Origin of the sequence: Pedobacter sp. PLR, from assembly GCF_026239675.1 — a bacterium.
Taxonomy (GTDB): Bacteria; Bacteroidota; Bacteroidia; order Sphingobacteriales; family Sphingobacteriaceae; genus Pedobacter.
Genome location: NZ_JAPIVQ010000002.1, coordinates 403,700 through 519,042, shown reverse-complemented (window position 1 = coordinate 519,042; position 115,343 = coordinate 403,700). Strand labels below are relative to the sequence as shown.

Genomic DNA, 115,343 nt, shown 5'->3' with positions numbered 1-115,343 from the left:
AGGTCGAACTGGAACTTACCTTTCGACAAAGGAGAACCTTTGAAAGTCTGGTAAGGGCCGTTAACAACTGCAAGATCATGCGAAGCAGTCATTGCCGCAAAGTAAATCGTTTCGAAGATCTCTTTATTCAACTGACGTGCACCTTCACTTTCGAAAGGCAAACGCATTAAGATAAAGGCATCTGCTAATCCCTGTACACCCAGTCCGATTGGTCTGTGACGCATATTAGAGTTCTGAGCCTCAATTACAGGGTAATAGTTATAATCGATGATCTTGTTCAGGTTTAAAGTCGCCTGATAAGTAACATCATATAATTTCTGGTGGTCAAACTCACCGTTAATCACGTATCTAGGTAATGCCAATGAAGCTAAGTTACATACTGCAACCTCATCTTTAGAAGTATACTCGATGATCTCTGTACAAAGGTTAGAGCTCTTAATCGTACCCAGATTTTGTTGGTTAGATTTGCTGTTTGCAGCATCTTTGTACAACAAATAAGGGGTACCGGTTTCGATTTGTGAATCCAGGATGGCGAACCATAATTCCTGAGCTTTAATCGTTTTACGGGCTTTTCCTTCTCTTTCATAACGCTCATAAAGCGCGTCAAATTCTTCACCAAAGCAATCTGCTAAACCTGGTGCTTCATGTGGACAGAACAGGCTCCAATCGCCATTCTCTTCCACACGTCTCATGAATAAATCACAAACCCACAGGGCATAGAACAAATCACGCGCACGCATTTCTTCTTTACCATGGTTTTTACGCAGGTCAAGGAAACTGAATACATCTGCATGCCATGGTTCTAAGTAAATCGCAAAGGCTCCTTTACGTTTACCTCCACCCTGATCTACATAACGTGCCGTATCATTGAATACTTTTAGCATTGGAACGATACCATTACTCGTACCATTTGTACCACCGATATAAGAACCTGTAGCACGGATATTGTGAATGCTTAGTCCGATACCACCTGCACTTTGAGAAATTTTAGCCGTTTGTTTCAACGTATCATAAATTCCTTCAATACTATCATCCTGCATCGTTAATAAGAAACAAGAAGACATCTGAGGTTTTGGTGTAGCGGCATTAAACAAGGTTGGAGTCGCATGTGTAAACCAACGCTCACTCATCAGGTTGTATGTTTTGATTACACTGTCGATATCACCTTTGTGAATACCTACAGAAACTCTCATGAACAAATGCTGAGGACGTTCTACAATCTGACCTTCGACTTTCAACAGGTATGATTTTTCCAGTGTTTTAAAACCGAAATAATCGAAACCAAAATCTCTGTCGTATATAATGGTACTATCCAGGATATCTGCATTTTCTTTAATCACGTCCCAGACATCATCTGCGATTAGTGAAGCTGATTTTCCGGTCTTGGCATCTATATATAAATACAGGCTTTCCATCGTTTTTGAGAACGACTTCAAAGTGTTTTTATGTAGGTTAGATACTGCGATACGGGAAGCCAGCAAAGCGTAATCAGGATGTTTTGTAGTTAAAGAGGCGGCGGTTTCTGCTGCAAGATTATCCAGTTCAGAGGTAGTAACACCATCATATAAACCTTCAATTACCTTTTTGGCAACATCAATCGGATCTACCAGTTCGACATTAAAACCATAACATAACTTCTCAATCCGAGCCGTTATCTTATCAAACCTAACCGCTTCTTTACGGCCATCTCTTTTTATTACAAACATATTTTTTCAGCTTTTTAAAGGTGCTGATGGGGAGGCGGTAAAACTCCTGGCAAAAACACCAAATTTCTATTATTTATTTTTTTACTATCCTGTGAAAAGCAGGATTAGTTAAAAGTCATCATCTAAAGAGAAAGCTGCCGCTTTATCTTCTGCTGAAGTCAGGACACCGCTTTTCTGGTAATCTCCTACTCTTTTCTCAAAGAAGTTGGTTTTTCCTTGTAGCGAGATCATTTCCATAAAATCGAATGGGTTAGTGGCATTGTAGATTTTGGTATAACCCAATTCCTGCAACCACCTATCTGCAACAAATTCTATGTATTGTGACATCAGTTTGGCATTCATACCGATCAGTGCTACCGGTAAAGCATCCGTTACGAATTCTTTCTCGATTTCTACTGCATCACGGATGATCCCATGAACCTGCTCTTCGCTTAATCTGTTTTTCAACATACCATACAACAGACAGGCGAATTCACAGTGTGAACCTTCATCTCTCGAGATCAGCTCATTACTAAAAGTCAATCCTGGCATCAGACCACGTTTCTTCAACCAGAAAATCGAGCAGAAACTCCCGCTGAAGAAGATACCTTCTACCGCAGCAAAAGCCACTAAACGTTCTGCAAAGCTACCATTTTCGATCCATCTTAACGCCCATTCTGCTTTTCTCTTCACACAAGGAACGGTATCAATGGCATGGAATAACCTGTCTTTTTCTTCAGGGTCTTTAATATAAGTATCGATTAACAGCGCATACGTTTCGGAGTGAATGTTTTCCATCATGATCTGGAAACCATAAAAGCAACGTGCTTCCGGAAGTTGCACTTCGCTCATAAAGTTTACCGCAAGGTTTTCATTTACGATACCATCACTTGCCGAGAAAAAGGCAAGAATATGAGAAATGAAATGTCTTTCGCCATCATTCAGGTTATCCCAGTGTTTCTGATCATCGGAAAGATCAATTTCCTCCGCAGTCCAGAAGCTGGCTTCACTCTTTTTATACATTTCCCAGATTTCAGGATATTTAATCGGCAAAAGAACAAAACGATCTTTGTTTTCTCTTAATAATACTTCTTCTTCTTGCATAAGCATCTTTTTAATAAGGATAAATGTATAGAATAATTTAAAAACGTTCTAGAATCCAGTAGCCAGGCTATCCGTACTTAGTTTTAAAATTGGAGCCGAAAGAAAATTCACCATCAATCCTAAATCACTAAATACTAAAGTTTTAACTAAAAAGCCTGATGTGGTTTACTAAAGAACTTTACTACAACAAATATAAAGTCTGGCGCTCTGATTCCTGTACAATAGTTGTTAACAAGCGGTCATATTTATCAACACGCTGAAAAGAAATTGACATACGAATTACGTTGAATTTTGGTATTTATTTCGTTTTATCGATTACAATGCTTTGTAAATGATGTTGATAAATAGACAAAAAGAGAAGTAATAAGAAGTATTTCCTGTTTGACTATTCTGAATGAAGCTGGTAGCTGATTTCTACTTTTGAATGTCCTTTACTAAAGAAGCCGAGTTTTTTTGCTGCTCCGGCTGAAAGATCAATGATGTATTTTTTACTGTGTGGACCTCTGTCGTTCACTTTCACATCTACCGTTTTACCGTTGCTTAGGTTTTTAACGGTGACCATTGTGCCGAAGGGTAAAGATAAATGGGCTGCTGTCATTTTATGAGCCCGGTATCGGGTACCGCTGGTTGTCCGGCGTCCTTCAAATTTCCTGGCATAATAAGTAGCATAACCTGTTTTTGTGCGTACCGTTGTATCCCCTTTTATTGTTTCGCTGGTATTGTCGACCCCGGCAGAAATGCCTGTGAAAGACAACATCAAACATAAAAATAAGCAATACTTCATATTTACAATTGTTGGTGAAAAGACAAACATAAGCAAACTCTTTCCGGATAAACAAGAAATGCCCGGTAAGTTATCACCAGGCATTATAGCAATTTCACGAAAAGTTCGATTATTTCTCAGCAGGAACAAAGGCCATAGAGATTGAGTTCACACAGTTCCTTGTATTTTTGTTGGTGAAGCCTTCACCGATAAATACGTGACCCAAATGAGCCTTACAATTTGCGCATACAATTTCGGTACGCATCCCGTCTGCATCAGCAATTCTTTCTACTGCGCCTTTGATCTCATCGTCGAAGCTAGGCCAACCACATTCCGATTCAAATTTATTCTCAGAAAGGAATAAAGGGGTATTACAACGCTTACATACGTAGGTTCCTTTTTCTTTATTATTCAGCAGTTTTCCGGTTCCCGGATATTCCGTTCCTTTACGAACGATCACATCTTCTTCTTCTTTGGTTAATTTGTTCCACTCCATATGCTTACTTGTTTTTTGGGCTTGTTCTTTTTTCTCTCTTTGCGCACAGGCGGTCAGACTAGTAATGACTAACAAACCGGCCAATATTAATGTTTTATTGAGGAAGGTTTTCATATATAGCTCCTAATTTTATACAATATACGGCCTAAAGCGTCTTAAAGTTTTTCTTTAATGCCATAATACCGTCATCGTTAAATAAAAAAAGCTCCGATGAAAAATTCACCAGAGCTTTTGATTTATACAAGAAGATCTTATTATTTCTTCAATAAAGCAGCCATTGCTTCACCGATTTCAGCAGGACTTTCTACTACACGGATACCACATTCAGCCATAATTTTCATTTTTGCAGCAGCAGTGTCATCTTCACCACCAACGATTGCACCAGCATGACCCATTCTACGTCCCGGAGGCGCAGTCTGACCAGCGATGAAACCAACAACAGGTTTAGTACCATGTTCTTTGATCCAAAGCGCAGCTTCAGCTTCCATACCACCACCGATTTCACCAATCATGATGATACCTTCAGTTTCCGGATCGTTCATTAACAATTCAACCGCTTCTTTAGTAGTTGTTCCGATGATTGGGTCACCACCGATACCGATTGCGGTAGTAATACCTAAACCAGCTTTCACTACCTGATCAACTGCTTCATAAGTTAAAGTACCTGATTTTGAAACCACACCTACTGTACCTTTTTTGAAGATAAAGCCTGGCATGATACCAATTTTAGCCTCATCAGCAGTAATGATACCTGGACAGTTTGGACCGATTAAACGGCAATCTCTGTCAGAAATATATTCTTTTACCTGAATCATATCCTTTGTCGGGATACCTTCAGTAATACAAACGATCACTTTAATACCTGCTTCAGCAGCTTCCATAATGGCATCTGCAGCAAAAGCCGGCGGAACAAAAATGATAGATACATTGGCACCGGCTTTATCAACCGCATCCTTTACCGTATTAAATACGGGCCTTTCCAAATGAGTCTGGCCGCCTTTGCCTGGCGTTACACCACCAACAACGTTAGTTCCGTAATCTATCATTTGAGAGGCATGATAAGTACCCTCATTTCCAGTAAAACCCTGAACAATAACTTTTGAATCCTTATTTACTAAAACACTCATGTATCTAATTTTTTTTGTGCAAATCTAAGCTAATTGAAATGGATTGTCAAATTCATTACCATATTTATTACAATAGGTTTTCATTTTTTCTGACAATCAATTTTTATTTCTTTTGAAACGTCAAATAAACGACAATTCATACCGAATAAACGAAGATTTAGACCATAAACTAATCATTGTCACAAAAATTTTGTTAGTAATGACAAATACTGCTTTCTTTACAGAAAAAACAATCAGTTAGCATGAAGCCCCTTAGTATCGTATTCAAAATCATAAACATAGGAAATGGAAAGTTCCTGAGCACCAAAAACGAAGTGAGTAACCTGATTGTAAATGTGATCAGCAGAAACCCGACACAACCTTCCAATGTATTGAGACAACTGGCCATCAAAGAATTTCAGGAAGCTCCGGCTGCAAAAAAAGTACTGACCAGCAATGAATATTTTTTTATTGATCAGATCAGCGATGTAGAAATCGCCATTACCTACCTGCCAAAGGAAAAAGAACTTTCAGAACAGTTTTATACCCAATGGAGATTTGTGCAGTGTTCAGAACCTTACAGGCTCATTCAGTATTTAGACGAAAATAAAGTAGTGGTGTACAGCGAAAGGACAAAAGTGATTCATACCATTAAACTTGACAAGTCTATTAGCGTGGTTGTAAACGAAGACTAGTTCGTATCAGCTGCTCAACCGGCGTAACCTGCGTCAGCCTTGCACAGCTTTTTTTGGGGCTACCGGCCCTGCAAGGCCCCGCCAACCCCGCGGCAAGGCTCCGGTAAGGCTCCCATAACCAGAACTACATACAGCAAAGTTTATCACCTGTTTTGACCTCAATAAGCGGAGGGCCTGTACGCAACCTAAGCGGAAACAATACCACCGGAGTTGAACTGAAGATCGTAAAGGCGCTTGTAATAGCCATCCAGTTTCAATAATTCCTGATGCGTTCCCATCTCCTTAATCTCTCCTTTATCCAGGACCAGAATCTGATCTGCTTTTTGAATGGTGGATAAACGGTGAGCAATCACAATAGAAGTTCTTCCTTTCATCAGCTTTTCTATGGCACGTTGAATCAGCATTTCTGTTTCTGTATCTACAGAAGAAGTCGCCTCATCCAACACCAGAATTGATGGATTATAGACCAGGGCGCGAATAAAAGAGATCAATTGCGCTTGTCCGGCAGAAAGCGTTGCACCGCGTTCCATTACATTATATTGGTACCCGCCCGGCAGTCGCCCGATAAAATCATGGGCACCTACTTTTATAGCAGCATCCACGACTTCTTCCATTCCGATATCCGGATTATTTAGCGTGATGTTGTTAAAAATCGTGTCTGAAAACAGGAATACATCCTGTAATACAGTGGCAATATTTTTCCTCAGGAAATCCAGTTTATAATCCTGAATCGGCACCCCATCAATTTTAATTTCTCCCTTTTGAATCTCATAAAACCTATTCAGAATATTGATGGTAGAAGACTTCCCGGCACCGGTAGCACCTACAAGGGCAATCGTTTTCCCTGCCTGCACTTCAAAAGAAATATCTTTCAGCACGTAATTTTCATCTATATAGGCAAACCATACCTTTTCAAAAGAAATAGATCCGGCCATTTTTGCTGGTGCATATGTTCCTTTATCTTCCGTTACTTCATCCGTATCTAATACTTTGAAGACCCTTTCTGCGCCCACCATTCCCATTTGCAGGGTATTAAATTTATCGGCAAGCTCCCTGATCGGGCGGAACAGCATACTTATATATAGGATAAACTCGGCAATCGTGCCTGGTGTAACATCCATTGGCTTGGCCAGAATACTTTTAGAGCCATACCAAACCAGTAAACCCAGGGACATGGCAGAAATGATCTCCACCACCGGAAAAAATATCGAGTAATACCAGTTAGAGCGGATATTGGCATCGCGGTAACGGGCATTGATTTTGATGAATTTTTTATATTCCTGCTGTTCTCTGGCAAAATACTGGATAATAGAAACTCCGGAAATGTGTTCCTGCAAATAAGTATTCAGGTTAGACACCTCTGTCCTGATCTCCTGAAAAGCAGATTTGATCGCTTTTTGAAAAACGGAAGTCGCAATCATCAGCAAAGGCATCGGCAGCAATACCACAAAAGTAAGGGACCAATCTCTGTAAATCATGACCGCAATGATCACGATCACCATCAGGATATCACCGATGATCACAATTAATCCTTCGGAAAATATCTCTGCGATGGTTTCCAGATCGGATACCGTACGGGTGATCAATTGTCCGATGGGGGTGTTGTCGAAATATTTTAATCTTAATTTAGTAATGTGGTTGAACACATTGATCCTTAAATCGCGTATGGCTGACTGCCCCAGGGTATTGGTGAGCAGTGTCTGGCAAAATTGAATTCCTGCCTGTACGACCAGCAGTACCAACATCAGGATCGTCATGTTCAGCAAACCGACATACTCCCCTTTCATGATGTAATGGTCTAGCGTATACTGGATCAGAAAAGGTCTTGCCGGTGCAATTAAGGCCAGTAATATCGTCAGTACGATTGCCCAGATAAAGATATTGCGGTAAGGTTTTACATATTGAAAAACTCTTCTCAACAGGCCCACATTTAACGCATCACCACTTATTTTAGACATACTAATAGGTTACATAAGGATAAACAACATTTACCAGGTACAGGCCACATGCAGGAACTGATTGTCCGGCATTGCTTCTGTTTTTTTGCTCCATAATTTCCTGAAAATCATTTTTGGTAATTTCTTTCTTACCTACTCTGATTAGAGTACCGACTACCGCCCGTACCATATTCCTGAGGAATCGATCCGCAGAAATGGTAAATTTCAATCCGCCTTCTATTTCTTCAAAATAGGCGGCGGTCACTTTACAATTGTTAGTAAAGGTCTGGGTATTGGATTTACTGAAACAGGAAAAATCGGTATGTGCCATAATCAGCTTTGCGGCTTCATTCATGGCAGGTACATCCAGCTCCCCTTTAAACAACCAGGAGCGCTCCAGCTTAAAAGGATCTTTATGAAAATGGAGGTAGTAATTATAAGCTCTTTGTGTGGCATCGAAGCGGGCATGCGCATCAGCTGCAACCGGAAAAACTCTTTTCACTGCAATCTGATAGGACAGCAAGGAATTGATTCCGGCAATAGAGCGTTCCACATTTACAGGTTTCTCCGGATGGATTTCCAGATCAAAATGCGCAAAGAACTCTGTTGCATGAACGCCTGCGTCGGTACGGCCACAGCCTAAAGAGGCAATTGGCTGCCGGAAGTAGACCGACAATGCTTTGTCCAGACACTCTTGTACGGTAATGGCATTGGGCTGAATTTGCCAGCCATGGAATGCGGTCCCATTATAGGACAGTTCAATAAAATATCGTTGTATGTTCGGTTTCAATGGGGCAAATTTAATCTTTTGAATCAAGATATTGATTGGTAAGTATAGGCCTTTTAATATATTTGTTGAAATTATTGAACTGATATGATACAAAGAATACAATCTATCTGGCTACTGTTAGCGAGCCTTACTATATTACTTTTATTGTTTGTTCCGATTGTGAACAGCCAGTCTGCCGGCTCAGAATATTGGATTCTTGCGACAGGTTTATACAAAAAAACGAATGGTGTTGCCGGAAAAATCGAATACTTTAAGCCATTATTTATGAATACAGTAGCGGTAGCGATGTTGTGTTTTGCGACGATATTCACCTTCAAAAAGACAATTGGACAGAAGCGTTTAATTATTTTCGCGATGGTTTCGACGCTATTTTTAGGCTTCTGGATCTTCGATGCGGCACAAAATATGCCTGGTGGAATCGCTTCGGTAAACCTTGGTGTTGGTGCATTCCTTCCCCTTATCAGCCTAATATTTTGCGCATTAGCGTTACGCGGAATCCGAAAAGACGAGCAATTACTGAGGTCGGCGGATAGGCTCCGATAATTAATTACCTCATTTTTATTTAGTTACGTTGCCGTGAAATACCAATAATTAACTGTATCTTTGCGGCTTAATTAATATATATACATGATAAACCCATTTAAATTATTGGGGATAAGTGATGACGTTGTTAATGCTGTAAAGGATTTAGGTTTCGAAAATCCAACACCTATTCAGGAACAAAGTATTCCTGTACTGTTAGAGGGCAATAACGATTTTGTTGGTTTGGCCCAAACAGGAACAGGGAAAACAGCCGCATTTGGCTTGCCGCTGTTAGAATTGATAGACTTTAAAAGCAATAAGCCTCAGGCATTGATTTTATGCCCTACGAGAGAGCTTTGCTTACAGATTACTAATGACATCAAGAATTTCTCAAAAAACATCTCTGGTGCTAGTGTAGTTGCCGTTTACGGTGGCGCTAACATTATGCAACAGTTGCGTGAGATTAGAAACGGTGTACAAATTGTTGTGGCTACACCTGGTCGTATGTTGGACATTATTGGCAGAAAAGCTATAGATTTCACAAGTGTGAAATATGTAGTTTTAGATGAAGCTGATGAGATGTTGAACATGGGTTTCCAGGAAGACATCAACGACATTTTGTCTACCACTCCTGACGACAAAAAAACTTGGTTATTCTCCGCTACTATGCCTCCAGAGGTTAGAAGAATAGCGAAAAATTACATGGACTCTCCAGTAGAGTTAACCATGGGTACCAAAAACACTGGTAACGTAAATATTGAGCATGAGTACTACATTGTACGTGCCAGAGATAAATACGCTGCTTTAAAACGTATCGTAGATTTTAACCCTGAGATCTTTGCGGTAGTGTTCTGTAAAACCAAAATGGATACACAGGACGTTGCTGAGCACTTGATCAAAGACGGTTATAATGCTGATGCTTTACACGGAGATTTATCTCAACAACAACGTGATAAAGTAATGCAACGTTTCCGTGAGCGTAACATGCAATTATTAATTGCTACTGATGTTGCGGCACGTGGTATTGACGTTCAGAACGTAACACACGTTGTGAATTATTCACTACCTGACGAAATTGAAAGTTATACCCACCGTTCTGGTCGTACTGGCCGTGCAGGTAAAACGGGTATTTCGATCTGTATCGTTAACTCTAAAGAACTTGGAAAAATCCGTCAGATTGAAAGAATCATTGGTAAACAATTTACCAAAGCTACTTTACCTACAGGTTTTGACGTTTGTGAGAAGCAATTATTTGCTTTGGTACACAAGGTTCACAATGTAGAAGTTAACGAATCACAAATTGAGCAATACATCCCTAGAATTATGGATGAGTTTGCTGAATTGAGCAAAGAAGAAGTGATCAAACGTTTTGCATCTTTAGAGTTTAACCGCTTTTTAGAGTACTACAAAAACGCTCCTGATCTAAACTCTTCGGCTGATGATCGCGGTGAGAGAGGTGAACGTGGAGAACGCGGTGAAAGAGGTCCAAGAAACAGTGAAGGTTACACACGTTTGTTTATCAACTTAGGTTCGGTAGATGACTTTACAAGAGGTGATTTATTATCTTTTGTTTGTAACAACGGTAAAATCAGTGGAAAAAGCATTGGCAAAATCGACTTAAAAGGTGTGTATTCATTCTTTGAAGTAGAAGATGCAACTGTAGATTCTTTATTCAGTAACTTCAAAGGTGTTGAATTCAACAACCGTGGTGTTAGAATTGAGAAAACTGCTGATGGAGACGGTGGCGGCGAACGTCGTGGTGGCGGTGAACGTCGTGGCGGATTCGGTGGCGGTGGTGGCAGACGCGAAGGCGGAAGTTACGGCGGCGGCGGAAGAAGCGGCGGTGGCGGCGACAGAAGAAGCAGCGGTGGTGGCGATAGAAGAAGCAGTGGCGGAAGCGGCGGCGGAGGTGGTTTCAGAGATTTCTCTGGAAGAAGCCGTGAAGATCGTGGCGCTGGTGGTGCTGGTGGTGCAGGCAGACGCGAAGGCGGAAGCGGTGCTGGTAGCGGCGACAGAAGACGTAGATCTTAATCCCATATCATATATAAAAAAGGCCGGTTTCCATATGGAGACCGGCCTTTTTTTCATTAACAGGTTTCCCAAACCTGCGTCCTCAACCCTATTAAGGTTTCTTTTCGGGTCTGGTTTTAATCTGTGATTCTTTCAGATAAACCTTCGCTCCTTTTTTATTGATATAGTATTTCTTGTTTTTACTGTTGATATACACATTAGAGCCATCCGGTGCCATCTTTCCTTTATAGGTTTGATCTGCAACCTTTGAGGCCCCTTTTACGGCCACTTCAGCGGTTTTATCCCCAACTTTTTTGGCAGTTTTACTGATGGACTTGCCAACAGATTCTTTTTTTTCCTGTGCCCCGGCATTAAACGCAAATGCAGTAAAGCATGCCAATGCAAGTCCGGCAACTAAAATTTGTTTTCTCATAGCGCTATATTGTTGTTATGATCTGATAACAAGCGTTTTGAGAAATTGTTTTTAATTGAGTTGTTCGGTGAGTAATCCCATTTCCAGCTGTGGAGAATGCTGTTCATAAAGAATTGCATATACTGCCCTGCTAATCGGCATATCCACTTTATACTTTAAATTGATGTGGTGCATACACTTCACCGCATAGTAACCTTCGGCTACCATATTCATTTCCAGCTGTGCTGATTTCACGGTATAGCCCTTCCCTATCATGTTTCCAAAAGTACGGTTCCTGCTGAACTGAGAATAAGCGGTGACCAGTAAATCTCCCAGATAGGCAGATTCTTTGATATCGCGGTCTATAGGATGTACGGCATCCACAAATCTTTTGATCTCTCTAATCGCATTAGAGATCAATACGGCCTGAAAGTTATCTCCATAGCCTACGCCATGACAAATACCACTGGCTACCGCATAAATGTTTTTCAATACCGCAGCGTATTCAGTTCCGAAGATGTCATCAGAAACATTTGTTTTGATATATCTATTGCGTAGTAATCCGGCAAAAACAGCCGAGAAATCCTCGTCTAAGGAAGCAATCGTCAGGTAAGATAATTTTTCCAGTGCCACTTCTTCTGCATGACAAGGACCGCTAATCACGACAATATCTTTCAAAGGCACCTGGTATTTTTGTTGCAGGAATTCGCCGATGATCTGATTCTCATCAGGAACAATCCCTTTGATCGCAGAAATGATCTTCTTGCCCTTTAATAGTTCCGGTGTAACCTCTTTCAGTGTTTCTTTTAAGAATGCAGCAGGTACATTTAAAATGATGTAATCTGACTGCTGAATGATGCGCACGATATCATTTGAAATGTGAGTATCAGGAAGCCTGATTTCCACAGAACTCAGGTAATTTGGATTGTGTTTATATTTTTTAAGGTGACTGATGGCTTCTTCATTGCGCATCCACCAATAGATTTCTTTTGGTGTCTCATTGTCAGAAAGCATTTTTACTATAGCAGTAGCCCAACTACCCCCACCAATCATTGCAACTTTAGGTATCATACAGTATTAAATAAAAAAACCCCGGTTATTGTTTTAACCGGGGCAATTTACTCATTTAAAAATGATTGATAAAGTTTACTTTTTGTCTGGATTGACAAACAATTGATCTTTAGTGGTTTTCTCTACTTTCATACCATCTTTCAATTTATTCTGGATGGCAGAGTATGGACCAGACACTATTTCCTGTCCGGCTTTAAGCCCTGTTTTAATGATGATGTACTGATCGTCCTGAATTCCGGTAGTCACAGCTACTTTTTTCACTGTTCCGCCATTGAAAACATAAACGTATTGTTTAACGGTTTTATCAGCCAGTTTTGTTTTTTGTTTGTCCGCATTTTCGTCATTACCTTCGGTTTTCTCGTCTGTTTTTTTACTTTCTGTAAATACCGACTGGATTGGAATGGCAAGGCCTTTCTCCGACTGACTTTCAATATCTACCGTTGCCGACAAACCTGGTCTGAATGGAGAAGGAAGGTCTTTAGCACCACCTTTAACACCCTGGTAAGAATCTGCAAGGATTCTGATTTTCACGACGAAATTGGTTACCTGATCTACTGAGGTCACTGCAGAACCGATGTCTTTAGAAGAGCTGGCAATTTCAGTAACTACTCCTTTGAATTTTTTATCTGCAAAAGCATCAACTTCGATCTTTGCACTGTCGCCAACATTAACCCTGTTGATGTCATTCTCATTTACATCCACGTTTACTTCCATGGTGGTCAGGTTAGAGATTCTCATGATTTCCGTTCCTGCCATTTGTGCAGTACCTAAAATACGGTCACCTAGCTCTACCGATAATTTCGAGATCACGCCGTTAACCGGTGCGTATATTGTTGCTTTTGCCAGGTTGGCATTCGCTTCCTGCACATTTGCTCCGGATTGTTCCAATTGGAATTTCGCAGAAGTATAGTCTTCTTTAGATCTTGCCACATTGGTTTTTGCGGTTAAATAAGCGGCTTTCGCTGCATCGAATTCTGAGGCAGAAATTACTTTCTTTTTGAAAAGCTCTACATTACGTTTATAAGTCGCTTCTGCGTTTACAAAATTAGCTTCATTTTGTTTCATCGTCTGTAAAGCTGAGGCCACACCTGCTTTTTGTGAGCTATAAGAAGCTACAGCTCTGTCATAACCCGATTTCAATACATCCGGACGAACTTTAATCAGCAACTGGCCTTTTTTAACCACATCGCCTTCTTTCACTAAAAGTTCAGTCACCTCACCGGAAACCTCAGAACTTAATTTCACTTCGGTTTCAGGCTGCACCTTTCCACTGGCAGTTACCGTTTCTGTTACTGTACGTTCCGCAGCTTTCTCGATCGTCACTTTTTCAATCTTCTCACCACCAATAACGCCCGTAAGCTTTAAAATAACTACAACAGCAATCAGGATGCCTAATGTAATGAGTATGGGTTTTAGTTTCATTTGTTTTTGTTTATATATTTATATCAATCGGGTCTTGTGATGGTCTAGAAAACGATCTGTTTACCAAGGTAGTAATCTATTACTTTGGCTCTGAATATTAAATCGTATTTCGCCTGGATCATGTCGATCTCTGCTTTATTCATATTAGACTGAGAAGTGCTGAAATCTAAAGAGTTCACCAATCCAACCGCATAACGTTGTTCAATTACATGGAAGGCATCTTTTTGTGCCTCAAAGGTATTTGTAGTTGCACTTAAACGGCCTTCTGCTGCTTTTAAATCAGCAACTGCCTGATAAATCACTTTATTCAGGTTGTTTTTTGCCAGTTGCTCATCAGCCAGACTTTGCAAGTGGGTAATTTTAGCTTTTCTTACAGTTGATCTTGCCTGGAAGCCATTAAAGATTGGAATCTGAAGAGAAAGACCTACATATTGACCAAAGTTATCACGGAATTGATCTTTAAAATGATATTTTTCAGTAATATTTCTAAACACAGGTGCATTTACGATCGCACCAGAACCTTCAACTACCCCAATTGGCATGGTTCCAGTCAATTCCTGACGTACAAATTGCTCTCTGCCACTTGAATAGTTGGTGCTTAATCCAGCGCCAAAAGATAAGGTCGGATAATAGTTTCCTTTAGCGATTTCAATACTTCTTTTTGCAGCATCGGCACGTAAACCCGCAAGTTTGATATCCGGGAAAAGCTTCATGGAAGAATCATAGATTTCCTCGGCATTGCCATTTGCAGCAGCAGGTAAGGTAAGATTAGACAATGGGGCCTGTACTTCATATTGTGTTGCAGAAGGAACATCCATTAATTGCGCCAGGGTTAAGTAAGAAATGCTCAGTGCATTTACGGCATTTGTTACCGTCAAATCAGCGGTAGCCAATTGAGATTTCGCCTGGGAAAGATCTGCAAGGGTTTTATTCCCTACATCTAATAATTGCTGTTCTCTGTCCAGCTGTTTTTTAGCTACGGTTTGTTGCTCTTTTGCAGCCTTTAAAAGGTCCTTGTTGTAAAGAATCTGCAGATAACTTGTCACGACTTGCAAGACCAGATCATTTTTGATTTTCTCGGTATTGGTCTGATCAGCACTTAACAATAGTTTGTTTTGCTTGATCTGATTGATCTTCTGAAAGCCCTGAAAAACATTCACTCCTGCGGATAAACCGGCATTTAGTGAAGAGAACTGGGAGCTGTTAAAGGAGTTGGTGGATGGATCCACACTACGTCCGAAGTTGATATTGTAACTACCATTTCCATTTAAGGTAGGCAGTAGCGCATTTTTAGATTGCTTTAGGTTCTCGTCAGATAAGCTCTCACTGTATTTAGATTGCTTTACCTGAAGATTGTTGGTCAGGGTCTTTTCTATCGCTTCCTGAATGGTGATCACTTCCTGCGCGTCGGAGTTTTGCACAAAACCTGTAATCAATGCTAATGACAAAACTAAGCTGAGCTTGGGTAACGCATTAAAAGTGGTAAACTTTCTCATAATTTTAATTTCACAATAATAATATAAACAACTAACTGATTTTGTAAATTTTCAGGTACAGCAAAGTATTTTACTACATTTGGGCATGTATCTGGTTAAATCTCCGTTATTATTGAAATGGTATTACCCATCTCTGGTTTGGCACAAAACCCGAGCTCAAAGTGTTATTTATTTAACCTTTGACGACGGACCTATACCGGATGTTACAGACTTCGTACTAAAAACTTTAAAAAGCTTTAATGCGAAAGCCACCTTTTTTTGCATTGGTGATAATATCCAAAAGCACCCTGCGATCTTTGATCAGCTGAAAGCGGATGGTCATACGATCGGCAACCATACCTTTAACCACTTAAAGGGTTGGAAAACGGATGACAAGACTTACCTGGAAAATTTCCGTCAATGCCAGAAACTTACCAATACCAATTTGTTTCGCCCGCCTTACGGCAGGATTAAAAAGTCACAGATCGCGAGCCTTCGGGCGGAGTTCCCTCAGCTTGAGATCATCATGTGGGATGTCCTGAGCGGCGATTTCGACGTACAGCTTGCTCCCGAAAAGTGTTACAGGAATGTGATCAAACATACCCGTAATGGCGCCATTATTGTTTTTCACGATAGCCTGAAGGCTTTCGACCGGTTACAATATACTTTGCCCCGTGCCTTGCAATATTTCAGCGAACAGGGCTATCAGTTTGCCACTTTATAATTTCACAAGGCTTTAAGCCAAGTACAGGCCAGGAATAAAATCCGGAATATTTCCCTGTTTATCTGCAACTTATCAAGGCTTTGTGTTTTTGTGGTGTTCGTTTTTGAACAGCGTTGTTCGTAAATGACCAATATCGCGGGAGCTCCGCGTTACGATCATTATTTAGAATATGTATAAATAATATAATGATCATCAGATGATGGCCTGCACCTGTTTTTTTTCGTAAATTCGCTACAAATAATAAAAATACTTACCCTTTTAACACATATTATCAATGGCTTTTGATATAGAAATGATCAAAAAGGTGTATGCAAACTTTGGCCCCCGTGTAGAGGCGGCCCGTAAATTAGTAGGCAGACCTTTAACACTTTCAGAAAAAATTCTTTACACCCACCTTTGGGATGGTAATACAAATACTTCTTACGTAAGAGGTACTGATTATGTAGATTTTGCTCCTGACCGTGTGGCCATGCAAGATGCTACTGCACAGATGGCTTTATTGCAGTTTATGCAAGCGGGAAGACCAAGAGTAGCTGTTCCTTCAACAGTTCATTGCGATCACTTAATTACTGCAAAACATGGTGCTGAGGTAGATTTACCAGCGGCAAACACGGAGAGTAAAGAGGTTTTTGACTTCCTTGCTTCTGTATCAAATAAATATGGTATTGGCTTCTGGAAACCAGGTGCAGGTATTATTCACCAGGTTGTATTAGAAAACTATGCTTTCCCTGGTGGTATGATGATCGGTACTGACTCACACACTGTAAATGCAGGTGGTTTGGGTATGGTGGCGATTGGTGTAGGTGGTGCTGATGCATGTGATGTAATGGCAGGCTTACCATGGGAGCTTAAATTTCCTAAATTAATCGGTATTAAATTAACCGGTAAATTAAGTGGATGGGTTTCTGCGAAAGATGTAATCCTTAAAGTTGCAGGTATCCTTACTGTAAAAGGTGGTACTGGTGCAATTGTAGAATATTTTGGTGAAGGTGCCAACAGCATGAGCTGTACTGGTAAAGGAACCATCTGTAATATGGGTGCTGAAATTGGCGCAACTACCTCTACATTCGGTTACGATGAGAGCATGGAGCGTTATTTACGTGCGACAAACAGAGCAGATGTTGCTGATGCAGCAAATGCAATTAAAGAACATTTAACAGGTGATGCAGAAGTTTATGCAGAACCGGAAAAATATTTTGACCAGATCATTGAGATCAACTTATCAGAACTTGAGCCTTATTTGAACGGCCCTTTCACTCCGGATCTGGCTACGCCAATTTCTAAAATGAAAGAAGTAGCTGCTGCAAACGGATGGCCAATGAAAATTGATGTTGGTTTGATCGGTTCTTGTACGAACTCTTCTTACGAAGATATTTCACGTGCAGTTAGTATCGCGAAGCAGGTTGCTGAAAAAGGCTTAACGGCAAAATCAGAATACTGTATCAATCCAGGTTCTGAGCAGATTCGTTTCACGATTCAACGTGATGGTTTCTTAGACGTATTCGAGAAAATCGGTGCTAAAGTCTTTACGAATGCTTGTGGTCCATGTATTGGTATGTGGGACAGAGTTGGTGCTGAGAAACAAGAGAAAAACACAATCGTTCACTCTTTCAACAGAAACTTTGCGAAACGTGCAGATGGTAACCCGAACACTTTTGCTTTTGTAGGTTCTCCGGAACTGGTGACTGCATTGGCTATCGCTGGTGATTTGAGCTTTAACCCATTAACAGATACCTTAACAAATGCAAATGGTGAGCAGGTAAAACTTGATCCACCATCAGGATTTGAATTGCCTCCAAGAGGTTTTGACGTGGATGATGCAGGTTACCAGGAGCCAGCTGCCGATGGTAGCGGTGTAGAGGTATTGGTTTCTCCGGTTTCTCACAGGTTGCAATTGCTTGATCCATTCAAAGCATGGGAAGGTACAGACCTTAAAGGTTTGAAATTACTGATCAAAGCAAAAGGTAAGTGTACAACGGATCATATCTCTATGGCTGGTCCATGGTTGAAATTCCGTGGTCACCTGGATAACATTTCGAACAATATGTTGATCGGTGCGGTTAACTATTTCAACGAAAAAACTGATAACGTTAAGAATGAACTGACAGGCGAATATGGTCCTGTTCCGGCAACTCAACGTGCTTATAAAGCAGCAGGTATCGGTACTATTGTAGTTGGTGATGAAAACTATGGTGAAGGATCTAGTCGTGAGCACGCGGCAATGGAACCTCGTCACTTAGGTGTTCGCGCGGTATTGGTGAAATCTTTTGCCCGTATCCATGAGACCAACCTTAAAAAACAAGGTATGCTTGGTTTGACGTTCGCAAACAAAGAAGATTATGATAAAATTCAGGAAGATGATACCATTGACATCATTGGCTTGACAACTTTCAGTCCTGATGTACCATTGACACTGGTATTAAACCATATCGATGGTACTCAAGAAGAGATCGTGGTTAACCATAGCTACAATGCTCAACAGATTGAATGGTTCAAAGCAGGTGGTGCGTTAAACATCATCCGTAAGGAAGCAGCAGCGAAAAACGCTTTGTAGTTTTTTAAAGCTTAATATAAAAGGGGCTGGTCATTTCAAATGATCAGCCCTTTTTTTTTATCTATTTTATGGTTTGTTATTCTTCGAATTCATGTTCACAATCGAAGCAATGCCAGGTCTTATTGACATGAAAGGGATAGACGGCCAGCAGAAAGGAAATCACCATGGTCAGGATTCCGAAGCGCTTTTTTGTGGACTGAACATAACCTACATGTGTTGATCCACAATTCGGACATACCTTCTCCACAATTGCCGTTTCTTCGACCGGAACTTCTTCTTCTCCCCCATCAGAACTCATGACAAAACCTGGAGCAAATCCTTCCTCTTGAAGAATAGCTGTTGCTTGCTCCAGATCTCTTTCAAAAACATGTAATTTGATTCCTCCTAAGGCTTGCGTATAGAGTGGGTTCATACCTATTGTATGCTCGTCTGACAAGAAACACTGCAAGCCACTATCTAACAATCTTGACTTTACAATATTGGCTTTAATGGGATTATAAAAAGTCTCAAACACAATAATCTTATCCATGAAAATAAGATAAGGAAAATTGCGGAGTTTAACAAGACAGGAACTGCTGCCACCAATAGCCCGAGTCTTTTATCGTTCTGGCTTGTGTTTTAAAGTCGTTATGAACGAGGCCAAACCTTGCGTTATAACCTTCTGCCCACTCGAAGTTATCAAGCAGCGTCCATGCCATATATCCGGTAATGTTTAATCCTTCATTTTTTGCTTTCAGTAAAGCGCCCAGGTATTCCTGAAAATAAGCAATACGTTCCTGATCGTGGATTGCTCCATCTACGATCTTATCCGCAAAAGCGGCTCCATTTTCGGTGATCATGAGGTTTTTGATCTTAGGGTAGGCGGCAAACTGTTTGAGCACATTGTAAAGCCCGTTTCCATTAACCTCCCAGCCCATCGCCGTATAAGGCACTTTACGGCTTTTCGCTTTCACTTCCCAGGCTTGTATCACCGGAATAAAGGCATTGTATTTAACAGTTAGGGGGAAATAGTTCTGGATTCCGACAAAGTCAAAGTCGAAACTGAGGCGTTCGGTATGTCGCCAGGTGGAGTGCTGAATGGAGAATTTTTCCATAACCTCCCAGTCGGTGCCGGGATAGCCCATACCCAGGGTAGGTTCAATAAACAGACGGTTCATCAGGCAGTCTACGCGTTGAGCGGCCAGCAAATCGGACTCACTTTGAGTATAGGGAATGACCTCACAGCAGGAAAAGCTGGTTCCTATATTTGCCTTATTCACTTCTGCCCTTAATATCCTTCCGCCATCAGCTTGTGCAATGGCTGCATGGTGAACCGCAGAGAAGAAGTTTGTAAGTCCGGTTTTCCCCGGCGCATGGATGCCCAGCATATAACCTAAGGAGGTAAATCCAAAAGGTTCGTTAAGTACAATCCAGTTTTTCACTTTATCTCCGTAAGTTTTGGCGCAGATAGAGACAAAGGCATTAAAGGCACTGTTGATACCGAAGGCGGCCCAGCCCCCCTCCACTTCCAGTGCTTCGGGCAGGTCCCAGTGGTATAAGGTGATGTAAGGTGTAATTCCCTGTCTCAGGCATTCATCAATCACGTCATGGTAGAAACGGATGCCTTCTTCATTGACCAGGCCTTCCCCGTAGGGTAAAATCCTTGGCCAGGAGATAGAAAAGCGGAACACAGAGAAGCCGAGTAGTTTAATCAGGGCAATGTCCGCTTTATACTGATGGTAAAAATCACAGGCAATGGCTGGGGTATGTCCTTTTTTGATCTTTCCTGAGCGAAGGGAAAAGGTGTCCCAAATGGAAGGTCCTTTACCGTATGCGTCTGCTGCGCCTTCTATCTGAGCCGCAGCGGTTGCTACTCCCCATGAAAAATCTGTTCCAAAATCTGATGCTTTAATCATAGTTTTCCTTTAAGAGGTACTCCGTATTTCAATTGAAACTAGGGTTTAAATAAGGATTTCAATTGATTTTTCAGCGTTACCGGATGTGCTGGTTTCCTCAGAAATTACAGTTTCGATTGAAATCCTTATTTTAATAAAGGCTAATATGGTGATAAGCTGTTAATTTAACGTTAAGCCTATCTGCTTTAAAAGTAAAGCCGCGTTGAAGGTAGTGCAGGGGCCATGTTTTAATTTATAATCGAAGTTCATTTCGCCTTCATTGATCTGGATGTCAAAATGATAATTTCTAACTTTCTCCGGATAATCAGCTATCATTTCCGACAGTTGTAAATCGTGGGTAGCAAATAAGGCAGGTGTTTGTTGTTCGATTAATTTTTCAATAAAAACTTTAGAGCCGAGGTATTTGTCGCGGCTATTTGTTCCTCTTAGCATTTCATCAATCAATACGAGAGAATTTGAAGAAGTACTGATGGCATCAAGAATCATTTTTAAGCGGTTCAGCTCTGCTTTAAAGGTAGAGGTCTGGTCGTTTAATGAGTCTTTTATACGCATGTAAGAAAGCAGCTTGAAAATAGAAACAGACATTTTATCCGCGCATACTGGTGCTCCGGCAAAAGCAAGCACCATATTGATACCCACAGTCCTGAGGAAGGTGCTTTTTCCGGCCATATTAGAGCCTGTTACGATATCTACTGTAGGATGTTGGTTTAACTGAAAATCGTTTAACACGCGCGTGCTTTGAGGGATCAGCGGATGACCAAGTGCAACAGCTTCTAAATGAAAACTATTTGCTAACTCAGGATAAGTCCAGTCGGGCTGATTATAGGCTAAGGTAGCGCACGAAATTAGTTCTTCAAATTCACTAATTCGTGTTAATCCTTTAAGCACAGGAATTGAATATTGGTTATGCCATTTGCTCAGGTACATGCAACATTTCAGGTCCCATAAAAAGAATAGGTTTAGCAAAGTGCCCAGGAGCACATTTAAACGTGCATCAAAGGCCTGAATAATTTTCGCCAGTTGTTTAATCTGTCCACTTACCGGCAGACCGTCTGCTTGTTCTGTAAATAGATTTTTAATGTAGGAACTGTTCCATTTCACTTCTTCCGTCCATTTGATGGTTCCGGAGAAGGAGGTCAGCAGACTCGCACCACCGGTAAAACCATAATAAACCTGGTTGATGCTTTTTAAGTTCCAGAAGGTAAGTCCGGCATGGAAAACGGCATATAAAGCAAAGGTTTGCCACATCGCTCCGCCAACAACAATAGCCGTTGTCAACAGCGCCATCGATAGATAAGGGACTATTTTTACATAAGCTTTTAACAATGGGTTATTGGTAAAGCCCAATTGTTCCGGCAAACTGTGTATGAGTTTTTTTTCAATTACCCGCAGCTGATCTGGTTGATGGTTTTGAAGTTCGGCTCTGAAATGGAAGGTCTGATCAATATGGATACTCAGCTCTTTAATTGCTTCCTGACGCGCCAAAATGGTTGCTTTATCATTTGGTTTACCTAGATTCTCAGCGAGCAGGTTCAGTCCTTTTTCTGTTTTACAGCGGTTAGTGAAAGCGTATAATGAGCCTGCTCCATAAATATCCAGGTCTGAGGCATAAGGGTGTTGTTCGTCCTGGTAATGCTCGCCGTTATCGTAACCGTTCTTTCCGGTTAGCATCTGGTTCGCCTCATTCTGATAGACCCATAAGAGCTGTCCGGCATAAGTTAATTCTGTCTGAACTGCACTTTGTTTCTTTACCAGTACCAGAAACAATATTAACGGAACCACTAATAAGCCGCTTAACACCGGAATAAATCCTATATTGATGATCGCTGCAATGATCAGAATCTCTACGATAAACAAGCCTAATCTTGAAAAAGAGATGTTGTTGAGTTTCTTTTTAAGGCCGGAAATCTGTATTTCCTGAGCCGCAATGTTATTTTGGTAGTCCTTTAAAATACTATCTTTTGTTTTTACCATTATCTTTGGATGTTCTCTTATTGGATAAATATAGGGATTAGTACCATACACTAAGGAAGGCAAGAGCAGAACAAATCGAAATGCGATGGCAACTGTATGGCTTTCATGAAGATAAAACAAGGTTAAACGAATGAAAATTACATTACTGGTTGTAGGAAAAACCGAAGACAAATACCTGATTGAGGGGATTGATAAATATCTTAAAAGATTGAAACATTATATCGGCTTCAACCTGGTCGTGATTCCCGATGTAAAAAACACTAAGAACCTCACGGAAGCACAACAGAAGAGTAAGGAAGCCGAACTGATTTTGAAGCAGGTGAGTAACCTCGACACGGTTATTCTGATGGATGAGAAAGGGAAAAAATATACTTCGGTTTTATTTGCCAATTACCTGAATAAACAGATGATTGGCAGTGTGCAGCATATTATTTTCATCATTGGCGGACCTTATGGCTTTGATGAAAGTGTGTATCAAAGGGCAAATGGCACTATCTCTTTATCAGATATGACGTTTTCTCACCAGATGGTGCGCTTGTTTTTTGTGGAGCAATTGTACCGTGCTTTTAGCATTTTAAAAGGAGAACCTTATCACCACGAATAAATCTATCCGATTTGTGGAAATCCAGTCCATTCATCATCATATACAAAAAGGAGTTATTATGCAATTGCCCGGTGATTTTAAGAGAAAATACAGATACAAAAGCAATCCGAGAAAGGATCGTTTGAATTATATCATTGCGATTATCATTTCAATCGCTGCCTTTCTTTTGATCTGGTTTTATCTGTAGGCTTTTTTCGCTGTTTTACGCGATAAAGATGAGGTTATTATACGCGACAAGAATCAGCGGGGATAAATAAAAACAAAAAGCCGGATCTGTTAAAGATCCGGCTTTTGTATAACCTATTTCGTTCAATACAATGACTAAACGCCTTTTTTGCTTGTCATGCTAGCTTTTTTAGCTGGCTGAGCTGCTTTACCCGGTGCTTTTGTATTAGATGGTTTCGGGCTTGCTTTTGGCTTTTTGTCCGATTTATCTTCAATTTTAACGCCATCCTGGTCTACAATTGCTTCCGGAGCTGCTTCACTGAAAAGTGGCATATCCTTTAACAAATGGTACCATGAAACAATTTTCTTCATATCAGAAGCATAAACTTTCTCCTGGTCATGACCTGGAGCTACTTCTAAAAAGAAAGCTTTCAAATCTTTTGCATCTGCTTTTGCATCAGGAACATTTCCTTTAGCAGCAACGATATTTGCAAAAACATCCAACAACTTCAAATCGTCATCTTCGCCGTATACGGTAATATCTTCTAATGACGCAAGTTTAGTTGTAGTAATGTTAGCTACAATTTTAACTTTTTGTGCATCCAGACTTTCTAAAACGTATCCGCCTTTATTTTGTCCTACCAGCTTAAATAGACCTGGTCTTCCAGATACTGCAACGATTCCTCTTAAATTCATAATATTTTGTTTTTGAGAAGTAAGAACTAGTCTTCAATTACTTCTATCCCTATAATCTTATCTCCTTGTTTGATATCGTCAACAATATCAACATTTTCTATTACTTTTCCGAAACAAGTGTGTACTCTATCTAAATGAGCAGTATTGTCTCTGCTGTGACATACAAAGAATTGTGAACCACCAGTGTTTCTACCAGCATGTGCCATAGACAATACACCACGATCATGGTATTGGTTTTCTCCTGTTAACTCACAATCAATTTTGTAACCCGGGCCACCAGTACCTGCTAAATGTGCTTTAGACGGGTCTTTAGAGTTTGGACATCCACCTTGAATTACGAAATTAGGAATTACCCTGTGAAAACTAATGCCATCATAGAATCCTTCTGAAGCTAATTTCTTAAAGTTAGCAACGGCGTTCGGTGCATCCTGATCATAAAACTGAACAGTCATGTTACCTTTATCTGTTTTTATTATTGCTTTGCTCATGATAATTTTTTGTAAATGCCAAATTTAGTAAATTGTAATGACTCCTGAATATTAATTACTGGTAAAAAAGCCAGGGATACTGATTATCGTCTATAAACGTTTATTCAGTACAATAATTTTATTATAGGTTCAAAAAAATTACATTCGCATATACCCTGATAAAAGTATGTCCCTGAAAAAAGTATACCTGCTGTTGTGTTTAATGATTTTTAGCTTCGGTTTAAAGGCTTCTTCTATTCTTGTTTATATGGATGAAGACCAAAAGAACCACCTTAAAGCTTATGGAATTGCGTATTGGAGCATACAGCAAAAGGCAGGTGTGAGCTGGTTACTGAACTATCGCGGGGGCAGTTTTCTCCTGGAGTATCATAAAAATATCGAAGATGAATGTAAGACCCGTGGGGTTTCTTATCAGATACTGCCAGATGGAAAGGTGACGGCGATCCTCAATGAGATTAGTGATCCGGAAGTCAATATGGAGATGGTAAAGCTGGAGAAATCACCCAAAATCGCAGTGTATTCGCCAAAAAGCAAGCTTCCATGGGATGATGCGGTAACGATGGTGCTGCGTTATGCGGAGATCCCTTATGATGTCGTTTACGATGATGAGGTGTTAAAAGACAAGCTTTCGGGCTATGACTGGCTGCATTTGCACCATGAAGATTTTACGGGACAATACGGACGTTTCTGGAGTTCTTTCCGCAATGCGTCCTGGTATCGGGAAGATGTTAAAAATCAGGAGGCTACTGCAAAGCGGAATGGCTTTACTAAGGTATCGGAAATGAAACTCGCTGTAGCCAAAAGGATGAAGGAGTTTTGTGCTGGTGGTGGCTTCTTATTCGCTATGTGTTCGGCAACGGATAGTTATGACATCGCGCTGAGTGCTGAGGGTGTAGACATTTGTGAAACGATGTTTGACGGGGATGGCGCAGATCCACAGGCACAATCAAAAATAGACTACAACAAAACCTTTGCGTTCAAAAACTTTAAACTGGATATCAATCCTAATAATTACGAATTCTCGGACATTGATGTCACGCAGACCAGAACTTTAATCCAGAGCAACGACTTTTTTACGCTGTTTGATTTTTCTGCAAAATGGGATTTGGTGCCTGCTATGCTGACGCAAAATCATGAAAAGGTGATTAAAGGATTTATGGGACAGACTACAGCTTTCCGTAAATCGTTGGTGAAGCCAAATATCACCGTACTGGGAGAAAACAAAGGTTCGGAAGAAGTCAGGTACCTGAACGGAGAAATTGGTAAAGGACAGTTTACCTTTTATGGTGGCCATGATCCGGAAGACTACCAGCATGCGGTAGGTGATCCGCCGACAGACCTGAATCTGCATCCCAACTCGCCGGGTTATCGGTTAATTTTGAATAATGTATTGTTTCCTGCGGCTAAGAAAAAACCGCAGAAAACATAAAAAACAACATTCATTCTAAAAACCCCGGGGCTTTGTAGAAAACGAAGTTGATCATTGAAAACAATATCGGTTAATCGTAGAAACTCCAGCTTACACCGAATTTCACGAGGACTCTGTCCATCATCGGGTAACGGTTTACAGAATAATATCCTTTAGATAATAGTCCCTGATTGGCATAATCAGTTTTCACAAATATATTGGCCTTTCTCAGACTAGCTTTCACCCAGACATCCACAATTGGTGTAGTATCGAAAGTTGTGCCTTGTCCGACGTAAAACTGTCCTGCTGGTGCAGAATAAGAGTAATTCTTATAAGGTGTATTGTAACGGATATCAAATCCTACGTTTGTTTTTAAGGCTTTAAAGAAGGTATGGTCTAAAAAGAAACTGGCAAAAGCATACAATTCCGGGGTTCTCAAAACATTCGGGTTGTCAGTTTTTTGATAAACCAGATAGCTATCCAGATTGAATTTACCAAATTTCAGTTTTTTACCCACTGTAATTTTTAACAGGTTGATACTGCCGAGTTGTGCCGGAACAATCTTATTCGCATTTGTCGCATAAAAAGCACTGTCAAGTACGCCATCTGTTGGCGTTGTAAAATACAGGTAATCACTGATTCTGTAATACTCTGCTCCTGCTTCAAAATTCAGTCGGTCATTCAGGTATTTAAAGGATAGGTTAATGGTTTTTGTACGGTTAAAATCTGCTTTCCAATTGTAATGGTTTCCAAAATAGCGGGTAAAGATTTCCTCCGGTGACTTGTTTTGAAAATAACCTCCTAAAACAATCCGCCCTACGGACTTGCTCAACAGGACATTACTTTTTGCTTCATAGAGAAAGTCTCCACTGTTTCTTCCCTGAAATATTTGCTGTAAATCTACATTCAGATCGATCCGGTTACTAAACCTGTACCCCGCAGACCCCAGTAGTGTAACGTTCTGAAAAGTAGAGTTGTAATTGTAGTAAGTATCTACTTTATTTGGATAATACACCCCCTGATGGTACTTGTAGAAATCATGTCTGATTCCGGCATCCAGTTTTAGCTCATTCTTGATGATAGAATTACCCTTTCCACGAAGGAAAAAGCTGTACATAAATTCATTCTGCACATTCATATAGCGGGTACTGTCGTAGGTAAACGAGAGGTCTGCTATCCCTGCTGGAATCGCCGTATGATCATCCGCTGAAGTTTTATGAAAAGTGTAAGCGTTTTGGTCGTATTTAAAAGTATAAGCTATTTTATTGGTTGGTAAAATCTTGTCAGAAATCTCCTGAGCAAGGCTGTCTATCCTTCCTACAAAATAAGTTTGCTTGATCATGAAAGAATTTGAACGGTAAATATGCCCTGCATCAACTAGTCTAACGGGTTCAGAAAGGTGGTCTAAACCAAAGTTCTCTTCATTTTTCCCGTAGATGTTGTCATTATAAATGGATCCGTTTTCTCGCGCTTTCAGCGTGTTGAAGATCGCTGCTGCCCATAGGTTATAGCGTTTATTCGGACTTTGATACCAGGAAAAAATATCCGCATTTAAGTGATCCCCTCTTTGTCTTGGATAATAACCATTGGCACCAATTCTATTGTAATTCGCACCGATGTTCCAGTTTCTTTTGATATTCTGTGAGTGTGTTACTTTGAATATCGCCTCGGTTTCTCCGGCAGAGATGAAGTAAAGATTAGTAAATGGTGTTCTGGCCTGATAATATTTGATATCATCCTGCCCTATGGCATAAAAGTCCAGGGAATGAAATCCGGCATCAAATCCAATCCTTTTTGAAGGTTCAAACAACATTGGCATCGCTGCCAGGCCTAGATTTCCTGTGCCGACAGTTGGTCTTCTTGGCTGGGCAATCATACTGAAATTATGGAAACCAGCCAGTGTGGTGTCCAGTGGTAAGGTTTGAATGCTGTCTTTAGTAAGCTTCAAAGTGGTATACCTGATAAATCGGGAAGTAAAAATGACAGAGTCCAACCCTGCTTCATCTTTCTTTCTTAACGAATCCAGTAATTTATTATCATTTACCGTCGTCTTTAGATCCTGGGCAAACAGCTGCCCACTCCCTAACAGGAAAAAGCAAAAAACAAATATGGCAATGCTTTTATACATTATAAAGTAGAGATTAATTGGCTCAGTATTTTTGTCATTTTTGGTTCTGCAATTCTTGCAGTTTCAATGATTTCTTCCAGGCTTACCGGCTGTAATTCTTCCGGAAAACCTTCATCTGTTAATACGGAAATGGCAAATACGGGGATACTCATGTGATTGGCCACAATCACCTCGGGTACAGTACTCATTCCTACAGCATCACCGCCGATGATGCGTAAATATTTATATTCTGCTTTGGTTTCCAGATTTGGACCAGTTACCGCAACATATACACCCTGGTGACAAACGACATCATTGTCTTTTGCAATTTGCAGGGCAGATTTAATTAAAGATCGTTGGTATGGCTGGCTCATATCCGGAAAGCGAGGTCCCATATCGGAGTCATTTCTTCCGCGAAGCGGACTTTCAGGTTGCAGGTTAATGTGGTCATTGATGATCATCAGCTCCCCTTTTTTGAAGTCAGGATTAAGAGAGCCTGCTGCATTGGAAACAAAAAGATGCGCAATTCCAAGGGCTTTCATCACGCGGATTGGAAAGGTAATCTGTTGCATATTATACCCTTCATAATAATGCAATCTGCCTTGCATCGCAACCACTTTTTTCCCGTTGAGTGTACCAAATATCAGTTTACCGGAATGAAATTCCAGCGTCGAGATCGGAAAATTAGGGATATTGGAGTACATCAATTGATGTACTATTTCTATCTCGCCTACCAATCCACCAAGACCAGTTCCTAAAACGATGCCAATTTCTGGTTGGAAATCATTCGTTTTACGTTTTAGATATTCAACGGTTTCGTGTATGACTTGAAACATAAGCTATAATTTTTTGATCAAATATAATTTTATCTTTTGCGCTTAACCCAATTTTGACTGGCAAATAAAAGATTGGTAAATTTAACAGTAATTCTTTTAAAGTATCATCTAATAAACGTTGCGCGTCCTTTTCTGTTGTGATGATGATTTTTTCTGTAGCAGGGTCGTTTTTAAAGTCCTTCAGCAGCTCATTGATATCTTGTTCGGTAAAGCGGTAATGATCAGGATAGTCATAATGCTTAATCTTGCTGGTATGTTGCCCTATATACTGTAACAATGGCTTTGGATTGGCAATTCCAGTAAGTAAAAATACGATTGTATTTCCATTAATTGAACTGCATAAACGTTTTTCTCCAGGAATTAAGGGCACCAGATCCTGATAAACCAGGGAAGAAAACACAACCTGTTTTTGCCAGTTACCTTCAAATTTATTCAGGCATTTTCCGGCCATTTCCGGCTGGATGACTTCCGGAGATTTGGTAATCAGGATCGATTCTGCTCTTTTATATCCGGAAAAGCTTTCCCTTAGGTTTCCTGCGGGTAACAAGAACTGCGGACTCAATAACTTTTCAAACTCAAATAAGAGGATGTGGTAGCCTGCACGAATAGCACGGTGTTGATAAGCATCATCGAGAATAATCAGATCGTGATTTTTCTGTAATGCTGTTGCCCCAACCACACGGTCTTCACAGACAGCCACGGTGACTTGTGGGAATTTCCGGTAAAACTGCATCGGCTCATCACCGATAGTTTCGGCTGTTGCCTGATCATCCGCCAGGATAAAACCTTTGGTCTTACGGCCATAACCACGGCTCAATATGGCAATTTTACGGTCCGGAAAAAGACGGACCAGATACTCTGTCACCGGACTTTTACCAGAACCTCCCACCACCAAATTTCCGACACATATTACCGGAATATCAAAGCCGGTAGCTTTAAATACACCGTTATCATAGCACTTGTTTCTCACAAAAACTACGATGCCATATAGGATGGAAAAAGGAAATAACAGGTAGCGTAAGTATTTTATCATGCTGCGCTTCAAAAATAAGAATTATAGCGCGTAATGCATGAAGTTTATACATATAGAGGGTTACCGGTCAACAAAATAAAAGGCTATCTTTGTACAAACAATATTTTATATCATGCTTAAAGGATTTTTTAACGTACCAACTCCGGTTAACGAGCCTATTTTAGGTTACGCCCCGGGAAGTAAAGAACGTGAACTTTTGAAGGCCGCAATTGCCGAAGCCCGCTCTAAAAAAATTGACATCCCGATGTACATCAACGGAAAGGAAGTTCATACTGAAAATAAAGGAACCGCAACTCCTCCACACGACCATCAGCATATTCTTGCTGAATACAGCAAGGGGACGAAGGAACATGTAAGTCAGGCTATTGATGCTGCTTTGGCAGCAAAATCAAAATGGGAAAATTTAGCATGGGAACACCGTGCAGCAATCTTCCTGAAAGCAGCTGATCTTATTGCAGGTCCATACCGCTATAAATTAAACGCAGCAACGATGTTGGGTCAATCGAAAAATGCTTACCAGGCAGAGATTGATGCGGCTTGTGAGCTGATTGACTTCCTTCGTTTTAACGTAAGTTATATGTCGGAAATCTATAAACAACAACCTCCGGTTTCTCCTAAAGGTTCATGGAACAGAGTAGAACAACGCCCGTTAGAAGGTTTTGTATTCGCTTTAACACCATTTAACTTTACTGCAATTGCTGGTAATTTACCTACTTCAGCAGCAATGATGGGGAACGTAATCGTTTGGAAACCTGCAAATACACAGATTTATTCTGCGAATGTATTGATGCAGATTTTCAAAGAAGCTGGTTTACCTGATGGTGTAATCAACCTGGTATATGTTTCCGGACCGGAAGCAGGTGAAGTGATCTTTAACCACCCTGATTTCGCTGGTATCCACTTTACAGGATCTACAGGCGTATTCCAGGACATCTGGAAAACGATCGGAAATAACATTCATAAATTCAAAACTTACCCACGTATTGTTGGGGAAACAGGGGGTAAAGATTTTATCCTTATTCATGGTTCGGCGGAAGCAGAATCTTCGAGTACCGCGATCATCCGTGGTGCATTCGAATACCAGGGACAAAAATGTTCTGCTGCTTCACGTGTTTACGTGGCAAAGAGCATCTGGCCTAAAGTAAAAGAATACATGCTTCGCGATCTTGCTGAGTTCAAAATGGGTGGTACGGAAGATTTCGGAAACTTTGTGAATGCGGTAATAGACGGAAATTCTTTCGACAAATTAGCGAAATACATTGATGAAGCTAAAAAAGACAGTAGTGTAGAAATTATTGCCGGTGGTAACTACGACAAATCTAAGGGATACTTTATTGAGCCTACGGTATTGGTAGTTCAGGATCCTAAGTACGTAACCATGTGCGAAGAGTTGTTCGGTCCGGTATTGACGTTATTTGTTTATGATGATGATAAATTCGATGAAATTTTAGACATCGTTGACAGCACTTCAATCTATGCTTTAACAGGCGCGGTGATTGCTCAGGATCGTTATGCGATTGAAAAAGCAACACAACGTTTGAGAAATGCAGCTGGTAACTTCTACATCAATGATAAATGTACAGGTGCAGTTGTTGGTCAACAGCCATTTGGTGGCGCCAGAGGTTCTGGTACCAATGATAAAGCAGGTTCAATGATCAATCTTTTACGTTGGGTTTCTCCACGTACGATCAAAGAAACTTTTGATCCACCTAAAGATTTCCGTTACCCGTTTTTGTCTAACGACTAATCATCTGATAAGAACGAATTGATCAGCAGATCAATTCTGATATACGTAAAAAGCGGAGGTCCTGAAAGGATCCTCCGCTTTTTGGTTGAAGATGGCTGCTTATCACAGCCTGTTATATCATCATTAATTATTTAGCTTTATCAATTCCATCCATTCTGAAGACAGAATTCATATTACTGTTGTTGTCACAAGTAACACCAAGATCTGAAATAAAGCCATTTTCAAGGCTATAAGCCCAACCATGAAGGCTTAGCTTCTTACCATTAGACCATCTGTTCTGAACGATAGAGGTTTTAGTCAGGTTAAAAACACCTTCAATTACATTCAGCTCCACTAATCTTTCGCTTCTCTTCTTTTTATCAGAGATCATGTCCAGTTCATGGTAATGCAATCTATAAGTATCCTTAATGTTTCTCAACCAGTTGTCGATAATTCCATATTGTTTATTACCCATGGCAGCTTCTACCCCGCCACAGCCGTAGTGACCACAAACAATTACGTGTTCTACTTCTAATACATTGACCGCATAATCAAGAACACTTAACATGTTCATATCGGTATGCACTACCACATTGGCAATGTTACGGTGTACAAAGATATCACCAGGGTTGGTATTCGTGATCTGGTTTGCCGGAACACGACTATCGGAACAACCAATCCAAAGGATCGGAGGTTTTTGTCCGGCAGATAAACGCTCAAAGTATTTAGGATCCTCTGCTAAAGTGGAAGCCACCCAGTCTTTGTTTCCTTGTAATAATCCTTCGTATGTAATTTGATTGCTATCTTGTTTTTCTAATTTTGCGCACATAATAATCTAGTTATTAATTTCTTCTATGATTTTACTGTCCAATTTTGGTACAGTATATTGTTTTTTAATGTTCTCTAATATCACTATTGTTCCTTTGGTAAAAGCGTTGTGCTTAAAGTTGAAAATCGTTTCCAACACATCGGGATCAATATATCGGGAATTTGTTCCATCGATAATGACAGTTGTTTCTTTAGGGATATTGTTCAGCATCACCTGAATCGCTGCTTTATTTAAGAATGAAACCTCTTCCGCTAATTTAATGCGAAGATTTTTCTTATTTCCTTCTTCCTGAATTTTGTAAAAATATGGATTACGCATGTTGGTACGTAACAGGTAGAAGATGGAAAATACCATCCCTACGGCCACACCTTTTAAAAGGTCGGTCAGTAACACGGCTATAATCGTGATCACAAACGGTACAAACTGGTCCCAGCCTTTATGATACATATGTTGGAATAAAGCAATACGTGTTAATTTATAACCGGTTACCAATAAGATGGCTGCCAAACAGGCTAAAGGAATCATATTGATCACACCCGGAATAAATAAGAAAGACAAAAGTAACCAAACGCCATGAAAAATCGCAGACATTTTAGTTCTTCCTCCTGCATTTACGTTTGCGGAACTCCTTACTATCACGGAAGTTAGAGGTAAACCACCCAACATACCACTGGCCATATTACCTACACCCTGAGCTAATAGCTCTCTGTTTGTTGGAGATGTTCTTTTGATCGGGTCGATTTTATCTACCGCCTCAATACTTAGTAAAGTTTCTAAACTGGCAACTACTGCAATTGTTGCAGCAACAACCCATACTTTGCTATCTGTAATGGCAGAGAAATTAGGCATGGTAAATAAGCTGGTCAAATCTGACCATCCGTTAACCACTGGAATTTCCACCATTTGCGTGGCATTCAATGCATATCCTGTTCCCTGGAAGGCGATACTTAGTATAATACCTAAAGCTACCACTACCAGTGGTGCAGGAATTACATTTACTTTTTTCAACTTCGGCCAGTACAACAGCACTGCAATAGAGAGTCCACTGATCACAATCGCGGCTAGTGTAAAATGATTAAGCGCATTTCCTATAGCAGAAAACGTGTTTTGGTTGTCTCCCTGGAAAAAACTCTGATCCCCAAAAAAATCTGAATCTACACCTAAAGCATGAGGGAGTTGTTTCAGGATTAAGGTTACCCCAATCGCTGCTAACATCCCTTCAATTACACTGGAGGGGAAATAGTTACCGATCATTCCGCCTTTCAGCAAGCCTAATACGATCTGCATGGCACCTGCCAGCACTACGGCTAATAAAAATGTTTGATAACCGCCTAGCTGACCAATCGCGCCAAGCACGATTGCGGTAAGTCCTGCGGCAGGACCACTCACACTCAATTGAGAACCACTAAGACTTGCAACTACAATACCTCCCACGATACCGGTTACTAAACCGGCAAATAACGGTGCTCCTGAGGCCAGGGCCACACCCAAACATAAAGGCAATGCCACCAAAAACACCACGATACTGGATGGCAAATCACGCTTTAAGTTCTTTTTTAATATATACTTCTTCACTTCCAATCTTGAAAAGATTGAGTTACCATTTTGCATAAAACAATGTTTTAATTCTTGTAAACTAATTTAAAAAATTGCACAGCTATCCCTGTAAGGGTTTAATTGTACTACTAGTTTAGCACAGGTTTGGAGGTGGGGTCGGTACGGATGGATGAAAAGGATCTACATGCCGTTTAAAATGATCTATATAACTGTTGCTGATACCGAAATGACTGAGCACAGCATTAAAGTCCATAGTGTAATGAGAAGAGATCATTTTATAATCCAGAAGATTCACTTTAGCTTTACCACTATCACCGTCCGCACTATGCTCAACTTCGATCTGCAAGATCACCAGTTGAATGCTTTCTTTTTGGATATCGCTAAAAAATACGGGTGCGCCGGAAATCATCATCTTTACGCAAAAGATGCCTAAAAAGGTAATGATGATTAAAAGACGGTATTTCCGTACTGACATTCTGTTTATTTAGTTTATTATTAATTCTTCACAGTTAACTGTTCAAAAATAGCTCCAAAAATGCCCAACTAGCAAATTGTCATGTAAAAAAAATGTAATTTCGCTTGTATTCCACTCAAAAACAAGGAATTAAATTTAAAAACAATGCTTTTTCATAGAAAAATGAAGCATTAACCGTAATTTAGGCAGCTCAAAATCCTCTTATCTAATTCATGAGAAAATTATTACTATTCATCGTCATGCTGGCTCCTTTCTCGATTCTGGCGCAAAGCAATAACGCCCCCTCTTCTTATGCTCCGCATGAAATAAACATCACCGGATACCTTCAAACACAGTTCCAGTGGGCCGAATCGGCGGGAATCAATTCTTTTTCCGGAGGAGATTTCACGAAGAATTCTGATTCCCGTTTTATGATCAGAAGAGGCCGGTTGAAGATTGACCGTGCCGATAAATACTCGAGTATTGTGTTCCAGATTGATGCCACACAGAATGGCGTACAGTTGATGGATGCTTTTATTCAGCTTCACCAGGAAGACAGCAAACAGTTTCTTTTTACCGCAGGTTTGTTTAACCGCCCATTTGGCTATTCTATCGTTTATTCTTCAGGATACAGGGACTTTCCGGAGCGTGCAAGGGTTTTTCAAACGCTAATGCCAAGAGAACGTGACCTTGGTGCTATGATTACATTTAAGCCTGACTACAAGCCATTAAGCTTCTTAACCGCTGATATTGCAGTGATCAATGGTAGCGGATTAACGGCCAGAGACTACGATTCCAAAAAAGATATTGTGGCCAACTTAGGTTTCAAATTTGACAGCCTTTCCAATAAAAAATTACACCTGGGTTTTGGTACTTCCTACTATAAAGGCTACGTACGTAGTGACACAGAGACGTTTTTTGTCAGAAATGGCAATGGTTATGTCAAAGACACTAATCCTGGTCATGTAAATGACTATGCAAACCGCGATTATTATGGCGCAAACCTGCAGCTACAGTATGACAATTCTTTTGGTACCACTTTGTTTAAAGCAGAATATGTAGCCGGAAAACAACCAGGAGTGGCCAGTTCTTCAGATATTACAGGTCCTGCTGCCAGCATGAGTTTCTCTGCTCAGCCAAAAACAGACCTTTACCTGCGTGATTTTAATGGATATTATTTCTGGTTAACACAGAGAATTGGAAAATCTAAGTTCAATGCTTTGCTTGCTTACGATGTTTACGACCCAAATATTCATGTGTCTGAAAACGAAATTGGTGCGCCAAACAGCAATACCACTGCCGGAGATATTAAGTTTAGTACACTGGGTTATGGCCTTACTTACACGATGAACGGACGTTTAAAGTTGACCGTATATAATGAACATGTAGTTAATGATGATACACAACTGCCTCAATACACCAAAGACATTAAAGATGACGTATTTACTGCGCGCTTACAGTATCGCTGGTAATTAGGATCTATTTAATAAATATTGCTATTTTACGAAATCATTATAGCGGAATCTCAGTTAAATGATGACCTTAAAATCTACATTTAACTGAGATTGTATTTTCCGGGCAAATCAAAAAGACAATCAACCATAGAAAAACCAAATATATTCTAATGAAAACCAAAATCGAGTTACTTCAGGATAAAGTTAAACAAGCCCATACCGGTGGTGGAGCAGCAAGAATCGAAAGCCAGCATAAAAAAGGAAAACTGACCGCAAGGGAAAGGATTCATTTCTTAATGGATGAGAACTCTTTTGAAGAAATCGGCATGTTGGTAACTCATAGAAGCACCGATTTTGGCATGGAAAAAGAAATATACCCAGGTGATGGTGTGGTGACGGGATACGGAAATATCAATGGTCGTCTCGTCTATGTATTCTCGCAGGATTTTACTGTTTTTGGCGGCTCACTTTCAGAAACTCATGCCGAAAAGATCTGTAAGATTATGGATATGGCCATGAAAAATGGGGCACCGGTAATCGGCTTAAACGATAGTGGTGGCGCACGTATTCAGGAAGGTGTCGTTTCGCTTGGTGGTTATGCAGACATTTTTTACAGGAATGTACAGGCCTCGGGGGTAATCCCACAATTGTCTGCCATTATGGGGCCTTGCGCTGGTGGAGCAGTATACTCTCCTGCCATCACAGATTTCATATTGATGGTAGAAAACACTTCATATATGTTTGTAACCGGCCCCAATGTGGTAAAAACGGTGACACATGAAATCGTTACTTCCGAAGAGCTAGGCGGCGCAACTACCCATGCCACCAAATCCGGAGTCACGCATTTTGCCTGTGCCAATGAGCTGGATGCCATCAACCATGTTAAAAGATTACTGAGCTATATGCCTCAGAATTGTGAAGAAACACCTGCTTCGCTTCCTTATGAAGCTACAAATGAAGAGCGTATTTCTTTAAATACCCTGATGCCTGTCAATGCAAATCAGCCTTACGATGCGAGAAGCGTGATTGATGAGGTGATGGATGCGAACAGCTTTTTGGAAGTACACAGAGAATATGCAGAAAATATTGTGGTTGGCTTTGCGCGTCTGGCAGGAAAAAGTATTGGTATTGTGGCCAATCAGCCCGCCTACCTTGCTGGTGTATTAGACAATCATGCTTCCACTAAAGCGGCACGTTTTGTTCGCTTTTGTGATTGCTTCAACATCCCTTTGCTGGTATTTGAAGATGTACCTGGCTTCCTTCCGGGCACCGATCAGGAATGGAATGGCATCATCAATAACGGCGCAAAATTATTATATGCCTTTAGCGAAGCAACGGTTCCTCGTATTACGGTAATCACCAGAAAAGCTTATGGTGGCGCCTATGACGTAATGAATTCCAAACATATTGGTGCGGATATGAACTATGCCTGGCCTACTGCCGAAATTGCGGTAATGGGTGCTAAAGGAGCTGCTGAAATTATTTTTAAGAAAGAAATCAGCACTGCAGAAAACCCGGAAGAAAAATGGCTGGAAAAAGAAAAACTTTATTCTGATACTTTTGCCAATCCTTACCGCGCCGCAGAACGTGGTTTTGTAGATGAGGTGATTGAGCCTGCGCAAACGAGAATAAAATTGATCAAAGCATTTAAAATGCTGGAAAATAAAGTGGTCAATGCACCACGCAGAAAACACGGAAATATACCTTTATAAAATGAAATTGAGTCGTACAGATGTCGTCCTCATGGCTTTTTGTACCGGCCTGATTGTAGCAAACATCTATTATTGTCAACCACTGGTGATCCTGGTGGCCAGCGAGTTTAATTTAACGGAAAGCCATGCCGGTATGATCACTTACCTTACCCAGGCAGGTTATGCACTGGGTTTGTTTTTAGTGGTGCCGCTTGGCGATATGTTTGAACGCCGGAAACAAATATTAATAATTACCGGACTGGCTGTGGTATCGTTATTACTTGCCGCGATGTCGCATAGTTTTTTATTGCTGCAAATCGCCAGTGTGCTTATTGGCGCAAGTTCTGTCGTTCCGCAATTAATCTTGCCAATGGCAGCCAATCTAAGTTCCGACGAAAAACGCGGAGAAACGATAGGTATCATTACCAGTGGTTTACTGATCGGAATTCTGGCTTCCAGATCCATCAGCGGCAGTGTCGGTTTTTTATGGGGCTGGAGAACGATGTATTTTATCGCCGCCGGCATCTGTGCCTTATTGATGATTCTCATGGCAAAACGTTTTCCACTCAGCCTGCCTTCTTTTAAAGGAACTTACCGGGAATTAATGGCTTCCATGTGGAATTATGTGAAAACAGAACCGGTACTGCGGGAGGCTTCCATGATTAATTTCCTGGCTTTTGCTGTGCTCAGCGCATTCTGGACAACCATGGTGTTGTTTTTAGCCAACCCACCCTTCAACTTTCAAACGATGCAAATCGGCTTGTTTGGGATTGCCGGCGCTGCCGGGGCATTAGCTGCGCCATTAGTTGGCAAGCTAAGCAGTGGCAAAAATCCACGTAGAAACATTTTGACCGGTCTGATTTTACAAGTCATCAGCATTGTTGCTTTTTACTTTACCGGAAGTCAGCTCTACCTATTTATAACAGGGATTATTTTCATCGATATCGGACAGCAGGCGATTCATGTGACCAACCAAACCCGGATTTATGCCTTGGTACCGGAAGCGCGGAACCGCCTCAATACGGTATTTATGTCAGTCAGCTTTGTGGGTGCTTCGGTAGGCTCCGCAATTGGATTATGGTTATGGGATGAAGGACAATGGCCTTTATTTTGCCTTGGAACAACGGCGGTAATATTACTCAACATCTGTATTTATAAATTTAACAGCAATACGGTTAAAAGTTAAGCCCCATGGAAAATACCCATATAGAACAAATCAGACCCGATCTTACCTGGCGAATCAGGCATACAGCGATGTATCCGGATCATCCTTATGACGCAGTAAAGCTGGAAAATGATGCTGATGGCATCCATTTTGGTTTATTTGCTGCTGATCAGCTGGTTTCCGTAGTCTCGCTATTCAATGAAGAAGCCGTTTATCAGTTCAGGAAGTTTGCTACGCTTCCTGAATATCAGGACAAAGGCTATGGCAGCTTCCTACTCCAACACCTGATCAGTTATGTGACTGCTTTGGGAGCCACGATGCTATGGTGCAATGCCCGTAGTACCGCTATGCCTTTTTATGCGAAGTTTGGCTTTGTAGAAACCGACAAGCACTTCTCCAAATCCGACCTGGAATTTGTCATCATGCAGTTACAACTCAACAATTAACTTGTTGCTTCCCGCCTAGTTTATATATTTGTTCAGGTAAAGCAAAACACAGCTTATTATACGTTTTAAAGAAACATTAAATGACAAAAAAGAAAGACGATAAACAGAAACACGTTTCTGTAGTTACTAAAAAGTCACTCCAATTTTTTGAAGAATATATCAATAATCCATCGCCAACTGGCTTTGAATATCCTGGTCAGAAGTTATGGTTAGATTATCTGAAACCTTATATCGACGAAAGTTTCATCGACAATTACGGTACTGCAGTAGGTGTAATCAACCCTAAAGCAGAATACAGGGTAGTTATCGAAGCACATGCTGATGAAATTTCATGGTTTGTAAACTACATTACTCCTGAAGGCTTAATCTATGTGATCCGCAATGGTGGATCTGACCACCAGATTGCTCCATCGAAAAGAGTAAACATCCATACCGATAAAGGAATGGTGAAAGCAGTATTCGGATGGCCGGCAATTCACACCAGAAACGGTGAAAAAGAAGAAGCTCCGGCATTAAAAAATATTTTCCTTGACTGTGGCTGTACGACTAAGGATGAAGTAGAAGCATTAGGCGTCCATGTTGGTTGTGTGATCACTTATGAAGACGAATTCATGGTGCTAAACGACCGTTATTATGTGGGAAGAGCTTTAGACAACAGAGCTGGTGGTTTCATGATTGCAGAAGTTGCACGTTTGTTAAAAGAAAACAAACAAAAACTTCCTTTCGCTTTATACATCGTTAACTCCGTGCAGGAAGAGATTGGTTTGCGCGGTGCGGAAATGATCGCGCACAGGATTAAACCTCATGTAGCCATCGTTACAGATGTTACACACGACACCAGCACACCGATGATCAATAAAATTACACAAGGAGATTTAGCTTGTGGCAAAGGACCAGTAGTTTCTTATGCACCAGCAGTACAAACCAACCTGAATAAATTACTGATTAAAACCGCAGAAAAGAATGACATTCCATTCCAGCGTCAGGCTTCATCAAGGTCTACGGGTACCGATACGGATGCATTTGCCTATTCTAACGGCGGCGTTCCTTCTGCTTTAATCTCTCTGCCATTGCGCTATATGCACACTACGGTAGAAATGATTCATAAAGAAGATGTAGACAACGTGATCAGCCTGATTTATCATTCATTGCTGAACATCGAGAAAAACCACGATTTCAAGTATTCTAAATAATTTCAGCGTGATACTACACGCTATCCTGAAGGGTGTCTGTTAAAACCAGACACCCTTTTATTTTGCTTTAAATTTCCTATTTTTAGGAACGTATGGTGAGCATATCCAGCTCAACAACCTATAAATTTTTCATTTATGAGCGATCAAACCCAAAGTTTTATAGAAAAAGTGAAAGCAGCATACCCTCCTAAAGGGGCCTATATTTATCTGGGTGCCGGAATTTTAGATGGCGAAGTGTTAGCAGATGCCGAAGTGAACCTTTATTTACACATGATGAACCGCCATGGACTTGTTGCAGGCGCCACTGGTACCGGAAAAACCAGAACGTTACAGCTGCTTGCAGAACAACTTTCGGATGCAGAAGTCCCTGTTTTTATGCTGGATGTAAAAGGAGACCTTTCCGGATTATACCAGGCTGGAGAAAACAACCCCAAAATAGCGGAAAGGGCAAAAATGCTGAATAAACCCTTCGCTCCAACTGGCTACCCAATAGAACCTTATTCACTTTCCGGGAAATTAGGTGCACAAATGAGGGCAACCATCCTCGAATTCGGGCCGACCCTACTCTCAAAGATATTAGACCTGAATGATACGCAGACTGGTGTACTGTCAGTAATTTTCAAATATGCAGACGACAATAAACTGCCCCTTATTGACCTGAATGACCTTAAAAAATTAATTTCCTACCTGTCTGACGGTCCTGGCAAAGATGAAATAAAAGCAGACTATGGTAGCATCTCCTCCTCCACTTCAGGAACTATTTTAAGGAAAATTGTCACTATCGAACAACAAGGACTCAGTCCCATGTTTGGAGAACCCTCTTTTGACATAGAAGATTTAATGCTCAAAACAGATGGAAAAGGAACAATTTCTCTTTTGAACATCTCAGACGTCCAAAATCAACCTAAACTATATTCTACTTATTTACTCAGTTTACTGGCAGAGCTTTTTTACAACCTGCCGGAAGTAGGTGACTTAGATAAACCAAAGCTCGTGTTCTTCATTGATGAGGCTCATTTATTGTTTAAAGACTCCTCAAAAGCATTTTTAGAACAGATTGAAACCATCATCAGGCTCATCAGGTCTAAAGGCGTAGGCGTCTTCTTTTGCACACAATCTCCCACAGATATCCCTGAAAGTGTCCTTTCTCAGTTGGGTAACCGCATACAGCATGCATTACGGGTATTTACACCCAATGATGCAGATGCGCTAAAGAAAACCGTTAACACTTATCCCACTTCTACCTTTTACAAAATCGACAAGGTACTCACCTCCCTTGGGACAGGGCAGGCGCTGATCACGGTCTTAAACGAAAAAGGGATTCCTACGGAGGTAACCGCTACCATGCTTACTCCTCCCAAAGCAGTAATGGGACCTTTAAACACGCCAGAATATGATAAGTTAGTTTTATCGAGTCCAATGAACAAAAAATACGGAACTACTATTGATCCGGAAAGTGCTTATGAAATCCTGACCAACCGACTAAATGATCAACAGTCTATGGAATCAACGGCAACCGAACCCGCTGGAGCCGGCACGAAGAAAACAGAAAAAAGCATTATGGAACAAGTAATGGGCGCAACTATCACCAGGCAGATTGGCAAGGAAATTGTACGGGGCCTGTTCGGAATGTTAACCGGCAAAAAAACCAGAAATACTAGTGGAAAAGGAATATTTGGGTTCTAAATCCACCGTATTCTCCCCATAATTCGGGATATTGCTGCTTAAATTGCAAAAAACACCCATTTTCTTACCTTGAATTTAAACATATTAATTATTTTAGTCCCATGAAACCAACCTTATTAATCTTAGCAGCTGGGATGGCAAGTCGCTACGGCAGCATGAAACAAATTGACGGGTTCGGCCCGAACAACGAAACTATTATTGATTATTCTATATATGATGCCATAAAAGCCGGATTCGGTAAAGTTGTATTTATTATTAAAGAAGAGTTTCTTGAGGATTTCAAAGAAATTTTCGAAGCAAAGTTAAACGGAAAAATCGAGACAGATTACGTTTTCCAGGACTTCAACATTAAGCAATTCGGTGTAGATATCGAAATTGAAAGATCAAAACCATGGGGAACCGCTCATGCAATTCTTGCAGGTAGAACGGCTATTAATGAGCCTTTCTGTGTGATCAATGCCGATGATTTCTATGGTTTAGATGCTTACCAGAAAATGGTTAAGTTTTTAACTACAGAAGTTAGCGACAGTAATTATTCAATGATCGGATACGAAATCGGTAAAACATTGTCGGAATACGGATCTGTTTCCAGAGGTGTTTGTCAGGTTAACGCTGATGGTATCCTGGAAGAAGTTGTAGAACGTACAAAGGTATTAAAGAACGGTGACGCGATTGTTTTCGAAGAAGGCGACACTCAGTATCCATTAACACCAGATACACGCGTATCGATGAACTTCTGGGGCTTTACTCCTGCTGTATTCAAAATTACAGAAGAATTATTCAGAGATTTCGCAGTTCAGAATAAAGAGAACCCTAAATCAGAGTTTTTCATTCCATTGGTAGCTGAATACCTGGTAAAATCAAGAATTGCTAATTTCAAAGTAATTCCTACAGATAGCCAGTGGTTCGGTGTAACTTATAAAGAAGATAAACCAATTGTACAGGCTAGCATTGATCAATTGATCAAAGACGGAGCTTACCCATCTAATCTTTGGGACTAACGTACCTGCTATAATTTAAACAGAAAAGGGATTCACAAATGTGGATCCCTTTTCTGTTTCTAACTAGTACGGTTAGGCTGCAATATGCCAAAATAATCAAACGCAACACAATCAACTAACTGCATAAAAAAAGGTGTTCTGAATTAACAGAACACCTTTTTAATTTAAATGAGCTTAACGCTTATTTTTTATCGTCTTTAACTTCTTCGAAGTCTACATCGGTAACATCGTCACCACCTGCAGGCTGAGCATCTGGTTGAGCACCAGCAGCACCTGTTGGTTGTGCACCATCTTGTCCTGCTTTGTACATCTCTTCAGAAGCTTCATTCCATGCATTCTGTAATTCAGCCTGAGCTGCGTCGATATCAGCGAAACTTCTAGCTGCATGCGCATCTTTCAGTTTTTGCAAACCTGATTCGATTGGCGCTTTTTTATCAGCTGAGATTTTATCACCGAATTCTTTCAATTGCTTCTCAGTAGAGAAAATTAAAGCATCAGCACCGTTGATTTTTTCCGCTTCTTCTCTAGCGATTCTATCAGCATCTGCATTTTGTTCTGCTTCTTCTCTCATCCTTTTGATTTCTTCTTCAGTTAAGCCAGAAGAAGCTTCAATGCGGATTTTTTGTTCTTTACCAGTAGCTTTATCTTTAGCACTTACGTGTAAGATACCGTTTGCATCAATATCAAATGCTACTTCTACCTGAGGAACTCCACGTGGAGCTGGTGGAATACCATCTAAGATGAAACGACCAATCGTACGATTTTGAGCAGCCATTGGACGCTCTCCTTGTAAGATATGGATCTCTACTGAAGGCTGGTTGTCAGCTGCTGTAGAGAAAGTCTCTGCTTTTTTCGAAGGAATAGTTGTATTTGCTTCAATTAATTTAGTCATTACACCACCCATAGTCTCAATACCTAATGAAAGAGGAGTAACATCTAATAACAATACATCTTTAACTTCACCTGTTAATACACCACCTTGGATTGCAGCACCGATTGCTACTACCTCATCAGGGTTAACACCTTTCGAAGGCTCTTTTCCGAAGAAAGCTTTAACAGCTTCCTGGATAGCAGGCATACGAGTTGAACCACCAACTAAGATAATCTCATCGATATCTGAAGTTTTCAAACCTGCATTTTTCAATGCTGATCTACATGGGTCAATAGTACGTTTGATCAAATCAGCAGCCAATTGCTCAAATTTAGCACGGCTTAAGTTTCTAACCAGGTGTTTAGGACCAGTTGCATCAGCAGTAATGTAAGGCAAGTTGATCTCAGTAGTAGTTGTACTTGAAAGCTCAATTTTAGCTTTTTCAGCAGCTTCTTTCAAACGTTGTAAAGCCATTGGATCTTGATTCAAGTCCATACCGTACTCGTTTTTGAATTCAGCAGCTAACCAATCGATAATGATATGGTCAAAGTCATCACCACCTAAGTGAGTATCACCGTCAGTAGATTTTACTTCAAATACACCATCACCTAATTCTAATACAGAAACGTCATGAGTACCACCACCACAGTCAAACACAACGATTTTCATGTCTCTTTGTGCTTTATCCAAACCGTAAGCTAATGCAGCTGCAGTTGGCTCGTTGATGATACGTTTCACTGTTAAACCAGCGATTTCACCAGCTTCTTTAGTAGCTTGACGTTGTGCATCATTAAAGTAAGCAGGAACAGTAATAACTGCTTCAGTTACCTCATGACCTAAAAAGTCTTCAGCTGTTTTTTTCATTTTCTGCAAAATCATTGCAGAAAGTTCTTGTGGTGTGTATTTACGGTCGTCAATTTCTACACGTGGTGTATTGTTGTCGCCCTTAACTACTTTATACGGTACACGACCAGCTTCTTTAGTAACCTCAGCAAAGCTGCTGCCCATAAAGCGTTTGATCGAAGAAATTGTTTTTGTTGGGTTAGTAATTGCCTGGCGTTTTGCCGGCTCACCTACCTTGCGTTCACCATTTTCTGCAAAAGCAACAATGGATGGCGTAGTACGCTTACCCTCACTGTTGGCTATAACTACAGGTTCGTTACCTTCCATTACGGATACGCAAGAGTTTGTTGTTCCTAAGTCTATACCAATAATTTTTGACATGCTATTTATCTCTGTTTATGTTTATGAATCTTATTATTTATTTCTTATTATTTCTTGTTTAACAAGCAATGTGCCAATTGAGTTTTGGCAGAAAATTTTGTTAATTTCCAATCATAAAGGAATTTTATGTCCGAATCTTGTTACAAAAATGTGACAGGATGACAGAATCTCCCTGTCTTTTACTGATCTAACTTCAGTAAACGTTCCAAATGATGATGGCCAATTCCAAAATAAGCTTTTGTCTCCGCCAGCTTCTGTTTAATCTCTGCCTGTTTTACTTCCAGGGCTTTACCCGAAAGCTTAGCAGACTTCACTCCTACTACCAATACATTTTTAGGGGTATGTGCATCCGAAATGAATTCAAACACTTTAGTCTTGTAACCATAGTATTCCAGAATCAATGCACGCATTGCATCGGTTACCATCTCTGCCTGGCGTTCCATGAAAATCCCGTATTTAGTTAATACCGAGACTTCGTTTTTAACTTTGGCCTTATCCATTTCGCGTCTGATCTGTTTATGACAACAAGGAGCAACAACAATTAAACTGGCGTTGGCCTTGATCCCTTTAAAGATGGCATCATCAGTTGCCGTATCACAGGCATGCAAAGCGATGAGCAAATCAATCGCGTCTACCTGATAATCCTGAATTGTACCGGGTACAAAATCAAGACCGGTAAAAGCAGAACTTTTTGCAATCCCGTTACATAAACTCACCAGGTCATCTCTAAACTCTACCCCCGTTACTTTCGTATCCAGTTTCAAAACCTGATGCAGGTAATCATACAAAGCAAAAGTCAGGTACCCTTTTCCGGAACCCATATCTGCCACTTTTTTAATACTGTTCTCAGGCAATTCCTTAATTAAGGAGCTTAAGATCTCTACATACTGATTAATCTGTTTGTATTTATCCTGTGCATTTTTGAATACATTACCTTCTGCGTCAGTAATCTTCAGCTCTTGCAAATAAGGCTTTCCAGCAGGCTGAATCAACCGTTTCTTTTCTTTGTTATGCGCTAAGGCTGGTGCTGTTTTACCGTCACCATTTAGCATCCTTTCCCGCATAGAAATGACATGGTTCTTCCCATGCTCAAGGATTACTTCCTTCTCCGTGGTAAATAAGGTACAGGCCTTAAAATCATTACTGATAAAATGAGTGACCATGGTGATACCTACAGGAATATCAAAGTTCTTAACGATATCTCTGGTTTTGTTCCGGTAGGTAAAAGAAAGCATATCTGCTCTTTTGATTTTCACCTTGCGGACATAAACATTCTTTAATTCTTTATCATTTCCCTGATAATTGCCCAGGGAAACTTTTAAAAAAGTATTCGAGGAAATACTTTCAGCGAGTTGTTCTTGAAAACGCTGTAAATGGAGTTGATTTGACATGAAATTGGATTACGCTGCAAAGATACCCTTTTGAAAAAGGAATAGTAAATTAGCTTTATGAAACAGCGTTATTTAATTGCCATTCTTCCGCCAAAAGAACTGGGTATTGAAATTGACAACATCAGAAAAGCGTGTTCTCAAAAATTTAAGGTATATAAAGCATTGAGACCACCAGTTCATATCACGCTAAGGTATATTCATGAACTTGAAGAAAGTTATGAACCAAAACTAATAACCAGCCTCTCAGCAGCCAGAAGTTTCGAACCTTTTATCCAGCACCTTCACAATTTTTCAGGTTTCCAGACCGCTAAAGCGATCTACGTCGCAGCAACAGAAAACAAACAAATTGACAATTTATACACACAAATAATAAACCTCACTAAACCTTTCTGTAAAGATGCAAGCGGTGGACGAACCCCACATCTTACCATTGCTTACAGAGACGTTACTCCCCGTCTTTATCTTGAAATAATGGAATACTACAAAAACCAAACCTTCCAGGCAGATTTTGAAGTTAACCATTTCAGCTTGTTAAAGCATGATGGCACCTGTTGGAATGTGTTAAAACATTTTTATAGTCTGCCAGGTCCGCACCAATTAGAAATACCCCTATAAAGAAAAAACCCCATCCGAAACGGACAGGGTTTTCCTTATAATGATGAGGGAATAAATTATTCGCCTTTATCTTCAGTTTTAGTTTCAACTGCTGCTTCTTCAGTAGCTGGAGTAGCTGCAACTGTAGTATCGTCAGCTTTCTTAGCTTTGGTTCTACCACGACGTGTAGTTTTCTTCTCAGCAGATTCCACTTCTTTACCGTAAACTTCATTGTAATCAACCAATTCGATTAAAGCCATTTCAGCATTATCACCTAAACGGTTGTTTAATTTAATGATCCTTGTGTAACCACCTGGACGGTTTGCAATTTTAGCTGCAACATCACGGAACAATTCAGTAACGATTTCTTTATCTTGTAAGTAACTAAAAACGATACGACGAGAGTGTGTAGTATCAGTTTTAGATTTAGTCAAAAGAGGCTCAACATACATACGTAAAGCTTTTGCTTTAGCTAAAGTAGTTTGAATTCTTTTGTGTTTAATTAACGATGAAGCCATGTTAGCCAACATCGCCTTACGATGTGAATCTGTTCTTCCTAAGTGGTTATTTTTTTTACCGTGTCTCATTTTGATTTTATTCAGTGTATACCGTCTCTTTGATTATTATCTGAGGGAATTATACACGATTAACAATATTGTTATTTAAGGGTAGTTTTGGTTTACTCTTCGTCAAGTTTGAATTTCGATAAGTTCATACCGAAAGATAAGCTTTTAGATTTCACCAATTCCTGAATCTCAGTCAATGACTTTTTACCGAAGTTTCTGAATTTTAACATATCAGCAACATCATAAGAAACCAGGTCAGCTAAAGTACGGATATCAGCTGCTTTAAGGCAGTTTAATGCACGTACAGAAAGATCTAAATCAACTAATTCAGTTTTAAGGATTTTACGCATATGTAAAATTTCCTCGTCTACTTCTTTAGTTTCTTCTTTAGCTTGAGATTCTAATACTAAATTCTCATCAGAGAACAACATAAAGTGCTGGATTAAGATTTTCGCAGCTTCTTTTAGTGCTTCTTCAGGGTGGATAGATCCATCTGTAGAGATATCTAGAATTAATTTTTCATAATCTGTCTTTTGTTCAACACGATAATTTTCAATCGAGTATTTTACATTTTTCATTGGGGTAAAAATCGAATCGATTGCGATTACACCAACTACAGCATCATTGATTTTATTTTCTTCAGCTGGAACATAACCGCGGCCTTTATTGATAGTTAATTCTACCTCTAAAGTCACTGTTTTTTCCATGTTACAAATAACGAAATCAGGGTTAAGAACCTCGAAGTTGTTAGAGAATTTTGTAATATCTCCAGCGGTAAACTGATCTTGCCCGTTTACTAAAATGAAAACTTTTTCAGAATCACCAGAATCACCAACTTTCTTAAAACGTACTTGTTTCAAGTTAAGGATGATTTCCGTCAAATCTTCTACAACACCTTTCATTGTAGAAAACTCGTGAGATACGCCAGAAAAACGAATACTTGTAATGGCATAACCTTCTAAAGAAGAAAGTAAAATTCTTCTTAGGGCATTACCAATTGTTACACCGAAACCGGGCTCTAAAGGACGAAATTCAAATATACCATCGAAATCTGTTGATTTCTGCATGATTACCTTATCGGGTTTCTGAAATGCTAAAATTGCCATTTATAATGTTTTTAGATCGTTATTAAAATTATGTAATGAAATAAAGTGAATTGCCCATAAAGGCAATTCACTAAATATATTACTTAGAGTATAACTCTATTATAAGGTTCTCTTTGATATTTTCTGGGATCTCATCACGGTTAGGATAAGTTAAGAACTTACCTGACAATTCACTTGCGTTCCAGTCTAACCAATTGAATTTATTGATTACTCTGCCTGCTACTGAATTAGTAATCGCTTCTAAAGTCTTAGACTTTTCGCGAACTGCAACAACATCACCAGCTTTTAATTGATATGAAGGAATATTTACTACTTCACCGTTAACTGTTACGTGTTTATGGCTAACTAACTGACGGGCAGCTGAACGTGTTGTAGCAATACCTAATCTGTATACTGTGTTATCTAAACGAGCTTCTAATAATTGCAATAAGTTATCACCAGTGATACCTTCACGAGAAGATGCTTTGGTGAATAAGTTACGGAACTGACGTTCTAATACACCATAAGTATATTTAACTTTCTGTTTTTCCATTAACTGTACTGCGTACTCGGATTGTTTTCCTCTTCTTTTGGAAGCACCGTGCTGTCCAGGAGGATAATTTTTTCTATCTAATACCTTATCAGGGCCGAAAATTGGCTCTCTGAATTTACGGGCGATTTTGGACTTTGGTCCTGTATATCTTGCCATTGTTCTTTGATTTAAAGTATCGTGTAGCCTTAAGCTACAGACTCTTAGCTTTAAAAATTAATAATTAAACTCTTCTCTTTTTAGGAGGACGACAACCGTTGTGCGGAAGCGGAGTGATATCTTTGATAGAGGTTACTTCGATACCTGAAATCTGCAATGTTCTAATTGCTGACTCACGACCTGAACCTGGACCTTTAACAAAAACTTCTACTTTACGAAGACCTAAGTCAAATGCTACTTTACCGCAATCAGATGCTGCTTGACCTGCTGCATAAGGAGTGTTCTTTTTAGAACCCTTGAATCCCATTTTACCTGCAGAAGACCATGAAATAGTTTGACCGTTGTTATTTGTTAAAGTAACAATGATATTGTTAAAAGTAGCATTGATGTGCGCCTGACCAACAGGTTCAATAACAACAATACGCTTTTTGGTAACTTTTTTACTCTTAGCCATAATTCTTATTCAGTACTAATTTTATTTAGTAGCTTTTTTCTTGTTAGCAACTGTTTTTCTCTTGCCTTTACGTGTACGAGAGTTGTTTTTAGTACGTTGTCCACGTACCGGCAAACCTTTTCTGTGACGTAATCCACGGTAACAACCGATATCCATTAAACGTTTAATGTTCAACTGAACTTCTGAACGTAAAGCACCTTCTACTTTTACGCCGTCGTTGATGATGGTACGAATAGCCGACAACTCATCGTCAGACCAATCCTGTACTTTCTTGTTAAAATCGATACCTGCTTCCGTTAAAATACGTTGAGCAGTTGATCTACCTACTCCGAAGATGTATGTTAGACCAATTTCGCCTCTTTTGTTTCTTGGTAAATCAATACCTGATATCCTTGCCATATTTGTACTAAATGTTTGATTAACTGAATGAACGAGATTGAGTATCCTGTACATTCAATCTTCATCACAATCAATAATTTCTTAACCTTGACGTTGCTTATATTTTGGATTTTTCTTGTTAATCACGAAAAGTTTACCTTTACGACGAATAATCTTGCAATCAGCGCTACGTTTTTTAATTGATGACCTAACTTTCATTTTATTTATATCTATAAGTAATCCTGCCCTTTGATAAATCGTAAGGCGACATCTCTAATTTGACTTTGTCTCCAGGTAAAATTTTGATGTAGTGCATCCTCATTTTACCCGAAATATGAGCTATTATCTCATGACCATTCTCTAGTTCCACCCGGAACATGGCATTGGATAGTGCTTCTCTTATTACACCGTCTTGTTCAATTGAGGCTTGTTTAGCCATATAATATTGATATTTACTTAATTAGCTGCTACTAAACAGGGTTGCAAAATTAAATAAAAAAATTTAATAAATTACTTTTTTTTATTTAAAACTTCTTCAATAACTGAAAAAGTCGATAAAACATCTGCATTACCCTTTTTAACTGCCACCGTATGCTCAAAATGAGCTGATGGCCTATTGTCCTTACTGGTTACTGTCCAGCCGTCTGACCAGAACTTAACACCCGCTGTACCTGCATTGATCATAGGCTCTATAGCGATCACCATTCCCTCTTCCAGTTTAATTCCAATCCCGCGTTTACCGTAATTTGGTACTTCAGGTTTTTCATGCAATTGAACGCCGACTCCGTGACCTACTAATTCCTTCACTACACCAAATCCATTCGCCTCCGCATGCGCCTGTACAGCATAGCCTACGTCTCCGATCCTTGATCCTACGACAGCCTTCTCTATGGCAAGTCTTAAACACTCTTTAGTCACCTCTACTAACTTCTGCTTTTCCGCGTCTACTTCTCCAATCGAAAAAGTATAGGCTGAATCGCCAAAGTATTTATTTAGAATGACCCCACAGTCAACAGAGATCAAGTCCCCCTCCTGTATCACATATTCACCTGGAAAGCCATGAACAACCTGCTCATTTGGCGAAATACATAGTGAATACGGGAAGCCGTTATAGTTTAAAAAAGCCGGGATTGCTCCGTGGTCTTTAATAAACGTTTCAGCCAGGTCATTCAATTTTTTTGTAGTGATGCCCGGACCAATCACTTTAGCTACTTCAGCCAAAGTTTTAGATACAAGTAAAGAACTTTCTCTTATTAACTCGATCTCCTCAGGAGATTTGTAATAGATCTTAGACATACTATATTTTAGATCACTGCGTTGCTACCAGTTGTTGCAGCAGGAATTCCTGTGCGACCGGTAACTCTACCTGTTTTCATTAAACCATCATAATGACGCATTAACAAATAACTTTCAATTTGTTGCAAAGTATCTAATACCACACCTACCAGGATCAACAAAGAAGTTCCACCATAGAAATGGGCGAATTCTGACTTGATACCGAATTTAACTGCTACTGAAGGAAGTACTGCAATGATGGCAAGGAAAACAGCACCAGGGAAGGTGATCTTCGAAATTACATCATCTATGAAGCTTGAGGTAGCCAGACCTGGTTTGATACCAGGAATGAATCCACCGTTCTTCTTCATGTCGTCCGACATTTGTGTAGGGTTAACGGTAATTGCAGTATAAAAGAATGTAAATGCAATAATTAAAAATCCAAAAGTTAAGCTATACGCTAATGAAGTATAGTCACTGAACTGAATCAACCAGGTGTTCTGTAAAGAAGGAAAGAACTGAGGAATGAATCCAGGGATAAACATCAATGCCTGAGCAAAGATGATCGGCATTACACCGGCAGCATTCACTTTTAAAGGAATATACTGTCTTACCCCACCAAACTGTCTGTTACCAACAATCCTTTTTGCGTATTGAACCGGCACTTTACGTACACCCTGAACAATCATGATGGTAAACATCACTACAGCAAATAAAGCCACAATCTCAAGAACAAGGGCAATTAAGCCTCCCTCTCCGACGAACCTTGAAGTAACCTCCTGGTATAAAGCGATTGGCAATCTGGCGATAATACCAACCATAATGATTAGTGAAATACCATTTCCAATACCTTTATCGGTGATTTTCTCACCCAACCACATCACAAATAAAGTACCTGCTGCCAACACGAATGTTGCCATCACATAAAATAAGCCGTGATCAATTACGATTGCTTCTGTAGGAACCTGTGTTTTAACATAACCAACTGCCTGAACGGCGGTAATGGCTACGGTTAGATAACGTGTAATCTGATTTAGTTTCTTCCTGCCACTTTCACCCTCCTTTTGCATTTTCTGGAATGAAGGAACAGCAATACCTAATAGCTGAACTACAATTGAGGCAGAAATATAAGGCATAACACCCAAGGCAAGGATAGATACCCGTGAAAACGAACCTCCGGCAAACATATCCAAGAGACCTAAAAGACCAGACTTTTCATTATTGCCTAAAAGAGTTGCGTCAACACCTGGTAGCACCACATGAGATACAAATCTATAAACCAAAAGAATCATGAGCGTAAATACAATACGCTCTTTCAATTCTTGAATTTTCCAAATATTACTTAAAGTAGTAAACAGCTTCTTCATTAATTACAATTAATTACAATTTTTCGATTGAGCCTCCAACAGCCTCAATAGCTTGTTGTGCAGTAGCAGAAAAGCCATGAGCTTTGATTTCTAACTTAGATTTAACTTCACCACGGCCAAGTACTTTTACCAGGTCATTTTTGTGAGCTAAACCATGGTTTTGCAATGTAGCAAAATCAATCGTAGTATAGTTAAATTTCTCAGCTAATGCTTGAATTACGTCTAAGTTTACACTTACGTATTCTACACGGTTGATAGGTTTGAAACCAACCTTAGGTACGCGACGTTGCAATGGCATCTGACCACCTTCAAAACCAATTTTAGTTTTGTGACCAGAACGAGATCCAGCACCTTTGTGACCACGTGTCGATGTTCCGCCACGTCCAGAACCGGTACCACGACCAATTCTCTTAACATTCTTTGTAGAACCTTTTGCAGGTTTCAGATTACTTAAGTTCATTTTTTGAAACTTATGTTGCCCTTCGCTTTCACTAATCAGGGACAACGGTTAAACATATTTAAAGGTTGCAAATGTAATTATATAAACCACATTTACAACCTTTAAAAATTTATATACTCTCTATAGCAACTAAGTGATTCACTTTTCTCACCATTCCGATGATGGCAGCGTTAGCTTCCACTTCTACACTTTGGTTCATTTTAGTTAAACCTAATGCTTTCATCGTTCTTTTTTGGCGTTCGCTTCTATCGATAATGCTTTTTATCTGGGTTATTTTGATCTTAGCCATAATATTATCCGTTAAAAACTTTATTTAAATCAATACCACGTTGTTGTGCGATGGTATAAGCATCACGCATCTTAGTTAAAGCATCTACTGTTGCTTTTACCACGTTGTGAGGATTTGATGAACCTTTAGACTTTGCCAATACATTGTGTACACCAGCACTCTCTAATACAGCACGCATTGCACCACCAGCAATAACACCTGTACCTACTGCCGCTGGTTTGATTAATACAAAACCACCAGAGAATTTACCGATTTGCTCATGAGGAACAGTACCGTTTAACAGAGGAACTTTTACCAAGTTCTTTTTAGCATCATCGATACCTTTAGCAATTGCTTCAGTTACCTCTTTTGCTTTACCTAATCCGTAACCTACGATTCCGTTTTCATCTCCAACAACCACAATGGCTGAGAAGCTGAAAGTACGTCCACCTTTGGTTACTTTGGCAACACGTTGTATGCTAACTAAACGATCTTTTAATTCGATCTCGCTAGTCTTAACTCTTTTTATATTGATAGTTGACATTCTTATCCTATTTTCAGATTAAAATACTAAACCAGCTTCGCGGGCACCTTCTGCCAACGACTTAACACGTCCATGGTACAAATAACCATTTCTGTCGAAAACTACTTCTTTAATCCCAGCTGCAATAGCTTTTTCAGCTACTAATTTACCTACAGCTACTGATTGTTCAGATTTGTTTCCAGTTCCAGAAAAGTCTTTTGACAAAGACGAAGCTGATACAATTGTATTACCGGTTACGTCGTTAATGATTTGAGCATAAATTCCTTTATTGCTTCTATATACCGATAGACGTGGACGGCTTTCAGAACCTGTTAATCTTTTTCTGATTCCCTTTTTTATACGATCTCTACGAGATAATTTTTTTCCTGCCATTTTGATTATTTTTTAGAAGCTGATTTACCTGCTTTTCTTCTTAACACTTCACCTACAAACTTGATACCTTTACCTTTGTATGGCTCAGGAGTACGTAACGAGCGGATTTTTGCTGCTACCTGACCGATCAATTGTTTGTCAATACTTTCTAAAATGATTTTAGGAGTCTGACCTTTTTCAGAGGTTGTTGTTACTTTAATTTCTTCCGGCAATTGGAATACATAGTGGTGAGAATAACCCAGAACTAAGTCTAAAGTGTTTCCTGTGTTTGTAGCACGGTAACCAACACCTACTAATTCCTGAGAAATTTTATAACCTTCTGTAACACCAATAACCATATTGTTTAGCAATGAACGGTATAAACCGTGTAAAGCTTTGTGTCTTTTCTGTTCTGAGGGACGAGTTACAGTAACTACGCCATCTTCCTGACTAACAGTGATATCAGTATCAACTGCTTGAGTCAACTCTCCTTTTGGTCCTTTAACAGTTACTACGTTATCGTTAGATACAGTAATTGTTACACCTGAAGGTACATTAATTGGGGCTTTTCCTATTCTTGACATTTTGTTATCCTCCTTTAATTAATAAACGTGACACAAAACTTCGCCACCAATGTTCAGTCTGGCTGCTTCTTTATCAGTCATAACACCTTTAGATGTAGACAAGATTGCAATACCTAAACCGTTTAATACTCTTGGCATATTTTCTACGCCGGCATATTGCCTTAAACCTGGTTTGCTGATACGGGTTAATGTACGGATTGCAGGAATTTTAGTGATCGCATTGTATTTCAAAGCGATTTTAATTGTTCCCTGAACCGTAGTATCTTCAAACTTGTAGTTAGCAATGTAACCTTTGTCAAAAAGAACTTTAGTGATTTCTTTTTTAAGATTTGATGCAGGAATTTCTACAATTCTGTGATTTGCCTTGATGGCATTTCTTACTCTTGTAAGATAATCTGCTATTGGATCTGTATTCATTTTTATTTTATTGTGACGGTGGTTTCCTTCCTATTTCATTCGGGACGACCTTCCATCGGTTAATTTTTTTGTTTCTAGCCTTGGGACTGAGCCCTCAGCATAAAGAAAGCTGTTTTACCAGCTTGCTTTTCTTACTCCAGGGATTTTACCTGCTAATGCCATATCGCGGAACAATACCCTTGATATACCGAAAGTACGCATGTAACCACGAGGACGTCCAGTTAATTTACAACGATTGTGTAAACGTACTGCAGATGAGTTTTTTGGTAACTTATCTAATCCTTCATAATCACCGGCAGCTTTAAGTTCTGCACGTTTGTCAGCATACTTAGCTACCAATTTTTGGCGCTTAATTTCGCGAGCTTTTACACCTTCTTTTGCCATTATGAATTTGTATTAATTTGGTTTTTAAATGGTAATCCGAATTGCTTTAAAAGTTCTAATGCTTCAACATCAGTAGATGCACTAGTAACAAATGTAATATCCATACCTAAAATCTTGCTGATTTTGTCGATGTTGATCTCTGGGAAGATGATTTGTTCAGTAATACCTAATGTGTAGTTACCTTTTCCATCAAAACCTTTATCATTGATACCTTTGAAATCACGGATACGAGGTAAAGCTACAGAAATTAAACGATCTAAAAACTCATACATGTTGTTGTCACGTAAAGTAACACGTACACCAACTGGCATACCTTTACGTAATTTAAAGTTTGAGATATCTTTTTTAGACTTAGCGCCTACTGCTTGCTGACCAGCGATTGTGCTCATCTCTAAAATAGAGGAGTCCATGATCTTCTTGTCAGTTACAGAGAAACGTCCAACACCCTGGTTGATCGCGATTTTCTCTAACTTAGGAACCTGCATAACGCTTTTATAGTTGAACTTATCTTTAAGTGCAGCTACGATTTCCTCTTTATATTTACTTTTTAATCTTGGTACGTAAGTCATTATTTGATCTCCTCTCCTGATTTTTTACTAACCCTAACTAATTTCCCATCAGCATTAAGCTTTCTGCCAACGCGAGTAGTTGCACCTGTTTTAGGATCAACTAATGCTACGTTAGAAATATGAAGAGCAGCCTCTTTTTTAATGATACCTCCGTTTGGATTAGCAGCATTTGGTTTTGTATGTTTTGATACAAGGTTCACACCTTCTACAAGAATTCTGCTTTTAGTAATTAATACAGAAAGCACTGTGCCTTGTTGGCCTCTTGAATCGCCAGCGATTACCTTTACTAAATCTCCTTTACGGATTTTAATCTTTGGTGTAGTTACTTTATTTTTCATTTTATAATACCTCCGGTGCTAATGACACAATTTTCATGAATTGTTTTTCACGCAGTTCTCTTGCTACCGGGCCGAAAATACGTGTACCACGCGGCTCATCTTGTGCATTTAATAATACTGCTGCATTGTCGTCGAAACGGATGTAAGAACCATCTTTACGTCTGATCTCTTTTCTCGTTCTTACAACTACTGCTTTAGAAACTGTTCCTTTCTTGATGTTACCAGAAGGCAACGCGCTTTTAACGGTTACAACGATTTTGTCACCAATAGAAGCGTATCTCTTTCCAGTACCACCAAGCACACGGATAACCAATACTTCTTTAGCGCCGCTATTGTCGGCTACGTTTAATCTTGATTCCTGTTGTACCATGTTATTTAGCTCTTTCTAAAATTTCCACTAATCTCCAGTTCTTATTCTTACTCAGCGGACGAGTCTCCATGATCAGTACTGTATCACCAATACCGCAATCGTTTTTCTCGTCATGAGCCATAAATTTGGTAGTTTTTTTAACAAACTTACCATAGATCGGGTGTTTCACTTTACGTTCAACCGCTACAACAACAGACTTATCCATTTTGTTGCTTACTACCAACCCGGTTCTTGTTTTTCTTAATTGTCTTTCCATTTCGACTCTAAAGTTATTTTGTTTCAGTAGCAGACTCGGCTAATTTGCGCTTCGTCACTTCAGTGTTTAATCGGGCGATATCTTTTCTTACCTTAGTAATACGGGTAGGATTTTCAATAGCCGAAATTGTATGTGCAAATTTCAACTTTACTAAATTTTCAGTTTCTTCTGCAATCCTGGCTACTAGTTCTTCTTTTGAAAGCCCTGTGATTTCTGAGTTCTTCATTTTATTAATTTTAATGCCTTGGGTCTAGCGGTTGTAATAACAAGTTACTTACAACATTGAACCCAAGAACTTTTTTTATGCTTCTACGTAATCTCTACGCACTACAAATTTTGTTTGAATCGGCAATTTCTGAGCCGCTAATCTCATTGCTTCTTTAGCTACTGCTAAAGGAACACCTTCGGCTTCAAAAATAATACGTCCAGGTCTAACAACGGCAACCCAGTATTCTGGAGCACCCTTACCTTTACCCATACGAACTTCAGCTGGTTTCTTAGTTACCGGTTTGTCCGGGAAAATTCTAATCCACACCTGGCCTTCACGTTTCATGAAACGAGTTACCGCAATACGGGCTGCCTCTATCTGGCGACTTGTAATCCAAGTCGACTCTAAAGATTTGATCCCGAAAGACCCGAATGATAATTCAGCACCACGTGTTGCTAAACCTTTCATCCTGCCTTTTTGCATCTTTCTGAACTTCGTTCTTTTTGGCTGTAACATCTTTATCTAATATTATCGTTAAACGATCTGTTAACTAATTATTTACGAGGACCTCTGTTAGGAGTATTTCCGCCTCTATTATCTCTTCCTGCACCAGGAGCTCCTTGACCTGGACCTCTTCCGCCACGACCTTTATTGTCGTTTCTTCTGTCTCCACCGCCACGGTTATCTCTGTCTCTTCCACCACCGAAAGCACCTTCTGGTCTGCCACCTTTGCCTGGAGCATTGCTCACAGAACCAAGATTCGGAGAAAGATCACGTTTACCGTAAACTTCACCTTTACAGATCCATACTTTAACACCTATTTTACCATAAGTAGTTAAAGCTTCTGCTAATGCATAGTCAATGTCAGCACGGAAAGTATGCAAAGGAATTCTTCCTTCTTTATACTGTTCGCTACGAGCCATTTCAGCACCACCTAAACGACCAGAGGTCATAATTTTGATACCTTCAGCACCCATACGCATCGTTGATGCAATAGTAGATTTCATTGCTCTACGGAATGAGATCCTTGCTTCTAATTGTTTTGCAACACCTTCTGCAACTAATTGTGCATCAAGCTCAGGACGTTTGATCTCAAAAATGTTGATTTGAATTTCCTTTTTAGTCAATTTCTTCAACTCTTCTTTGATCTTGTCAACCTCAGCTCCTGCTTTTCCGATCACAATACCCGGACGTGCAGTGTGGATAGTTACCGTGATACGCTTTAACGTACGTTCGATTACTACTTTCGCTACACCGCCTTTGGCGATACGTACAGAAAGGTATTTTCTTATTTTTTCGTCCTCAACTAATTTATCAGCATAGTTGTTGCCACCGAACCAGTTAGAATCCCAACCTTTGATGATTCCTAACCTGTTTCCTATTGGATGTGCTTTTTGTCCCATTTCTGTTAATTAGTTTGAGTTTCAACGTTTTTACTATCTACTACCAAAGTTACATGGTTAGAACGCTTACGGATTCTGTAACCACGTCCTTGAGGTGCTGGTCTAAGTCTTTTTAACTGACGACCACCGCCTACCATTATCGTTTTCACGTATAACTGGTTTTCTTCAGGGCGAGAACCTTCATTTTTAGTTTCCCAGTTTTTGATAGCTGACAATAAAAGTTTTTCAACTCTGATTGCTGCTTCTTTATTGGTAAACTTCAAAATACTTAAAGCTTTCTCTACACGCTCACCTCTGATAAGATCTACAACCAAACGCATTTTACGTGGTGAGGTTGGACAATTGTTTAATTTCGCTACTGCTTCCATCTCTTAATTATTTTTTCTTTTCAGAGTGACCCCTAAATGTTCTGGTTGGAGCAAACTCTCCCAGCTTGTGACCAACCATGTTTTCTGTTACGTATACCGGAATAAACTTATTTCCGTTATGCACTGCAAATGTATGATTCACGAAATCTGGTGAAATCATTGATCTGCGAGACCAAGTTTTAATTACAGACCTTTTGCCTGAATCATTCATAGATACTACTTTCTTCTCTACGTTATGGTCAATATAAGGTCCTTTTTTTATCGAACGAGCCATTATTTCTTCCTTTTCTCTATGATGAAACGATTTGAGTATTTTTTAAGTGAACGAGTTTTGTATCCTTTCGAGTACAATCCGTTTCTTGAGCGAGGTTGACCTCCTGATGAGCGACCCTCACCACCACCCATTGGGTGATCGACAGGATTCATCGCTACCGGACGAGTTCTAGGACGACGTCCTAACCAACGTTTACGACCTGCTTTACCTAATACTTCATTTGCATGATCCGAGTTCGAAACAGCTCCGATTGTAGCTAAACAAGTAACTAAGATTGCTCTTACTTCACCTGATGGCATTTTAACAGTTGCATATTTACCATCACGTGCTGCTAACTGAGCATAAGCACCTGCGCTACGTGCCATTTGGGCACCACGACCTGGTTGAATTTCAATGTTATGTACAATCGATCCCAATGGGATTCTTGACAGTGTTAATGCATTTCCTACTTCTGGAGTTGCTGTATCACCCGAAATTACTGTTTGTCCTACTTGCAATCCTTCCGGTGCAATAATGTAACGCTTCTCTCCGTCTACGTAGTGCAATAGTGCAATACGAGCGGTACGGTTTGGATCGTATTCAACAGTAGCTACTGTTGCAGGAATGTTAAACTTATCACGTTTAAAGTCAATTAAACGGTAAGATTTCTTGTGACCACCACCCATGTAGCGCATAGTCATCTTTCCTGTATTGTTACGTCCTCCTGATTTCTTAGAAGATACAACCAATGATTTTTCGGGCTTGGTTGCTGTAATCTCCGAAAAGCTGGCACCTACTCTAAAGCGGGTTCCCGGAGTGACTGGTTTAAATTTTCTTAAGCCCATAGTTATAAATTATTCACTTTATTAAATATTCGCGTAATAATCAATTGTTTCGCCTGCTGCCAGGGTTACAATCGCTTTTTTGTATTTTGGGCTACGACCCGTTACTAATCCACCTTTAGTGTTTCTGGACTTTACTTTACCATTTACAACCATTGTATTAATGGCTAAAATGTTAACGCTGTACATTTTCTCTATGGCTTGCTTAATCTGCAATTTATTTGCTTTGTGTTCTACTTTAAAAGTAAAGCGATTAGACTTTTCTGTTAATGCAGAAGCTTTTTCGGTTAATATTGGTTTCTTTAAAAATTCCATATTACTTGGCAAATGCCTCCTCAATTGTTTTAAGAGAATCAGCTGTAAACAAAAGTTTGCCACAGTTTAATACATCATATGTATTCAACTGATCTGCAGTGATAACTTTCGCTTTCTGGATGTTTCTGCTTGATAAATAGATATTGTTATTTTGTGAAGGTAAAACCAACAATGTCTTTTCGCCAGCGATGTTTAATGCGCTAACTAAATCAAGGTAGTTTTTAGTTTTGATTGAATCAAAAGCAAAGTCTTCTAAAACAACAATGTTGTTATCCTGTGCTTTGTAGGTCAATGCTGATCTACGAGCCAGTTGCTTTAACTTTTTGTTCAATTTGAAACTATAATCACGTGGTTGAGGACCAAACACACGACCACCACCATTAAACAATGGAGATTTAATACTTCCGGCACGAGCACCACCAGTACCTTTTTGTTTGTAAAGTTTGCGGGTCGAACCTGCAATTTCGTTACGTTGCTTAGACTTGTGAGTACCCTGACGTTGATTAGCCAAATACTGTTTTACATCTAAATAGATCGCGTGGTCAACAGGCGTAATGCCAAATACTGACTCAGGAAGTTGCACCTTGGCACCTGTCTCTTTTCCTGAAATGTTTAATACTTTAACTTCCATCTGCTTACTTATCTAAGATTACGTAAGAACCCTTAGCTCCTGGAATGGAACCACTAACTACAACAAGGTTTTGATCAGCATAAACTTTCAAAACTTGTAAGTTCTGAACTTTTACTCTGTCACCACCCATTCTACCCGCCATACGCATACCTTTAAATACACGAGCTGGATACGAAGCAGCACCCAGTGAACCTGGCGCACGCATTCTGTTATGCTGTCCGTGAGTTTGTCCACCAACACCAGCGAAACCATGACGTTTTACAACACCCTGGAAACCTTTACCTTTAGAAGTACCTACAACATCCACGAAATCGCCTTCATTGAAAATACTAACAGTCACAGTGTCTCCTAAAGTAAGAGATTCTGCGAATGGTTCGAATTCAACCAATTTACGTTTTGGGGTTGTGCTTGCTTTCGCAAAGTGGCCTTTAAGAGGCTTGGTAGTGTTCTTTTCTTTGGCTTCGTCGAAACCTAACTGAACGGAAACATAACCGTCTTTCTCTTCGGTCTTTACCTGTGTAACAACACAAGGTCCAGCTTCAATCACCGTACATGGAATGTTCTTTCCATCGGCGTCGAATATGCTGGTCATTCCTACTTTTTTTCCAATAATACCTGACATTTTCTTTTTTTAATTTAACACCCATCGAAGCAGTAGGGCTTCGTTCAAGGTGGATACAATTCCCTTTAAGGGAGGGCAAAAATACGAAAGAAATCTTAATTTTCAAATAGTTAGCTAATTATTTTTTCAAATAAGCCCTATTTATTTTTAGGAAGGGGAATAGATTGAGCTAAGTAAGTTTTTAACCAACCAACTTATCACTCAGGCTATACAGGATCACCATCAAAACAAATGATCCGATCAAAACATATAAGTAATCCCGCTCGATCAGAAAGCTGAAGATCGAAAAAACAACCCTGGCAACAGGGGTAAAAATCAATAATAAAGTCCCGAATTGGATGATCGCCTTAGGATCCAATTCTCGTAATCCGATAAAAATAGCAAAAATAGAAGACAATCCTGACTTGTTTGGGTTAAAATCACCGTAATCTACCGGCGCGGAATGGTTTGACAACAGGTAAAGAAAGCCACCCACCAATACTACAGACATGGAGGCGATAACACCCACACGGAGCAAAGTCCCCAAAATGACCTGAATGTCGCGATCCGCAAAGAAATTTTTTCGTGTTAAACTCATAGCTTTCCTGATAAACCGTTATAAATCATTTGCAGAGCAAGGAAGGTCACCACCACTGCAAATACCACCTTTAATTTATCCGTTTTGGCGCGAACCAGGATTTTTGAGCCTATGGTAGCTCCCGTCAGCACCCCTATGGTCACCGGCATTGCTATCCCCGGATCAATCTGACCACGGTGTAAGTAAACGATTGCACTGGCAGCGGCTGTTACCCCCATCATGAAGTTACTGGTCGTTGTAGACACCTTAAAAGGAATCCTCATGATATTATCCATCGCAATCACTTTTAACGCCCCGGAACCAATACCCAGTAAACCGGAAATGATCCCTGCGAAAAACATCATCACAAAGCCCCCTGCTACCCTGTGAACCGCATAATTTTTAGGACCGTTTTCTGTAGGATAAGTCCCGTTCAGCTTAAAAAACACCGCCAGTTTCCCAGAAGTATCATTATCTGAACGATCCACTTTCTTAATTACCATCATGGCCGCAGAAAACAAAAGGATCAGGCCAAAAACAACCGCAATGAAACCCGGATTCAGATAAACTGTGATGACAGCACCAATAACCGCACTAACGGTAGTGGCTACTTCTAAGAACATCCCAATACGGATATTGGTGATCCCCTCTTTCACGTAAGCCGCGGCAGAGCCCGAAGAAGTCGCAATTACAGATACAATAGAAGCACCGATCGCATAATGAATATCTACACCCAAAGCCAGTGTCAGTAGCGGAATAATAATCACTCCACCCCCTAAACCAGTCAGTGAACCAACCAATCCAGCTAAAAAAGCACCTGCTAAAACTATAATTGTAAATAGTAATACCGACATTGCTGCAAATATACTATCTATACTTAGAACACAATAAAATTCCCAAATGATTGTTAGATTAAACAGGGTTTGCCAATCATCATCATTTAACAACCGTTACGATCCGGTAAATCCTACTGAATTAAACACGAAGCATCTTTAACTAACAATAATATTCCTTAAAAAAAATCCCTTATGAAAAAACTGTTATTCTCGATTATAGCGCTGCTCTTCTTAAATTTAAATACACAGGCACAATTAGCTACAGACAGTGCGAAAGCTGATCCAAGTCTGAGGGGACAATATCAGCTCATGATATCTAAATCGAAAACCATCAATGGTTACAAGCTCATCAATCCAGCCAGGCTTGGCGGATTCTGGAAGAGTGTATCGGACTCGATCAACTACAACCGAAAACAACTGATCGCGGTTAAGGTCAAACTTGCGGAACAGGAAAAAGCTGTTGCTGCTTTGAAAGCTCAGATTTCAGGTTCAGAGAGTGCTTTGGCCAGCTCCAATGCGAAGTTAGATGAAATTAGTTTCCTTGGCATCTCCTTTACCAAAGGCAAATACAATGTCATCGTATGGAGTCTGATCCTGGTACTGGCTGCTGCATTGGCCATTGTCATCCTGCGTTCCGCAAAATTCATGCATGAAGCAAAATACAGAAGTTCATTATATGAAGAGATCGCTCAGGAATACCAAAACTACAAGACCAAGGCGAATGATAAAGAGAAGAAACTAGCGAGAGAATTGCAAGACGAGCGCAATAAGCTTGACGAATTAAGAAGGAAGTAATAAAAAAGCTTCTTCAACAAAAAAGCCTTCAGGAATAAATCCTGAAGGCTTTTTTGTTATTCGTCTAAAAAGTTAAACTTTGATTTCAACTTCAACACCGCTAGGTAGTTCAAGTTTCATTAAAGCGTCAACCGTTTTAGAGTTAGAGCTATAAATGTCTAACAAACGTTTGTAAGCGCATAATTGAAACTGCTCACGTGCTTTTTTGTTAACGTGTGGAGAACGCAAAACAGTGAAGATTTTCTTTTCTGTAGGCAATGGAATTGGACCACTAACTACTGCACCCGTAGGTTTAACAGTCTTAACGATTTTCTCAGCAGATTTGTCTACTAAGTTGTAATCGTAAGATTTTAATTTAATTCTGATTCTTTGGCTCATCTTATGTATGTATTAAGGCTGCCGGTTAGAGCTATTAATAACCGGCTGCCGATTTAATATTATATTATTCTGCGGATTTAACTCTTCCTTTAGATTTTGCAATTACTTCATCCTGTACGTTTCTAGGTGCAGGTGCGTAATGATCAAATTCCATTGTTGAAGTTGCACGTCCAGAAGTGATGGTACGTAACTGAGTTACATAACCGAACATTTCAGAAAGAGGCACAGTTGCTTTAATTACCTGAGCACCTGCACGTGTATCCATTCCTAATAGTTGACCACGACGACGGTTCATGTCACCGATAACATCACCCATGTTTTCTTCAGGGGTTAAGATTTCGATTTTCATGATTGGCTCCATCAATACAGGGTTACATTTAGGTAATGCTTCACGGTAAGCCATTTTAGCTGCAAGTTCGAAAGATAAAGCATCTGAATCGACTGCGTGGAATGAACCATCAATTAAGCGAACTTTCATATCAGGTAGAGGATATCCAGCTAATACACCGTTAGCCATAGATGCTGCAAATCCTTTTTCTACTGAAGGAATAAATTCACGTGGAATAGATCCACCTGAAATTTCGTTCACAAACTGTAAGCCTCCTTTTTCGAAATCGGCATCGATTGGCGAAATAACAACTTGAATGTCCGCGAATTTACCACGACCACCTGATTGTTTTTTGTAAGTCTCACGGTGTTGAACTGTTCCGTTGATAGCCTCTTTATAAGCTACTTGTGGCGCACCTTGGTTAACCTCAACCTTAAACTCACGTTTAAGACGGTCAATCAGGATGTCTAAGTGAAGCTCACCCATACCAGAGATTACAGTCTGGCCAGTTTCCTGATCAGTTTGAACTCTAAATGTAGGATCTTCTTCAGCCAATTTCGCTAATCCCATACCTAATTTATCAATATCAGCTTGAGTTTTAGGCTCAATAGCTAATCCGATAACCGGCTCAGGGAAGTTCATTGATTCCAGAATGATTGGGTTTTTCTCATCACAAAGTGTATCACCTGTTTTGATATCTTTAAAGCCTACAACAGCAGCAATATCACCAGCACCTACATTAGGAATTGGGTTTTGCTTGTTTGCATGCATTTGGAAGATACGGGAGATACGCTCTTTGTTCTCAGAACGTGCGTTATAAACGTATGAACCAGCTTCTAAATTACCTGAATACACACGGATAAAACATAAACGACCTACGAAAGGATCTGTTGCAATTTTAAATGCTAAAGCTGCAAAAGGCTCTTTTTCATCAGGATGACGTAAAGTTTCTTCACCAGTGTTAGGGTTAGTTCCAACGATAGCTTCCTGATCCATTGGTGAAGGCAATAATTCCATCACGTAATCAAGCATTGTCTGAACACCTTTGTTTTTGAAAGATGAACCACAAACCATAGGTACAATTTTAGCATCCAATACTGCTTTACGTAAAGCGTCTAAAACTTCACGTTCAGTGATTGTTTCAGGAGCATCGAAGAATTTCTCCATCAATGACTCATCGTAATCAGCAACTGATTCCAACAATTTCTCTCTCCATTCAGCAACCTCTTCCAACATATCTTCTGGAATTGGTACTTCAGTAAAGGTCATTCCTTTATCATGCTCATTCCAAACGATACCACGGTTGTTGATTAAATCAACCACACCTTTGAAAGTATCTTCAGCACCGATTGGTAACTGTAATGGAACTGCATTACTACCTAACATGCTTTTAACTTGTCCAACAACTTTCAAGAAATCTGCACCTGAACGGTCCATCTTGTTTACGAAGCCGATACGGGCAACGTTATAGTTGTTAGCCAAACGCCAGTTAGTTTCAGATTGAGGCTCAACACCATCAACTGCTGAAAATAAGAATACCAATCCATCTAATACACGTAGGGAACGGTTTACCTCTACGGTAAAATCTACGTGACCTGGTGTATCAATAATGTTGATATGATAATCTTGATTTCTGTATTTCCAACCAACAGTTGTAGCAGCAGAAGTAATGGTGATACCACGTTCCTGCTCCTGTGCCATCCAGTCCATTGTTGCTGCACCTTCGTGCACTTCACCAATTTTATGACTAACACCTGCATAGTAAAGAATACGCTCTGTAGTAGTGGTCTTACCTGCATCAATGTGCGCGGCAATACCAATATTTCTTGTAAATCTTAAGTCTCTTGACATTTTATGATTCTGTATGATTAGAAACGGAAATGAGAGAACGCTTTGTTAGCCTCAGCCATTTTATGCGTATCTTCTTTTTTCTTAACTGCTGCACCTTCACCTTTAGCTGCTGAAACGATTTCACCTGCTAATTTTTCTTTCATGGTTTTTTCACCACGTTTACGAGCGTAAGAAATTAACCATTTCATGCCTAAAGCAATCTTACGGTCAGGTCTTACCTCTGTAGGTACCTGGAAATTTGCACCACCTACACGACGAGATTTAACCTCTACTGCAGGCATTACATTTGTTAAAGCACGTTTCCACACTTCTAGACCGTTCTCGCCAGCTTTTTTCTCAGCAAGCTCAACAGCATCGTAAAAAATACTATATGCGATAGATTTTTTTCCATCGTACATCATATTGTTTACAAATCTGGTCACCTGAACATCGTTAAATTTTGGATCAGGAAGGATAATTCTCTTTTTTGGTTTTGACTTTCTCATTTGTTGTTCCTCCTAATTATTTCTTTTTACCTTTTTTTGGTGCTGCAGCTGCTGCTACTTGTCCTGGCTTAGGACGTTTAGTACCATATTTTGAACGACGTTGGTTACGACCAGCAACTCCTGAAGTATCTAAAGCTCCACGGATAATGTGATAACGTACTCCTGGTAAATCTTTAACACGACCACCACGGATCAATACAATGGAGTGCTCCTGTAAATTGTGACCTTCACCTGGAATATAGGCATTCACCTCTTTACCATTGGTTAAACGTACACGGGCAACTTTACGCATTGCTGAGTTTGGTTTTTTAGGGGTAGTGGTATATACACGTGTACATACACCTCTTCGCTGTGGACAGCTGTCCAACGCAGGAGACTTACTCTTGAACTCCAGTGCTACTCTACCTTTTCTAACTAATTGTTGAATGGTTGGCATTGTTCTTTTTGTTTTCTATTAATATTTAAAAACTTTACCCCTATAATAAGGGACTGCAAAGGTAGGATAATACAATTTATAAATCAAGAGCTTAACGCAAAAATAATTCTAAGGTAAGATTACCTAATATCAATAGTATCAGAAGGGTTAGGAGAAGGAGTAGCGCTAATGTTTTCGGGTAGAAATTGAGGTTGCCGGAGGACTAACGAAGGGTTGCTCAAGGAATAAACAAGGTTGACGAAGCAGGAGCCTTCTTCAGCTCTTCGTCAATCCCTGAACAATCCTTCAACAACCTGCAATGCTGCAGGGAGCCTGCAGCTGGTGTCCTGAATTAATGGAAGGTATCTAAATATAGCTTCTCTACTTTCTTCCTCGCCCAATCGGTCTTGCGCAGAAATTTTAAGCTGGATTTTAAACTCGGGTTATTCAAAAAGCATTCCACCCGGATTAATCTGCCCATTTCCGGCCAGTCATAATGCCAGACCAATTGTTTCACAATAAACTCCAGTGTTTTACCATGTAAAGGATTATTTGGCTGTCCTGATTCTGTCATGCTACAAAAATAATAAGAATTTCCGGCTCTTAAATAGCTTCGGCATAAAAAGACTCTAATTAGTAATGACTAAATTTGTGCTATTCAGTTTTACTTAATTCCTACCTCATGCAATTTAAATTAGGAGAGTTTGTTCGTTTCGTAGACGAAAATATAGAAGGTTACATCACCAGAATCATCGATAAAGATACTGTTGGCGTAACCGATTCCAATGATTTTGAAATTCCTGTACTCGCTTCCAAAGTGACTTTAGTTCATGACGAGATCCCTGAAAGTGATATCGTTTCTAACCGTCCGGCAGTAGTCATTCCGGAAGCACAATTCATTAAAGATGGTGTTTACCTGGGGCTGATCACCGATCAGCACAGTACTTCTGTAGCCCATTTCCATTTGGTAAATGAAAGCTCTTTCCAATTGTTAGCTAGCTTAACAACTGAAAAAGGTGATCACTATAAAGGGGAGTTTGCAGCCATTATCCCTGCCCACTCTACCAAAAAGATTTACTCAGCGCAATTGGGAGACATTCAGATCTGGCCAAAATTTAAACTGGAAATCTTATTCCATACACCGGCAAATGTGGAGCCTAAAGCGCCAATCGTTTACCATGAGCGTATCAAAGGAAAAGATCTTTCTGTAGCCAAAGAAGACATCGCCCTGCTGAAACAAAAAGGCTGGTTGATCCGCCTCGATGCCGCAGAAGCTTTGATTGATGCCGAAAAATTAAAAGAAAGCTTTTTTAAAGCACGATAACACCTGAGATCAGGCATTAACCGGGTTAAGTACCAAACAATTACAGGAATTCAGGCGTTATCCTTAAACACCATTCCATAATCAGATGAAGTACTTAACCCCTGTTTTCAGCCTTATGCTATGCATTCCACTAATGGCCGTTACCTGTAACCGCCCAATGGAAAAAATAGCAGAACCCAGACTTAAAGACATCAAGCTGCCGGAAGGCTTCAAAATTGAAGTTTTCGCGAAGGTAGACAATCCAAGATCCATGGCTCTGGGTGCCAAAGGAACCGTATTTGTCGGCAATCGCGATGGCGATAAAGTCTACGCCCTGGTAGATGACAATAAAGATGGTATTGCCGAAAAAACCTATATCATCGCACAAGGCTTAAAAGATATACCTAACGGGGTTGCCTTTAAAGATGGTAGCCTGTATGTGGCCGAAGTCAGCAAAATCTGGCGCTATGATCACATTGAAGATCAGCTGGCCAAACCACCTAAACCCATCCTCGTATACGACAAACTGCCAACAGATACCCATCATGGCTGGAAATACATCGCTTTTGGCCCGGATGGAAAACTCTATGTGCCCGTTGGCGCACCCTGCAACATTTGCGACAATTCCGATAAAGATAAAAGGTATGCCTCCATCACCAGGATGAATCCCGATGGTACCGGATTTGAAATTTTCGCTAATGGGGTCAGGAACTCTGTTGGCTTCGACTGGAATCCCCGCACTAAAGACCTTTGGTTTACTGATAACGGAAGGGATATGCTTGGAGAAGATGTTCCTGCGGATGAACTCAACCGCGCAGAAAAAGCGGGAATGCACTTTGGCTATCCATTTGTCCATGCCGGAGATATCCTGGACCCTGAATTCGGCAAAGGGAAAAACCCGAAAGACTATACCCCTCCACAGGCAAAACTTAACGCCCATACCGCTGCATTGGGTATGAAATTCTATACCGGTGATCAGTTTCCCAAATCTTATAAAAACCAGGTCTTCATCGCAGAACATGGCTCATGGAATAGAAAGGAACCTACAGGCTACCGGATTTCTCTCGTTAAACTGGATGGTAACAAAGTTCTCAGCTATGAACCTTTTGCCAGCGGCTGGCTGAAAAACGGAAAAGCCTGGGGAAGACCGGTAGATATATTAAACTTAAAAGACGGCTCGCTATTGGTTTCTGATGACTTTGCTAATCTTGTCTATAGAATTTACTATGATAAATAATTTTTCAAGACTGAATTTCGTCTTTTTGGTTATTTTTTTGTAACCTGCCAGTATCAGTAAAAACAGTAGAAATGAGCTTTGAAGATTACGAATTTGACCTTGATGACATTGGCCGCAGTACCTATAAGATCCTTGTAAAATGGGGTGTTCCGGAAAGCATTGCAACTTTTGTAAACCTATTTGCCCTTTTATTCGTACTGATCATTGCCGTATATTTATTACATGACCTGCTCAGACGCTTACTTAGGATTGCTTTAATCCGTATCGTCAAAACCACAAGAATTGATTTCTTTCTGCATCTGCTGGAAAACCGGTTCGCCCATTACATTGCCTTGCTGGCAGCGGTTTCCCTGATCAGAAATACCGTGGAAATGATTTTCCACTCCTTCCCTACCTTAACAAAGGTACTGATCAAACTGACCGACGCTTACCTGGTGATCCTGATCATCTGGGTGATCATGACGCTGGCCAAATCCGGCGCAGAATCTTTAAGAAAAAGAGCAACTTTCCGCTCCAAACCAATAGAAAGTTACCTGCAGGTGATCCGGATTATATTCTACCTGATTGCATTTGTCATCATCTTTTCTATCCTGACGGGGCAAGATCCTACCGTTGCTTTTACCGCAATGGGTGCCGCCTCGGCGGTACTGTTATTGATGTTTAAAGACACCATCATGGGATTTGTAGCCAGCATACAAGTCAGCACTAATGATACTGTCCGTATTGGCGACTGGATCACGATGCCCAAATACGGGGCTGATGGTGATGTTATGGAAATCAACCTGACCACCGTAAAAGTGCAGAACTTTGACAAGACCATTACCACCATTCCTACTTACTCTTTAGTTTCGGATTCTTTTCAAAACTGGAGAGGAATGAGCGAGTCCGGTGGCCGGAGAATCAAACGCGCGATCTTTATCCGGCAGTCGACCATCCGTTTCATTACACCGGAAGAACTGGAAGAATTCAGAAAGATACAATCACTAACCTCCTATATAGACCATCGTCAGAAAGACATCAATAAAAACAATGAACGTGTTGGTGCCGACAAGACTTTACTGATCAACGGAAGAAACCTGACCAATGCGGGGCTATACCGAAAATACATCGATAATTATATTGCCAACCATAGTGGCATACACAAAAAGATGACCATGATGGTGAGGCAGCTCGCCCCTACTGCAACCGGACTACCAATAGAGATTTACGCTTTTACCGGAACTACGAAGTGGATCGATTATGAGTATATCATGGCAGATATATTTGACCACCTCCTGGCTTCAGCCAGGTTTTTCGACTTGCAGATCTATGAGATGGAAGTATTAAACCCTGATAAAGAATAAAAAAAGTGCTTCCGGAATCAATCCTGGAAGCACTTTTAAGTATTATTCAGCATTGTTACACTGATCATTTCTGTGGGTACTACTTCATTGTACCTGCTGATATAATGACTGTATCAACTTGTTATAGTTATTACATCAAGCTTGCTGTACTGTTAAAACGGCATTACTATATTATTTCTTCCAGGTGTTATTAGAATCATTCGAATCAGGAAGCACCTTTTCAGGATCTAAGGTCACCGAAACTACTTCTTCTGTCGTCGGATAATTAATCGTCCAGCTGGTATTTCTCATCCAGATATCAACAGGTAACTTGATGACATCCGTCTTTCCACTTTTCGTTTTCACTTCCAGAATGATCGGCATTGGCATTTTTTCCAGATTGGCAATCTGAATATTATAGCCAACAATTGCACCGTCTTTTTTTACCTCTTTAACTTCCGCAATGGCCTGATCTGTTTTCCAGTTTTCCAGGAACCATCCTCTCCAGAACCAGGAAAGATCTTCCCCAGCCCCATTCTCCATAGAACGGAAAAAGTCGAATGGTGTAGGGTGTTTGAAAGCCCAGTTCTCCACATATTTCTTAAATGCGTAATCGAAACGATCTGCACCCAATACCTGATCTCTTAAAATGTTTAAGCCAAAACCTGGTTTATAATATAGGTTCATCCCAATATTGGCTTCTTTCATCGCATCCGGCGTTAACATCACATATTCCAGTTTATCATCGGCTAGTGACTTACCAACAGCCTGCATATCGGCTGGTTTGCGTTTGTACTCTCCATTGTTAAACTCAGCAGCCGACAAACCATTGATGAAAGTATTAAAGCCTTCATCCATCCAGCCATATTTACGCTCATTACTACCCACAATCATTGGGAACCAGGTATGTCCAAATTCATGGTCAATTACCCCCCATGCACTGCCATTTTTAGCTTTCCAACCGCAAAAAACAATACCAGGATATTCCATACCACCCACATTACTGGCCACATTAATCGCCATTGGGTAAGGATATTCGAACCATTTTTTAGAATAATATTCTATAGAAGCTTTCACATATTCGGCACCACGGCCGTAGCCATCTTTGCCATTACTTTCTACCGGATGTGCAGAAATTGCTAAAGATTTTTTACCACTTGGCAGGTTGATCCTTGCAGCATCTACTACGAATGCTTTGGAGGAGGCCCAGGCCACATCACGTGTGTTTTTAATCTTAAATTTCCAGGTTAATTTTCCTGCTCCAGGGCGCGATTTAGGATCGGTCACCTCCTCTTCGGAACGGATGGTCACTACTTTATCACTTTGTTTTGCTTTGTTCCAGCGCGACAATTGCGTTGCTGTAAATACCTCCTGAGGATTTACCAGTTCGCCAGAACCCATTACGATATGGCTTGCAGGAGCGGTAACGGCGAAATCAACGTCTCCGTATTCACAGTAAAACTCTCCGGCACCCCAATATGGAAGTGTATTCCATCCGATGATGTCATCATAAACAGCCATCCTTGGAAACCATTGTGCAATAGAAAAAATCTCCCCGTTTTTAGTGGTCAGATGCCCCATACGGTCGGAACCATTAATCGGAATGATAAAAGAGAAATTCATTTTGATGGTGATCACTTCTCCATTTGCAGCCAATGGCTGATCCAGACGAATCTGCATCCTGGTATCTTCAGTGATCGAAGTAAACTTAACAGGTTTTGCTTTTTGAGCAACGCTAAGCCCTTCAATTTTATAACCTCCGTCTACCTTCTCACCTCTGGCACCATATCGGCTACCAGCAGCAATCAAAGAGTTTCCTCTCGAGCTTTCAGAAAAAAGGTTTTGATCCATTTGCAGCCATAAATAAGGCAACTTATCCGGACTGTTATTTTTATAGGTAATTGTAACCGTACCTGTTACCAGATTTTTGGCTTCATCAAGGTTTGCTGTGATTTGGTAATCGGCACGGTTTTGCCAGTATTTTGGCCCCGGATATCCACTCGCAGAACGGAACTCATTTCCATTCTGGGTGTAAAATAACGGGTTAAATGCGGCATGAGGATCGTAGTTGCCAGTAGCTTGCTGCGCCATGGAACTAAAACCAAATGCGCATAACAATACCCCTAAGAGGGTAAACTTATTCATCATCATAATTTATTGGTTATAGATTCGAACTAAAGGTATAAAATGAATATTTATTCCTAACCATTGTAACGGTTTTATTAGTTCGACTTTAACTTAGGCATCGGCGGTAATTTACGCTGATCCACAGGAAGTTTTTTCCAGTTATTGTAGGCTTTCGCGATATAATAGTTGTAGTTAAAAGGACGTTCGCTCATTACTAAAGCTACATTTGGACGGAACATCACGATGAAGTCTTTCAATTCCTGACCCTGTAATTTCACTAAATCGCCAACGGTTTTCTCGTTGAAGTGTTCTCTGATCTCCGTTTCATAAGCGTCTCTCTCTTCCAGGAAGCGGACTTTCTCTCTTTCTCTTTTCATTTTACCATAACCGAGGTTCACGATCAATCCTCCAGCTCTGTCAGTGTTCTTTTTACCTTCCAGACCATCAGTCATAATCCTTTTAACCGGCTTACCCTGTCCATCCACCAATACAGAAGGATTCACCTTTGCACTCGTAATCTCTACTCCTTTTAACTGGGTAGATTTTACCGGCAGATAAACGATCTTCGGTTTCAGGTCGATTAGATATAAAGTATCGGTATGGTAACCCGCATGTGAGAATTCAATTAAATCCCCCACTTTAGCTGGTAGACTAAACTGCCCGGCAGCTTTAGTTTTTATGGACTTCTTATTGTCCAGGTTTCTAACGAGCACATCCTGCATCGGGAAAGACTTGTTGTCGAAGTCATAAACCGCACCAGTGATTGATGATTGTGCCACCAAACCTAATGGAGCAATACTAACGAAGAATAAAAATAAATATTTAGTCATAGCCAAATGTAACACTGTTTCTACCTATATGAAACTGTTTAACAAAAATTAACAGCAAAAGATTTAACTATTTTAAGATAGTTTCGTAAGCTGCTTCATCAAAACCAATCAGGACAGCTTTTCCATCCAATTCTACCACTGGTCTTTTAATTGCACTCGTATGATTCACCAGGATCTGAACTGCGCTGTCTGTGTCGACAACACTATTTTGTTGCTCCGGGCTCAGCTTTTTCCAGGTGGTTCCTTTTTTATTCAAAACCTTTTCCCATCCAAAAACAGTGCACCATTCCTCCAGCTTTTCTGCCGTAATTCCCTGCTTTTTGAAGTCATGAAATAATGGACTAAGTCCTTGATCTGCCAGCCAGGTTCTTGCCTTTTTTACTGTGTTACAATTTGGTATTCCGTATATGATCATAGGCGCAAAAATAAAATTTATTATCGTTATTATTGTGTTGATTTTATCTTGCTCTGTGGGGGAGCTTAATGAAATTGCAAAAACCAACAACAAAAAGCACAACAACTACCTTAATCATTTGTATTACAGGTAATAAACGGCTTTTTATGAGCTGGAAGCATTTTCAATTCCACCACAATTCCTGGTAATTTCCCTATACTTAATAGTTCTATTCTATGTTTAAACTAACTTTTAAACAACAGGTATTAACAGGATTTACTGTTTCCTTATTGTTTGTACTTGTATCTGCCATCACCTCCTACCTCAGTGTAGAGAAACTAAAGGAGGACACCAAATGGCAAAGTCACACTTATGAAGTCATCAACTTAATTAAAAACACTGAGGTTCAGGTACTGAATTCAGAAAGTGCATTGAGGGGATTTATAATATCTAAAAAAAGTGATTACCTCAGACCATACAATAAAAATGCGCCAATGATCCTGGAAACTGTCCAGGATTTAAAGAGGACACTTTCCGACAATCGCAATCAGATAGAACGCGCCGATTCCCTGGATTTTTATGCCCATAAAAAGGTAGCGGAAATGCAGGAAGTCATACGGATTTACGATAAAGAAGGTGCTGCAGCAGCGGCATTACGGGTGCTCGATGGCCGCGGACAACTTTATAAGGACAAGATACTTGCCTTCAGCAGGAAAATGATTGAGGTCGAGTTCAAGCTCCTTGCCGAACGCAAAGCGAATATCATAGCGAGCAGTCAGAGAAGCACACTGATCATTTTATTAAGTGCGTTGACGATCTTCGGATTAATATTATTCCTGTTTACTTATATCAAAAAGACATTTGATCAACAGAAAGAAACGGAAGGTCATATCAGGGAGTCTAACTTAAAACTAGAAAAGATCTCCGCAGAAAATGAGCAAAAGAACTGGTTGCTTTCCGGCGCGTCGGAGGTAAATGATGCCATGCGCGGAGAACAGGAAGTGGAAGAGCTTTCGGCGAATATCGTGACCCGGATCAGTAATTATATTGGTGCTCCGGTTGGGGCATTTTTCCTGCTCAGTAAGTCGAGAAATGTATTCCGCTATACCGGTGGTTATGCTTATCAACCTAAAAAAGGAGAAACCAGCCAGTACCATTATGGAGAAGGCCTGGTTGGACAAACAGCCACAGAAAAACAAGCTAAATTATTTAAGAATGTACCGCTTAACTACCTTAAAATTCGTTCAGGCTTAGGTAGTGCACTTCCACAAAGCATTTACCTGGTGCCTATTGTATTTGAAGAGCAAACTCTCGCCGTAATTGAGCTTGGTTTACAACAGGATCCTGATGAGAAAACCATCCTGTTCTTGAACACCATCAGTGAAAGTATCGGTTTAGCAGTAAATAGTGCCGTAGCCCGTGTTAAACTAAGAGACTTATTTGAACAAACACAGCAACAGGCAGAAGAACTGGCCAGTCAGCAGGAAGAGTTGAGAACCACCAATGAGGAGCTGATGTACAAAACTGATCAGTTGCAATCTTCGGAAGAGGAACTGAGGGTACAACAGGAAGAATTGCGTCAAACCAATGCGGAGCTGGAAGAAAAAGCGCAGCAACTGGAAGAACGTAATATCTCTATCAACCAGGCGAGAGAGGCCATCAGCTTAAAAGCCGAAGAACTGGAAATTTCCAGTAAATATAAATCGGAGTTTTTAGCCAATATGAGTCATGAGCTCAGAACACCTTTAAACAGTATCCTGATTCTGGCCAGAATATTAAAAGAAAACAGACCGGAAAATCTAAATGAAGACCAAATCAAATATGCAGGTGTTATTCACAATGCAGGTAATGATTTACTGAGCCTGATTAATGACATTCTGGATTTATCTAAAATTGAATCCGGAAAGGTAGACCTGCACATTGAAAAGGTAAAACCGCTTGCCATTAGCCGGAGCATGGAGTCGTTATTTAATGAACTGGCCAGAAGTAAGAAAATTGACTTCCAGACGGCATTGGCAGAAGATCTTCCGGAGGCTATCGTAACCGATCAGTCCAGGGTAGAGCAAATTGTGAAAAACCTGTTGTCTAACGCCTTTAAATTTACGCCGGAATATGGTCAGATTAGCTTAACGATCAGCAGACCGGATAAGGATACCGTGTATTATGCGGAACGCCTCAGAAATACGAAAGAAGAAATCATTGGCATTACGGTTAAAGATTCTGGTATTGGTATTCCGGAAGACAAGCAAAAACTCATTTTTGAAGCCTTCCAGCAAGCGGATGGCTCTACCAGCAGAAAATTTGGTGGTACCGGCCTTGGTTTATCCATCAGCAAGGAACTCGCCTACCTGTTGGGTGGAGAAATTCAGGTGAGTAGTAAACCTAATGAAGGCAGTATTTTTACCTTATATATCCCGGAAAACAATGAGTTCCAGCTGCCGGAACAGGTAGCCATAACGCATCCCGAATCCTATACCCCTACGCCTGCTGTTTTTGATTCCTTAGCTCAGGCTGAAAAACATGGAGATCAGTCGCAAACCATCCTGATTATCGAAGATGATGAGGTTTTTGCTGATGTACTCAACGATTATGCCATAGAAAAGGGTTTCCATCCGCTCCTTGCGTATAGTGGAGATACTGGTTTGGCCATGGCATTTGAGCATTTACCGAATGCGATTGTGCTCGATGTGATGCTACCTGTAATGGATGGATGGACGATCCTTAAAAAACTCAAAGCTGATCCAAGAACGAAACATATCCCCGTCCACATGATGTCGGCAGGAAATGAAAAAGCCAGTAAAGCGAAAAAAGAAGGGGCAATTGGTTTCCTTAAAAAACCAGTGGAGAAAGAACAGTTGGACGAAGCCTTTAATTTGTTAAGTGCTGCCTATCTGAAATATAATTTCAAAAGTGTACTTGTGATCGAAGATCAGGAGTTACAAAGCCGGGAACTGACCGCGCAGCTGACAGAAAAAGGGGTAGATGTAAAACAGGCGTTTACCGGCAAAGAAGCACTTGATCTTCTAAATGATCAGGTTTTTGATTGCATCATCCTCGACTTAAAACTTCCTGACATTTCTGGATTCGACTTATTGGATCAGATTAAATCTCAGCCATTACATGCACATATCCCGGTGATCATCAATACCGCTATGGAACTGGATCAGGAAAAAATGGCGCAGATCATGAGGTATACAGATGCGATGGTATTAAAATCCAACAAGTCTAACGACCGTCTGATTGATGAGGTGAGCTTGTTTATCAATAAACTGAAGCAGGATGGCCCGGCAAAACCCAATACTGGAAAAGGAAAAAGTGTTTCAACAATGGAGAAGGTATTGAAAGACAAAACCATCCTGATTACCGATGATGACATGCGGAATATCTTTGCACTTTCCAGTGCTTTGCAGGTGTACGACCTTAAAATCGTAATTGCAAATAACGGTCGTGAAGCGCTGGAAAAACTGGAAGAATCTGAACAGATCGACCTGGTGTTAATGGACATCATGATGCCGGAAATGGATGGCTATGAAGCCATGAAGGCCATCAGAAAAGAAAAGCGTTTTGCCAAACTACCGATTATAGCGCTTACCGCCAAGGCAATGAAAAACGACCGCGAGCGTTGTATTGAAGCCGGCGCCAATGATTACATTTCTAAACCTGTTGACATGGATAAGCTGTTATCTATGTTAAGAGTCTGGTTAAGTTAATATGCATAAAGAAGAAGAAGATTACCTCAGTTATGATCAGTTAACAGAACTAATTGATTTTGTAAAGAACATTCATGGTTTTGATTTCAGCGATTATTCTCCGGCCTCTTTAAAAAGAAGGGTGACCAGGATTATGCAGTTGCAAAAATTAAGCCTTTTTGACTTACGTACATTACTGACCAATGACCATGATTATTTTGAGTCTTTCCTCATTGAAATTACGGTAAATGTGACTGAAATGTTTAGAGATCCTTCATTTTACCGTTCGGTTAAGGAAAACATCATCCCTTACTTACGCTCCTATCAGCGCATTAAGGTCTGGAATGCAGGTTGCTCTACAGGAGAAGAAGCCTATTCTTTTGCCATCCTCTTTTCGGATGAGGAATTGTATGACCGGAGCTTTTTTTACGGAACAGACATCAATAACGATGTGCTTGACTTCGCCAAAAACGGAATTTATGATTTACAGAAGATGAAACAGTTTTCAGAAAACTATCAAAAGACCGGAGCAATTCATACCCTTTCTGATTATTATACCGCCCGGTATGAGGCCGCATCTATCAATCATTCTTTAAAGAAGAACTTGCTGTTTTCGGCACATAACCTGGCCTCAGACGGCGTTTTTAACGAATTTCAACTGATCTCCTGTCGTAATGTACTGATCTATTTCAATACGGATTTACAGCAGAAAGTGATCGAATTATTTTACAACAGCTTAGCAAATTTCGGCTTCCTGTGTCTGGGCGCTAAAGAAACCTTAAGAAGTACCGAAACCGGTCGTTTTAAGATCATAGATAAGAAAAATAACATTTACCAAAAAATAGCTTAAGGGCCTTTATTATTATCCCTCAGAAAGACCTAACATGGAAAAGATTAATATATTAATTGTTGATGACAGACCCGAAAACATCATTGCATTAGAGGCACTGTTGCAAAGGAAAGACATCAACATCATTACTACCACCAACCCAAATGAGGCATTAAGGATATCCTGGGAGATGGATATTGCCATTGCAATGGTGGATGTTCAAATGCCGGAAATGGATGGATTTGAGCTGGTAGAAATCTTAAAAAGTAACCCCAGGACTAAGGAAATCCTGATCATATTTGTAACCGCCATTTCCAAGGAAACCAAGTATGCTGTAAAAGGACTGAATTCTGGTGCCATAGATTACCTGTACAAGCCATTAGATCCTTATGTAACCTCTGCAAAAGTAGATTCTTTTATCCGCCTGGTGAGAACCGAGCGCGAGATCAAAAGAAAAAATCAGGAGCTGATCGCCTATCAGAAGGAATTGATCATGGCGAAGGAACAGGCAGAACAAGGCAAGCGGATCAAAGAAAATTTCCTGGCCAATATGAGTCATGAGATCCGCACGCCTATTAACGGGATCATCGGATTGGCGAACCTGCTGGGCAAAACAGACCTGAGTCCGGAGCAAAAGGAAATGGTGAGCCTGTTGGAGATCTCTTCTGATTCTCTTTTAGGGGTGATCAATGATATCCTTGACTTATCAAAAATAGAATCCGGAAAGTTCAAAATCAACCGTTCTGAAACTGATCTTTCTAAAATATGTAATTCGGTAGTAAACCTCTTGCGCATTCGTGCAATGGAAAAGGAACTGGACCTCACTATGGATTTAGATGCAGACCTGCCAGGCATTGTGTTGGCAGACTCCCTACGCCTGAATCAGATCTTAATGAACCTGATTGGAAATGCGATTAAATTTACCAACCAGGGATCAGTGCATTTAAAAACAGAGATCATTGATCGAAAAGGAAACAACTTACACATTAAATTTTCCGTGACGGATACCGGTATCGGTATTGCCAAAAACAATATTGAGAAGATATTTGAAACCTTTGAACAGGCCGACGAGCAAACTACCGTAAAATTTGGTGGTACCGGGCTGGGACTTTCTATTGTCAAAAACCTGGCAAAACTAAAAGGTGGCGTCCTGGAGGTTTCCAGTGAAGAAGGAACCGGCAGTACTTTCTCTTTCAGCAACTGGTATGAAACGGTAAAAAACACGGTAGTGATTAAACCGGTAAGCAAACCTTCACTGGATCATTTTCCGGGATTAAGGGTACTTGTAGCTGAAGATAATCCCATCAACAAGTTTCTGATCATCAAAATATTGAAAGACTGGCTGATCATTCCGGATGTTGTTGAAAATGGAAAGGATGCTTTAGAAAAGTTAAAAGAAGCGGATTACGACCTGATCTTAATGGATACGTTTATGCCGGTGATGAACGGTCTGGACGCCATAAAACTCATTCGGGAAGGTTTTGTGAAAGGAAAAGAAAACATTCCGATCATCACCTTCTCCGCGGCTGTTTTAGAAACCGACAAGCAAACCGCTATTGACGCAGGTGCAAATGATGTGCTGAGCAAACCATTTGAGCTGGATGTACTTCATGAAAAAATCAGGAAATACGCGATTAAATAAAGCCGGGTTATTTATTAAAGGCAGTCATCGTTAAAGCTGGGCCAATGGTCACAAAACTCTTGATCAGGTCCACGCTTTTGCCAATCAGTGCCGGAAGTTCTAATTGTTCGTCTTTATCAAAGGGAGCCAATACGTAGTCCGCCTGTCTGCCTTTAGGGAAATTATCACTGATACCAAAACGCAACCTTGGATAGGCCTGTCCGCCGCAAAGCTCTTCAATACTTTTCAAGCCATTATGGCCAGCACTACTCCCCTGCATTTTCAACCGGAGTTTACCCAATGGCAAAGCCAGGTCATCAACGATCACCAATACATTTTCCAATGGAATTCTCAATTCCCTCATGTAATAATTTACCGCTTTCCCACTCAGGTTCATATAAGTGGTTGGCTTGATCACGTGCAGCTTTTTCCCTTTGAAGGAAACCTCTGCATAATACGCCAGACGGATATTAGAAAATCCGCCTCCCAGTTCTTTTACCAGCTCATCAGCGATATCAAAACCAATATTATGACGGGTATGCGCATATTCCGGACCTATATTCCCTAAACCAACAATTAAGTATTTCATCTCCTGCAAATATAATAGTTTAGCTGAGAACAGCCATTGAATCATTTTTTTACGCAAAAAAAAGCAGTACCGTTACCGATACTGCTTTTTTAGATTGGACTAAAAGAAATTATTTCTTGTTAGCTTCGTTCTCAGCTTGTTTTAAAGCTCTTGACATTCCAACAGAAACGATAGTGTCTTCTGGAGTGTTAGTGATCGTGTATGTTGCAGTTGCAAGATCACGTACACGGAACAAGTTACCAACTTCTAATTTTGAGATGCTCACTTCAATGGTTTGAGGCATATCCTTAGGGAATGATCTCACACGAAGTTTACGTAATTTCTGTACTAATTTACCACCCATTTTAACACCTGGAGAAGTACCTGTGATTTTTACAGGAATTTCCATTAAGATTTCTTTGTCATCAAATAACTGAAGAAAATCTACGTGTAATAATAAGTCAGTAAGTGGGTGAAATTGTAATTCTTTAATGATAGCTTTAGTTTTAGTACCATTAATGTCAATTTCAATAAAGTTTGCTTCCGGAGTGTAAATAGCATCCTTTAATTCGGTTGTAATTACAGCAAAGTGTTTTTGCTCAGTACCACCATACAATACCGCAGGAACTTTACCTTCATAGCGAAGCTCTTTAGCATCGCGTTTCCCTACGTTCTCTCTTGGAGAACCGCTAATTGCGATTGTTTTCATTTTATATATATTTATTGTTAGTATATTAAACTTTAAAAAGGTCACTGATAGAACCGTGCTCATTTACATTGGCAATTGCTTTTGCAAATAACTCAGCAGTACTCAATACCCTGATTTTATCACTCTGACGTTTCAAAGGAATGGTATCTGTAACGATCAACTCTGCTAACATCGAGTTTTCTACCGTTTCATAAGCCTTACCTGATAACACAGGGTGTGTACAAACTGCACGAACACTTTTCGCTCCTTTTTCCATGATCAGCGCTGCTGCTTTGGATAAGGTACCTGCCGTGTCGCAAATGTCGTCAATTAAAACAACATCTAAACCAACCACATCACCAATAATCGACATCGACTCAATTTCATTGGCACGTTTACGTCTTTTATCACAGATTACTACTTCAGCGTTGAAGAACTTTGCAAAAGTACGGGCTCTGTAAGAACCACCCATATCCGGTGAAGCAATCGTTAGATTCTCCAGACCTAAGCTTTTGATATAAGGCACGAAAATCACTGATCCATCTAAATGATCTACAGGGATATCGAAGAAACCTTGAATCTGAGCAGCATGAAGGTCCATGGTCATGATTCTGTGGATACCTGCCGATTTCAACAGGTTGGCAACCAATTTGGCACCAATCGCAACACGTGGCTTATCTTTTCTATCCTGTCTTGCCAAACCGTAATAAGGAACTACCGCAGTGATGTAATGAGCAGATGCGCGTTTAGCAGCATCAATCATTAACAACAACTCCATTAAGTTATCATTTGGCTGGTAAGTAGAATTGATGATGAAGACATCGCAACCGCGTACTGTTTCATCGTAAGAAGGTTGGAATTCGCCGTCGCTAAACCTGTTCAAGGTGACGTCACCTAAAGGTTTGCCGTAGCTGTCGGCAATTTTGATTGCTAAGTCTTTTGTACCTGTTCCGGCAAAAAGTTTAACTGGATTAAACTGCAATGGCATGATTAGAGGTGTATCAATGCTGGTTAAAAAAAATCGGATTGTGAAATGAACCACAATCCGAATATGTTTTGTTGCCCGACCAGGATTCGAACCTAGACAAACGGTACCAAAAACCGTTGTACTACCTTTATACTATCGGGCAATCTTTCAATCTTAATTTCGAAGCGGATAATTGTTGCTGTGAAATCGAATGCAAATGTACGCACATTTTTGATATCTGCAAGTCCTGTCGCAAAAAAAGTTTAAAAAAGATTGCACTTAGGATTCAGAAAGGAAATAAACTATTTAAAATGAGGAAGTTGCTCCGGATAAAAAAAATCACTTTTTTTTCAAAAAAAATCAGGCCTGTCCGGATTTCCTGAAAAAGCACCTGCATTTATACCTCAGGCAAGATTAAAATATTTTAAAATAATTTGAAATGGGGCAAAATCCAGGGATATGGAGCTCCCAAAAACCGGGATAATTGGTCAGCCCCGATTATAAAAAGGGAAAAGAAGCGCTATATGGAGGTGTTAAATTTGTTAAACTCCCCCTTACTTTGTTAGTTTATCAATCTTATTCTTTATTTTCGGCTGCATTTAATTAGCGCGACTTTAATAACTATTTAATTAAGAAATGAATTATTCAAAAATCAACAACCTTACCGGCTGGCTTTGTTTTCTGATCGCTGCAGTGACGTACATTCTAACATTAGAACCCTCAGTGAGCTTTTGGGATTGCGGTGAATTTATCGCCTCAGCCTTAAAAATGCAGGTAGTACACCAACCGGGAGCCCCCTTATTCTTAATGATACAGCGGTTCTTCTCCCTTTTTGCATTTGGTGATCTGACTAAAGTCGCTTACTTTATGAATGTAGGCTCTGCCATCGCCAGTGCTGCAACCATCCTGTTCTTATTCTGGACCATCACCGCGCTAGCGAAAAAAGTACTGGTTAAAGAAAATGAAGAAGTAAGTAAATATAACCTGATCTCCATTATGGGTGCAGGTGTAGTAGGTGCTTTAGCTTATACCTTCTCTGACAGTTTCTGGTTCTCAGCAGTAGAATCTGAAGTATATGCACTTTCTTCGCTGTTTACAGCCATCGTATTCTGGGCCATCTTAAAATGGGAAGCCGTTGCCGATGAGCCTCGTGCAGACCGTTGGTTGTTGTTTATCGCTTATATCATGGGTTTATCCATCGGGATTCACCTTTTAAACTTACTAACCATTCCGGCAATCGCCTTTGTTTATTATTTCAAGAAAACTAAAAACCCAACTACCGCCGGAACCATTAAGGCTGGTCTGGTAGGAATCCTGATTCTTGCCGTAATTCAATATGGAATTATTCAATACGTGGTTTCATTTGGTGCTTATTTCGATTTATTCTTCGTGAATACCTTAGGAATGGGCTTTGGAACCGGTGTTCTTTTCTTCGCCATTCTGCTGATTGGTGGGTTTGTCTGGGGAATCAGATATTCCATTAAACACGAGAAAAAGGTCCTTAACCTGGCCTTACTTTCTGCAGTACTAATCCTTTTTGGATACAGCTCCTTCTCGATGATCATCATCCGTGCAAAAGCAAATCCTAACTTAAATAACAGTGCACCGGATAACGTATTCTCTTTCTTAGGTTACCTGAACAGGGAGCAATATGGCGACAGACCTTTATTATTCGGCCCTAACTATAACTCACAGCCGGTTAACACGGTAGAAGGAAAAACATTATACAGAAAAGGTGCAGATAAGTATGAAGTAGCCGGTAAAAAATCGGACTATGAATACGATAGAATCACACCTTTCCCACGCATGTACAGTGATGATGCTGGTCATGTGGCTTACTATAAAGACATGATGGGCTTTAGTGATGATCACTTCCCAAGTTTGATTGACAATATCGGCTTCCTGTTGTCGTACCAAACCGGACAAATGTACATGAGGTACTTCCTGTGGAATTTTGTAGGTAGACAGAATGATGACCAGGGACAAGGTAGTATTTACGAAGGCCAGTGGTTAAGTGGTATCAAAGCAATTGATGCCCTACGCCTTGGTAGTCAGAAAAACCTGCCTCCTTCTATTGTAGACAGCAATGCTTACAACCGTTTCTTCTTCCTGCCGTTCTTATTAGGTATGGCAGGTGCGATCTGGCATTTCAAAAGAAACCAGAAAGATGCAGGAATTGTAGCCTTACTTTTCTTCTTTACCGGTATGGCCATTGTGTTGTACCTGAATCAGAAACCGATGGAGCCAAGGGAACGTGATTACGCTTATGCGGGATCCTTCTATGCCTTTGCCATCTGGGTCGGATTCGGTGTCCTCGCCCTGCGTGAATGGGTATTTAAAAAGATTAACCCGGCTACCGGTGCTGTTTTAGCAACTGTTGCCGGCTTATTTGCCGCACCAGTAATTATGGCTGCCCAGGGATGGGATGATCATGATCGTTCTACTAAAATGGTTGCCCATGATATTGCAGTCGATTACCTGGAATCCTGTGCACCAAATGCCATCCTCTTTACTTATGGTGATAATGATACTTATCCACTATGGTATGCACAAGAGGTGGAAAACATCAGACCTGACATTAGATTAGTCAACCTGAGTTTGTTTGATACGGATTGGTACATCAATGGTATGAAACGTAAAATGAACGAATCTGAGCCACTTCCGATCACTATGAACGAATCACAGTATGTTCAGGGCGTTAGAGACGTGATGTATTACCAAAATGCGGATATCGCAGGTAATATCGAACTGAAGAACATTGTGGAGCTGTTACTTTCTGAAAACAGTGAAGATAAACTGCCGTTAAACGATGGTAGAAAAGTAAACTTCATTCCTACCAAGAACTTTAAGATTACGGTAGATAAAGAAGCAGTGATTAAAAACGGTGTGGTTAGCGCTGCTGATTCTGCCAAAATCGCTCCTGCATTAGAATGGACATTCAACAAAAGCTATGTAACGAAAGGTACACTGGCTATGTTTGACATCCTGGTTCATAACAACTGGAAAAGACCTATCTATTTCGCAAGCACAGTGCCTTCAGAGCAATATAACGGCCTTGACAAGTATCTTTACAATGAAGGCTTAGCTTTACATTTAATGCCTTTAAAAGCAGATACTGCGGTTTCAAGAAATGAACTGATCAATACGCCGGTACTATACAACAATGTGATGAACAAATTTGTATGGGGTAACGTGAAGAATGCTAAATACCTTGATCCACAATCTGCGGATGATATTTCCATCTTTACCAATGTATTCAACAATACCATCAGCGGATTATTGAAAGAAGGTAAAAAAGAAGATGCACAGAAAGTAGTGGCTCGTTATTTTGAAGTCATGCCGGAGAGATTCTATGGCATGCGTTCTATGATGGGGGCTTACTTCATGGCAGAAAACCTGTACCAACTGGATGATGCGAAAAGAGCAAATGCACTGATCGAAAAATCAGCAGATTACATCCTGAAAGAACTGACTTACCTGGCTGATGTTTCTGAAAGCAAAGGAAGGTTTGTAGGCGGGCAAAATGTGCAGTTAGGTCTATCCTTCCTGAACTCTATGGCCAGAACTACTGCCGAGAACAAGCAAACAAAACTAAGCAAGGATTTAACGGATAAATTTAATCTGTTAGAATCAAGATTCTCTCCTTTCTTCCCGGCACAATAAGTTCCGGAACATAAAAAAAGAGCATCCATTTGGGTGCTCTTTTTTTATGCCTGAGATTTTAAAAAAGAACTTCTGTCTATTCTCCCGCAGCGTTGAGCATTGGTTAAGCTCAGCTGCTCCTAAGCCTTTACAAAAGCTGGCTAAAAACAAAAGGGCTGCAATCTTAATTGCAGCCCTTTCTTATATAGAATCAGTATTAGTTTATTCGTTTACCACACCCATTGCACAGAATTTATCAATTCTTTTGGTGATCATGGCATCCGTTTTTAATTTCTTTATCTCTTTAAGATCGCTTACGATACGTTCTTTAATAGTTTCACCCATTGCCTCAGGATTCTGGTGTGCACCTCCCAGTGGCTCTTTAATGATACCATCAATCAATTGATTTTTGTACATATCATCAGAAGTCAGTTTAAGACATTCTGCGGCTCTTTCTTTGAAGTCCCAGCTACGCCATAAAATAGAAGAGCAGGATTCAGGAGAGATTACAGAATACCAGGTATGCTCTAACATATATACACGATCGCCGATACCGATACCCAATGCACCACCTGATGCACCTTCACCAATAACAAAACAAAGGATTGGTACTTTTAGAACAGACATTTCTAACAGGTTACGCGCAATTGCCTCCCCTTGTCCGCGTTCTTCTGCTTCCAGTCCGGGATAAGCACCCATCGTGTCAATAAAAGAAATCACTGGTTTATTGAACTTTTCAGCAAGACGCATTAAACGCAATGCTTTTCTATAACCTTCCGGATTCGCCATACCGAAATTACGGTATTGACGCTCTTTAGTGTTTTTACCTTTCTGGTGTCCGATGATCATTACCGTTTCACCGGCAATAGTCGCGAAACCACCAATAATGGCTTTATCGTCTTTTACTGTTCTGTCACCGTGCATTTCTATGAAATCATCACAGATCATACTGATGTAATCCAGGGTTTGTGGCCTTTCCGGATGACGGGACATCTGAACTTTCTGCCATCCTGTAAGATGGTTGTAAAGCGTCTGCTGAGTTTCAGCTAACTTCTCTTCCAGTTCAGTCAAGGTAGCAGACATATCTACTTTCGTTTTATCGGCAACCTGTTTAACCTTTTCAATCTGCTGAGCTAATTCAACTAAAGGTTTTTCGAAATCAAATGATGTTTTTATCTGTTCCATAAGTGGGCCGTAAAAATAGGCATTTTATTTAAAACTTTGCAGACTGCCTGGTTTTAGGTAAAAATTTTAATATAAATTCCATAATATCGACGCATTTCGGGCGTTTAAGCGGAATTTACAGGTGTCAATCAGGCCTCTTTTTCTTGATTACTCTGAATGTAAAGCACTGAAATAGCACCCAGAATCATGAAAATCCCCGCCAGTACAATCGCATAAATCGCCTTCCCGTCGTAGAATTTATCGACAATCATCCCTCCAAAAAAGCCATTTATGATTTGAGGCATCGTAATGAAGAAGTTGAAAATCCCCATGTATACACCCATTTTACGTGCTGGAATAGAGCTGGATAATATCGCATAAGGCATAGAAAGGATACTTCCCCAGGCCAGTCCTACCCCGATCATCGAATAGATCAGGTGTTGCGGATCCGTAATAAAATAAATAGACAATAAGCCGAGTCCACCCGCCGTTAAGGAGAACGCATGGGCGATTTTCCTGCTCGTCGCCCTGGCAATAGCTGGTAGCAATAGTGCATAAATCGCGGAAACACCATTATAAATCCCGAAAAGAATCCCCACCCAGTTTCCGGCATCGGCAAACTGTACAGAAGAAGTATCTCCCGGAGCTACCTTATATATATGTTGTGCAATTGCCGGAGTGGTAAAGACCCACATGGAAAAAAGGGCAAACCAGGAAAAAAACTGTACCAAACCCAGCTGTCTCATCGTTAAAGGCATTTTAGAGAAGTCGCTGAAGATAGACATGATACCCTTTGTTTCTTCTTCCGCAGCACCGTCATGGTAACGTTCCATTTCTTCCGGTGGATATTCTTTGGTGGTGATGACCGTCCATAAAATGGTACCTACCAATACCGCAGCACCCACATAAAAGGAATAAATCACATTTAGCGGTACATGTCCGGGCGCCGCCACTTTGGATACACCTATGTATTCGGAAAGAATATAAGGTAACCAGGAACCGGTAATCGCCCCGGCACCAATCAGGAAAGTCTGCATGGAAAAGCCGAAGCTTCTCTGGCTTTCTGGTAGCTTATCCCCAACCAGGGCACGAAAAGGCTCCATCGCCACATTAATGGAAGCATCCATGATCATCAGCATCCCCGCACCAATAATAATGGGCGGCAAAAGACTGGCCATGGCCGCAGAGTTTGGCATTAAAATCAAGGCTATGGCCGTTAATATGGCACCAATCAGGAAATAAGGCCTTCTCCTGCCAAACCTGTTCCAGGTCTTGTCACTATAGTAACCGATGATGGGCTGTACAATCATCCCTGTTAAAGGTGCTGCTAACCAAAAAAGCGACAAATGCTCCACATCTGCACCATAAGTTTGCAGGATTCTGGAAGCATTTCCATTTTGTAATGCAAATCCAAACTGAATCCCGAAAAAGCCGGCACTCATGTTAAAGATCTCCAGGGACGACAATCTTGGTTTACTAAGCGTGATTTTCTTTTCCATCAGGTATTAATAGTTAAAATTCAATAATTTGAGCAGTCCCGGGTAGCACTTTTAAATATAGTGATTGCGGGGTGTTTTCTACTTTTAGCTTAGACAATAAATCTATGCTTACTTTGATTTTACGGTTTTTCAAAATACCTGCCGGCATTTCCAGATTTCTTTCCAGTGTTTTAGTCCTGTCGAAGTTGGCCAGGATCAGCAGACGCTGCCCTTCCGTATACCTCACAAAGGCATACATCCGGGATTCTCCAAGCGGAATTTCCAGAATCTCCCCTTTAGTAATCGCCTCAGAATTGGCAGCAAGCTGCATCAGTTCCTTATAAAAAGTCCGGAGTTCCTGTTGCTTAGAATCTAGTAAAGCTCCGTCAAAAGCACCATTGTTCATCCATTTCTGATGTTCAGGGACACCCTGGTAGTCAAAAATGGTAGTCCTGTTGTCCTCTTTTCCGAAACCTTCCATTCCTTTTCCTGGCTCCCCAACTTCCTGTCCGAAGTATAACATCACCGGACCACCGGATAAGGTGGCGGAAATTACCATTGCAGGTAATGCATACAGGGCATCGCCGGCAAAACCTGCTGATGCAATCCGTTCTTCATCATGATTTTCCAGAAAGCTCAGCATACGATCTCCAAATCCGGCAGTTTGTACCTGCCATACTTTCGAAATATCCTGTACATTCGCCTCCGGCTCATTCCTGATCAGCTTTTTTAAGCCATCATATAAACCCACTTTATCATACAGGTAGTCGAAATGACCTTTAGTCAGGTACGTCTGATAAACTGCTGGATTATATGCTTCACCGATAAAAATCAATCCGGGGTGTGCTTTTTTCAGTTCCGGAATTACCCATGCCCAAAATGCGACAGGCACCATTTCTGCCATATCACAACGAAAACCATCCACACCTTTTGCGGCCCAATAATTTAGAATATCCCTCATCTTGAGCCATACCCCTGGTGTAGGATTAAAATACTGCTGCTCACCATTTGCATAATCCAGACCATAGTTCAGTTTAACTGTTTCATACCAATCGTCTTTCGAAGGGCTTGCAGAAAACACGTTATTCCCTGTTGCTTTGGCTGGACTTTCTTTAAATTTCTGGTCTTCCAAAGCCGTTAAGGCGTTTACTACTTCGCTCTTTGGCGGAACGACAAAGTCTTTTCCGGGGATATAATAGTAATCATTAGCCGGACTAAAGCTTTTCATAAGGTCATCATCCGCACCGAAATCCTTTATGCCGTTCGGCTTTGCCAAAGACTGGTAATGACGCGCCACATGGTTAGGTACAAAATCAATGATGACCTTCATTCCTTTCTCCTGTGTTCTTCCAATTAAGGCTTCAAACTCTGCCATCCGGTTTTTCACATCAACCGCCAGGTCAGGATCTACATCATAGTAATCCCTGATCGCATACGGAGATCCCGCGCGGCCTTTAACCACATCGGCATCATCGGCAGGAATGCCAAAAGCACTGTAATCCGTCAGGCTGGCATGGGCAATAACACCGGTATACCAGACATGGCTTATCCCTAATTCTTTAATTCCATCCAGAGCCTTGTTGCTGATATCGGCAAACTTACCGACACCATTCTGTTGAATGGTGCCATAAGGGATGTTCTGACTTTGTTTATTCCCAAATAACCGGGGCAACAATTGATAAATAACAGGTTTACGCTGAGCCAAACTTTGACTTGAAAATCCGACAAATGTGCATCCCGTTAAAATGATGCTGAGGAAAATCCGGTTTGTACCGATTAACATTTGCTTCATACCAGCGAACCTTTGTAAGCAATTGTTTTTTCTCCCGGAGGAACCGTATACAGCTGTTCAAAGACCTTCAATGCTAAAGTCTCCGAAGAATTGTTCTTGATGATCAGTTCCGATTCATTGATCTGAATCTTCAACTGCAGTCCCCTAAAGCCAATGGTAAAGGAGAAAGCAGACCAGTTTTTCGGTAGGAAAGGCTGGAAAGATAGCTTTCCGTCACGCACACGCATTCCGGCGAAACCTTCTACCACACTCATCCAGGTACCAGCCATCGAAGTGATGTGTAATCCATCCTCCGTATCATTGTTATAATCGTCCAGATCCAGACGGGCAGTGCGCAGGTAAAATTCATACGCTTTTTCCTCGTCATTTAGCTTTGCAGCAAGGATGCTGTGGACACATGGTGACAGCGAACTTTCATGAACTGTCCTGCTTTCATAGAAGTTAAAGTTCCGTTTTAAGGTTTCCAGGTCGTATTCCTCTTCAAAGAAATACATCCCTTGTAATACATCGGCTTGTTTAATATAACAAGAACGTAAAATCCGGTCCCAGCTCCATTTCTGATTCAATGGACGTTGATCCGCAGGTAAATCTTTAACCAGGATCTGCTCTTTATCCATGTACCCATCCTGTTGCAGGAATACGTTTTCACCTTCATGGTAAGGATAGTACATCTGGCTAGCTACCGAATCCCAGTCTTTAAACTCCGTTAATTCCTTAAGCTTTGTCTTTTCAACAATTTTCAAATATTGTTCCGGAGCCTGTGCTTTTACTTTCTCCGCAGCTTCCATCGCATAGGTTAAACACCAGGCCGCTAATTTATTTGTGTACCAATTGTTATTGATGTTGTTTTCATATTCATTCGGTCCGGTTACGCCAAGCATCACGAACTTGTTTTTCTCCGCACTCCAGTTTACCCTCTGTTTCCAGAACCGGGCAATGCCGATCAGCACTTCCAGTCCGTATTCTGCCAGGTGACTTTCGTCGCCGGTATAGCGTACATAGTTGAAAATCGCAAAGGCGATGGCTCCGTTTCTATGGATCTCCTCGAAAGTAATCTCCCATTCATTATGGCATTCTTCACCATTCATGGTTACCATCGGATATAAAGCAGCACCATCATTGAAGCCTAATTTAACGGCATTTTCGATGGCTCTATCCAGATGTTTATAGCGGTAAACCAATAAGTTTTTCGCTACCTCCTGAGGGGCTACCGACAGATAAAAAGGAATGCAATACGCTTCGGTATCCCAATAGGTAGAACCTCCGTATTTTTCTCCTGTGAAACCTTTAGGTCCTATGTTTAAACGGGCATCTTTACCGGTATAAGTCTGGTTGAGCTGGAAAATATTGAACCGGATGGCCTGCTGAGCAGCCACATCACCTTCAATCACGATGTCTCCTTCTTCCCATTTCTTAGCCCAGGCAACTGCCTGTTCCTGTTTCAATTGATCAAAACCTTTTTCCGCAGCCTTCAAAATTGTTTCTTTTGCAGCGCTTAGTAAAGCTTGCTTATCGTAATTCTGCGAAGATAAATTGGCTACGATCTTATAAAGATCCATCACCTCATTTTGAGCCAGGGCAAACGAAGTCTGCTGACCCAGATATTTTTCTTTTGCTAGCGGATTTAATTCTTGCTTAGTCTCATTTTTGAAAATGCTGCTTCGGCTCACCGTACATACATCAAATTCCGTTTTCTTGGTTCTAAGCACCAGGTAATCGGTATTTGCTTCCTGTAGTTGTGCTACCTCTTCCCAGAATTTTTCATCATAATTCGAGTCCTGGTTTTTCACATCTCCATCAATAAACGAAGTGATGCTGAGCTGTCCGGAGAAATTCAGGGCTTCCAGGCGGTAATGTAAAGCAGCCACCTCATCATCTACGATGCTGCAAAAACGGATAGACTCCACCTTTACCATTTTACCACTTTTCAATCTGGCAGTAAAGCGGCGACTCAATGTTCCCTCTTTCATATTCAGCACCCGTTTAAAATCGGTTACTGCTGCTGTATTCAGGTCTAATGTTTCTCCATCGATCTGAATATGAATACCTATCCAGTTTGTTGCATTCAATACTTTGGCAAAATATTCAGGATAACCATTCTTCCACCAGCCTACACGGGTTTTATCCGGGTAGTATACGCCGGCCACATAGTTTCCTTGCAAAGTTTCTCCGGTATAATCCTCTTCAAAATTGGCGCGTTGCCCCATTCTGCCGTTACCAATACTGAATAAACTCTCCGATATTTTATTTAAATGAGGATCAAAACCTTCCTCAATGATGTTCCATTCGTCTGCTTTTATATAATTTTTCATGGTATATGCTGCGATGTTATTCCGGTGGTTGATGTAACCGGAATACGTTATGTTTTATTATTCATCCAGACTCGTCTTTGAGACGACCCTGTTATTTTATTCAATCGACCCTGTTCTTTTATCCGGTACTGTTGAGCGGGGTTTCCCCCATCCGGACTTAACGCGTTCTTAAGGCTTCAATCTCGCTGATGGTAATTTCCGAAAGGTCATTGATTACCACCTGTGCCCCTGGTAAATTCTCCGCTTTTCCGATTCCTACTACCATCATATCTGCGGCTATTGCGGCTTGCACACCCGCTAAAGCATCTTCAAACACCACACTGTTTTCTTTTTCGGCCCCTAACAATTCCGCAGCTTTTAAAAACACTTCCGGATCTGGTTTAGAGGTACTCACTGAATTCCCATCTACGATGGCATCGAAGAAATGGGCCAGTTCTGTACGTTCCAGAATCAGCGAAGAATTCTTACTGGCAGAGCCGAGGGCAATCTTAATTCCCTTTGCTTGCAAAGCCGTTAGCAGATCCAATGCACCAGGTAACACCTCAGCTACCGTCATTTTCTGGATCATGGCTACATATTGTTCATTCTTTGCAGCTGCCAGTACGTCTTTTTCTGCGGAGGATTTCTCGATCCCGCCCCATTGCAGGATCATATCTAAGGAGCGCATTCTGTTTACGCCTTTCAATTGTTCGTTTTGTGCTTCTGTAAAATCAAAGCCTAAGGAATTTGCCAGCTGTTTCCAGGCCTTGTAATGGTAAACAGCGGTATCTACCAATACACCGTCCAGGTCGAAAATACAAGCGATAGGTTCTGTAGTATGTTGCATCTAATATTAATTTAATTCTAACACCAAAGTGGTCTTTGCAGGCACAGCGATGGTTTTTAAGGAGTTTATCTTTTCTTTAGTGATCACATTTGTGGCGGAAACCGACTGGCCGATCCGTTCTTCAAACCTGGAAGTTTCCAGGCTTTTGGCCTGATCATCACCATTAACGATGACCATCACGGTTTTTCCCCCTTCCGGCAGGTACCTGAAATAAGTATAGATGCCATTTTCCGGCACATACTGCATCATTTTACCGGTTTGTAAAGCCGGACTATTTTTCCTGTAATTGGCCAGCGTGCGGACAAAGTTCCAGGCTTCATTTTCTTGCGGGCTACGTCCGGCAGCGATAAACTTGTCTGTCTGATCTCCCGGCCAGCCACCAGGGAAATCGGAGCGTACCAAACCATCAGGATCAGAATAATTCTTCATCAGAATCTCTGTACCATAATACATTTGTGGGATACCTCTCAGGGTCAGCAATAAAACCATCCCTGATTTATACTTGTCGAAATCTTCTTTTACCATAGAATAGAACCTGCTCATGTCATGGTTGTCCATAAAAATCACATTATGGTCGGCATTCTGGTATAGGAAATCCTGTGCGATGGTGGTATACAACCTGAATATCCCATCTGTCCAGCCTGATTTCCCGTTCAAAGCTTCATAAATTGCATTTTTAAGCACGGCATCAGTCACACCTGGCAATTCCGTATCAAAACCTCTGCTTACGGTGTTTCCACCGGTAAAAAAGGCCTGTGCAGCTGCTGAATTGACTAATGTTTCTCCAAAAACTGAAAGCGTTGGAAACTCTGCTTTTATCTTGATCGCCCAGTCTCTCATGTAGTCCGGGTCGTTATAAGGGTAAGTGTCTAACCTTAGTCCGTCGATACCTGCATCTTCTATCCACCAGATGTGGTTTTGCGTCAGGTAATTCTGTACATAAGGATTTCTTTGGTTGAGGTCAGGCATACTTGGTACAAACCAGCCGTCCAGCATTTTCTTTTGATCTGCTTTTGAAGCATGAGGGTCCATTACCGGCTCATCGCGGTAACTTGTCTGTGTATACACCGGCCATTGGTTAACCCAGTCTTTCATTGGCATATCTTTATAGAACCAATGTCCGGTACCAATGTGGTTGTGTACAATATCTTTCACTACTTTCATTCCTTTCTCATGTACCTGATCTACAAAAGACTTGTACAATTCCAGGTTTCCATAGCGTGGATCTATTTTATAATGATCCGTTGCGGCATAGCCATGATAAGAAGCGTTGGCCATATCATTTTCAATCTCCGGAGTCATCCAGATGGCGGTAACGCCTAAATCTTTCAGGTAATCCAGTTTATTAATCAATCCCTGTAAATCTCCTCCATGGCGGAAATACATAGAATCTCTGTTTAATTTAGTCTCCTGCATTCCTTTGACCACATCATTTTTCGGATCGCCATTAGAAAAACGGTCAGGCATCAACAGGTAAATCAAATCCTTGCTGCTGACCCCTTGTATGCGGTCTGCTTTGGTAGATTTGTTCTTTAACTCATAGGTATATTGCAATAACTTCTTTCCTCCCTTTGTGAATACGATCGGGAATTTTCCCGCGGCAGCGGATTCAGAAATTTCAAGATCCAGGAAGAGGTAATTGGGATTTTCGACTTTATTAACCGACACCAGCTTTACGCCAGGGTAATTCAATGTTACACCCAGCCCGGCGATACGATCCCCATGAACCAACAATTGAAGCTTAGGGTTTTTCATACCTACCCACCAGTACATTGGTTCTATGCGCTCTGGTTTTTGGGCAAAAGCAGTTGTAGATATACTCAGGAGGAGTAAAAGGATGATTTTTTTCATAAGCAAAAGAGTAAGGATGCGGATTTAAAAAAAAACAGGTAGTCTGGCGGGTTAGAAGAACCTGCCGGACTACCTGTTCGGGTATTAATTTTTAACGAGTGTATATTTTAAGTTGGGAATATCAAAGGTAACAGTGTAGTTTCCTGCTTCGGAAACTGGAATATTACCTCCATTAAATACAAGATTACCACCAGTTCCACCATAATTAGAACCATAATCATGATTCTTTCTGAATTTTAACTCTCCTGCTAACAGACTTACCGTTACTTTCCAGGTGTTTTTCCCGTCATTAATAAATTTCATATCAATGTCACTACCCCAGCCTAGTGGCGTAGCGCTACCAGTCATAGACCATAAATCTGCTTCTACAATAGAAAATGTTTTAGTATTCAGATCTACATTAATTAATTGAGGACCGGCTTTTGGTGCCGCCAGATTACCCGCGCTTCCGTCAGTACTTAGTGCTCCCGCAAGGACTCCATAAGAAAGATCCCAGCTCTTTTTAGGGGTAATTTTAAACTCAAACTGACCTGCAGGAAAGCTAATAATCCCCGAGTATTTACCATCACTATCCGGAGAAACCAGACTATCGGCTGTTGCCGGAGCCCATCCCTGATAAGCGCCCGGAGCATAAATCCAGGTAGCGGCAAAATAAGGCGTTGCTTTCAGTGTCAGCACATTCGAATAAGTGATTGCATTTGGTGCCGGAGCAGATTTCAACCGGACTTCAATTTCTGCAGGAACCTCAGCTTTAAATCCAAAGCCAAGTAAGATGGCATTGATCTCGCTCACTTTTGGTGCATAGCTGCTGCTAGTCACCACAACTTCCGTAGGATTAGAAAAATCTTTACCTTTTCTATCTATCTGAATGGTGGTCGTCACCGGGATAATCACCCCGGTAATTACAGGAGCAGGAAATGTAATGGTTACCGCCGTACTTGTTGCCGTGGCTAAAGATAAGTTCAGCGTACTGCTGCTCGCGGTTAGCGTACCTGCCGGACTCACATTTGCAACCAGGTCTTTTCCATCCTTTTTACAGGACCATAAACCTATGGCCACTAAAACAAAGGAAATATATTTTATGATATTTGATTTCATCTTAATTTCTTTCTTAGGGTTAATAACCAGCATTTTGAATCAGATTCCTATTGGCAATCAGGTCGGCCAGAGGCAATGGATAGATGTTACGCGTTGCCGCTACTCCAACACCAGATTTCACACCACCTTTATAAGGCCATACATATCCGCCTTCAGTAAACTTTTTATAGCGTACTAAATCTGTACGACGGAAACCTTCCCAGTACAATTCTCTGCCACGCTCATCCAGGAAGAAATCAACATTTATAGTGGATACATTTCCTGAAGTATTACCGTAAGCGCGCTGACGTAAATCATTCACATACGTTAGTGCTTGTCCCACAGAACCTCCGGAACCACCACGTGCTACTGCTTCACCATAGATCAGGTATTGCTCTCCTAAGCGGAATAGCGCAAAGTCCAGTGAACTGAATTTTCCTTCAATAGAAGGTGCAGGTACTCCTTTGGAATCCACATTTCTAAACTTCGTTACCCTCAAACCATCGGTAAAAGTATTCACGTCATCATTTTCCAGTTTAACACCAAAAAACAAGGCTCTTTTATCGGTAGCACCAGTATAATCAGTAAATAATTTAGGCAGGTTAATGCGGCTGCGGTTACCACCCCAACCACCGGTTGGCACACCAAAGTCGGCAGGTTTCATATCTCCGTTAATTGCAGCATTGATCAGGTAAGTAGTTCCACCATCATTTTGAGTATGTAAACCATCATAATTAATCGTCAGAATGTTTTCCTTACTGGTGGTACGGTTGTCTGTCAGGAACAGATTTTTATAAACCGGCGACAAGGCGTAACCGCCCTTGATCACTTTACTTGAATACGTAATCGCGTCTGTATATCTTGCTGTACCGGTATAAACTTCTGCATTCAGGTATAATCTGGCTAATAACGACCAGTTTGCACCTTTATCTGCGCGGCCATAATCATTGGCCATTGGTTCCGCCAATTCGCCTTCAATTGCTTTCAACTCAGACTCCACATATTTGAACAGGTCTGCTCTTTGAATTTGTTTAGGAGCAACTTTTCCGATCAGGTCATTTTCTGTCACGAATGGAGGGTTTCCATAACCGTCCAGCAATACCCAGTATTGGAAAGCACGCAGGAAGCGGGCTTCCGCACGGTAACGTTGAACATCTGCAGCATCCTGACCGGCGATACCGCGAGCGGCTAATTTTTCCGGCGTACTTTCTCTCAGGAAGTCATTACACACGGTAATCTGATAAATACTTCTGGAGTACAGGCCTCTGATAAAAATATTTTCAGAAGTCCAGGTCATCTTATCCAATTCAGGAATACCATCATCGTTCCATCCGCAGATGGCTTCATCAGTTGGCAATTCCTGAGACATCCAGAATAGCCTCAGGAAATCTGTAAAGCCGGGATTTAATCCGCCAATATCACTTTCCCCCGTCGCACCACTTGGGTGTGTTAAGGCATAACTGGAGTATAATTTTACCAGTTGGTTTTTATAACCCGTTGGTGTGGCATAAGCCTGATCCGCTACTAAATCGTTAGTAGGTCGTAAGTTCAAGTCTTCTTTTTTACATGAGCTAATAAAAACCAGTAAAATGCTTGATATGGTGAATATTCTAAATAAGTTTCTCATCCTGATAAAAATTAAAAGCCAACATTTAAGCCCAACGTATAAGTTCTAGGCCTTGGGTATAAGTTATAATCGATACCTGAAGTGATTTCCGGATCCAGTCCTTTATACTTCGTCCATACAAACACATTCTGCACGTTTGCCGAAATGCGAATTGTAGTATTTCCATTTCTAGAGATTTTGCCTAAATCATATGCTAGTCCTGCATTGTCCATTTTCAGGAAGGAAGCATTTTTCATGTAGTAATCACTTAGGTATTCGTTATTCGTGAAATTGGTTTTGTAAACATCAACATTGGCATTATTGATCAGTCCACTCGGACTTAAGATATTGCTTCTCACTCCAAAATTTGAAGACACATTATCGTACACGTAATTACCAATATTGGCTCTCATCACTGTGCTTAAGGTCCATTTCTTATAGCTGAAAGCACTGTTAAAGCCAAATGTGAATTTCGGATCAGGAGAATGAAAGAAGTATTTATCATCAGCATTCACAACACCATTACCATCAAGGTCGGCATAGACGCCCTGTAAAGGCATTCCGCTTTCATCATAAATCTGTTTTTTTACAAAGAAAGATCCCGGAGCCTGTCCAATTGCATTGTATTTGATGTTGTTTCCTGTACCACCGGTAATTCCACCAGCATCGATCTTGAAATTAGGATCCGAATCAAGCGTAAGGTTCGTTACCTCTCTTTTATTATAGGCCATATTCATCCCAATTTCCCAGCTGGTATTTTCAGTTTTAATTGCTAAAACATTGATGCTGGCTTCCAGACCACGAACATCCATATTACCCACATTGGTTAGTAAACGGTTGTTGTAATTTGTTCCTGAAGGAATGTCTATTGTAGATAAAAGGTCTTTAGTTTTCTTGTAATACACATCTACGCTACCATAAACTCTATTTTTAAACAAGCCATAGTCTAAACCTACGTTATAAGAAGAAGTGGTTTCCCATTTCAGATCAGGCTCATAGGCTGCCGGTGTATAGTAATCATAAAGGGTATCACCAATCTGGTATTGCCCCTGATTCGTATTTCTGAAATATTTGGCCATGTAGTTATAGTTACCAATACCGTCTTTATTTCCGGTCTGGCCATAACTCAATCTAAGTTTCATATCAGAGAACACTTTACTCTCTTTCATAAAATCTTCCCCGATTACTCTCCAGGTAAAACCTACAGAAGGGAAATATCCCCAACGGTGATCTTCTCCGAATCTCGAAGAACCATCAGAACGCATGGTGGCTGAAAGAATGTAGTTATCCGCGTAAGTATAGATCAAACGACCATAGAAAGATTCCAGTTTCTCTCTTTCCACATTAAAAGGAACAACCGGTACTCTGGTAACTGAGGTACCATCAGCTCTATATTCCGAAAAATTGTAGCTGGTGCTTTTATTGTCATAATAACCATAACCAGCCGTTACATCTATCCTGCTTTTCAGGCTGGCGATGTCTTTGGCGTAGTTCAGGTAAAACTCTGCTATTTTATTATTTTGAGTGTCTTGTGAACGGCCTTGAAAACCTTGAGTCGAGGCATTTTGTGCTGCATAAGCAGGTACAAAAACTCTACCGTATCCTTTGGAAACATCATATCCAAGGTTTAAGTTGGCATGTAATTCCGGAAGAAAGTGGAAGGAATAGTCAAATCTTGCATTACCGAAACTTCTTTCTGTCTTTCCGGTATTGTTGCGTAGTTCTGCTAAAGCAACCGGGTTACGTGGTGCATTCGGGTTAGGTACACCGCCTTTGATCCATTCGAAATAATTACCAAACTGATTATCGGCATGTACTGGTTGTGTAGGGTCAAACTGAATTGCTGAGGCTCTGGCAGCCTCATTCGCAAACCTTGCTTCTGATAATGATCCTTTTAAACTCAGGTCAATTTTCAAATGATCGGTAAATAACCTCGGTGCAATGCTGAAAGTACCGGTTGCGCGTTCAAACTTATCCGTGATTAACAAACCTTGTTTGTCCAGATAACCCGCAGAAACACGGTAAGGTACATTTTTGAAGATACCACCAATACTCAGGGTATTGTCTGTAGAAAAGGCATTTTTATAGATTTCATCCTGCCAGTCTGTATTGGCATTCCCCAATAAAGCTTTGTAGGTATGGTCAGGATTGTCGTCATAGCTCTTATTTCCATACTGATTTACATAAGCACGAATCTGATCTGCCGACAATACATCGACTGTTTTAGCGATGGTTTCAAAAGAGTTGTTGGTATTAAAATTAATCACAGGTTCAGCAGAGCTTCCTTTTTTGGTAGTGATTAAGATTACCCCGTTAGAAGCTCTGGAACCATAGATAGCCGTTGCATTCGCATCTTTCAGGATAGTGAAGGTCTCAATGTCATTTGGATTGATCAGGGAAAGCGGACTTGGCGCATTGTTCACACTGTTTCCACTAAAAGGAACCCCGTCAATCACCACTAGTGGATCATTACTGGCATTCAGCGAAGCGCCACCACGAATACGGATGGTACTTCCTCCGCCCGGCTGACCGCCATTGGAGATTACATTTACCCCGGCTACTTTACCCTGGATCAGCTGATCTGGTGAAGTAATGGCACCTTTCTGGAAATCTTTAGCGCTCACCGTAGCGATGGAGCCTGTCAGGTCTTTCTTTTGTTGGGTACCATAACCGATCACGACCACCTCATTCAGGTTCTGCGCATCTGGTTTCAGTGATAAGTTTAAAACGGTGTTACCGGAGATCGTTACATTTTGTGTTACGGCGGTATAGCCGATGTAACTTGCGATAACGGTAACGGCACCATTAGACAATCCGCTTAAGCGATACTTTCCGCCTGCGTCTGTGGTGGTACTCTTATTGATACTTTTGATCTGGATAGATGCTCCGGGAAGTGGCAATCCGGTCTCATCTAAAACTGTTCCAGTTAGTGAACTGGTTTGTGCCTGGGCTGTCAATGTTGCGAGAACAATGAACAGCAATAAAAAAGGCTTCAGCAGGTAAAATACTTTCATATTTATAGCTCGTTTTTAGGGTAAATATTTGGTTAGTGTTCGGTGCTTATAATGCTCATGGTAAATAAGCGAAGCGTACCTGATAAATCAAAATATTATATGTTATTTTTTTTTAACACCATATTTTATACTTTAAAAATCAAAAAACAGGATGCTAAATTTGTTTTTGTGTTTTTTTAAATCTGAGAGCAAAAAATCTTAACAATTAACTATCAGACAGTTACAAACAAAAATCAGCTCACAAGGTGTATTTTTTACACTTAGTTGTTTTTGATGAGTTTTTCGGGAACGTTCTCGGGAACGTTCCCGATGTTTTCCACAGCTTTCTGAAAACTTGTGGAAAGCCCGGGGTCAAATTCTGCGTAAAATCACAAAACCTTGAAAAGTTTTTAAAAAAAACGCGTGTTTTTGGACTAGAAAAAAGCAGGGATCCGGGGGCTTAAAAGGGGCACAAAAAAACCCTTATTTTTTGTGCAAAAAAAAGGGCATTTTACAGGTCATGATACTGAGGGACAGCAGCAGTTTTTTGCGCGGCATATCGGAATAAAAGTCCTGGATTGCCGCGGATTTAACCTGCCGGAATGTTCCTTAACTTTGCTCTGTCGAACGTCTTTTGATCAGTTTAGAATTGAGCACTACCTGTTGATTAGGATTTACCTCTTCCGGATCCTCCAGCATTTTAAATAAAAGATTAGCGGCCTCGATTCCAATTTTTGTGGCCGGCTGCGTAATCGTGGTTAAAGAGGGATTCAATAATGGGGCGATTTCCAGACTGGAGAAACCGATCACCATCAAATCTTCGGGAATAGAGATATTCAGGTCATAGCAGGCATAATAAGTGGCAAAAGCCAGTCTTTCTACGGAAGTAAAAATACCATCCGGTTTAATGTCCAGCAATAAACGTTTTAAAATCGATGAGTTCTTTGCATAGCTATTGGTACAATCTACCACCAGACTATCTTCAAAAGGAATTCCGTATTTCTCCAGGGCATCAATATATCCCTGCATCCTAAACTTACCGATAGACAGGTTTTTGTTGATCACCAGATAGGCAATCTTCCGGCAACCTTGTTTAATCAGGTGTTCTGTGGCAGAAAAACTACTGTCATAATCATTGGTGATGACTCTTGGCGTAATGATATCTTCATATACCCTGTCAAAAAACACCAGAGGCAGACGTTTATGACTTAGCTCATTCAGGTACGTATGGTCATTTGCTTCTCCGGACACCGACATAATGATCCCATCTGCCCTGCCATTGTGCAAGTGTCTGATGAAAGAAACTTCTTTCTCATAATCATCATCCGTTGAATAAATCAAAATATGATAGCCCTTTCCCCTTGCAATTTTTTCAATTCCCTTGATTGCCTGCGAGAAAAAATTATTCGCCAGCTCCGGAACAATCACGGCGATGGTTTTACTTTTTTGCTCCCTCAGGTTACTTGCATAGTGATTGGGCTGATAGTTTAACTCCTGCGCTTTTGCCAGAATCTTTTCCTTCGTTTCCTTGCTAATGTCACTGTTATCTCTGAAAGCTCTGGAAACCGTTGAAGTAGATAAATTCAGGGCTTTAGCTAATTGCTTGATATTGATGCGCTCCATCTATGTGCCAATAATGATTGATATAGAACCATTAATTAAGGGTAAATATAGATGAAAAACTAATCTGCTGGTATTTTCGTAACTAAATAATAATATGGGAATGTCACATGTCCGTATTAATTGTGCTACATTAGCTAAAATTACAGCGGGAAAAAGCCATACATTCAGTACGGAAAAAACAATTTATGGCGAGAAAGATTAAATTTACAAACACCAATAAATCAACATTTTACACTACAGTCAGAAAACGAGTTGATGCTTATTTTACAGCAAACAACACCACTACTTATGCCAATCCGGCCATGTGGTTCAAAGTTTTTTTCTTTCTTACCGGCTTAACCAGCATTTATTTGCTGCTGTTGCTGGGTAATTTCAGCGCGCCTGTCATGTTGTTACTTGCAGTCCTTTTGGGTGTCTTCGGCGCCTTTGTAGGCTTTAATGTTTGTCACGATGCCATTCATAAAGCTTTATCACCTTACCCTGCCGTAAATAAAATATTCAGCTTCGTCTTTAATTTACTTGGCGCGAGTCCATACGTATGGAACATTACCCATAACATCGTACACCATACCTATACCAATATTGCAGGTCATGATGAAGACATTGATGTAGCACCGGGTTTAATCCGGTTTTCTAACTCAGAAACCGTAAACAGAGTACAGCAATACCAGCACTTTTATGCTTTTGCCTTGTATAGTCTGGCGATGCTTTCCTGGGTATTCAGAAAAGATTACAAGAAATTCTTCCAGAAAAAAGTAGGTGAACATGTCTTAAGTCACCCTAAAATCGAATACTTCAACCTGTTTTTTTATAAAGCAATCTATTACTTCCTGTTTATTGTACTTCCATTAATGGTGATGAACATCACCTGGTGGCAATTTATCATTGGTTTTCTGGTGATGCAATTCGCACAGGGACTGGTTTTAGGATTGGTATTTCAGCTGGCACACGTGGTGGAGTCTACAGAATTTCCAATGCCTAATGAGGAGGGTAATATCGAAGAAGCCTGGGCTGCACATCAATTGCAAACTACGGCTAACTTTGCCGTGAACAGTTCTGTTGCTGCTTTCTTATGTGGCGGTCTAAACAGACAGGTAGAACACCATTTGTTCCCAAAAATCTGTCACATTCACTACCCTGCCATCAGCAAGATTATCAAACAAACCGCAGCAGAATACAACCTGCCATATAATGAATGTGTGACTTTCATGGATGCTTTAAAATCCCATTACAAGATGCTAAAGAAACTGGGGAAAGAAACCTATAAAGAAGACAGGTATGTGAACAGAGAGATCATCCCTTTTCCGGAGCCGGCATTCCGGGCTAATGAACCTGTCCCTATTCGCAATTAACGACTTTTACCGGCAATTCCAGGATATACTCCACCTGTTTCCAGGCAAAGGAGTTCCTCTTTCAGGTACTTCCCCCCATTCAATTGATGTGTTCTGCCTTTCCTTTGTGCTGCTGAAAGTTTGTTTTCTGGTTCACCGGAAATATGGTAAAGAAATATACTTTAGTAGAGGAACTACCTTTGACGCGCTCCAGCATCTGTTTATAATTCTTTACAATTAAAGAATCAGGAAAATCTATGACAATCTACTTAGGGTACCAGTAGGTTCGGATAATCGGAAATGATACCATCTACCTTCAAATCTTTAAGAGCCTGAATGTCTTTTGCCGAATTTACCGTCCATGGAATCACTTTGATCTCCTGGTCATGGCATTTCTTTACCAGCTCAGCATTCACCATTTTATAAGCCGGGCTCAGGATGAAAGGCGAAAAACCAAGCTCTGCAATATTTTCTTCAAAGCTCTTCTGGTTAGACACCAGGTAGGAAACCCTGACCTCCGGGTATTTTTTATTTAACACCTGCAAGGTTCTTTTATCAAAAGACTGGATCACCACGAATGGCGCAATTCCTTTTTTCTCTACCACCGCCATCAATAGTTTCACAAAAGTTTCAGGATCTGGATTCAACAGCCCATCCCCTTCCGGACCGCATTTCGTTTCTATATTATAGAATACCTGCTTTTTACCGGTCTGCTGTAGATAATGTTGTACAGAATCAATCAGTTCCTCCAGACGCGGGATAAATGTTTTTATCTTTTCCTGCTGAGGAAAGGCCGCGTAATATTTTGAACCCAGATCAAATGCTTTCAATTGCGCGTAAGTCATTTGATACACCGGGTATTTTTTAGCATCCACAGGAAGCAGTTCTTTTCCTTTGGCGTCTAACATAAAAGCCGGACTTAAATAGTCATCGTGCGTTACCACGACTTCCTGATCTTTGGTAATGTGGGTATCCATTTCCAATGTTGTTATGCCAAGATCTATGGCCTTTTTCATAGCTAAGATCGTGTTTTCAGGCATTAGTCCCCGGGCACCACGATGCCCCTCTGTACTAAAAGCAGGGTATATTGCCTGAGAGCTCACTTTTACTTGTGCCATCAGCTCAGCCGAAGATAATCCGATCACAGCGACACACATCAATAAGGACGTAATTTTCATAGGTTTCAATTTATATTAAGAACACAAGGTTTCCATACGATACTCATTTCCAAAACGATCTGTAGCCAATACGCTTACCTTTTTCACTGAAGGTGCAAAATGTGCGGTAAACAAATGGTCTACTTTCTGTGGTTCCGCAAAGGTTCTACCCAAAGGCAGCTGATTTCCAAGGTACAGTTTAACTGCCAATGGATCAAAACCTTTCTGTTGTTCCATGGCACCCATCGAACGGTCATCCAGAAAATAAACGACTTTCCATTCCGGATCCCAGTTCCATACATTGGCAATAACTCTGGTCTGATTGGTTAGCTGATCCACATAAATGCTCATCTGCTCCTTTTTATCTTTTCCGGTTGATTTATAATACCATTTCAGCTCATTTCCTGAAACTTCATACACACCGTAACCTCTTGGTGTCCCATCACTACAGATTGGCCCCGTCCACCAGGCGCCGCAAACAGTACCGTGGTTGTGTTCATAAATGCCATTTTGAACATGATTGACATTATAATGGGTATGCCCGGACATAATGTGCACATTTTTATAACCCGTTAATAAGGCATAAAAATCAGTGTTATTCTTCACCGAATTGTATACCGGAATGTGTAAGTTGATGATCAATAGCTGATCTTTTGAAACCTGTTGTAAGTCTTTTTCCAACCATGCCAATTGGTTTTCTGAGATAAACCCATCATATTCCCGTTCTCTACCCAGATAACGCACATTGTCTAATACCACGTAATGTGCCTTTCCTCTATTGAAAGAGTAATAAGTAGGCCCGTAAATCTCCTTAAAGGTACGGTCGGAAGTTTCATCTTCGCCCATCCTATAATCCATATCATGGTTTCCCAATGCCTGGAAGAAGGGAATGTTCATTTGTGCCACCGCAGCATTATAATCTGCAAACAGCGCATGATTGTCCCAAACCAGATCTCCAACGCCAATGCCATGAATCAGCGCATCCTCACCTAGTGAAGCCACCAGCTCCTGTACATCCGGGACTGATGTTTCCATCATTTGAGCAACATCCTTTTTATTCTTTACCTGTGGATCTGCCCAGATGATAAAGCCATGTTGCTGATCGTCTTTTTTTAACCGTTTCAGATCGAAATTATATTCATTTCTACTACCCAGGAGGTGGTAATGACTCGCAAGACTAGCTTTCGCTGGAAATTCATAACCCGCTGGTGTGCTCAACCAAACACTGGATGCCTTCAGATCGGTCTTGATTTTATAGTTTCCTTTCTTATCCGTCAACACGACCGAATACCCATCTGAGACTACTACATTCGCCAATCCTTTTTTACCGGCGGTCACCCTTCCCTTAATCGTATTCCCTCTTTGCAATTGCGAAAAGGCCTCGTTATTCAAGCTGACCACCAAACCGGTAGTCAGCAAGCTAAAATTCTGTATAAAAAGTCTTCTGTTCATCATTTATTTCTCCCACCAAACTTTAGTCATCACCTGATCTCCACCAATTCTATCGGCAGCAATTTTATAATTTTCAGGATTAAACCTGCGTACATCATTATGGTACATAAAGCGGGTTGGCATCACACCATCATGCAACATATACGGTGTTTTTGGCAACTTAGGAAAACCTGTACGGCGGTATTCAAACCATTGCTGGTAATCATTAAAGAATAAAGCTAAATACTTCTGATTCATGATCTGCTCCAATGTTTCCTTAAAAGCAGCATTTGGATTGCTGAAATAATTGGCAGGCATCAGCCCATTCGGCCATTGTGTAACCGCAGCAGTAACCCCTTTTTCATAAGCAGTTTTAGCTGCCGGCAGATCCCCTGTCACTAAAGCAACTTCCGCCTTGATAAATTCTACTTCTGCATAGCTCATGATCACCTCATTAATTGGTGTACCCACGGCACCTGGGAACATCAAATCCCCATTAGGTCCACTTGGCGTAAAGCCGAATTGAGAATCCTGACCAGAATGACCAGCCGTATATCCTTTAAACCCTAAGTCTACGGGAACTTTATTTACAACTTTCGAAGCTCTGGTCATAAATAACGCTCTTCTGGGATCATCAAGACCGTTCAACATTTCTACAAAAAACTCTCCCATGGCCTCAGAGTTCACATAATCCTGACGTCTGCCCCAGGCGTAATCATAAGGTGCGATTCCGGAAACCTTAACAATTGCCGCTTCAGCATTGCTGGTAAATACCGGATATTTTGCCGGATCGGCGATCATTGCCTTTAAACGTTCATAGCTCTTAAATTCCGTTCTTTTGGATAGACGCAACAACATGCGCATCAACAGAGAATTGTTAAACTTCTGCCAGTTTTCCTTCTTATTAGCATATAAAAAGTCATTTCCGGACATTGCTCCTTTTTCGGTTGCATAAATGGTATTTGCTTCCTCCAGTTGTTGAAGTAAGGAAACATAAATTTCTTCCTGTGTATCAAAGCGAGGCTGAGTAATTTTTTCTTCCGCACGCATGGCTTCAGAAAAAGGCACATCACCAAAGCTATCGGTTAGGATTCCGCTAATATAAGCTTTCATCGTAGTCGCTACCGCCTTATAAACCGGCATATTAAACACCTTTGCCGAAGCTTCCATCTCTTTCACATTGCGCAGATATTTATAGCAATTGTTCCAGGTACCATTGCCTTCGGATTCCTGCACATCATAGCGATGCAAACCGGCTGAAAGACTAGGGTTAGGAAATCCTACCTGCATCATCTGCCAGGTGAAATTATAACTCCTTACCGTAAAGTAAGTACTCATTCCATACACGGTAGGCGTTAATAAGCTTCCCGGAACAGCAGTTTGCACCAAATTAGGGTTGGTATTCAGTTCTTCAAAATCCTTCGTACAAGAAGAAAAAACCATCAGATTCACCAAAGCAAGAATGGCAGTTATCTTTATTTTCATTTGATTGTATTTTTTGTAACCTTTTATATTTTTCGGCCAGAGGCCATTTATCTTATTATTTTCGGGGAATTCAGGTTGTTTCCTGAATGTTCCCTGCTTATTCTCCGATATCCTCAGAGTTTTCCTCTGTTTGTTTCTACAGTATTTCGGGAATGATCAGGATGGCAACCTTAATTACAACTGTAACCTTAAGTTCAATCCAAAAGTCCTGGTGCTTGGCAGCTGGCCCATTTCCACACCCGGCATGATGGTAGAACCATTTAATGCGGCTGTTTCAGGATCAAAAGCAGGGAATTTAGAAATCATCGCCAGGTCTCTGCCATATAAGGCTATCGTAGCACCCGTAATATTCATTTTCCTGATCCATGTTTTTGGCAAGCGGTATTCAATCCGGGCTTCTCTTAACTTCAGGTAAGAAGCATCAAAGCTGTTTGTTTCTACGTTCGCACGACGATAATAATCGGCATACCATGTCGCCACTGGCACTCTGGTGGTATTCGGAGAAAAGCTACCATCCTGGTTCTGCACTACACCTTCACCAATCACACCACCTTCTTCTCTACCGGCAAGTGTATGTGTCAGCTTTCCTTGTTCCGTCATCTTGTGGTGAGTCTGAGAATAAACGATACCACCAAACTGACCGTCAACCAATACGCTTAGCGTAAAATCTTTATATCGGAACTCATTGTGGAAACCACCGCGCCAGTCTGCATAAGCATTACCGATTTTCTTCATGTCTGTAGGACGGACAGCAAAACCAGTCTTCTTATCAAAAATCACATCACCATTGTCATTACGTACCAGGCCGTAACCCCATAAATCACCGGTAGTACCACCAACAGTGGCGATGATAGAGGCTGCTCCGGAACCACTTTGTGCAATAATCTGTTGTGCGCTTAACACATCTTTACTCAATTCCAGAATCCTGTTTTGGTTTTTCGACCAGGTTACCGTAGAAGTCCAGGTAAAATCTTCTGACACCACTGGCTTAGCACTCAACATCAGCTCTACCCCCTTATTACGCACTTTACCACCATTCACAAATCCTTTGGAATAACCGGTAGTGATGTCTAATGGCACAAGTAAAACCTGGTTGCTGGTAGTAGAAACATATAAATTCACATCAGCAGTAATGCGGTTTTTCAATAAAGCAACATTGGCACCTGTTTCCCATGAAGTAGACATTTCTGGTTTCAGGTTGTCATTAAATAAGGTTCCCGGTGCTTCGGCAGAACCTGGAAACAGCGAGGAGCCATAATATTTCTGAGTACGGTAAGGCTCCGTATCCGAGCCAATCTGCGCCCATGAAAGTCTTAATTTCGCAAAGGAAATTGCTTTAGGCATTTTGAACATATCCGATAAAATGTAACTGGTACTTACCGAAGGGTAGAAATAAGAATTGTTCCCTTTAGGCAAAGTTGAAGACCAGTCATTACGACCGGTAATGTCCAGGTAAATTTTCTTATCCCAATCCAGGTTAATCAAACCAAAAGCACTTTGTGTTTCTCTTCTGATCAATTCATTTTCAGCTAAGGCATTGGTTAAAGCATTAGACAACTTGTAGACTCCTGGTGACAGCAAGCCACGTGCAACGGAGTTGTTTTCCTTTAATGTTCTTTTCATTAAATTTCCACCGAAAGAGGCACGTAAACCCAATTTAGGCGCCAGGTTTTTGGTATAACTCAATAACGCTTCGGTATTGTATTCCTGAAAATTCACATCCTGTTGCTTGTAATATCCCAATGGAAAATTTGAGGTATCGAAAGTACGGCGTTGCTCACGGGCATCCACACGCATATTTAATCCCGAACGTACCATTAATTCCCATTGGTCATTGAAAGTGTAAATCCCCTGCAGGTTTCCTTCCAGGTTGTTACTGTTCAGACTGTTTGTCATTTCATTGGCAATCAAAAACGGATTTTCAATGTAAGAACTGAAAGGATGAATCTGCTTCAACTGGTCCAGACCTTTCTTCCACATCGGTTTATACCAATCCAGATCCACATTCGGGTTTTGGAAGATCATAAAGTAAGCGATCGACTGTCCGTTATATCCTGTTCCAGGTAGGTTATCACTTGTCTTATTGGTATAACTGATTTTTCCATTCAGTTTCATTTTCTTAGAAATCTGCATACTGGTATTCAGGGAAGCCACCAATCTTTCAAAGCCTGTATTCGGCATGATCCATTCATTTTTAGTATGCGTGATGGAAGCTCTGGCAGTAAAATTATCAGTACCACCATCCAGGGCAACGCCATTCTGTAGCGTATACCCTGTGCGCCAGTATCCTTTGATATTGTCTTTATAAGGAACCCATGGCGTACGTGTTAATCCCTGACCCTCTAAATCCGGATCATACTGGAAATAGCTCTGACCATTAAACTTTGGACCGAATGCACTGGAAGTGGCACTGGTACTCACTCCATCGGCAGAAGCGCCATAAGAATAGTACAATTCTCCGGCAGCATTTCTATTGTCATTACCCTGGCCATACTCATATTGATAATCCGGCCAGCGCAACACATCGTTAATACTGGTATTGGAATTGAAAGTAATTCCCAGACCATTTTCTCTTTTAGCGCCAGATTTAGTGGTGATGATCAATGCCCCATTTTGTGCCCTACTGCCATAAAGTGCAGCTGCAGCAGCTCCTTTCAATACCGTCACCGAGGCAATATCATCCGGGTTAATATCCGAGATCCCATTTCCAAAATCAATCGGAATGTCTTTATCGGCACCGGAAGAACCTGCGCCATAGGCATCATTTACACCGGAACTCGCAGAGCGGGTTAAGATCGGTACCCCATCCACCACAATCAATGCTTCATTATTACCACTCAGGGAACGATCGCCACGAAGATTAATTCTCGCACTGTTGATCGGTCCTGAACCTGTTTGTGTCAAGGTCATCCCCGGTACTTTACCTTTTAAGGCATCAGACCAGTTATTAGAAGGAGCATCAGAAATCTCTTTACCACTCACTACCGTCGCCCCGAATCCTAAAGACTTTGCTTCACGTTTGATACCCAATGCCGTTACCACTACTTCATTCAGCTCGCTGCTCGACTCTGTCAAGGAGATCATTACATTGCGCTGGTTTTCAGAAAATGTTTTTTTAGCTACATTATAGCCAATCATATTAAAGGACAGTATGGTTCCTTTCGGAATGCTTACACTGAAAGCCCCGTCACCATTTGTGGCAGCGATTACTTTTCTATCCTGATCTGTAATGGTTACTCCCGGCATAGGCTGACCATCTTTCTGGTCTTTCACAATACCCTTAATCGTAACCTGCTCCTGTAAAATGCTACGCGATTTAACTACTGGTGCAGCAGCAAACATTTCGCTGGCAGGTAGGATCGCCATTGCCAAAACAAGTGCTCTGTACTTGAAAAATTTCGTAAACCGCAGATGATTGGTAAAAGTTTTCTTCATTATCGTTATCAATTGTGTGTGTGTTTAACATGCTGGAGCCGTCACATTTCGTTTCATTTCCATTTTGCGTTTCGCCGCAAATATCTCCCTATTACTGTTAACCATACATTATTGATGTGTTAACTTAACCCACAAAAACCACTAGAAAAGCATCATTAAAGGCGGTTTAAGCGCTGAAACAAAACGAAACACCAATCAAAAACAGTGCATAACCGATTCCGGATATGCACTAACTATCAGTAATTTCAAAGGAAAAATACCCTATCATCATAGCCCTTTACTAAACCAGAGCTTCGTTAACTTTCAGTTAACATTAAAACACAACAAAGTGAAATGCCGATTTAGCACGTGCTAAAAACATAGCTGAATAATTTATTTTTTCGGCTAATTTTGTTGCATCTTTAATTCCAAACCCAGAAAAAACACCACAAAAAGGCTAACAATGATCAACATAGCAGAAAGACACCAATACATTCTCCATAGAATCCAGGCAGAGGGATCTGTAGATGTTCAGATTTTATGTAAGGAACTTGATGTTTCCTCGGTGACCATTCGTAAGGACCTGAAACTACTCGAAGACAAAAAGCTACTTTTCAGAACCCATGGCGGAGCCACCTTAAACAACCCTTATACTGTAGACCGGCCTGTTAATGAAAAAGAGCCGCTACAATCTTCGGAAAAACTGAGGATAGCTGCTACAGCAGCAGTATTGGTCAAAGACAATGATTCAATTATTATTGCTTCCGGCACCACCGTGCTGGCATTGGCCAGAGCCATTAAGCCGGAGGGCAAGCTTACCGTGATCACTTCCGCACTAAATGTAGCTTTAGAGCTTATCCGTCATGATAACATCGACGTAATCCAGTTGGGTGGTCTGCTGAGAAAAAGCTCGGCTTCCGTAACCGGTCCTTATTCCGACAATATCCTGAGCAATGTTTTTTGCAGTAAATTATTTCTGGGCGTAGATGGGATCGACCTGGAGTTTGGCCTCACCACGACCAATGCTTTTGAAGCCCAGCTCAACAAACAAATGATGGACGCCTCACAAAAGGTGATTGTCCTGGCGGATTCTACCAAGTTCGGAAAAAGAGGATTCGGAAAGATCTGCGGAATAGAAGAAATAGATCATGTCATTACCGATAGCGGTATTTCTCCGCAAACTTTACAACAACTGGAAAGTTTAGGCATCGAAGTATCTATTGTTTAGCAACGCAGGAACGCTGCTTTTAAGATATTAAAAACTTCATCACCTGTTAATATTGCGATCGATATTTTTGAGTTATATCATCTGCTCTATGAACAACTTCTTCAAAGTCTTTAGCCCTAAGGATAAAAAATTCCAGCCCTTATTTGAACAATGCGGGGGAAATCTGGTGCGTTTATCAGAAACCCTGCTGCTTACTTTAAGCACCACAGATCTGGAAGAACGCAAAACACACATCAAGGAAATCGAACGGATGGAACATACCGGCGAACAGATCCGCACCAAAGTATTTCTGAGCCTCAGCAAGAGCCTCATTACCCCATTCAGCAGGGAAGACATCCACTCCCTCATCAGCGCATTGTATGCCATTGCCGATTATATGCATACCGCAGCCATTAATGTAGACCTCTATCAGGTCACAGAACTCAATAAGCCGATGATCCGCATGGCTCAGCTGCTGATTGAAATGTGCCGCGACCTGGAGATTGCCCTCAAAGAACTCCGGACCTTCAAAAACACCTCCCTGATCAGCGATGTTTGTCTGCGGATTTATAAAGGCGAAGGCCAGGCAGATGCCGTATGTAACCAGGCCCTGGCTTTTTTATTCCAATCGAATATGAACCCCATTGAGCTGATCAAACAAAAAGAAATCCTGCAAATTCTGGAAATGGCGGCCGATAAATGCGATGATGTAGCTAACGTACTGGAAAGCATCCTTGTAAAAAATTCTTAAGCCCTATTGCAGATTCCATAATTAATACTTTACTTTGTAGTACAAAGTACTTTTATGGAAAAGCAAGAAATCTATTCCGAACTCCATTCCATCAGAAATCTGATGGAACGTTCTGCAAAATTCATCTCCTTAAGCGGGTTATCTGGAATTATGGCGGGAGTTTATGCCTTGATCGGTGCAGGTATTGCCTACTCAATGGTGTACGGTCAAAGCACGAACATGGATTTCCGCGAACATTTTGTAAATGAAGAAGGGGTGTTCCTGAACTTATTTTTCATTGCCTTAGCGGTATTGGTACTTTCCATTGGTACCGGAATTTCACTCACCCTCAGAAAAGCCAGCAAAAATAACCAGAAAGTATGGAACCCAATCAGCAAAAAACTACTGTTCAGCATGTTGGTCCCTTTGCTTACCGGCGGCTGCCTGATTCTGATTCTCTTTTTTAGGGGATACTATGGCGTAATCGCCCCTGCCTGTCTGATATTTTACGGCCTTGCGCTTGTTGGCGCCAGCAACTATACATTTGAAGATGTGAAATGGTTAGGCTTAATGGAGCTGATTCTAGGTATATTTGCCGCCTTACTACCTGGATATGGCCTGTTTTTCTGGACAATTGGTTTCGGATTACTCCACATCATTTACGGTACGATCATGCATTTTAAATACGACAAGTGAAAACCACATTAGCAAATTTCGATAAAGCCTTTGAAAAC

General features: G+C 40.7%; 109 protein-coding genes and 1 tRNA gene (2 of these 110 running past the window's edge). 29 read left to right on the top strand and 81 right to left on the bottom strand.

Annotation, left to right across the window (positions count from 1 at the left end; genetic code table 11):
• The 5 genes from OQX61_RS05890 to sucD form a co-directional block, all read right to left on the bottom strand.
• On the bottom strand, positions 1-1,706 hold the 5' portion of the coding sequence (locus OQX61_RS05890; RefSeq protein WP_265840728.1) for a ribonucleoside-diphosphate reductase subunit alpha. Its footprint begins 673 nt before the window's first position; only the first 1,706 of its 2,379 coding nucleotides appear in the window; its start codon is at positions 1,704-1,706; its stop codon lies beyond the left edge, outside the window.
• Positions 1,707-1,814: 108 nt separating this feature from the next.
• Positions 1,815-2,789 carry a ribonucleoside-diphosphate reductase small subunit gene (locus OQX61_RS05885; RefSeq protein WP_265840727.1) on the bottom strand — a complete coding sequence of 325 codons (975 nt, stop codon included), beginning with the start codon at positions 2,787-2,789 and terminating at the stop codon, positions 1,815-1,817.
• A 385-nt stretch (positions 2,790-3,174) separates the two neighbouring features.
• Positions 3,175-3,573 (bottom strand): septal ring lytic transglycosylase RlpA family protein, encoded by a 399-nt coding sequence (locus tag OQX61_RS05880; RefSeq protein ID WP_265840726.1) that lies wholly within the window; start codon positions 3,571-3,573, stop codon positions 3,175-3,177.
• Positions 3,574-3,682: 109 nt separating this feature from the next.
• Complete coding sequence (locus tag OQX61_RS05875; RefSeq protein WP_265840725.1) at positions 3,683-4,162, bottom strand: methionine-R-sulfoxide reductase; 480 nt, start codon at positions 4,160-4,162, stop codon at positions 3,683-3,685.
• A gap of 140 nt (positions 4,163-4,302) precedes the next feature.
• Positions 4,303-5,175 carry a succinate--CoA ligase subunit alpha gene (sucD, locus tag OQX61_RS05870; protein ID WP_182957212.1) on the bottom strand — a complete coding sequence of 291 codons (873 nt, stop codon included), beginning with the start codon at positions 5,173-5,175 and terminating at the stop codon, positions 4,303-4,305.
• Between the two features lie 242 nt (positions 5,176-5,417).
• Here sucD and OQX61_RS05865 point away from each other — a divergent pair, with 242 nt between their 5' ends.
• Positions 5,418-5,849: a hypothetical protein gene (locus OQX61_RS05865; protein ID WP_265840724.1), complete on the top strand. Its 432-nt coding sequence runs from the start codon at positions 5,418-5,420 to the stop codon at positions 5,847-5,849.
• 185 nt (positions 5,850-6,034) lie between these two features.
• Here OQX61_RS05865 and OQX61_RS05860 read toward each other — a convergent pair whose 3' ends face one another.
• Together OQX61_RS05860 and truA are read right to left on the bottom strand one after the other, a co-directional pair.
• Complete coding sequence (locus tag OQX61_RS05860; protein ID WP_265840723.1) at positions 6,035-7,807, bottom strand: ABC transporter ATP-binding protein; 1,773 nt, start codon at positions 7,805-7,807, stop codon at positions 6,035-6,037.
• 1 nt (position 7,808) lies between these two features.
• A complete protein-coding gene (gene truA / locus OQX61_RS05855; RefSeq protein WP_265840722.1) occupies positions 7,809-8,576 on the bottom strand; it encodes a tRNA pseudouridine(38-40) synthase TruA in 768 nt (255 codons plus the stop codon).
• Between the two features lie 84 nt (positions 8,577-8,660).
• Here truA and OQX61_RS05850 point away from each other — a divergent pair, with 84 nt between their 5' ends.
• Positions 8,661-9,119 carry a DUF4293 domain-containing protein gene (locus tag OQX61_RS05850; RefSeq protein WP_265840721.1) on the top strand — a complete coding sequence of 153 codons (459 nt, stop codon included), beginning with the start codon at positions 8,661-8,663 and terminating at the stop codon, positions 9,117-9,119.
• An 84-nt stretch (positions 9,120-9,203) separates the two neighbouring features.
• A complete protein-coding gene (locus OQX61_RS05845; protein ID WP_265840720.1) occupies positions 9,204-11,129 on the top strand; it encodes a DEAD/DEAH box helicase in 1,926 nt (641 codons plus the stop codon).
• 91 nt (positions 11,130-11,220) lie between these two features.
• Here the strand turns inward: OQX61_RS05845 and OQX61_RS05840 are convergent, their stop codons facing one another.
• The 4 genes from OQX61_RS05840 to OQX61_RS05825 all read right to left on the bottom strand — a co-directional run bounded on the left by OQX61_RS05840 (position 11,221) and on the right by OQX61_RS05825 (position 15,509).
• Complete coding sequence (locus OQX61_RS05840; RefSeq protein ID WP_265840719.1) at positions 11,221-11,541, bottom strand: hypothetical protein; 321 nt, start codon at positions 11,539-11,541, stop codon at positions 11,221-11,223.
• A 51-nt stretch (positions 11,542-11,592) separates the two neighbouring features.
• Entirely contained in the window at positions 11,593-12,591 is a 999-nt protein-coding gene (locus tag OQX61_RS05835; protein ID WP_265840718.1) for an NAD(P)H-dependent glycerol-3-phosphate dehydrogenase, read from the bottom strand.
• A 75-nt stretch (positions 12,592-12,666) separates the two neighbouring features.
• A complete protein-coding gene (locus OQX61_RS05830) occupies positions 12,667-14,013 on the bottom strand; it encodes an efflux RND transporter periplasmic adaptor subunit (RefSeq protein WP_265840717.1) in 1,347 nt (448 codons plus the stop codon).
• Between the two features lie 44 nt (positions 14,014-14,057).
• Positions 14,058-15,509 carry a TolC family protein gene (locus tag OQX61_RS05825; protein ID WP_265840716.1) on the bottom strand — a complete coding sequence of 484 codons (1,452 nt, stop codon included), beginning with the start codon at positions 15,507-15,509 and terminating at the stop codon, positions 14,058-14,060.
• 85 nt (positions 15,510-15,594) lie between these two features.
• Here OQX61_RS05825 and OQX61_RS05820 point away from each other — a divergent pair, with 85 nt between their 5' ends.
• Both OQX61_RS05820 and OQX61_RS05815 read left to right on the top strand, forming a co-directional pair.
• Positions 15,595-16,212 (top strand): polysaccharide deacetylase family protein, encoded by a 618-nt coding sequence (locus OQX61_RS05820; protein ID WP_265840715.1) that lies wholly within the window; start codon positions 15,595-15,597, stop codon positions 16,210-16,212.
• A gap of 274 nt (positions 16,213-16,486) precedes the next feature.
• The gene (locus OQX61_RS05815; protein ID WP_265840714.1) at positions 16,487-18,766 is read left to right on the top strand and encodes an aconitate hydratase; all 2,280 of its coding nucleotides are present in this window, start codon (positions 16,487-16,489) and stop codon (positions 18,764-18,766) included.
• Between the two features lie 76 nt (positions 18,767-18,842).
• Here OQX61_RS05815 and OQX61_RS05810 read toward each other — a convergent pair whose 3' ends face one another.
• The 3 genes from OQX61_RS05810 to OQX61_RS05800 all read right to left on the bottom strand — a co-directional run bounded on the left by OQX61_RS05810 (position 18,843) and on the right by OQX61_RS05800 (position 22,635).
• Positions 18,843-19,295 (bottom strand): DUF2007 domain-containing protein, encoded by a 453-nt coding sequence (locus OQX61_RS05810; RefSeq protein ID WP_265840713.1) that lies wholly within the window; start codon positions 19,293-19,295, stop codon positions 18,843-18,845.
• Between the two features lie 28 nt (positions 19,296-19,323).
• Positions 19,324-20,661, bottom strand: coding sequence for a GH1 family beta-glucosidase (locus OQX61_RS05805; protein WP_265840712.1), 1,338 nt, complete (start codon positions 20,659-20,661; stop codon positions 19,324-19,326).
• A gap of 159 nt (positions 20,662-20,820) precedes the next feature.
• Positions 20,821-22,635, bottom strand: coding sequence for a DNA mismatch repair protein MutS (locus tag OQX61_RS05800; RefSeq protein ID WP_265840711.1), 1,815 nt, complete (start codon positions 22,633-22,635; stop codon positions 20,821-20,823).
• A gap of 130 nt (positions 22,636-22,765) precedes the next feature.
• On the opposite strand from OQX61_RS05800, the gene rlmH reads away from it, so the two are divergent.
• On the top strand, positions 22,766-23,239 hold the full coding sequence (rlmH, locus tag OQX61_RS05795) for a 23S rRNA (pseudouridine(1915)-N(3))-methyltransferase RlmH (RefSeq protein ID WP_265840710.1): 474 nt from the start codon (positions 22,766-22,768) through the stop codon (positions 23,237-23,239).
• Positions 23,240-23,560: 321 nt separating this feature from the next.
• Here rlmH and OQX61_RS05790 read toward each other — a convergent pair whose 3' ends face one another.
• Together OQX61_RS05790 and OQX61_RS05785 are read right to left on the bottom strand one after the other, a co-directional pair.
• A complete protein-coding gene (locus tag OQX61_RS05790) occupies positions 23,561-24,100 on the bottom strand; it encodes a DUF5606 domain-containing protein (protein ID WP_265840709.1) in 540 nt (179 codons plus the stop codon).
• 26 nt (positions 24,101-24,126) lie between these two features.
• Positions 24,127-24,588, bottom strand: coding sequence for a peptidylprolyl isomerase (locus OQX61_RS05785; RefSeq protein WP_265840708.1), 462 nt, complete (start codon positions 24,586-24,588; stop codon positions 24,127-24,129).
• 166 nt (positions 24,589-24,754) lie between these two features.
• Between OQX61_RS05785 and OQX61_RS05780 the strand changes: the two genes are divergently transcribed.
• Positions 24,755-26,017 carry an asparagine synthetase B gene (locus OQX61_RS05780; protein WP_265840707.1) on the top strand — a complete coding sequence of 421 codons (1,263 nt, stop codon included), beginning with the start codon at positions 24,755-24,757 and terminating at the stop codon, positions 26,015-26,017.
• 70 nt (positions 26,018-26,087) lie between these two features.
• On the opposite strand, the gene OQX61_RS05775 is transcribed toward OQX61_RS05780, so the two are convergent.
• Genes OQX61_RS05775 through lpxK form a run of 3 tightly spaced genes read right to left on the bottom strand, consistent with a single transcriptional unit; the run spans position 26,088 to position 29,972 of the window.
• A complete protein-coding gene (locus tag OQX61_RS05775; RefSeq protein ID WP_265840706.1) occupies positions 26,088-28,124 on the bottom strand; it encodes a putative porin in 2,037 nt (678 codons plus the stop codon).
• Entirely contained in the window at positions 28,124-28,939 is an 816-nt protein-coding gene (locus tag OQX61_RS05770) for a purine-nucleoside phosphorylase (protein ID WP_265840705.1), read from the bottom strand. Before OQX61_RS05770 ends, OQX61_RS05775 begins: the two co-directional genes overlap by 1 nt.
• Positions 28,911-29,972, bottom strand: coding sequence for a tetraacyldisaccharide 4'-kinase (gene lpxK, locus OQX61_RS05765; RefSeq protein WP_265840704.1), 1,062 nt, complete (start codon positions 29,970-29,972; stop codon positions 28,911-28,913). Before lpxK ends, OQX61_RS05770 begins: the two co-directional genes overlap by 29 nt.
• Before the next feature lie 112 nt (positions 29,973-30,084).
• Between lpxK and pruA the strand changes: the two genes are divergently transcribed.
• Positions 30,085-31,719 (top strand): L-glutamate gamma-semialdehyde dehydrogenase, encoded by a 1,635-nt coding sequence (gene pruA, locus OQX61_RS05760; protein WP_265840703.1) that lies wholly within the window; start codon positions 30,085-30,087, stop codon positions 31,717-31,719.
• Positions 31,720-31,846: 127 nt separating this feature from the next.
• On the opposite strand, the gene can is transcribed toward pruA, so the two are convergent.
• From can to OQX61_RS05745, 3 genes are all read right to left on the bottom strand, one after another.
• On the bottom strand, positions 31,847-32,527 hold the full coding sequence (gene can, locus OQX61_RS05755) for a carbonate dehydratase (RefSeq protein WP_265840702.1): 681 nt from the start codon (positions 32,525-32,527) through the stop codon (positions 31,847-31,849).
• Between the two features lie 6 nt (positions 32,528-32,533).
• Complete coding sequence (locus OQX61_RS05750; RefSeq protein ID WP_265840701.1) at positions 32,534-34,138, bottom strand: SulP family inorganic anion transporter; 1,605 nt, start codon at positions 34,136-34,138, stop codon at positions 32,534-32,536.
• Between the two features lie 79 nt (positions 34,139-34,217).
• Positions 34,218-34,559: a hypothetical protein gene (locus OQX61_RS05745; RefSeq protein WP_265840700.1), complete on the bottom strand. Its 342-nt coding sequence runs from the start codon at positions 34,557-34,559 to the stop codon at positions 34,218-34,220.
• A gap of 212 nt (positions 34,560-34,771) precedes the next feature.
• On the opposite strand from OQX61_RS05745, the gene OQX61_RS05740 reads away from it, so the two are divergent.
• The 7 genes from OQX61_RS05740 (at position 34,772) to OQX61_RS05710 (ending at position 43,174) form a co-directional block, all read left to right on the top strand.
• On the top strand, positions 34,772-36,010 hold the full coding sequence (locus OQX61_RS05740) for a porin (protein WP_265840699.1): 1,239 nt from the start codon (positions 34,772-34,774) through the stop codon (positions 36,008-36,010).
• A gap of 152 nt (positions 36,011-36,162) precedes the next feature.
• Complete coding sequence (locus OQX61_RS05735) at positions 36,163-37,704, top strand: acyl-CoA carboxylase subunit beta (protein ID WP_265840698.1); 1,542 nt, start codon at positions 36,163-36,165, stop codon at positions 37,702-37,704.
• Positions 37,667-38,869: an MFS transporter gene (locus OQX61_RS05730; RefSeq protein ID WP_265840697.1), complete on the top strand. Its 1,203-nt coding sequence runs from the start codon at positions 37,667-37,669 to the stop codon at positions 38,867-38,869. Before OQX61_RS05735 ends, OQX61_RS05730 begins: the two co-directional genes overlap by 38 nt.
• 5 nt (positions 38,870-38,874) lie before the next feature.
• Entirely contained in the window at positions 38,875-39,294 is a 420-nt protein-coding gene (locus tag OQX61_RS05725) for a GNAT family N-acetyltransferase (RefSeq protein ID WP_265840696.1), read from the top strand.
• Between the two features lie 80 nt (positions 39,295-39,374).
• Positions 39,375-40,487 carry a M42 family metallopeptidase gene (locus OQX61_RS05720; protein WP_265840695.1) on the top strand — a complete coding sequence of 371 codons (1,113 nt, stop codon included), beginning with the start codon at positions 39,375-39,377 and terminating at the stop codon, positions 40,485-40,487.
• A 135-nt stretch (positions 40,488-40,622) separates the two neighbouring features.
• On the top strand, positions 40,623-42,173 hold the full coding sequence (locus tag OQX61_RS05715) for a helicase HerA-like domain-containing protein (protein WP_265840694.1): 1,551 nt from the start codon (positions 40,623-40,625) through the stop codon (positions 42,171-42,173).
• A gap of 101 nt (positions 42,174-42,274) precedes the next feature.
• Positions 42,275-43,174 carry a sugar phosphate nucleotidyltransferase gene (locus tag OQX61_RS05710; RefSeq protein ID WP_265840693.1) on the top strand — a complete coding sequence of 300 codons (900 nt, stop codon included), beginning with the start codon at positions 42,275-42,277 and terminating at the stop codon, positions 43,172-43,174.
• A 181-nt stretch (positions 43,175-43,355) separates the two neighbouring features.
• Here OQX61_RS05710 and dnaK read toward each other — a convergent pair whose 3' ends face one another.
• Positions 43,356-45,269: a molecular chaperone DnaK gene (gene dnaK, locus OQX61_RS05705; protein WP_265840692.1), complete on the bottom strand. Its 1,914-nt coding sequence runs from the start codon at positions 45,267-45,269 to the stop codon at positions 43,356-43,358.
• Positions 45,270-45,448: 179 nt separating this feature from the next.
• Positions 45,449-46,660, bottom strand: coding sequence for an SAM-dependent methyltransferase (locus tag OQX61_RS05700; RefSeq protein WP_265840691.1), 1,212 nt, complete (start codon positions 46,658-46,660; stop codon positions 45,449-45,451).
• A gap of 57 nt (positions 46,661-46,717) precedes the next feature.
• Between OQX61_RS05700 and OQX61_RS05695 the strand changes: the two genes are divergently transcribed.
• Positions 46,718-47,275, top strand: coding sequence for a 2'-5' RNA ligase family protein (locus OQX61_RS05695; protein ID WP_265840690.1), 558 nt, complete (start codon positions 46,718-46,720; stop codon positions 47,273-47,275).
• A 56-nt stretch (positions 47,276-47,331) separates the two neighbouring features.
• On the opposite strand, the gene rplQ is transcribed toward OQX61_RS05695, so the two are convergent.
• From rplQ to OQX61_RS05540, 31 genes are all read right to left on the bottom strand, one after another.
• Complete coding sequence (rplQ, locus tag OQX61_RS05690; RefSeq protein ID WP_265840689.1) at positions 47,332-47,841, bottom strand: 50S ribosomal protein L17; 510 nt, start codon at positions 47,839-47,841, stop codon at positions 47,332-47,334.
• Between the two features lie 92 nt (positions 47,842-47,933).
• The gene (locus tag OQX61_RS05685) at positions 47,934-48,926 is read right to left on the bottom strand and encodes a DNA-directed RNA polymerase subunit alpha (protein ID WP_062550419.1); all 993 of its coding nucleotides are present in this window, start codon (positions 48,924-48,926) and stop codon (positions 47,934-47,936) included.
• Between the two features lie 79 nt (positions 48,927-49,005).
• Positions 49,006-49,614 carry a 30S ribosomal protein S4 gene (gene rpsD, locus OQX61_RS05680; RefSeq protein ID WP_062550420.1) on the bottom strand — a complete coding sequence of 203 codons (609 nt, stop codon included), beginning with the start codon at positions 49,612-49,614 and terminating at the stop codon, positions 49,006-49,008.
• Between the two features lie 64 nt (positions 49,615-49,678).
• Positions 49,679-50,068, bottom strand: coding sequence for a 30S ribosomal protein S11 (gene rpsK, locus OQX61_RS05675; protein ID WP_041878538.1), 390 nt, complete (start codon positions 50,066-50,068; stop codon positions 49,679-49,681).
• 21 nt (positions 50,069-50,089) lie between these two features.
• Positions 50,090-50,467 (bottom strand): 30S ribosomal protein S13, encoded by a 378-nt coding sequence (gene rpsM, locus OQX61_RS05670; RefSeq protein ID WP_062550421.1) that lies wholly within the window; start codon positions 50,465-50,467, stop codon positions 50,090-50,092.
• A gap of 81 nt (positions 50,468-50,548) precedes the next feature.
• Positions 50,549-50,665 carry a 50S ribosomal protein L36 gene (gene rpmJ, locus OQX61_RS24320; protein WP_073232286.1) on the bottom strand — a complete coding sequence of 39 codons (117 nt, stop codon included), beginning with the start codon at positions 50,663-50,665 and terminating at the stop codon, positions 50,549-50,551.
• A gap of 1 nt (position 50,666) precedes the next feature.
• Complete coding sequence (gene infA / locus OQX61_RS05660) at positions 50,667-50,885, bottom strand: translation initiation factor IF-1 (protein WP_008244555.1); 219 nt, start codon at positions 50,883-50,885, stop codon at positions 50,667-50,669.
• Between the two features lie 71 nt (positions 50,886-50,956).
• On the bottom strand, positions 50,957-51,742 hold the full coding sequence (gene map, locus OQX61_RS05655; protein WP_265840688.1) for a type I methionyl aminopeptidase: 786 nt from the start codon (positions 51,740-51,742) through the stop codon (positions 50,957-50,959).
• 8 nt (positions 51,743-51,750) lie between these two features.
• On the bottom strand, positions 51,751-53,088 hold the full coding sequence (secY, locus tag OQX61_RS05650; RefSeq protein ID WP_265840687.1) for a preprotein translocase subunit SecY: 1,338 nt from the start codon (positions 53,086-53,088) through the stop codon (positions 51,751-51,753).
• Positions 53,089-53,101: 13 nt separating this feature from the next.
• Positions 53,102-53,548: a 50S ribosomal protein L15 gene (gene rplO / locus OQX61_RS05645; protein WP_265840686.1), complete on the bottom strand. Its 447-nt coding sequence runs from the start codon at positions 53,546-53,548 to the stop codon at positions 53,102-53,104.
• A 109-nt stretch (positions 53,549-53,657) separates the two neighbouring features.
• Positions 53,658-53,837, bottom strand: a complete 180-nt coding sequence (rpmD, locus tag OQX61_RS05640) for a 50S ribosomal protein L30 (protein WP_008244564.1) — start codon at positions 53,835-53,837, stop codon at positions 53,658-53,660.
• A gap of 4 nt (positions 53,838-53,841) precedes the next feature.
• Entirely contained in the window at positions 53,842-54,360 is a 519-nt protein-coding gene (gene rpsE / locus OQX61_RS05635; protein WP_062550425.1) for a 30S ribosomal protein S5, read from the bottom strand.
• A gap of 18 nt (positions 54,361-54,378) precedes the next feature.
• Positions 54,379-54,732 carry a 50S ribosomal protein L18 gene (gene rplR / locus OQX61_RS05630; protein WP_062550426.1) on the bottom strand — a complete coding sequence of 118 codons (354 nt, stop codon included), beginning with the start codon at positions 54,730-54,732 and terminating at the stop codon, positions 54,379-54,381.
• Between the two features lie 5 nt (positions 54,733-54,737).
• Positions 54,738-55,295 carry a 50S ribosomal protein L6 gene (gene rplF, locus OQX61_RS05625; protein WP_265840685.1) on the bottom strand — a complete coding sequence of 186 codons (558 nt, stop codon included), beginning with the start codon at positions 55,293-55,295 and terminating at the stop codon, positions 54,738-54,740.
• 18 nt (positions 55,296-55,313) lie between these two features.
• Positions 55,314-55,712 carry a 30S ribosomal protein S8 gene (gene rpsH, locus OQX61_RS05620; RefSeq protein WP_265840684.1) on the bottom strand — a complete coding sequence of 133 codons (399 nt, stop codon included), beginning with the start codon at positions 55,710-55,712 and terminating at the stop codon, positions 55,314-55,316.
• 114 nt (positions 55,713-55,826) lie between these two features.
• Entirely contained in the window at positions 55,827-56,096 is a 270-nt protein-coding gene (gene rpsN / locus OQX61_RS05615; RefSeq protein ID WP_055130472.1) for a 30S ribosomal protein S14, read from the bottom strand.
• The gene (gene rplE / locus OQX61_RS05610; protein ID WP_265840683.1) at positions 56,096-56,665 is read right to left on the bottom strand and encodes a 50S ribosomal protein L5; all 570 of its coding nucleotides are present in this window, start codon (positions 56,663-56,665) and stop codon (positions 56,096-56,098) included. The genes rpsN and rplE overlap by 1 nt, the downstream gene beginning before the upstream one ends.
• Positions 56,665-57,003, bottom strand: a complete 339-nt coding sequence (rplX, locus tag OQX61_RS05605; RefSeq protein WP_062550430.1) for a 50S ribosomal protein L24 — start codon at positions 57,001-57,003, stop codon at positions 56,665-56,667. Before rplX ends, rplE begins: the two co-directional genes overlap by 1 nt.
• A 1-nt stretch (position 57,004) precedes the next feature.
• A complete protein-coding gene (gene rplN / locus OQX61_RS05600) occupies positions 57,005-57,373 on the bottom strand; it encodes a 50S ribosomal protein L14 (RefSeq protein WP_062550431.1) in 369 nt (122 codons plus the stop codon).
• A 1-nt stretch (position 57,374) separates the two neighbouring features.
• Positions 57,375-57,629 (bottom strand): 30S ribosomal protein S17, encoded by a 255-nt coding sequence (gene rpsQ / locus OQX61_RS05595; RefSeq protein ID WP_037442595.1) that lies wholly within the window; start codon positions 57,627-57,629, stop codon positions 57,375-57,377.
• Positions 57,630-57,642: 13 nt separating this feature from the next.
• A complete protein-coding gene (gene rpmC, locus OQX61_RS05590; RefSeq protein ID WP_265840682.1) occupies positions 57,643-57,855 on the bottom strand; it encodes a 50S ribosomal protein L29 in 213 nt (70 codons plus the stop codon).
• Between the two features lie 75 nt (positions 57,856-57,930).
• Positions 57,931-58,353 carry a 50S ribosomal protein L16 gene (gene rplP / locus OQX61_RS05585; RefSeq protein WP_265840681.1) on the bottom strand — a complete coding sequence of 141 codons (423 nt, stop codon included), beginning with the start codon at positions 58,351-58,353 and terminating at the stop codon, positions 57,931-57,933.
• A 38-nt stretch (positions 58,354-58,391) separates the two neighbouring features.
• Positions 58,392-59,240 (bottom strand): 30S ribosomal protein S3, encoded by an 849-nt coding sequence (rpsC, locus tag OQX61_RS05580; protein ID WP_265840680.1) that lies wholly within the window; start codon positions 59,238-59,240, stop codon positions 58,392-58,394.
• Between the two features lie 5 nt (positions 59,241-59,245).
• On the bottom strand, positions 59,246-59,608 hold the full coding sequence (gene rplV, locus OQX61_RS05575) for a 50S ribosomal protein L22 (RefSeq protein ID WP_062550435.1): 363 nt from the start codon (positions 59,606-59,608) through the stop codon (positions 59,246-59,248).
• Between the two features lie 7 nt (positions 59,609-59,615).
• Positions 59,616-59,882, bottom strand: coding sequence for a 30S ribosomal protein S19 (rpsS, locus tag OQX61_RS24315; RefSeq protein WP_062550436.1), 267 nt, complete (start codon positions 59,880-59,882; stop codon positions 59,616-59,618).
• On the bottom strand, positions 59,882-60,706 hold the full coding sequence (rplB, locus tag OQX61_RS05565) for a 50S ribosomal protein L2 (protein WP_265840679.1): 825 nt from the start codon (positions 60,704-60,706) through the stop codon (positions 59,882-59,884). Before rplB ends, rpsS begins: the two co-directional genes overlap by 1 nt.
• A gap of 21 nt (positions 60,707-60,727) precedes the next feature.
• Entirely contained in the window at positions 60,728-61,018 is a 291-nt protein-coding gene (rplW, locus tag OQX61_RS05560) for a 50S ribosomal protein L23 (RefSeq protein WP_265840678.1), read from the bottom strand.
• Position 61,019: 1 nt separating this feature from the next.
• Positions 61,020-61,649, bottom strand: coding sequence for a 50S ribosomal protein L4 (rplD, locus tag OQX61_RS05555; protein WP_265840677.1), 630 nt, complete (start codon positions 61,647-61,649; stop codon positions 61,020-61,022).
• 4 nt (positions 61,650-61,653) lie between these two features.
• Positions 61,654-62,271: a 50S ribosomal protein L3 gene (gene rplC / locus OQX61_RS05550; RefSeq protein ID WP_265840676.1), complete on the bottom strand. Its 618-nt coding sequence runs from the start codon at positions 62,269-62,271 to the stop codon at positions 61,654-61,656.
• A gap of 181 nt (positions 62,272-62,452) precedes the next feature.
• Positions 62,453-62,848, bottom strand: a complete 396-nt coding sequence (locus tag OQX61_RS05545) for a DUF1634 domain-containing protein (protein WP_265840675.1) — start codon at positions 62,846-62,848, stop codon at positions 62,453-62,455.
• Positions 62,845-63,681: a sulfite exporter TauE/SafE family protein gene (locus OQX61_RS05540; protein ID WP_265840674.1), complete on the bottom strand. Its 837-nt coding sequence runs from the start codon at positions 63,679-63,681 to the stop codon at positions 62,845-62,847. Before OQX61_RS05540 ends, OQX61_RS05545 begins: the two co-directional genes overlap by 4 nt.
• 174 nt (positions 63,682-63,855) lie before the next feature.
• On the opposite strand from OQX61_RS05540, the gene OQX61_RS05535 reads away from it, so the two are divergent.
• Positions 63,856-64,458: a hypothetical protein gene (locus OQX61_RS05535; protein WP_265840673.1), complete on the top strand. Its 603-nt coding sequence runs from the start codon at positions 63,856-63,858 to the stop codon at positions 64,456-64,458.
• A gap of 72 nt (positions 64,459-64,530) precedes the next feature.
• On the opposite strand, the gene rpsJ is transcribed toward OQX61_RS05535, so the two are convergent.
• The 5 genes from rpsJ to OQX61_RS05510 form a co-directional block, all read right to left on the bottom strand.
• Complete coding sequence (rpsJ, locus tag OQX61_RS05530; protein WP_008244591.1) at positions 64,531-64,836, bottom strand: 30S ribosomal protein S10; 306 nt, start codon at positions 64,834-64,836, stop codon at positions 64,531-64,533.
• Positions 64,837-64,900: 64 nt separating this feature from the next.
• Complete coding sequence (gene fusA / locus OQX61_RS05525; protein WP_265840672.1) at positions 64,901-67,015, bottom strand: elongation factor G; 2,115 nt, start codon at positions 67,013-67,015, stop codon at positions 64,901-64,903.
• 17 nt (positions 67,016-67,032) lie between these two features.
• The gene (gene rpsG, locus OQX61_RS05520) at positions 67,033-67,500 is read right to left on the bottom strand and encodes a 30S ribosomal protein S7 (RefSeq protein ID WP_062550444.1); all 468 of its coding nucleotides are present in this window, start codon (positions 67,498-67,500) and stop codon (positions 67,033-67,035) included.
• 16 nt (positions 67,501-67,516) lie between these two features.
• On the bottom strand, positions 67,517-67,936 hold the full coding sequence (rpsL, locus tag OQX61_RS05515) for a 30S ribosomal protein S12 (protein WP_062550445.1): 420 nt from the start codon (positions 67,934-67,936) through the stop codon (positions 67,517-67,519).
• Positions 67,937-68,267: 331 nt separating this feature from the next.
• On the bottom strand, positions 68,268-68,489 hold the full coding sequence (locus OQX61_RS05510) for a VF530 family protein (protein ID WP_265840671.1): 222 nt from the start codon (positions 68,487-68,489) through the stop codon (positions 68,268-68,270).
• 108 nt (positions 68,490-68,597) lie between these two features.
• Between OQX61_RS05510 and OQX61_RS05505 the strand changes: the two genes are divergently transcribed.
• The 3 genes from OQX61_RS05505 (at position 68,598) to OQX61_RS05495 (ending at position 71,798) form a co-directional block, all read left to right on the top strand.
• Entirely contained in the window at positions 68,598-69,239 is a 642-nt protein-coding gene (locus tag OQX61_RS05505) for a hypothetical protein (protein WP_265840670.1), read from the top strand.
• 157 nt (positions 69,240-69,396) lie between these two features.
• Positions 69,397-70,455 (top strand): PQQ-dependent sugar dehydrogenase, encoded by a 1,059-nt coding sequence (locus tag OQX61_RS05500; protein ID WP_265840669.1) that lies wholly within the window; start codon positions 69,397-69,399, stop codon positions 70,453-70,455.
• Positions 70,456-70,526: 71 nt separating this feature from the next.
• Positions 70,527-71,798 (top strand): mechanosensitive ion channel domain-containing protein, encoded by a 1,272-nt coding sequence (locus OQX61_RS05495; protein WP_265840668.1) that lies wholly within the window; start codon positions 70,527-70,529, stop codon positions 71,796-71,798.
• 171 nt (positions 71,799-71,969) lie between these two features.
• Here OQX61_RS05495 and OQX61_RS05490 read toward each other — a convergent pair whose 3' ends face one another.
• The 3 genes from OQX61_RS05490 to OQX61_RS05480 form a co-directional block, all read right to left on the bottom strand.
• Positions 71,970-73,928 carry a M1 family metallopeptidase gene (locus OQX61_RS05490; RefSeq protein WP_265840667.1) on the bottom strand — a complete coding sequence of 653 codons (1,959 nt, stop codon included), beginning with the start codon at positions 73,926-73,928 and terminating at the stop codon, positions 71,970-71,972.
• Between the two features lie 71 nt (positions 73,929-73,999).
• The gene (locus OQX61_RS05485) at positions 74,000-74,734 is read right to left on the bottom strand and encodes a hypothetical protein (protein WP_265840666.1); all 735 of its coding nucleotides are present in this window, start codon (positions 74,732-74,734) and stop codon (positions 74,000-74,002) included.
• 67 nt (positions 74,735-74,801) lie between these two features.
• Positions 74,802-75,149: an arsenate reductase gene (locus OQX61_RS05480; RefSeq protein ID WP_265840665.1), complete on the bottom strand. Its 348-nt coding sequence runs from the start codon at positions 75,147-75,149 to the stop codon at positions 74,802-74,804.
• Positions 75,150-75,364: 215 nt separating this feature from the next.
• Here OQX61_RS05480 and OQX61_RS05475 point away from each other — a divergent pair, with 215 nt between their 5' ends.
• Genes OQX61_RS05475 through OQX61_RS05465 form a run of 3 tightly spaced genes read left to right on the top strand, consistent with a single transcriptional unit; the run spans position 75,365 to position 81,288 of the window.
• Positions 75,365-78,838, top strand: coding sequence for a response regulator (locus OQX61_RS05475; protein WP_265840664.1), 3,474 nt, complete (start codon positions 75,365-75,367; stop codon positions 78,836-78,838).
• A gap of 1 nt (position 78,839) precedes the next feature.
• On the top strand, positions 78,840-79,667 hold the full coding sequence (locus OQX61_RS05470; protein WP_265840663.1) for a protein-glutamate O-methyltransferase CheR: 828 nt from the start codon (positions 78,840-78,842) through the stop codon (positions 79,665-79,667).
• Between the two features lie 34 nt (positions 79,668-79,701).
• Positions 79,702-81,288 carry a response regulator gene (locus tag OQX61_RS05465; protein ID WP_265840662.1) on the top strand — a complete coding sequence of 529 codons (1,587 nt, stop codon included), beginning with the start codon at positions 79,702-79,704 and terminating at the stop codon, positions 81,286-81,288.
• Positions 81,289-81,295: 7 nt separating this feature from the next.
• Here OQX61_RS05465 and pth read toward each other — a convergent pair whose 3' ends face one another.
• The 4 genes from pth to OQX61_RS05445 form a co-directional block, all read right to left on the bottom strand.
• The gene (gene pth, locus OQX61_RS05460; RefSeq protein WP_265840661.1) at positions 81,296-81,856 is read right to left on the bottom strand and encodes an aminoacyl-tRNA hydrolase; all 561 of its coding nucleotides are present in this window, start codon (positions 81,854-81,856) and stop codon (positions 81,296-81,298) included.
• Between the two features lie 109 nt (positions 81,857-81,965).
• The gene (locus OQX61_RS05455; protein WP_265840660.1) at positions 81,966-82,544 is read right to left on the bottom strand and encodes a 50S ribosomal protein L25/general stress protein Ctc; all 579 of its coding nucleotides are present in this window, start codon (positions 82,542-82,544) and stop codon (positions 81,966-81,968) included.
• Between the two features lie 25 nt (positions 82,545-82,569).
• Complete coding sequence (locus OQX61_RS05450; protein ID WP_265840659.1) at positions 82,570-83,511, bottom strand: ribose-phosphate pyrophosphokinase; 942 nt, start codon at positions 83,509-83,511, stop codon at positions 82,570-82,572.
• A 71-nt stretch (positions 83,512-83,582) separates the two neighbouring features.
• A tRNA-Gln gene (locus OQX61_RS05445) sits at positions 83,583-83,653 on the bottom strand.
• 473 nt (positions 83,654-84,126) lie between these two features.
• Here OQX61_RS05445 and OQX61_RS05440 point away from each other — a divergent pair.
• Entirely contained in the window at positions 84,127-87,153 is a 3,027-nt protein-coding gene (locus OQX61_RS05440; RefSeq protein ID WP_265840658.1) for a DUF2723 domain-containing protein, read from the top strand.
• A gap of 201 nt (positions 87,154-87,354) precedes the next feature.
• Here OQX61_RS05440 and OQX61_RS05435 read toward each other — a convergent pair whose 3' ends face one another.
• The 10 genes from OQX61_RS05435 to OQX61_RS05390 all read right to left on the bottom strand — a co-directional run bounded on the left by OQX61_RS05435 (position 87,355) and on the right by OQX61_RS05390 (position 103,854).
• Positions 87,355-88,317 (bottom strand): acetyl-CoA carboxylase carboxyltransferase subunit alpha, encoded by a 963-nt coding sequence (locus tag OQX61_RS05435; RefSeq protein ID WP_265840657.1) that lies wholly within the window; start codon positions 88,315-88,317, stop codon positions 87,355-87,357.
• Between the two features lie 128 nt (positions 88,318-88,445).
• Positions 88,446-89,795, bottom strand: a complete 1,350-nt coding sequence (locus OQX61_RS05430) for an MFS transporter (protein ID WP_265840656.1) — start codon at positions 89,793-89,795, stop codon at positions 88,446-88,448.
• 13 nt (positions 89,796-89,808) lie between these two features.
• Positions 89,809-91,566: an alpha-amylase family protein gene (locus OQX61_RS05425; protein ID WP_265840655.1), complete on the bottom strand. Its 1,758-nt coding sequence runs from the start codon at positions 91,564-91,566 to the stop codon at positions 89,809-89,811.
• Positions 91,563-93,878, bottom strand: coding sequence for a glycoside hydrolase family 65 protein (locus OQX61_RS05420; protein WP_265840654.1), 2,316 nt, complete (start codon positions 93,876-93,878; stop codon positions 91,563-91,565). The genes OQX61_RS05425 and OQX61_RS05420 overlap by 4 nt, the downstream gene beginning before the upstream one ends.
• A gap of 157 nt (positions 93,879-94,035) precedes the next feature.
• Positions 94,036-94,704 carry a beta-phosphoglucomutase gene (gene pgmB, locus OQX61_RS05415; RefSeq protein ID WP_265840653.1) on the bottom strand — a complete coding sequence of 223 codons (669 nt, stop codon included), beginning with the start codon at positions 94,702-94,704 and terminating at the stop codon, positions 94,036-94,038.
• A 6-nt stretch (positions 94,705-94,710) separates the two neighbouring features.
• A complete protein-coding gene (locus OQX61_RS05410) occupies positions 94,711-96,555 on the bottom strand; it encodes a glycoside hydrolase family 13 protein (protein WP_265840652.1) in 1,845 nt (614 codons plus the stop codon).
• A gap of 84 nt (positions 96,556-96,639) precedes the next feature.
• Entirely contained in the window at positions 96,640-97,653 is a 1,014-nt protein-coding gene (locus OQX61_RS05405; protein WP_265840651.1) for a SusE domain-containing protein, read from the bottom strand.
• Between the two features lie 19 nt (positions 97,654-97,672).
• On the bottom strand, positions 97,673-99,184 hold the full coding sequence (locus OQX61_RS05400) for a RagB/SusD family nutrient uptake outer membrane protein (RefSeq protein ID WP_265840650.1): 1,512 nt from the start codon (positions 99,182-99,184) through the stop codon (positions 97,673-97,675).
• Positions 99,185-99,270: 86 nt separating this feature from the next.
• Positions 99,271-102,252 carry a TonB-dependent receptor gene (locus tag OQX61_RS05395; protein WP_265840649.1) on the bottom strand — a complete coding sequence of 994 codons (2,982 nt, stop codon included), beginning with the start codon at positions 102,250-102,252 and terminating at the stop codon, positions 99,271-99,273.
• A gap of 588 nt (positions 102,253-102,840) precedes the next feature.
• Positions 102,841-103,854 (bottom strand): LacI family DNA-binding transcriptional regulator, encoded by a 1,014-nt coding sequence (locus tag OQX61_RS05390; RefSeq protein WP_265840648.1) that lies wholly within the window; start codon positions 103,852-103,854, stop codon positions 102,841-102,843.
• A gap of 185 nt (positions 103,855-104,039) precedes the next feature.
• Here OQX61_RS05390 and OQX61_RS05385 point away from each other — a divergent pair, with 185 nt between their 5' ends.
• Entirely contained in the window at positions 104,040-105,206 is a 1,167-nt protein-coding gene (locus tag OQX61_RS05385; RefSeq protein ID WP_265840647.1) for an acyl-CoA desaturase, read from the top strand.
• Between the two features lie 248 nt (positions 105,207-105,454).
• On the opposite strand, the gene OQX61_RS05380 is transcribed toward OQX61_RS05385, so the two are convergent.
• The 4 genes from OQX61_RS05380 to OQX61_RS05365 form a co-directional block, all read right to left on the bottom strand.
• Positions 105,455-106,363, bottom strand: coding sequence for a glycerophosphodiester phosphodiesterase family protein (locus OQX61_RS05380; protein ID WP_265840646.1), 909 nt, complete (start codon positions 106,361-106,363; stop codon positions 105,455-105,457).
• Positions 106,364-106,378: 15 nt separating this feature from the next.
• The gene (locus OQX61_RS05375) at positions 106,379-107,797 is read right to left on the bottom strand and encodes a calcineurin-like phosphoesterase family protein (protein WP_265840645.1); all 1,419 of its coding nucleotides are present in this window, start codon (positions 107,795-107,797) and stop codon (positions 106,379-106,381) included.
• Entirely contained in the window at positions 107,798-109,258 is a 1,461-nt protein-coding gene (locus tag OQX61_RS05370) for a SusD/RagB family nutrient-binding outer membrane lipoprotein (protein ID WP_265840644.1), read from the bottom strand. It lies immediately after the preceding gene.
• A 174-nt stretch (positions 109,259-109,432) separates the two neighbouring features.
• Positions 109,433-112,693 carry a SusC/RagA family TonB-linked outer membrane protein gene (locus OQX61_RS05365; protein WP_265840643.1) on the bottom strand — a complete coding sequence of 1,087 codons (3,261 nt, stop codon included), beginning with the start codon at positions 112,691-112,693 and terminating at the stop codon, positions 109,433-109,435.
• A 442-nt stretch (positions 112,694-113,135) separates the two neighbouring features.
• Between OQX61_RS05365 and OQX61_RS05360 the strand changes: the two genes are divergently transcribed.
• From OQX61_RS05360 to OQX61_RS05345, 4 genes are all read left to right on the top strand, one after another.
• A complete protein-coding gene (locus tag OQX61_RS05360; protein ID WP_265840642.1) occupies positions 113,136-113,900 on the top strand; it encodes a DeoR/GlpR family DNA-binding transcription regulator in 765 nt (254 codons plus the stop codon).
• 88 nt (positions 113,901-113,988) lie between these two features.
• Positions 113,989-114,630 (top strand): DUF47 family protein, encoded by a 642-nt coding sequence (locus OQX61_RS05355; RefSeq protein WP_265840641.1) that lies wholly within the window; start codon positions 113,989-113,991, stop codon positions 114,628-114,630.
• Between the two features lie 54 nt (positions 114,631-114,684).
• Complete coding sequence (locus OQX61_RS05350; protein WP_265840640.1) at positions 114,685-115,305, top strand: hypothetical protein; 621 nt, start codon at positions 114,685-114,687, stop codon at positions 115,303-115,305.
• A protein-coding gene (locus tag OQX61_RS05345; protein WP_265840639.1) for a transcriptional regulator crosses the window boundary here: on the top strand, positions 115,302-115,343 show its beginning. It continues 261 nt past the right edge of the window; only the first 42 of its 303 coding nucleotides appear in the window; its start codon is at positions 115,302-115,304; its stop codon lies off the right edge, out of view. The genes OQX61_RS05350 and OQX61_RS05345 overlap by 4 nt, the downstream gene beginning before the upstream one ends.

What these genes read in the sequence shown, in the direction of transcription:
- OQX61_RS05885 (WP_265840727.1), bottom strand. Translation starts at nt 2,789, where the DNA reads ATGCAAGAAGAAGAAGTATTATTAAGAGAAAACAAAGATCGTTTTGTT.
- OQX61_RS05880 (WP_265840726.1), bottom strand. Translation starts at nt 3,573, where the DNA reads ATGAAGTATTGCTTATTTTTATGTTTGATGTTGTCTTTCACAGGCATT.
- OQX61_RS05875 (WP_265840725.1), bottom strand. Translation starts at nt 4,162, where the DNA reads ATGAAAACCTTCCTCAATAAAACATTAATATTGGCCGGTTTGTTAGTC.
- sucD (WP_182957212.1), bottom strand. Translation starts at nt 5,175, where the DNA reads ATGAGTGTTTTAGTAAATAAGGATTCAAAAGTTATTGTTCAGGGTTTT.
- OQX61_RS05865 (WP_265840724.1), top strand. Translation starts at nt 5,418, where the DNA reads ATGAAGCCCCTTAGTATCGTATTCAAAATCATAAACATAGGAAATGGA.
- OQX61_RS05860 (WP_265840723.1), bottom strand. Translation starts at nt 7,807, where the DNA reads ATGTCTAAAATAAGTGGTGATGCGTTAAATGTGGGCCTGTTGAGAAGA.
- OQX61_RS05850 (WP_265840721.1), top strand. Translation starts at nt 8,661, where the DNA reads ATGATACAAAGAATACAATCTATCTGGCTACTGTTAGCGAGCCTTACT.
- OQX61_RS05845 (WP_265840720.1), top strand. Translation starts at nt 9,204, where the DNA reads ATGATAAACCCATTTAAATTATTGGGGATAAGTGATGACGTTGTTAAT.
- OQX61_RS05840 (WP_265840719.1), bottom strand. Translation starts at nt 11,541, where the DNA reads ATGAGAAAACAAATTTTAGTTGCCGGACTTGCATTGGCATGCTTTACT.
- OQX61_RS05835 (WP_265840718.1), bottom strand. Translation starts at nt 12,591, where the DNA reads ATGATACCTAAAGTTGCAATGATTGGTGGGGGTAGTTGGGCTACTGCT.
- OQX61_RS05830 (WP_265840717.1), bottom strand. Translation starts at nt 14,013, where the DNA reads ATGAAACTAAAACCCATACTCATTACATTAGGCATCCTGATTGCTGTT.
- OQX61_RS05825 (WP_265840716.1), bottom strand. Translation starts at nt 15,509, where the DNA reads ATGAGAAAGTTTACCACTTTTAATGCGTTACCCAAGCTCAGCTTAGTT.
- OQX61_RS05820 (WP_265840715.1), top strand. Translation starts at nt 15,595, where the DNA reads ATGTATCTGGTTAAATCTCCGTTATTATTGAAATGGTATTACCCATCT.
- OQX61_RS05815 (WP_265840714.1), top strand. Translation starts at nt 16,487, where the DNA reads ATGGCTTTTGATATAGAAATGATCAAAAAGGTGTATGCAAACTTTGGC.
- OQX61_RS05810 (WP_265840713.1), bottom strand. Translation starts at nt 19,295, where the DNA reads ATGGATAAGATTATTGTGTTTGAGACTTTTTATAATCCCATTAAAGCC.
- OQX61_RS05805 (WP_265840712.1), bottom strand. Translation starts at nt 20,661, where the DNA reads ATGATTAAAGCATCAGATTTTGGAACAGATTTTTCATGGGGAGTAGCA.
- OQX61_RS05800 (WP_265840711.1), bottom strand. Translation starts at nt 22,635, where the DNA reads ATGGTAAAAACAAAAGATAGTATTTTAAAGGACTACCAAAATAACATT.
- rlmH (WP_265840710.1), top strand. Translation starts at nt 22,766, where the DNA reads ATGAAAATTACATTACTGGTTGTAGGAAAAACCGAAGACAAATACCTG.
- OQX61_RS05790 (WP_265840709.1), bottom strand. Translation starts at nt 24,100, where the DNA reads ATGAATTTAAGAGGAATCGTTGCAGTATCTGGAAGACCAGGTCTATTT.
- OQX61_RS05785 (WP_265840708.1), bottom strand. Translation starts at nt 24,588, where the DNA reads ATGAGCAAAGCAATAATAAAAACAGATAAAGGTAACATGACTGTTCAG.
- OQX61_RS05780 (WP_265840707.1), top strand. Translation starts at nt 24,755, where the DNA reads ATGTCCCTGAAAAAAGTATACCTGCTGTTGTGTTTAATGATTTTTAGC.
- OQX61_RS05775 (WP_265840706.1), bottom strand. Translation starts at nt 28,124, where the DNA reads ATGTATAAAAGCATTGCCATATTTGTTTTTTGCTTTTTCCTGTTAGGG.
- OQX61_RS05770 (WP_265840705.1), bottom strand. Translation starts at nt 28,939, where the DNA reads ATGTTTCAAGTCATACACGAAACCGTTGAATATCTAAAACGTAAAACG.
- lpxK (WP_265840704.1), bottom strand. Translation starts at nt 29,972, where the DNA reads ATGATAAAATACTTACGCTACCTGTTATTTCCTTTTTCCATCCTATAT.
- pruA (WP_265840703.1), top strand. Translation starts at nt 30,085, where the DNA reads ATGCTTAAAGGATTTTTTAACGTACCAACTCCGGTTAACGAGCCTATT.
- can (WP_265840702.1), bottom strand. Translation starts at nt 32,527, where the DNA reads ATGTGCGCAAAATTAGAAAAACAAGATAGCAATCAAATTACATACGAA.
- OQX61_RS05750 (WP_265840701.1), bottom strand. Translation starts at nt 34,138, where the DNA reads ATGCAAAATGGTAACTCAATCTTTTCAAGATTGGAAGTGAAGAAGTAT.
- OQX61_RS05745 (WP_265840700.1), bottom strand. Translation starts at nt 34,559, where the DNA reads ATGTCAGTACGGAAATACCGTCTTTTAATCATCATTACCTTTTTAGGC.
- OQX61_RS05740 (WP_265840699.1), top strand. Translation starts at nt 34,772, where the DNA reads ATGAGAAAATTATTACTATTCATCGTCATGCTGGCTCCTTTCTCGATT.
- OQX61_RS05735 (WP_265840698.1), top strand. Translation starts at nt 36,163, where the DNA reads ATGAAAACCAAAATCGAGTTACTTCAGGATAAAGTTAAACAAGCCCAT.
- OQX61_RS05730 (WP_265840697.1), top strand. Translation starts at nt 37,667, where the DNA reads ATGCACCACGCAGAAAACACGGAAATATACCTTTATAAAATGAAATTG.
- OQX61_RS05725 (WP_265840696.1), top strand. Translation starts at nt 38,875, where the DNA reads ATGGAAAATACCCATATAGAACAAATCAGACCCGATCTTACCTGGCGA.
- OQX61_RS05720 (WP_265840695.1), top strand. Translation starts at nt 39,375, where the DNA reads ATGACAAAAAAGAAAGACGATAAACAGAAACACGTTTCTGTAGTTACT.
- OQX61_RS05715 (WP_265840694.1), top strand. Translation starts at nt 40,623, where the DNA reads ATGAGCGATCAAACCCAAAGTTTTATAGAAAAAGTGAAAGCAGCATAC.
- OQX61_RS05710 (WP_265840693.1), top strand. Translation starts at nt 42,275, where the DNA reads ATGAAACCAACCTTATTAATCTTAGCAGCTGGGATGGCAAGTCGCTAC.
- dnaK (WP_265840692.1), bottom strand. Translation starts at nt 45,269, where the DNA reads ATGTCAAAAATTATTGGTATAGACTTAGGAACAACAAACTCTTGCGTA.
- OQX61_RS05700 (WP_265840691.1), bottom strand. Translation starts at nt 46,660, where the DNA reads ATGTCAAATCAACTCCATTTACAGCGTTTTCAAGAACAACTCGCTGAA.
- OQX61_RS05695 (WP_265840690.1), top strand. Translation starts at nt 46,718, where the DNA reads ATGAAACAGCGTTATTTAATTGCCATTCTTCCGCCAAAAGAACTGGGT.
- rplQ (WP_265840689.1), bottom strand. Translation starts at nt 47,841, where the DNA reads ATGAGACACGGTAAAAAAAATAACCACTTAGGAAGAACAGATTCACAT.
- OQX61_RS05685 (WP_062550419.1), bottom strand. Translation starts at nt 48,926, where the DNA reads ATGGCAATTTTAGCATTTCAGAAACCCGATAAGGTAATCATGCAGAAA.
- rpsD (WP_062550420.1), bottom strand. Translation starts at nt 49,614, where the DNA reads ATGGCAAGATATACAGGACCAAAGTCCAAAATCGCCCGTAAATTCAGA.
- rpsK (WP_041878538.1), bottom strand. Translation starts at nt 50,068, where the DNA reads ATGGCTAAGAGTAAAAAAGTTACCAAAAAGCGTATTGTTGTTATTGAA.
- rpsM (WP_062550421.1), bottom strand. Translation starts at nt 50,467, where the DNA reads ATGGCAAGGATATCAGGTATTGATTTACCAAGAAACAAAAGAGGCGAA.
- rpmJ (WP_073232286.1), bottom strand. Translation starts at nt 50,665, where the DNA reads ATGAAAGTTAGGTCATCAATTAAAAAACGTAGCGCTGATTGCAAGATT.
- infA (WP_008244555.1), bottom strand. Translation starts at nt 50,885, where the DNA reads ATGGCTAAACAAGCCTCAATTGAACAAGACGGTGTAATAAGAGAAGCA.
- map (WP_265840688.1), bottom strand. Translation starts at nt 51,742, where the DNA reads ATGTCTAAGATCTATTACAAATCTCCTGAGGAGATCGAGTTAATAAGA.
- secY (WP_265840687.1), bottom strand. Translation starts at nt 53,088, where the DNA reads ATGAAGAAGCTGTTTACTACTTTAAGTAATATTTGGAAAATTCAAGAA.
- rplO (WP_265840686.1), bottom strand. Translation starts at nt 53,548, where the DNA reads ATGAACTTAAGTAATCTGAAACCTGCAAAAGGTTCTACAAAGAATGTT.
- rpmD (WP_008244564.1), bottom strand. Translation starts at nt 53,837, where the DNA reads ATGGCTAAGATCAAAATAACCCAGATAAAAAGCATTATCGATAGAAGC.
- rpsE (WP_062550425.1), bottom strand. Translation starts at nt 54,360, where the DNA reads ATGTCAACTATCAATATAAAAAGAGTTAAGACTAGCGAGATCGAATTA.
- rplR (WP_062550426.1), bottom strand. Translation starts at nt 54,732, where the DNA reads ATGGCAGGAAAAAAATTATCTCGTAGAGATCGTATAAAAAAGGGAATC.
- rplF (WP_265840685.1), bottom strand. Translation starts at nt 55,295, where the DNA reads ATGTCAAGAATAGGAAAAGCCCCAATTAATGTACCTTCAGGTGTAACA.
- rpsH (WP_265840684.1), bottom strand. Translation starts at nt 55,712, where the DNA reads ATGAATACAGATCCAATAGCAGATTATCTTACAAGAGTAAGAAATGCC.
- rpsN (WP_055130472.1), bottom strand. Translation starts at nt 56,096, where the DNA reads ATGGCAAAAGAAGGTGTAAAAGCTCGCGAAATTAAGCGCCAAAAATTG.
- rplE (WP_265840683.1), bottom strand. Translation starts at nt 56,665, where the DNA reads ATGACTTACGTACCAAGATTAAAAAGTAAATATAAAGAGGAAATCGTA.
- rplX (WP_062550430.1), bottom strand. Translation starts at nt 57,003, where the DNA reads ATGAAAAATAAAGTAACTACACCAAAGATTAAAATCCGTAAAGGAGAT.
- rplN (WP_062550431.1), bottom strand. Translation starts at nt 57,373, where the DNA reads ATGGTACAACAGGAATCAAGATTAAACGTAGCCGACAATAGCGGCGCT.
- rpsQ (WP_037442595.1), bottom strand. Translation starts at nt 57,629, where the DNA reads ATGGAAAGACAATTAAGAAAAACAAGAACCGGGTTGGTAGTAAGCAAC.
- rpmC (WP_265840682.1), bottom strand. Translation starts at nt 57,855, where the DNA reads ATGAAGAACTCAGAAATCACAGGGCTTTCAAAAGAAGAACTAGTAGCC.
- rplP (WP_265840681.1), bottom strand. Translation starts at nt 58,353, where the DNA reads ATGTTACAGCCAAAAAGAACGAAGTTCAGAAAGATGCAAAAAGGCAGG.
- rpsC (WP_265840680.1), bottom strand. Translation starts at nt 59,240, where the DNA reads ATGGGACAAAAAGCACATCCAATAGGAAACAGGTTAGGAATCATCAAA.
- rplV (WP_062550435.1), bottom strand. Translation starts at nt 59,608, where the DNA reads ATGGAAGCAGTAGCGAAATTAAACAATTGTCCAACCTCACCACGTAAA.
- rpsS (WP_062550436.1), bottom strand. Translation starts at nt 59,882, where the DNA reads ATGGCTCGTTCGATAAAAAAAGGACCTTATATTGACCATAACGTAGAG.
- rplB (WP_265840679.1), bottom strand. Translation starts at nt 60,706, where the DNA reads ATGGGCTTAAGAAAATTTAAACCAGTCACTCCGGGAACCCGCTTTAGA.
- rplW (WP_265840678.1), bottom strand. Translation starts at nt 61,018, where the DNA reads ATGGAATTTTTAAAGAAACCAATATTAACCGAAAAAGCTTCTGCATTA.
- rplD (WP_265840677.1), bottom strand. Translation starts at nt 61,649, where the DNA reads ATGGAAGTTAAAGTATTAAACATTTCAGGAAAAGAGACAGGTGCCAAG.
- rplC (WP_265840676.1), bottom strand. Translation starts at nt 62,271, where the DNA reads ATGTCAGGTATTATTGGAAAAAAAGTAGGAATGACCAGCATATTCGAC.
- OQX61_RS05545 (WP_265840675.1), bottom strand. Translation starts at nt 62,848, where the DNA reads ATGAGTTTAACACGAAAAAATTTCTTTGCGGATCGCGACATTCAGGTC.
- OQX61_RS05540 (WP_265840674.1), bottom strand. Translation starts at nt 63,681, where the DNA reads ATGTCGGTATTACTATTTACAATTATAGTTTTAGCAGGTGCTTTTTTA.
- OQX61_RS05535 (WP_265840673.1), top strand. Translation starts at nt 63,856, where the DNA reads ATGAAAAAACTGTTATTCTCGATTATAGCGCTGCTCTTCTTAAATTTA.
- rpsJ (WP_008244591.1), bottom strand. Translation starts at nt 64,836, where the DNA reads ATGAGCCAAAGAATCAGAATTAAATTAAAATCTTACGATTACAACTTA.
- fusA (WP_265840672.1), bottom strand. Translation starts at nt 67,015, where the DNA reads ATGTCAAGAGACTTAAGATTTACAAGAAATATTGGTATTGCCGCGCAC.
- rpsG (WP_062550444.1), bottom strand. Translation starts at nt 67,500, where the DNA reads ATGAGAAAGTCAAAACCAAAAAAGAGAATTATCCTTCCTGATCCAAAA.
- rpsL (WP_062550445.1), bottom strand. Translation starts at nt 67,936, where the DNA reads ATGCCAACCATTCAACAATTAGTTAGAAAAGGTAGAGTAGCACTGGAG.
- OQX61_RS05510 (WP_265840671.1), bottom strand. Translation starts at nt 68,489, where the DNA reads ATGACAGAATCAGGACAGCCAAATAATCCTTTACATGGTAAAACACTG.
- OQX61_RS05505 (WP_265840670.1), top strand. Translation starts at nt 68,598, where the DNA reads ATGCAATTTAAATTAGGAGAGTTTGTTCGTTTCGTAGACGAAAATATA.
- OQX61_RS05500 (WP_265840669.1), top strand. Translation starts at nt 69,397, where the DNA reads ATGGAAAAAATAGCAGAACCCAGACTTAAAGACATCAAGCTGCCGGAA.
- OQX61_RS05495 (WP_265840668.1), top strand. Translation starts at nt 70,527, where the DNA reads ATGAGCTTTGAAGATTACGAATTTGACCTTGATGACATTGGCCGCAGT.
- OQX61_RS05490 (WP_265840667.1), bottom strand. Translation starts at nt 73,928, where the DNA reads ATGATGATGAATAAGTTTACCCTCTTAGGGGTATTGTTATGCGCATTT.
- OQX61_RS05485 (WP_265840666.1), bottom strand. Translation starts at nt 74,734, where the DNA reads ATGACTAAATATTTATTTTTATTCTTCGTTAGTATTGCTCCATTAGGT.
- OQX61_RS05480 (WP_265840665.1), bottom strand. Translation starts at nt 75,149, where the DNA reads ATGATCATATACGGAATACCAAATTGTAACACAGTAAAAAAGGCAAGA.
- OQX61_RS05475 (WP_265840664.1), top strand. Translation starts at nt 75,365, where the DNA reads ATGTTTAAACTAACTTTTAAACAACAGGTATTAACAGGATTTACTGTT.
- OQX61_RS05470 (WP_265840663.1), top strand. Translation starts at nt 78,840, where the DNA reads ATGCATAAAGAAGAAGAAGATTACCTCAGTTATGATCAGTTAACAGAA.
- OQX61_RS05465 (WP_265840662.1), top strand. Translation starts at nt 79,702, where the DNA reads ATGGAAAAGATTAATATATTAATTGTTGATGACAGACCCGAAAACATC.
- pth (WP_265840661.1), bottom strand. Translation starts at nt 81,856, where the DNA reads ATGAAATACTTAATTGTTGGTTTAGGGAATATAGGTCCGGAATATGCG.
- OQX61_RS05455 (WP_265840660.1), bottom strand. Translation starts at nt 82,544, where the DNA reads ATGAAAACAATCGCAATTAGCGGTTCTCCAAGAGAGAACGTAGGGAAA.
- OQX61_RS05450 (WP_265840659.1), bottom strand. Translation starts at nt 83,511, where the DNA reads ATGCCATTGCAGTTTAATCCAGTTAAACTTTTTGCCGGAACAGGTACA.
- OQX61_RS05440 (WP_265840658.1), top strand. Translation starts at nt 84,127, where the DNA reads ATGAATTATTCAAAAATCAACAACCTTACCGGCTGGCTTTGTTTTCTG.
- OQX61_RS05435 (WP_265840657.1), bottom strand. Translation starts at nt 88,317, where the DNA reads ATGGAACAGATAAAAACATCATTTGATTTCGAAAAACCTTTAGTTGAA.
- OQX61_RS05430 (WP_265840656.1), bottom strand. Translation starts at nt 89,795, where the DNA reads ATGGAAAAGAAAATCACGCTTAGTAAACCAAGATTGTCGTCCCTGGAG.
- OQX61_RS05425 (WP_265840655.1), bottom strand. Translation starts at nt 91,566, where the DNA reads ATGAAGCAAATGTTAATCGGTACAAACCGGATTTTCCTCAGCATCATT.
- OQX61_RS05420 (WP_265840654.1), bottom strand. Translation starts at nt 93,878, where the DNA reads ATGAAAAATTATATAAAAGCAGACGAATGGAACATCATTGAGGAAGGT.
- pgmB (WP_265840653.1), bottom strand. Translation starts at nt 94,704, where the DNA reads ATGCAACATACTACAGAACCTATCGCTTGTATTTTCGACCTGGACGGT.
- OQX61_RS05410 (WP_265840652.1), bottom strand. Translation starts at nt 96,555, where the DNA reads ATGAAAAAAATCATCCTTTTACTCCTCCTGAGTATATCTACAACTGCT.
- OQX61_RS05405 (WP_265840651.1), bottom strand. Translation starts at nt 97,653, where the DNA reads ATGAAATCAAATATCATAAAATATATTTCCTTTGTTTTAGTGGCCATA.
- OQX61_RS05395 (WP_265840649.1), bottom strand. Translation starts at nt 102,252, where the DNA reads ATGAAAGTATTTTACCTGCTGAAGCCTTTTTTATTGCTGTTCATTGTT.
- OQX61_RS05390 (WP_265840648.1), bottom strand. Translation starts at nt 103,854, where the DNA reads ATGGAGCGCATCAATATCAAGCAATTAGCTAAAGCCCTGAATTTATCT.
- OQX61_RS05385 (WP_265840647.1), top strand. Translation starts at nt 104,040, where the DNA reads ATGGCGAGAAAGATTAAATTTACAAACACCAATAAATCAACATTTTAC.
- OQX61_RS05380 (WP_265840646.1), bottom strand. Translation starts at nt 106,363, where the DNA reads ATGAAAATTACGTCCTTATTGATGTGTGTCGCTGTGATCGGATTATCT.
- OQX61_RS05375 (WP_265840645.1), bottom strand. Translation starts at nt 107,797, where the DNA reads ATGATGAACAGAAGACTTTTTATACAGAATTTTAGCTTGCTGACTACC.
- OQX61_RS05370 (WP_265840644.1), bottom strand. Translation starts at nt 109,258, where the DNA reads ATGAAAATAAAGATAACTGCCATTCTTGCTTTGGTGAATCTGATGGTT.
- OQX61_RS05365 (WP_265840643.1), bottom strand. Translation starts at nt 112,693, where the DNA reads ATGAAGAAAACTTTTACCAATCATCTGCGGTTTACGAAATTTTTCAAG.
- OQX61_RS05360 (WP_265840642.1), top strand. Translation starts at nt 113,136, where the DNA reads ATGATCAACATAGCAGAAAGACACCAATACATTCTCCATAGAATCCAG.
- OQX61_RS05355 (WP_265840641.1), top strand. Translation starts at nt 113,989, where the DNA reads ATGAACAACTTCTTCAAAGTCTTTAGCCCTAAGGATAAAAAATTCCAG.
- OQX61_RS05350 (WP_265840640.1), top strand. Translation starts at nt 114,685, where the DNA reads ATGGAAAAGCAAGAAATCTATTCCGAACTCCATTCCATCAGAAATCTG.